Source organism: Streptomyces sp. SID13726 (assembly GCF_010548375.1).
Classification (GTDB): domain Bacteria; phylum Actinomycetota; class Actinomycetes; order Streptomycetales; family Streptomycetaceae; genus Streptomyces.
This window is the reverse complement of sequence record NZ_JAAGLY010000009.1, coordinates 169,831-285,173: the sequence shown is the minus strand read 5'-3', so window position 1 is coordinate 285,173 and position 115,343 is coordinate 169,831. Positions and strand designations below refer to the sequence as shown.

The following is a 115,343-nucleotide window of genomic DNA, read 5'->3' as shown; positions in this document are numbered from 1 at the left end:
CATCGTGAAGGTCGACATCCTGGCGGCCCTGCTGCTCCAGCACCAGGAGGCGGGGACGCGGCTGAGCGCGCAGGAGAAGGCGTACGCCACCACGATGATCGAGAACAGCGACAACACCTCGGCGTCCGCCCTGTGGGACGCCATCGGCCGGGCCTCGGGGCTCGACGCGGCCAACGCGAAGCTCGGGCTGACCGGGACCGAGGGCGGTGACGGGGCGCTGTGGGGGCTGACGCAGACCACGGCGGCCGATCAACTCACCTTGCTCCAGCAGGTGTTCGGGGAGGACTCGGAACTGAGCGAGGCGTCGCGGTCGTACATCCAGGGGCTGATGGGGCAGATAGAGGCCGACCAGCGGTGGGGGGTCTCCGCGGCGGCCGACGGGACCGGGTTCGCCCTGAAGAACGGCTGGTTGCCGCGCAGTACCACCGGGCTGTGGGACATCAACAGCATCGGGCGGGTGACGGTGGCCGGGCACGCGTATCTGGTGGCCGTGCTGTCCAACGGCAACTCCACGCAGGCGGAGGGGGTTTCGCTGGTGGAGGCGGCGGCGAAGGCGGCGGTCTCGGTGTTCACCGGGGAGACCGGCTCGGCGTCCGCCTCCGCTTCGGCGGACGTTACCAGTGCCGTGATCGCCCGCTGAACGTCGTACTCCTGGTTCAGAACCCCTCGTAGGACCGGCGCGGACCCCGGCGTCCTCGCCACAGGAACACCGCGGTGATCAGCAGGGCCACGCCGAAGCCGCCCGCCAGGGGGGCCGCCCAACTCGCCGTGTCGTCCTCCGACTTGGCGGCGTCCGGGCCCGAGCCGAAGTACTTTTCGCCGTAGGAGGCGGGCTGGAGTCCCTCCGGCTTGAGGCGGGCCGCTTCCTTCAGGGCCGCGGCGGGGTCGACGAAGCCGTAGCCGCGGGAGTCGTCGCGGCCGCCGGCGGGGGCGTTGCGGGCCGTGTCCTCCAGGAGCTTCTTGATCTGCGCGGGCGTCAGGTCCGGGTGGGCGGCCTTGACGAGGGCGACCGCGCCGGAGACGAACGCGGAGGCGGCGCTGGTCCCCCAGCCCTCGTAGTACTTGTGGTCGGGGTCGGCGATCACGACGTCGTCGCCGGGGGCGGCCACGGTGGCGTACCAGCGGCGGGTGGAGAAGGAGGCGCGGGTGCCGTACCGGTCGACGGCGGTGGCGGCGATGACGCCCGGGTAGGCGGCCGGGTAGGAGATGTGGTCGCCCTTCGCACCGCCGTTGCCGGCCGAGGCCACGACGACGGCGCCCTTCTTCAGGGCGTACTGGACGGCGTCGTCCTCGCCGGCCTCGGGGTGCGCGGAGGCGGAGTCGTCGCCGAGGGAGAGGTTGATGACGTCGGCGCCCTGGTCGGCGGCCCAGCGGATGCCCTCGGCGAGCGCGTTGCCCCGGGTGTTGCGGGCCTTGGTGCGGGCCGGGTCGCCGTCCTCCAGGATCACGCGGACGGGGAGGATCTTCGCCTCGGGGGCGATGCCCATGACCCCGTCGCCGTTGCCCACGCCATGGCCGTGACCCGCGATGATCCCGGCCATCGCGGTGCCGTGCCGGGCCCAGGAGCGGTCGCCGCGCTCGGCGCCGAATCCGATCATGTCCTTGCCGGTGAGGACGTTGCCGACGAGGTCGGGGTGGTCGTTCTCGACACCGGTGTCCAGGACCGCGACGGTGACGCCCGCGCCCTTCGTGGTCTGCCACGCCTCCTGGGTGTGCATGGCGTCCAGGGCCCACTGCTTGGCGCGGATCGCGTCGGCGTGCGCGGTGGTGGCCGGGACGAGGGCGACGGAGGCGGCGAGGAGGACGCTCAGGAGACCTGCCCGGCGGGTGGTGGTGCTCATGAGGACTTCTCCGAGGGCGAGGTGACGGTCTTGCGCAGGGCCCGCTCGACGCGGTCGGCGAGTCCCCGGGCCTCGTAGCCGAGGCCGGCCTGGGCGGTGGGTGAGGTGTCGCCGGACACCATGGCCTGCTCGGCGGGGACCGGGGAGTCGACCGTACGGCCGTCCGCCCAGCCGGAGACGGCGTAGGCGACGACGGGGGCGTCGGTGAGGACGGAGATCGTCCAGGAGGCCCGCTGCTTCGCCCCGAAGTCCGCGGCGAGGGTGTTCTTCGCGGCGTACGGGAGGGGCATCAGGTCGGTGCGGGTGTCCAGGCCCTCTTTGCCGAAGCGGTTGTCGAGGTTGCGCATGGTGGTGGCGTCGGCGTCGGTGAACATCAGGCCGATGGTGGTGACGTAGCTCTGGGTGGCGTCCGTGTAGGTGGCGCGCAGGAGGCGGTCGCAGCCGACGGGGGCGAGGGCCTTGCGCAGCAGCGGGTCGAAGGCGTCCGTGCAGCCGCTGTCGGGGGCGACGGCGATCCGCGTCCACGTGCGGTCGGCGCCACCGGGTCCGGCGCCCTGCCCGTCCACGGTCGGCGGGAACAGCTGGTCCACGGGGACGCTGTGCCACAGCGCACCGGCCTCGGCGAAGGTGTCGCCGCCGCCTTCGTCCCCGGAGTCACCGATCAGCCAACTCCCGGTCACGGCACCGCCGATGAGCCCTAGCCCGAGCACCACGCTCCCGGCCACGGCGGCGATCCGCGCGGGAATCCGCGGCCACGAACGCTCCCTGTACCCCACCTCGGGCTCCCCGAACGACACCACGGGCCGCGGGGACGCGGTGGGGGCGCTCCAGGACAGCGCGGGGTCGGGCGAGAGGGGCGCGGAGGTACCGGGCCGTGAGGTGGTGGGCGGGTCGGTCGGGGCGGGGGGTGTGGGCGCCGGGGGTGTCGGGGGTTCGGCGGGGGGCGGGGGCGCGGTCACGCCGACGGCGGACTCGCGGGGCGGGAAGCCCGGGCGAGCGGGCGCGCTCGACCGAGGGGACGCACCCGGCCGGGCGCCGGCCTGCGGATCTGCCGTGGGAGGCGCCGGGTGGCCGGGGTGAACGCCCGCCTGCCGGTCCGCCGTTGAGGTTCCGGGACGGCCCGCGTCGGGTCGCGGCGGTACGGCGGTGGCGGCGGAGTTCGTCGCCGCCGAGCCCGTACGGCCGTCCCCGGGGGTGGGGTCCGTGGCCGGCACCGGGCGCATCCGGAAGGTCGTCTCCGAGGCGGTCTCGGCGGGGGCGCCGGTACGGCGGGGCGGCGAGGAGGGCCGAAAACCCGGCGGAGGCGGCACGGCACCGGGGACCCGGGGCACGGAGCCCTGCGGGGAGGTACCGGACGAGGCGCCGTTCGCCGGGCGCGGCTCGGCGCCCGATCCACGGTTCCCGGACGACCCGTTGCCCGGGTTAGCCAGCGGCGGCATCGGGCCGGGGCCCGGTGTGCGCGGGTTCGGGGCGGTGGGTGCGGTACCGGAGGCGGACGGGGGCGCGCTCGGGTGCCTGGGAGCGTCCGGGTGCCTGGGCGCGTCCGGGGACGGCGGGCGGTGCGCGGGGGCGGTGGGCGTGCCCGCGCCAGTGCTGGCGCCCGCTCCCGTGCCCTTGACGGACGGCGGCGTGCTCGGGCGCCTGGGCGCCTCCGGGGACGGCGGGCGGTGAGCTGGGGTGGTGGGCGTGCCCGCGCCGGCGCCCTTGCTCGCCGTGGCCGGTGGCGCGGTGTCCGGGAAGCGGGCCGATGCCGGGGGTGGGGGTGGAGCGGTGGGGGTGGTGTCGGTGCGTGGTGCCGGACCGTCGCCGTTCCGGGGAGGAACCGCGCCTCGCGGACCGTCGTTCCGGAGCGTGCGCCCGTCCGTGCCCGGGGCCCGGTGCGGCGGCATGGGGCCGACGCCCGCGCCGCCCGTCGTCCGTATCGGTGGCCGACCCCCGGCACTCGATCCCTGGGACCGCTCCCCGCCCGACACCTCGGACTCCCGTTCCGTGTTCATGTCACCAGCAGCACGGGGTGCCGTGGTGCCGACGTCGCGTCGGTCCGTACTCGTACTGCGATCTGTGCGCGGGTTCCGGTCCGTGCTCATGCTCCGGCTCCGGTCCGTGCTCATGCTCCCGAACGGCCGCCATCCGGACGTCCGTTCACCCGCGTCGCCGGACACGTGCCGCGCCGGCTCACCGGACTCCCGCCCGCCCGAGCCGCCGGACATCTGCCCGCCGCTCTCGTCGAGCCCTTGCCAGTCGAAGCCGCCGAACATCGGCCGACCGGATCCATCGGCTCCTTGTCGACCGGATCCATCGGACCCAGGCCGACCTGGGCCACCGGCCGCTGACCGACCCGTTTCAGCGGGCTCCGGACTGCCTGATCCACCGGGCCTCGGCTGACGCGATCCATCGGGCCCTTGCCCGGCCGGGCCATCGCCCCCTGGCCGACCCGCTCCACCAGGCTCCTGCCTCCCGGGCCCACCGAGCCCCGGCTGCCCGGATCCACCGGCCTCCGTACGACCAAGCCCACCCGAAGTCCACCGACTCGACTCACCGGCTCCAGGCCGACCCGCTCCACCGGAATCCCACCGACCCGACTCCCCGGGTCCCGGCCGATCCGCCGCACCGAACTCCTGCGACCCCGGCCCACCGGACACCTGAGGAACCGGTCCGCCAAAACCCTGTCGTGCCCGCTCGCCGGTCTCCCGCCGCTTCCGCTCGCCGAACGCCTGCCAGCGCGAGCCGTCGCTCACCCGGCCACCCGGCTCGCCGAACCCCCGCCGACCAGCGGTCCCGTCAGACCCACCCGCTCGGGAACCCGCCCCACCAGCCACTGATCCGTCCGACCCGTCGCCAAGGCGCTGCCCGTTCGGGTCGGTCACCGGTCGCCCCGGCTCGTCGGCCGAACCCGACCCCGTCTGTTCCTGCGACCGCGATCCCGTCCCCTCGGCCACCCGCGCCCCCGACCTCTCGGACTCCCCGGACCCCTCCCCCACCGTCGGCGGCTGGGCCGGTCTCGGTGGGGTCGTGGGGCGTGGAGGGATCGAGGCGCGGCGTGCTTCCGTGCTCATGCACCCCCCGTTTCCTGTCCGGGCCGTTCGGTCGTGCGCGGGCCCGCGTCGGTGTCGCCGGCGTGGAAGACGGCCGTCCGGGCACGCATACCCGCACGGAGGGGCCGGCATCCCGGCGCGGCGGCGACGGGGGCGAACGGCCCTGTGTGCGTGCGCGTCACTCTACGGGTTGTCGCCGGTCGAACGGGAACCAGTCCACCAGGCCGGGGGCATCTGCCCGGAACGTCCCCCTACCCTGCGGTAATCCTGTCTGGCAGGCTGCGTTCATGACTGCGCGCTCCGCCGACCGGGCCCGATACGACCGGGCCACCGCCCATCTCGACGCCCCCCTCGCGATCGTGGACCTGGACGCCTTCGACGCCAACGCGGACGATCTCGTCCGCCGGGCGGCGGGGAAGCCGATCCGTGTCGCCAGCAAGTCCGTACGGTGCCGGGCGCTGCTGGAGCGCGTCCTGGCCAGGGACGGATTCGCGGGACTCATGTCCTTCACGCTCGCCGAGTCCCTGTGGCTGGCCCGGAGCGGCTTCGACGACATCCTGCTCGCGTATCCCTCCGCCGACCGCGCCGGATACGCCGAACTGGCCGCCGACCCCAAGCTCGCCGCCGCCGTGACGGTGATGGTCGACGACCCTTCGCAGCTCGCCTTCATCGACGAGTCCCGCGCGGGCGGCACCGAAGTCATCCGGGTCTGCCTGGAGTTGGACACCTCGCTGAAGCTCCTCGGCGGCAAGGTCCGTGTCGGCGCCCGGCGTTCGCCGCTGCACTCCCCCGCGCAGGTCGCCGACATGGCGCGCGCGGTGGCCAGGCGCCCCGGGTTCAAGGTCGTGGGGATCATGGCCTACGAGGGCCACATCGCCGGCGTCGGGGACGCGGTCGCCGGACGGCCGTTGCGTTCCCGGGCCGTACGGCTGATGCAGGCCACCGCCCGCAAGGAACTCGCCGAGCGGCGTGCCGCGGTCGTGCGTGCGGTGCGGGCCGTCGTGCCGGACCTGGAGTTCGTCAACGGCGGCGGCACCGGCAGTGTGCAGCACACCGCGGCCGAGGCCGTCGTCACGGAGATCGGTGCCGGGTCCGGGCTGTACGTGCCGCGGCTGTTCGACAACTACACGTCCTTCAGCGGACGTCCGGCCGCCCTGTTCGCCATGCCCGTGGTGCGCAGGCCGGGGGTGGGTGTGGTGACCGTCCTCGGCGGCGGCTATCCGGCCTCGGGCGCGGCCGGACCCGACCGGCTGCCGGTGCCGTATCTGCCGGAGGGGCTGAAGTACGACCCGCAGGAGGGGCCCGGCGAGGTGCAGACCCCGCTGCTCGGGGCGCCCGCCGACGACCTGCTGCTCGGCGACAAGGTGTGGTTCCGGCACGCCAAGGCCGGTGAGCTGTGCGAGCGGTTCGAGACGCTGCACCTGATCGAGGGCGACGCGGTGACGGCGACCGTCCCGACGTACCGCGGGGAAGGCCACACGTTCCTGTAGGTCAGCGGTCCAGGGACCGGATCCCCCGGGTGATCCGGTCCATGTCGGCGAGCGGCGGGCCGTCCGGGCCCGCGTCGAAGGCGAAGCGGACGACGACGGTGCCGCGCGACCGCTCGTCGGCGTCGCGGGCGAACGCCAGCGACTGGACGTAACCTCCGGGCCCCTCGGCGGTCCTGACCCGCCAGCGCACCAGGTATCCGGCGCATCCGGCCACCTTCACCCGCTCCGACCGGACGACATGGTGGCCGCGGATGCCGTCGTAGGACGTGTCGGCGGCCTGGGGTATGTCCTTCTCGGCGAGCGCGTCCGGGGGTTGTGCGAGCTTCCCGGACACCGTGCGGGCGAAGACCCTGCCGCCGCCCTCCCTGGTCATCACGAGGTTGTCGCGGGTGACGTATCTCGCCGGGACCCAGCCCTCGGGCAACGGCAGGCTGATGCCGTCGAGTTCGTCGACCAGGCGGGTCGGGGCCGAGGAGGTCGCGGTGGGCGGGGGCGGCGCGAAGGTCGGGGTGGGCGGCGGTGCGGCGAAGGTCGGGGCGGTGTCCGCGACCACGTCGTCCCCGTGGCCCCGGGCCAGCGCGTACGCCCCGGTGACGATCGCGGGGACGAGGACCGCCCCGGCGATCGCGAGCGCGACTGCCTTGGCGCGCCCCGAGGCCCCGTCGGCCGCTCGCGGCGGGCCGGGGGCCTCGGGGGCGCGCCGGTCGTCCGTCCAGGCCGTCCCGTCCCACCGGCGCTCCAGATGCGGAGCGTCGGGGTCCGGGTACCAGCCGGGCGGGAGCGTCCTGCTCATTCCGGCACTGTAGGGCGAGACCTACAGCGGTGTGACGTACGCCCCCGAGATCCCGCCGTCGACGAGGAAGTCGCTGGCGTTGACAAAGGAGGAGTCGTCGCTGGCCAGGAAGGCGACGGCGGCGGCGATCTCCTCGGCCTCGGCGAACCGGCCCACCGGGATGTGGACCAGGCGGCGCGCGGCCCGCTCGGGGTCCTTGGCGAACAGCTCCTGGAGCAGCGGGGTGTTGACCGGGCCCGGGCAGAGGGCGTTGACGCGGATGCCCTCGCGGGCGAACTGCACGCCCAGCTCACGGGACATGGCCAGTACGCCACCCTTGGAGGCGGTGTAGGAGATCTGCGAGGTCGCCGCGCCCATCCGGGCCACGAAGGACGCCGTGTTGATGATGGACCCCTTGCCCTGCTGCCGCATGTAGGGGATCGCGGCCTTGCAGCACAGGTACACGGAGGTCAGGTTGACCTCCTGGACGCGCTTCCAGGCCTCCAGGCCGGTCTCCAGGATGGAGTCGTCGTCGGGGGGCGAGATGCCCGCGTTGTTGAAGGCGATGTCGACGCTGCCGTAGGTGTCGTACGCCGTCCTGAACAGGGCTTCGACCTGCTCGGCGTCGGTGACGTCCACCTTCACGAAGGTGCCGCCGACCTCCTCGCCGGCCGCCTTGCCGCGGGTCTCGTCCACGTCGGCGCAGACCACGTTGGCGCCCTCGGAGGCGAGCCTGCGGGCGGTGGCGAGACCGATGCCGCTGCCGGCTCCGGTGATGACGGCCGTACGGCCGACGAGGCGACGGCACACGATCTGATCGGTCGAAGGGGTCGAAGAGGTCACTGTGCGGGGCCTTCCGTGCTGATGAAGACGTTCTTGGTCTCGGTGAAGGCGGTCAGGGCGTCCGGGCCGAGTTCACGGCCGAGTCCGGACTGCTTGTAGCCGCCGAAGGGGGTCCAATAGCGGACGCTGGAGTGGGAGTTGACGGACAGGTTGCCTGCCCGGACGGCGTGCGAGACGCGCAGGGCGCGGCCCAGGTCGCGGGTCCAGAGGGAGCCGGAGAGGCCGTAGGGGGTGTCGTTGGCGAGCCGGATCGCGTCCGCCTCGTCGGTGAAGGGCAGCAGGACGGCGACCGGGCCGAAGATCTCCTCGCAGGCCGCCGGGGAGTCGGGCGCCTCGCCGGTGAGCACGGTCGGCGCGAACCAGAAGCCGGGCCCGTCGGGAGCGCCGCCGCGCAGGCCGGGGGCGTCGGCGGGCACCAACTGCCGTACCCGGTCCAGTTGCTGACGGGAGATCAGCGGGCCCATCTGGGTCTTCTCGTCGGCCGGGTCGCCGACCACGACGGCGGACAGCGCCTCTGCGAGAAAGGCGTGCGCCTCCTCGTAGACCGACTCCTGGACGAGGATCCGGGTGCGGGCGCAGCAGTCCTGGCCGGAGTTGTCGAGGAAGGAGAAGGGGTCGAGGGCCTTGGTGAGGTCGGCGTCGGCGAAGACGATGTTGGGGCTCTTGCCGCCGAGTTCGAGGGTGACCGGCTTGACCTGGCGGGCGCAGCGCTCCATGACCTCGCGGCCGGTGCGGGTGGACCCGGTGAACACGATCTTCGCCACGCCGGGGTGCTCGACGAGGGCGGTGCCCGCGACCGGCCCGTGGCCCGGCAGCACCTGGAACAGGCCCTCGGGCAGCCCTGCGTCCAGGGCGAGTTCGGCGAGCCGCAGGGCGGTCAGCGGGGTCGTCTCGGCGGGCTTGAGGATCACCGCGTTGCCGGCTGCGAGCGCGGGGGCCGTGCCCCAGGCGGCGATCGGCATCGGGAAGTTCCAGGGCGCGATGATCCCGACGACGCCGAGCGGTTCGAGGATGGTGATGTCGAGGCCGCCCGCGACCGGGATCTGACGGCCGTTCAGCCGCTCCACGCCCCCCGCCGCATAGGCCAGCAGATCACGGACGTTGCCGGCCTCCCAGCGGGCGTTGCCGAGGAGGTGGCCGGCTTCCCTGACCTCCAACCGGGCCAGTTCCTCGACGTGTTGGTCCACGACGTCGGCGAACCGGCGCAGCAGCCGGGCCCGGTCGGCGGGGGCGAGGGCCGCCCAGCCGGCCTGTGCCTTCGCCGCGCGGGCGACCGCCGCGTCCACGTCGGCGGCGGTGGCTGCGGGGACGGTGGCGACGACCTCCTCGGTGGCCGGGTTGAGGACGGTCAGCTCATGCTCGTACGACAACGAAGAACCTTTCGGGGACACTCGGGATCACAGGCGTTCGAAGGAGCGGCGCAGCTCCCAGTCGGTGACCGCCGCGTCGAAGGCGTCCAGCTCGACGCGGGCCATGTTGCGGTAGTGCGCGACGACCTCGTCGCCGAAGGCGGCCTTGGCGATCGGGCTGTTCTCCCACAGCTCGGCGGCCTCGCGCAGGGTGGTGGGGACGTGGGCGTACTCGGCGGTGTAGGCGTTGCCGGTGCAGACCTCGGGCAGCTCCAGCTTCTGCTCGATGCCGTACAGCCCTGCCGCGACCAGCCCGGCGACCGCGAGGTGCGGGTTGACGTCCCCGCCGGGCAGCCGGTTCTCGAAGCGCATCGAGCGGCCGTGGCCGACGACCCGCAGCGCGCAGGTGCGGTTGTCATGGCCCCAGGCGACCGCGGTGGGGGCGAAGGAGCCCGGCTGGAACCGCTTGTAGGAGTTGATGTTGGGGGCGTAGAGCAGCGAGAAGTCGCGCAGGGCCGCGAGCTGTCCGGCGAGGAAGTACCGCATCACGTCGGACATGCCGTCCGGGCCCGCCATCGCGTTGTTGCCTGCGGCGTCGGCGAGCGAGAGGTGGATGTGGCAGGAGTTGCCCTCGCGCTCGTTGTACTTGGCCATGAAGGTGAGCGAGACGCCTTCCTGGGAGGCGATCTCCTTGGCGCCGGTCTTGTAGATCGCGTGCTGGTCGCAGGTGGTGAGGGCCTCGTCGTAGCGGAAGGCGATCTCGTGCTGGCCGGGGTTGCACTCGCCCTTGGCGGACTCGACGGTGAGCCCGGCCGCGGCCATCTCGTTGCGGATCCGGCGGAGCAGGGGCTCGATGCGGCCGGTGCCGAGGACCGAGTAGTCGATGTTGTACTGGTTGGCGGGCGTGAGCCCCCGGTAGTTGGCGTCCCAGGCCTGCTCGTAGCTGTCCTTGAAGACGATGAACTCCAGCTCGGTGCCGACCTGGGCGGTGAAGCCGTGCTCGGCGAGGCGCTCCAGCTGGCGGCGCAGGATCTGCCGGGGCGCGGCGACCACCGGGGAGCCGTCCTCCCAGGCGAGGTCGGCGATCAGCATGGCCGTGCCGGCGTTCCAGGGGACGCGGCGCAGGGTGGCGAGGTCGGGGTGCATGGCGAAGTCGCCGTAGCCGCGGTCCCAGGAGGACATCGCGTAGCCGTCGACGGTGTTCATCTCGGTGTCGACGGCGAGCAGGTAGTTGCAGCCCTCGGTGCCGTGGTGGAGTACCTCGTCGAGGAAGAAGCGGGCGGCGAACCGCTTGCCCTGGAGCCGGCCTTGCATGTCAGGGAAGGCCAGGACGACAGTGTCGATCTCACCGCTCGCGACGAGGGCGTGCAGCTCCTCGACACTGAGCGGGGGTGTGCGGTCTGCCACGGGGGAGCTCCTTCGGCTGCTGCGCGTTTTTCCGACCGGGCCGGGAGCCATAAGGTATTGCTCAGAACCATTGCTTGGGAAGGGGGCTCGGCCATATGTCGGTCGACGCTGACGGCGGCCCGGAGGACCGGCTGACTCCGGTGCTGCGGCCGGTCAGGGCGGGCAACGGCTTCGAGGAGGCGCTGGAGCAGATCCTCCAGGTGGTGCGGCTCGGGCTGGTGCCGGGGGGTGAGCGGCTGCCGGCCGAGCGGGAGCTGGCGGAGCGGCTCGGGATCAGCCGGGTGACGCTGCGCGAGGTGCTGAAGGTGCTCCAGGACCAGGGGCTTGTGGAGTCGCGGCGCGGGCGGTACGGCGGGACCTTCGTCCTGCCCAAGGCGCACGCGGGCGGCGAGGACGAACTGCGGCGCCGGGTCACGGAGGTGGACATCGAGGACGTGCTGCGCTTCCGGGAGGTGCTGGAGGTGGGCGCGGCGGGCCTGTGCGCGACGCACGGCCTCTCCGGCGAGCAGGCGGAGCGGCTGCGCGAGGCACTGGCGGCCACGCAGGAGGCCCCGCTCGCGGACTACCGGCGCCTGGACACCCTGCTCCACCTCACCCTGGCGGAACTGTGCGGCTCACCGACCCTGACCGCCCAGTACGCGGCGGTACGGGCCTCGGTGAACGACCTCCTCGACTGCATCCCGCTCCTGGTCCGCAACCTGGAGCACTCCCAGCGCCAGCACGCGGCGCTGGTCGAGGCGGTCCTCGACGGGGACGCGGACGGGGCGCGGGAGATGATGCGCGAGCACTGCGGGGGCACGGCGGCGCTGTTGCGCGGGTTCCTGGCGTGACCTTGATTGTGCACGGCCCGGGGCGCAAAGGTATGGGCATGGGCCATTGCAAGCCGGGGAGGACCGAGTGACGACCGTACGACCGCTGATCGGGGTCAGCACCTATCTGGAGGCCGAGGTGCGCTGGGGGCGCTGGGAGCTGGAGGCGGCGCTGCTCCCGGCGGGCTATCCCCGGCTGGTCCAGCAGGCGGGCGCCCTGGCCGCGATGCTCCCGCCGGACGCCCCTGAGCACGCGGCGGCGACCGTGGCCCGCCTGGACGGACTGGTGATCGCGGGCGGCCCGGACGTGGAGCCGATCCGCTACGGCGCCGAGCCCGACCCCCGCACCGGCCCGCCCGCCCGTGCCCGGGACGCCTGGGAACTGGCCCTGATCGACGCCGCGTCGGCTGCCGGCGTCCCCCTGCTGGGCATCTGCCGGGGCATGCAGCTCCTGAACGTCGCCCTCGGCGGCACCCTCGTCCAGCACATCGACGGCCACGCCGACACCCCGGGCGTCTTCGGCCACCACCCGGTCAAGCCGGTCCCCGGCACCCGCTACGCCGACATCGCCCCGGAGGAGACCCTGGTCCCGACCTTCCACCACCAGGCGGTGGACCGCCTCGGAGAGGGCCTGGCCCCCTCCGCCCACGCGCCGGACGGCACGGTGGAGGCGGTCGAACTCACCGGCGCGCACTGGGCGTTGGGCGTCCAGTGGCATCCGGAGATGGGCGCGGACCTGCGAGTGATGCGGGCCCTCGTCTCGGCCGCCGCCCGGCCCTAGGACCGGGTCAGCGACAACAGGTCTCTCGCCGGTCCCACCGGCCGATGCCCCGTGGGCCACACCGCCCGCAGGTCCCGTGCCAGTGACACCCCGGCCACCGGGACCGCCACGAGGCGGCGCATCGCCAGCTCCTCCCCCACCGCCAGTTCGCTGAGGACGGCGGGGCCCGCGCCGCTCACCGCCGAGGCCTTCACCGCTGTGGTGGAGGAGAGTTCGATGAGGGGGCGGGCCAGGCCGCCCAGGGCCGCGTCCAGGACCTGGCGGGTGCCGGAGCCCTTCTCGCGCAGGATCAGGGGTGTGGTGGCGAGTTCGGCGGCGGCCAGGGGACGCCGGCGGCGGGCCCAGGGGTGGCCCGGGGCCGTCACGACGATCAGGTGGTCGTGGGCGATGACGACCGAGTCGAGGCCCGTGGGGACCGTCAGGCCCTCCACGAAGCCGAGGTCCGCCTCGTCGGAGAGCAGGCGCTCCGCCACCGTCTGCGAGTTGCCGGCCTGGAGGGACACCGCCGTGTCCGGGCGGGCCGCGCGCAGCGCCAGCAGCCAGCCCGGCAGCAGGTACTCGGCGATCGTCATGCTCGCCGCCACCCGGAGCCGGGAGTCCCGGCGGACCCGCAGCGCCTGGGCCCCCGCGTCGAACGCCTCCGCCGCCTCCACGATCCGCCGCGCCCAGTCCGTGACCAGCGCGCCCGCGTCCGTGAGCCGGGACCCGCGGGGCGAGCGGTCGACCAGGGCCACGCCGAGCTGGCGTTCCATGGAGCGGATACGGCTGCTCGCGGCCGGCTGCGTGATGCCCAGCTCCCGCGCCGCCCCGCCGAGGCTCCCCAACCGGGCCACCGCCAGCAGCAGTTCGAGGGCCCCCAGGTCCGGCACCCGATGGGCCAGCCCGCCGCCCACCGCCGCCCCTTGCTCCTCCACACCGCTCATAAGACCAGCTTATGCCCTCATAGAGTCATACTCCCTGGTCGCGGCCCTCCCGCCACGACACCGTGGAGACATGGTCACCGCCGTCCGTCATCTCGGGCCGAACTGGTACGCCGCCGTCATGGGCACCGCGATCGTCGCCACCGCCGGCGTCGCGCTCCCCGTGCACCTCCCCGGCCTGCGCACGATCTGCGCCGCCGTCTGGCTGCTGTCCCTCGCCCTGCTCCTCGTCCTCCTCTGCGCCCGCGCCCTGCACTGGCGCCACCACGCCGACCAGGGCCGCGGCGACCTCCGCGACCCCGCCACAGCGCCTTTCTACGGCTGCCTCGCCATGGCGCTCCTGGCCGTCGGCGGCGGCGCGCTCACCGTCGGCCGGTACTGGATCGGCACGACGGCCGCGGTCGCCCTCGACGCCGTGCTGTTCAGCGCCGGTACGGTCGTGGGGCTCGCGGCCGCCGTGGTCGTCCCGTACCTCATGGCCGTAGGAGACAGGGCGGAGCCGCAGCAGGCCACGCCCGTGTGGCTGCTGCCGCTCGTCGCGCCCATGGTGTCCGCCGCGCTCGGCCCGCTGCTCGTGCCGCATCTGCCGGCCGGGCAGGCCCGGGAGACGCTGCTGTTCGCGTGCTTCGCGATGTTCGGGCTCAGCCTGCTCGCGACCCTGGTGATGCTGCCGCTCGTCTTCGCCCGGCTCGTCACCGGCGGCCCGCTGCCGCTTACCCTCACCCCGGCCCTGTTCCTGGTCCTCGGTCCGCTGGGCCAGTCCACCACCGCCGTCGGCAAGTTCGCGGACGTGGCCCCGGGGGTCGTACCGGCCCCCTACAGCCAGGGCTTCGGCGTCCTCGCGGTGCTCTACGGCGTCCCCGTCATGGGGTTCGCGCTGCTGTGGCTCGGGCTCGCCACCGCCCATGTCGTACGGGCCAGGCGGCTCGGGATGGGGTTCTCGATGACCTGGTGGGCGTTCACCTTCCCGGTCGGCACCTGTGTCACCGGCTCGGAGGCGCTGGCCCGGCACACCGGGCTCGCGGTCTACGACTGGCTCGCCGTCGGGCTGTACGCCGTCCTGGTGGCCGCCTGGCTCACGGCCGCCCTGCACACAGCGCGCGGCCTCGTCAGCGGAGCGCTGCTCGCAGGGCCGCGCCCAGCGCCCGTGGTGCTTCGGCCAGCGACGGCCCGTACCACGTCAGGTGCCGTCCGCTGACGAGCGCGCAGGGCAGGCCCGGGAAGGCCTCCGGGCCGTCGTCCGGGGTGAAGCGGTACGGCTCGTCGGGCAGGACGACCACACCCGGGGCCACCGCCCGCAGCTCGTCGAGCGGGATGCGCGGGTAGCGGTCCTCGTGGCCCGTGTACAGGTGGTCCACGCCGAGGCGGGACAGCACGTCGCCCGCGAAGGTGTCCCGGCCCAGCACCATCCAGGGCCGGCGCCAGATCGGTACGACCGCCGTCACGCGAGGGCTCAGGGGCGCCGGCGCCGACCAGGCCTCCTCGGCCTCGTCCAGCCAGCGCGGTCGTACGACACCGCAGGCCCCGACGACCCGGTCCAGTTCCCGGAAGGCCTGCGGGACGTCCCGGACCTCGGTGACCAGGACCTCCAGGCCCGCCTCGCGCAGGGCGGCCAGGTCGGGTTCCCGGTTCTCCTCCTCGTTGGCGATCACCAGGTCGGGGGCGAGGGCGACGATCCGGTCCAGCTTCGGGTTCTTGGTGCCGCCGATCCGGGTGACGTCGAGGTCGGCCGGACGGGTGCACCAGTCGGTGGCGCCGACCAGGGCGCCGGGTGCCGAGCGGGCGATCGCCTCGGTCAGCGAGGGGACCAGGGAGACGACTCTCACTGCCGGGGCCGGTCCTGGACGGCCTCGATGTGCTCCGCCACGGCGACGACGACCACGCGCGTGTCGGCCACCGTCGCCCGCCAGCGGTGCCGCACCCCGCCGGTGAGGTACAGGGTGTCACCGCGGCCGAGGCGGTAGGCGCGGCCCTCCGCCTCGACGTCCACCGCGCCGTCGGCGACGTACATCAACTGGTCGTTGCGGTACTGGAATTCGCGCCCGGCGTCATGGTCGCCGGTGAACTCCTGGGCGTGCATCTGGTGGTGACCGCGCACCAGGGACCGCACCCGGGGTGCGTAGCCGGGCTCGGTCGCGGCCTCCGCGTGCACGACGTCCACGCTGCACGCCGGGTCGGCGGCGGCGAGGAGTTCGACGGCCGTGGTGCGCAGGGCGTCGGCGACCTTCTCCAGGGAACTGCGGCTGGGCCGGGCGCGTTCGTTCTCGATCTGGCTCAGGAAGGGGACCGAGAGGCCGCTGCGCTCGGCCACGACGGCGAGGGTGAGTTCCAGCGCGCGGCGCCTGCGGCGCACGGCCGCGCCGACCCGAAGGGGCTGTTCTTTGTGGTCACCCATGGCTCCGGCTCCCTCCTACGCTCGTCGGTCCTGTGACGGGTCTCCTGATGAGTTGTCTGCACCCTACGCATGTTCGGCAAACCGTTTCATGCGGCCGTCACATCGATGTCACACAGCGTGCTGCCGGACCTCACACTTCGCGCCAGCGCGACGGCCCCCCGGCGGAGCGCCGGGGGGCCGGAATATGCGCCGCCGGCCGCCGAGAACTCCTCAAGTGGCCTAGTCGGCACGGAAGTTCGGGTGATGACGTCGCTCTATGTGGTTGGCCGGATCCTTACCGTGGTCCGGAAGCGGTTATGACCCTGTCATCCGCCCCACCATCTCCGGGTGCTCCCCGAGCCAGGCGGCGACCGCCTTCTCCTCGTGCCCCTGGCCGTACTTGTTGATCTCGCCCTCCAGCGTGCCCAGCTCGTCCTCGCTCATGTGGAAGCCCTTGATCCACCGGGTGAGCTGCGGGTAGCGGGAGGGGAAGTCCTCGTTGGAGATGGTCCGGATGGTGTTGCCCTCGCCGAAGAACTTCTTGTCGTCCTTCAGCTTGGTGAGGTCGTACTGGCTGTAGGCCCAGTGCGGCGACCACAGCACGACCGCGACCGGCTGCTTCTTGGCGTACGCCCGCTTGAGCTCGGCCAGCATCGCGGGCGTGGAGCCGTCGACGACCTCGTACTCCTTGTCGAGGCCGTAGCCCGGCAGCACCTTGTTCTTGAGGAGGTTCATCTCGCCGGTGCCCGGTTCGATGCCGATGATCTTCCCGTCGAAGAGGTCGGCCTTGCCCTTGAGGTCCTCGTACGTCCTGACGCCCTTGACGTACGACGGCACCGCGATCTCCAGCGAGGTCGGTTCGTACCAGGTGCCGAGGTCCTTGAGTCTGTCCTTGCTCTTGTCCCAGTAGTTCTGCTGGGCGTACGGCAGCCAGGCGTCGAAGTTGAGGTCCAGGTCACCGGAGGCGAGGCCGGTGTAGACCGGGCCGACGTCCATCTGCTTGAGGTTGAGCCGGTAGCCGCGCTTCTCCAGGACGTTCTTCCACAGATACGTGACGGCGATGTCCTCGTCCCAGGGGAACCAGGCCACGTTCACCGGACGCTCGGTCTCGGCGGCGGCCTGGCTCTTCTGGACGGGGGCCAGTTTGTCGACCAGGCCGGGCTGCTGCTTGAGCCAGCTGCGGACGGCGTCCTGCTGCTCGCCCTTGCCGGCCTTGTTGATCTCGGCCTCCAGGCTGGTGAGCTGCTTCTCGTCCAGCTCGAAGTTCTTCAGCCACCGCCCGACGACCGGGTTGTCGTCCGCGAACCCCTTGCGGGCCAGGGTGTGCACCCCGTCGCCCTCGCCCCAGGCCCCCTTGGGGTCCTTGAGCTTCTTCAGGTCGTAGTCGTTGTACGCCCAGTGCGGCGACCAGAGCGTCACGACGATCGGGTCCTTCTGGGAGTACGCCCGCTTCAGCTCGGCCAGCATGGCGGGCGTGGAGCTGTCGACGACCTCGTACTCCTTGTCGAGGCCGTACTCCTTGAGCACCTTGCTCTTGAGCAGTGCCATCTCACCGGCGCTGGACTCGATCCCGGTGATCTTCCCGCCGAACTCCGAGGCCCTGCCCTTGAGATCGGCCAGCGAGTCGATGCCCTTCATGTACGACGGGACGCTCAGCTCGAGAGACGTCTTGTCGTACCAGGCGCCGAGGTCGTCGAGCTTGCTGCCGTACTCCTTCCAGTACTGGGCGTGGGTGGTCGGCAGCCAGGAGTCGGTCTGGAAGTCGACGGTGCCCTGGGCGAGCGAGGTGTACAGCGGTCCGGCGTCGAACTGCTTGGCGTCCACCTGGTAGCCGCGCTGCTCCAGGACCTCCTTCCACAGGAAGGTGGAGGCGACGCCCTCGTCCCAGGGGATGTAGCCGATGCTGATCTTCTTGCCCTGGCCGACGTTCTCGCTGTCGGCGACGGCCGTGGTCCCGCCGGAGTTGCCGCCGAAGACCCCCACGCCGCCCGCGACGAGAGCGAGCACGACGACGCCGATCACGGCGAACTGGGGGCGCGGACGGTACGACCAGATCTTCGAACCGCCCTGTGCGGCACGGGCCTTGGCGGCGGCGCGGCGGCCCAGCGGGGAGACCTGGGTGCCGAGCGCGCTGGTCATGCGGTCGAGGTAGATCGCGAGGATCACGATGGCGACACCGGCCTCGGAGCCGAGGCCCACGTTGAGCTGGCCGATGGCCTCGTTGACGTCGCCGCCGAGGCCGCCGGTGCCGACCATGCCGGCGATCGCGGCCATGGACAGGCCGAGCATGATGACCTGGTTGACACCGGCCATCACGGTGGGCAGGGCCAGGGGCAGCTGGACGCGCAGAAGGGTGTCGCGCGGGGTGGTGCCGAACGCCTCGGCCGCCTCGACGAGTTCCTTGTCGACCTGGCGGATGCCGAGTTCGGTCATGCGGACGCCGGGGGCCAGCGCGAAGATCAGGGTCGCGACGATGCCGGCGGAGGCTCCGGTGCCGAAGAACAGGATCGCCGGGATGAGGTAGATCATCGCGGGCAGCGTCTGCATGAAGTCCAGGACGGGGCGCACGATCCCGCTGACGCGGTCGGAGCGGGCCGCCCAGATGCCCACCGGGACGGCCACCACCAGCGCGATGATCGTGGCCACGAGGACCAGCGAGAGGGTGATCATCGCGTTCTCCCACAGTTCGAGGGAGTCGATGAAGGCGAATCCCGCGAAGGTGAGCAGGCCGGCGAGGGTGCCGCGCAGCCAGAACGCGATGACGGCGAAGATGCCTGCCAGGAGCAGGGGTTGGGGCGCCTGGAGGACGGCGTCGATACCGTCGTAGGTGCCGGTGAAGACGGTCTTGAAGAAGTCGAACAGCCAGGCCACGTGGTCGAGCAGCCAGTCGACGGTGTCGTTGACCCAGTCGCCGAGCGGGATCCTAGGCATGGGCGGCCTCCTGGGGGGACTCCGTGTCGCCGAGGAAGCCGATCAGGCGCTCCTGCGGGACCACGCCGACGAGCTTGCGCTTCCCGTCGAGCACGATCACCGGGTGGCTGGAACGGGCGCTCATCGCGCAGAGTTCGGTGAACGGCGTGTCGGGCGTCGCGGTCTCGCAGCCGTCCGCGCAACCGCAGTCGGCCTCGGCACCGCTGACGTCCGTGTCCATGACGGCGGACGCGGTGAGCACCCGGGAGCGGTCGACGTCCTTGGTGAAGGAGGCCACGTAGTCGTCGGCGGGCCGCACCAGGATGTCCTCGGCGCTGCCGATCTGGACGATCCGGCCGTCGCGCATGACGGCGATGCGGTCGCCGAGCCGCATGGCCTCGTTGAGGTCGTGGGTGATGAAGACGATGGTCTTCTTCAGGGTCTTCTGGAGCTGGAGGAGCTGGTCCTGCATGTCCCGGCGGATCAGCGGGTCGAGCGCGCTGAAGGACTCGTCCATGAGGAGCAGGTCGGCGTCGGTGGCGAGGGCGCGGGCCAGGCCCACGCGCTGCTGCATGCCGCCGGACAGCTCGTCGGGCCAGGACTTCTCCCAGCCCTTGAGGCCGCACAACTCCAGTGCCTCGGTGGCCCGTTCGGTGCGCTCGGCCTTGCCGACGCCCTGGACGGCGAGGCCGTAGGCGGCGTTCTCCAGGACGCTGCGGTGCGGGAAGAGCGCGAAGTGCTGGAAGACCATGCTGATCTTCTCGGCGCGTACGGCGCGCAGTTCGCGGTCGGTCAGCGCGGTGAGGTCCTGGCCGTCGAAGCGGACATGGCCCGCGGTCGGCTCCAGGAGGCCGTTGAGCATGCGCAGCAGCGTGGACTTGCCGGAGCCGGACAGGCCCATGACGACGAAGATCTCGCCCGGGTCCACGGTGAAGGACGCGTCGATCACGGCGGCGGTGGTGCCGTCGGCGCGCAGTCCCTCCCGGTCGGCGCCCTCGCGGAGCCGCTCGACCGCCTGGTGGGGGCGTCTTCCGAACACCTTGTACAGCTGCTCTGCCTCAAGCCTTGATGACACGCGTGCCTCTCGTCTCTTCGACCACTGGGGGAGACGAAGGGCCGCGAACAGTTGAAGATGCAACCTGCCTCGCTCCGAGGCCGCGCCTGCCCCGATGTCTTTCGGCCAAACGCCCTGGTGGTCCAGTTCACAGGACGCACACACCCGCCGGACGAGTTAAGCGGGGACGGCCGGTGTCGGTGTCGTACGGCATGATGCGAGGCGTGACCGGACGACTGATGCTCCTCGACACCGCCTCGCTCTACTTCCGTGCCTACTTCGGTGTGCCGGAGTCGGTGAAGGCGCCCGACGGCACGCCGGTGAACGCCGTGCGCGGCCTCCTCGAATTCATCGACCGCCTGGTCAAGGACCACCGACCCGACCTGCTCGTGGCGTGCATGGACGCCGACTGGCGGCCGCAGTGGCGGGTCGATCTCATCCCCTCCTACAAGGCGCACCGCGTGGCCGAGGAGCGCGCGACGGGCCCGGACGAGGAGGAGGTGCCGGACACGCTGTCGCCGCAGGTGCCGGTCATCGAGGACGTCCTGGACGCGCTCGGCATCGCGCGCGTGGGCGTGGCGGGGTACGAGGCGGACGACGTGATCGGCACGTTCACCGCGCGGGCGACGGGCCCGGTCGACATCGTCACCGGCGACCGCGACCTCTACCAGCTGGTGGACGACGGGCGTGGGGTGCGGGTGCTGTACCCCCTCAAGGGCGTCGGCACCCTCCAGCTGACCGACGAGGCGTGGCTGCGCGAGAAGTATGGCGTCGACGGCCCTGGGTACGCGGATCTGGCGCTGCTGCGCGGCGACCCGAGCGACGGCCTGCCGGGGGTGCCCGGGATCGGCGAGAAGACGGCGGCCAAGCTGCTGGCCGAGTTCGGGGACCTGGCCGGGATCATGGCCGCCGTGGACGACCCGAAGGCGAAGCTGACGCCCTCGCAGCGCAAGCGGCTGGACGAGTCGCGGCCGTACGTCGCGGTCGCGCCGAAGGTGGTCAAGGTCGCCGACGACGTCCCGCTGCCGCCGGTCGGGACGGCCCTTCCGAAGGCGCCGCGCGACCCGGCCGAGCTGGAGAAGCTGGCAGCCCGGTGGGGGTTGGGCGGATCATTGCAGCGACTGCTGACCACGCTCGCGCCGTAAGCGTTGTTCTCTCTTTCAGCCAGCGGCATTCTCGCCAGCGGAAAGCAAAATTCTTCACAAGGGGTCGACAGGCCACTTGTGAGGGGGGTCATCACCGGGGGGTTGATGCTAACTTAGGTAAGCCTAAGCATAGGGAACTGGGAGGCCGCCATGGCAGAAGGACCGGGACGTAAGCCGCGGAAACCCCACTCCGCGCAGGTCGTCCGCACCGAACGCCTCACCCCGCACATGCAGCGCGTGGTGCTCGGCGGCGACGGACTCGCCGACTTCACGGCGGACACCTGCACCGACCATTACGTCAAGATCCTGTTCCCGGCCGAGGGTGTCACCTACCCCGAGCCCTTCGACATGCAGCGCATCCGCGAGGAGTTCCCGCGCGAGCAGTGGCCGGTGACCCGCACCTACACCGTGCGCCACTGGGACCCCGAACACCGCGAACTCTCCCTGGACTTCGTGATCCACGGCGACGAGGGCCTCGCTGGCCCCTGGGCGGTGCGGGTGCAGCCCGGTGAGACGGTGCGCTTCATGGGTCCCGGCGGGGCCTACGCCCCCGACCTGACGGCCGACTGGCATCTCCTCGTGGGCGACGAGAGCGCGCTGCCCGCGATCGCCCGCTCCCTGGAGTCGCTGCCCGACGGCGCCAAGGCGCACGCCTTCATCGAGGTCTCAGGACCCGAGGAGGAGCAGAAGATCGACTCCGACGTGGAGGTCGTCTGGCTGCACCGCGGCTCCCGGCCGGTCGGGGAGCCGCTGGTCGAGGCCGTGCGCGCGCTGTCCTTCCCGGAAGGCCGCCTGCACGCCTTCGTGCACGGCGAGGCGCACTTCGTGAAGCAGCTGCGCCATCTGCTGCGGATCGAGCACGGCGTCCCGCGCGAGGACCTGTCGATCTCCGGCTACTGGCGCCTCGGCCACAACGAGGACGGCTGGCAGGCCTCCAAGCGGGACTGGAACGCGCGGATCGAGACGGAGCAGGAAGGGGCGGCACCGGCCGCTTAGGCATCTGTTCACGAAAGGGGCGGCACCTTCCGGCGGTTTCCGGGTGCCGCCCCTTTCGCGTGGTCACACCGATCGCCGGGGCGACCCGGAGACCGGGATCGACAGCCGACACGACATGAAGGTCACACCGACCGCTGATACGACCTGAACGTCCGGATCGACAGCCACACCGCCACCACCGCAAGGCTGAGCAGCGCTCCCCCGCGGCCCAGCACCGCGCCCCGGTCCGGGTCGGCGGACAGGGCCGAACGGCCCGCCACCATCGCCCAGTTGAGCGGGTTGAAGTCGGCGATGTGCCGCATCCAGGAGGGCATCTGCGAGGGCGCCATGAAGGCGCTGGACAGGAACGTCAGCGGGAGCAGCAGGAAGGTGTTGATCCCGATGATCGACTCCCGCTCGCGCACCAGCATGCCGAGCGCGTTGGACAGCGCCCCGGACACCGTGCCCAGCAGCACCGAGGCGATCACCAGGACGACGATCCCGGTGACACCGCCCGGGTAGTCGGCGCCGCCAAGGAGCCCGAGCAGCACGATGACGACCGACTGGAACGCGGTGACCAGGCCGTTGTTGACGACGTTGCCGTTCATCAGCGCGGCCCGGCTGACCGGTGTGGTCAGGAAGCGGTCGAGGGTGCCGCGCTGGATCTCCTCCAGCGTGCCCATCCCCGCCCACATGTTGGAGCTGAGCGCGCTCATCACGACCACGCCCGGCACCAGGTAGTCGAGATACGAGGTGGTGCCGAAGCCGCCCAGCTCGACGACCTTCTTGAAGAGGCTGCCGAACAGGAACAGCCAGATCACCGGCTGGATCAGGGTGATGATCGCGTAGGCGGGCTGCCTGACGAACACCATGAGTTGACGCTGCGTCATGTACCAGGTCTGGGTGACGGCGGTGCTCATCGGGCACCCACCAGGTCTTCGGCGTCCGAGTAACGGCGGCCCGCGTAGCGCAGGTAGACGTCGTCCAGGGAAGGGCGGGCGACGGTCGCGGTGGCGACCTTGACCCCGGCCCGCTCCAGCGCGGCGAGCAGTGCGGGTACGGCGGCGGCTCCGTCGTCGGCGCGGACGCTGACGCGGTGTCCGTCGGCCAGCACCTCGTGGACGCCGGGCACCGCGCGCAGGGCGCCGGTGAGGAGGGTGCGGCCCGCCTCGCCGGGTGCCTCGCGCAGCTCCAAGTGCACGGCGTCACCGCGCAGTTCGCCCTTGAGCGCGTCCGGGGTGCCCTCGACGACGACGCGCCCCCGGTCGACCACGGCGACCCGTTCGGCGAGCCGGTCGGCCTCCTCCAGGTAGTGCGTGGTGAGCAGGATCGTCAGGCCCCCCTCCCCCGCGAGCCGGCCGATCTCGTCCCACATCGCGCTGCGGGCCTCGGGGTCGAGGCCGGTGGTCGGCTCGTCGAGGAAGAGCACCTCGGGCCGGTGCACCAGACCGAGGGCGACATCGAGGCGGCGGCGCATTCCGCCGGAGTAGCCCTTGACCGGGCGCCGGGCCGCGTCGGTGAGCGTGAACCGCTCCAGCAGTTCGTCCACCCGCGATTCGAGTGCGGCGCCCTTCAAGCCGTAGAGCCTGCCCTGGAGCCGGAGGTTCTCGCGGCCGGTGGCAACCGGGTCGGCGCCGGAGCCCTGGGCGACCACGCCGATGGCCCGGCGGACCCGGTCCGGGTGGGCCAGCACGTCGTGGCCCGCGACGGTGGCCGTGCCGGAGTCGGGGCGGGCCAGGGTGGTGAGGATCTTGACGGTGGTGGACTTGCCGGCGCCGTTCGGGCCGAGGAGGCCGAAGACGCTGCCCCGCTCGACGACGACGTCGATGCCGTTGAGGGCGGTGACCTCACCGCCGTAGGTCTTGATCAGTTGACGCGCCTCGATCGCGGGCGCACGGGTGCTCATGGCAGCTGCTCTCCTGGGTGAGCGGATCGGTGAAGGGATGACGACTGATCCGCCCGAGGAGCACCCGGTTATCCTGGGTGTGCCGCACCTCGATCTCCTGGATGTGCCTCAGGGCGGATTCAGTTCGGGGTTCGAGGCCCCGGCGGGCTGCTCCAACAGCCGTGCCGGGGCCTGTTCTTGGTCAGGTCACGACGGGTGGAACGACTTCCACTCCTCGATGCCGGACAGCGTGCCCTTTCTGAGCTCGTCGAGGAAGCCGCGGACCCACTCCGCCTCCGCCTCGACCATGTGGAGCTGGTATTCGTTCTCCACGAGGAAGAGCCGGGGCAGTGTCTCGTAGAGCTTCTCCAACGCGCCCCGGCCGCTGGCGAGTTGAACCTCCAGGGCGTCGAGCCGCTCCTCCAGCAAGGGCACCACCTCGTCGGGGTGCAGCACGCCGAGCAGGGAGAGCGCGGTCTCGAAGATCGGGAACTCCTTGACCGGGAAGGCGACCAGGTCCGACATCCACTCGACGGTCTCCTGGCGGCCCGCCTCGGTGATGCCGTAGACGGTCCGCTCGGGCCGGTTGCCCTGCCGCTCCACGTCCGTGACCTCGACGAAGCCGTGCTTCTGGAGGCTCTGCACGACTGTGTAGAGCGAGCCGTAGTTGATCTTCGTGCTGGAGTCCTTGCCCTGGCGGCGCAGGGTCTGAGCGATCTCGTAGGGGTGCATCGGCTTCTGCCACAGCACCGAGAGCACGGCGAGCGCCAGGGGGTTGCGGAGCTTGCGACGCCGCATGTCCGATTCACCTCGCATCCGAATATCCGTAGCCGAACATATCGCGAGTTGCGACAGACCGTCAATAGACACGATGTATCGCGTATCGGGGATCCGCGCAACGGCGTGAGGACTTAGGAGCGGCTTCGACATGCCCGCGTCACGCACCCGAAACAGCGCCTCCCTAATTTCTGTCGCCCGACAGGAATTCTGCGCCCGCACCGCTGTTCCGCTCCTCCGCCCTCATGCCGCCGAAGGCAGGTGCCCGCCGTGACGACGACCGAGGTCCGTCCCGATCCACCGCACTCCCCCGACGACCGCTCCCTCGCCGAGTTCGGCTACCGCCAGGAGCTGCACCGCAGCCTGGGCCGGTACGCGTCCTTCGCCGCCGGGTTCTCCTTCATCTCGGTCCTGACGACCGTCTTCCAGTTCTTCGCCTTCGGGTACGCGTTCGGCGGCCCCGTCTTCTTCTGGGCCTGGCCGGCGGTGCTGCTCGGACAGCTCCTGGTGGCGGCCTGCTTCGCCGAACTCGCGGCGCGCTACCCGATCTCCGGCGCGATCTACCAGTGGTCGTCCCGTCTCTCCAACCTCACCTTCGGCTGGTTCGCCGGCTGGATCATGGTGATCGGGCAGATCGTGGTCGTCTCGGCGGCGGCGCTGGCCCTCCAGATGGTCCTGCCGGCGATCTGGTCCGGCTTCCAGCTGGTCGGCACCGACCCGGCCCCCACCTCGGCGGACGGCGCGGCGAACGCGGCGGTCCTGGGCGTGGTCCTGCTGGTCCTGACGACTCTCGTGAACGTCGTGGACAACCGCGTGATGTCCGTGATCAACCGGGTCGGCGTCACCGCCGAGATCATCGGCGCGGTCCTGATCGTCGTGCTGCTGCTGACCCACTCCGAGCGCACTCCGACCATCACCTTCCACACCGAGGGCGCGGCCCAGTCCGGCCTGTTCGGCGCCCTGCTGGTCGGCTCCTTCACGGCGGCCTACGTGATGATCGGCTTCGACAGCGCCGGTGAGATGAGCGAGGAGACCCGCGACCCGCGCCGCACGGCACCCCGCACGATCCTCACCGCGCTGGCCACGGCCGGCCTGCTCGGCGGTCTGATCGTCCTGGGCGGCCTCCTGGCGGCCCCCAGCCTCACCGACGGCAGGCTGGCGGTGGACGGCCTCAGCTACGTCCTCACCAGCAGCCTGGGCGACGGCGTCGGCAAGCTCCTGCTGGCCGACGTGGTGATCGCGATCGCGGTGGCCACCCTCGCCATCCAGACGGCGGCCTGCCGCATGCTCTTCTCCATGGCCCGCGACGGCCAGCTCCCCTTCGCGAAACGGCTCGCCCACGTCAACCCCCGCACCGGCATGCCCAGCGCTCCCGCCCTGGTCGTCGGCACCCTCGCGGCGGCCCTGCTCCTCCTCAACTTCGCGTCCCCTGAAGCCTTCCTGGCCATCGGCACCACCTGCATCGTGATGCTGTACCTGGCCTACGCGATGGTCACCGGCCCCCTGCTGATCCGCCGCGTGAGGGGCGGCTTCACCACGACCGGCACGGACGAGAAGGGCGCCCGCCTGTTCTCCCTGGGCCGCTGGGGCATCCCGGTCAACGCCCTCGCCCTCCTCTACGGCCTCTTCATGACCGTCAACCTGGCCTGGCCGCGGGCAGAGGTGTACGACCCGGCGGGCGGGCACTGGTACTTCCAGTGGTTCACGGTGCTGTTCCTGGCGGCGACCCTGATCCTGGGAGTGGCTTGGAGGGCGGTGCGGAGGCGTACGGCTGCTGCTTAGGGGGCGGGGCGCGGATTGGGGGCGCGGGGCGGGTCCGGTCCGAGGCTGGTCCGGTCCGGGGCAGGGCGGGTCCGGTCCGGGTCCGGTCCGGGGCGGCAGTCGGCCGACAAGGGATTGCGGCACCCTCAACAAGCCCCGCCCCGACCGCCGTTGAGGAACGGCTCACTGCGGCGCACTCCCTTCCCGACCGGCGCAGTCGGGGGTGGTACCCGTAGCGCACCGGCTGGCCGGAACGCGCTGCCGTGCATCCGGCGGCCTGGGGGTCCGCTTCGTGCGCCGGGGCTGCGCCCCCTTTCCCGCGGCCGGAAATCGTCGCAAGGTGCGAAGTGCTGGGCTGTCAGGGTGGATTGCGGGCATGAGCGGTGTCGCACCTGAGCCCGTGAGGGTGGTGGCCGGATGCCTGCGACGACCGGCGGTACGTGTCCGGACCGTGCCCCGCGCAGCGCGCCGACGCGGTCGGTGTGGTGGTGCACCGGTGCCCATCCGCCCGGGAACGGCGACCGCCTCCCACCCGTCGGCCTCTCCGGGACCTCACCGAGAACGTGAGCGCCCCGCGCGCTCGTCCGCACCGGCGCCTCCCACCACCGCTGACCCGTTGCACAGTTGACTAATCGCCCGGTGGCACTGGAAGGTAGGGATGATCCACGACCTCGCCGCCGACAACGCTGTCGGGGTGGTGGTGGCCACCGATCCTCCGCACCGCCCGGCAGCCGTCCGAAGGCCACGGCCGACGACACCGCCCGGCGCGCAGTCGACGAGGCCTGGTTCGTGCACGAGTTCAGCCACGCTGCGGGCGCGGCGTACGGAACACCACATGCAGTTCATGGACTTGGTCGGCTCCGCCACTCGGAGGGCATCATGAATCGCTCTGCTCCAGGCGGATCGCCCGGGCCGTTCCTCTGATCGGGCACGCGCCCACCCACTGCCCGAACTCCCCGGGAACGCACCGGTTCCGTGTTCTGCCCAAGCCGAAGGACCTGAAAGGGACTGCTGTCACCAGGTCTTGAATACGCGACGGGAGATCAGCACGATGCGCATAACCTCGTCCCCGATACCTTACGCGTGGACGTACGCGATGGGGCGTTTTCCTCGACTTTCGTCGCACGCCTCGATGCACGAACATACGGGCACAGGAGGAGGCGGGCTCCGGGAAACGGGGGCGTCGGATGAGTGATCTGGCGAGCCTGCCGGGCGCCGTGAGTCCCGGAACTCCTGGTCAGGTCGCACCGATTCTCGAACCTTCGCGGTGGCGGAATTCGGTCGACTCCCTTCTCTCCGATCCCGATGCCATGGCATTGGCCGGAATGCTCTGCCATGCGATCAAGGCGGAGACCACCAACGCCAGCCGCTCCGTGCTGGGTTCGCCCAGCTCGCATCTCGGCGCGGTCCGGTCCGCTGGTCTCGAGGCCGTGCGCGCCCTGCTCCGCCGCGAACAGGCGAAGGTGAACTGGCAGACCCTGCTGGGCAGGGACACGGGCGGGCTGTTGACCCTCGCGTGCGACCGGCTGATGCGGGGCGCGGAGAGCCCGCCGCTGATCGGGGTCCGGGCCGAACTCTCCGTCGACCGGGCCGAGCAGTGGTGCCGGCGGGCCCTGGGCGGCAAGGGCCACTATTCGTTCGCGATGGAGATGGCGGGGCTCTTCACCGCTCTGTGCACCGCACCGGAATCGAGTTCCGCTCTCGAGGCGAGGACCACTTTCCTGTGGGGAGTTCTGGCCGGAATCAGCGAGTACTACGCCGGGACCACACCAAAGGTGGCGGAGATCGGCCGGCTCGCCCGGGACGCGGTGGCCGCCTCCCGGGAATGCGTCCGATTGCACGGGCCCGAGGGCGAACTGATGGTCGCCGCGCAGGTGGAGTGCGGGGCCGTCCAGCTCGTCGACAACCTGACCGGAATTCTCCAACTGCCCGATCTCTTCAGCCCCGAGGAGTACATCCGGATCAGGGGCGCCGACATCGGGGTGCACATATACACCGTCCAGGACGATCTCTCGGAGCGGTACCAGGACCTCGTGGACGAGGCCACGATGGTCGCCGTCCTCGCTCACGACCTGATCGACCAGGGCCGTGACACCGACAACGGCAACCGCAACAACCTGGCCCTGCGCCTGCCCGACATCGAACAGCTCTGGGACATCCTGGAGGTCTGCCTGAGCCACACCTGCGCGGTCGGCGGAGCGCAGTGGCAGCGCGTGGTGGCGGGCTTCGTGGTGGGCACCTGCCTGTACGCGCGAGGGGGCCGGGAGCGGGTGCACGACGGCACCGAGACGGTCGTACGCAGGCGGCTGCGCCCGAGCATGGAGTGGACGTACGCGCCGGGGCTGGCCCGCTACTACTCCGCGGGCGGGTGCGACTGCACCGACCAGGCGGGTCCGGTGGACATCGGGCCGGAGTTCGACCGGCTGTACGCCGACAGCTCGACCATCGTGCGCGGGTGGCTGCGCGGCCGCTGGGACGCCCACTTCGACGTGACGGAACTCCAGCGGCTGGCGCTCGCCTGCGCGGCGGACGCGCGGGACCGGAACACGCTGTTCTCCGGCAGGAACGGAGCGGAGGCCATCCCCTGAGCACCGGGCTCCGGGCACCCGGCCCGGGCCTCCCCGTCGTAGGCTTGATCGTGATGAGCCGACGCACCCCGCCTCCCCCTTCTCCCCTGCCCCAGCGCGACGGGATCGATCCGGTACGGGTGCGGCTGCCGTTCGGTGACGCCTCGGCGACCGTGCGGGATCACCTCGTGGCTCGGCTCGCGGCCGGGGCCGAGGTGATCGACGGGATGCTGGAGGAGGGGCGGATCGTGGACGCCGCCGGGCGTCCGGTGCGGTTCGACACGGCGTACGCGCCGGGGATGTTCGTGTGGTTCCACCGGGAGCTGCGCGCCGAGGAGCGGGTTCCGTTCGCGATCGACGTCGTCCACCGGGACGAGCACGTGGTGGTGGCCGACAAGCCGCACTTCCTGGCCACCACCCCGCGCGGCAGCCATGTCGTGGAGACGGCTCTGGCCCGGTTGCGCCGGGAGCTGGACATCCCCGCGCTGGGCGCCGCGCACCGGCTGGACCGGCTCACGGCCGGGCTGGTGCTGTTCACCGTGCGGCCCGAGGAACGCGGCGCGTACCAGGCGCTGTTCCGGGACCGGCGGGTGGCGAAGGAGTACGAGGCGGTGGCCCCGTACGACCCCGCCCTGGCCCTGCCGCGGACCGTGCGCAGCCGGATCCTCAAGGAGCGCGGAATCCTGGCGGCCCGCGAGATCGAGGGCGAGCCCAATGCCGTCAGCCGGGTCGAGCTGCTGGAGCACCACGACGGGCGCGCCCGGTACCGGCTGACACCGAGCACCGGGCAGACCCACCAGCTGAGGGTGCACATGAGCACCCTCGGGGTGCCGATCCTCGGCGATCCCCTGTACCCGGTGGTGGCCGACCCCGTGCCGGCCGGCGACTTCCGGCGTCCGCTCCAACTGCTGGCGCGAGTACTGGAGTTCACCGATCCGGTCACGGGGCGCGAGCACCGGTTCACCAGCTCGCGGAAGCTGCGGGCCTGGTCGTCGTACGAGGAGTGGGCCGCCGGGCAGCCCTAGCCCCGCCGCCGGTCCGCTCAGTCACCGCGCCACCAGCGCAGGAGGCGCTGAACCACCCCGAGCCTGGCGGCCGGTTCGGGCGTCGGCGCGGGCTCCGGTTCGACGGGCGCCGGAGCGGCCGGCTCCGGGAGGGGTGTGCTGATCTTCCAGTCGTTGGCGCGCTGCGACGGCACCGGATGCGAGGGGCGCTCCATGACGTCCTGCTGGGGCTTGGGCGCGAACTTCACCGGCAGGTCCACCAGATGGCGGTTGGAGATGGTCTCCTGCCACTCCAACTCGTCCTCCCCGCATGCGAGTTCCGCGTCGGGAAGACGGGTCAGCAGCGCGTCGACGCCTACGTCGGCGATGGCACGGCCGATGTCCTGGCCCGGGCACTCGTGGGGACCGCCGCTGAAGGCGAGGTGGGAGCGGTTGCCCTGCATGTTGGCCCTGGTGTCGGGGCGGACCCGCGGGTCGACGTTGCCCGGCGCGATCCCCATGAGGAGTCCGTCGCCCTTGCGGATGCGCTGGCCCCCCAACTCCGTGTCCTGCTTGGCGAAGTAGCCGAGGATGGCGCTGAACGGCGGCTCGTCCCACATGGACTGCTCGACCGCCTGGGGCACCGTCATCTGGCCGCCGTTGAGCTGGGCGCGGAAGCGGGGGTCGGTGAGCACCACCCGCAGCACGTTGGCGAGGAGGTTGGCGGTGCTCTCGTAGGCGACGATGAGGATCAGGCGCAGGTGCTGGCTGACCTCCTCGTCGGTGAGCCGTGCGGGGTGGTTGATGAGGTGGCTGGTGAAGTCCTCCTCGGGTGCCGCCCGGCGGCGGACGGTGAGCCGCGTGAGGACGTCCATGATGTACGCGTTGCTCTCGATGGCCGTCTCGGTGCCCTTGGGCAGGTCGCGGGCGGCCTCCACCAGCCGGTCGTTGTACTCGTCCGGCATGCCGAAGATCTCGCACATGACCATCATCGGCAGCCGCTCGGCGAACTGGCTGACCAGGTCGGCGCCGCCCGTCTCGCAGAACTTGTTGACGAGGTGCTGGGTCGCGCGGTTGATGTGCCGGCGGATTCCGCGGTGGTTGATGGTGGAGATGGCGCCGGTGACCGCGCCGCGCAGCCGCAGGTGCTCGTCGCCCTCCGCGTGGGAGCACAGCGGCTGCCAGGCGAGGTGCGGCATCATCGGGTGGTCCGGTTTGACCGTGCCGTCCTGCATGGGGCTCCACAGCCGGGTGTCGCGGCTGTAGTGCGAGGGGCTGCGCAGCATGTGCATGCTCTCGCTGTGGCCGAGCACCACCCAGATCGGCACGTCGTCGTGGAGCATGGCGGGGGCCACGCTTCCGTGCTCGGCGCGGAGTTGCTCGTACACGGTTTCGAGGTCCGCCGCTGAGGGGCCGTACAGCCGTCGCAGCCCGCCGGGGCCGAGGTCGTGCGCGGGGCAGCCGGGCGGGGCGGCCGTCGGGTCGAACGTGCCGGCCGGGGTGTGCGGTTCAGGCGTCACGATGGTCGCTCCGAAAACTGAGGTCGATCTGGTGCGGGGGAAGTGGGCGGGTTCGGTCGGCGGGCCGTTTCCGTCGGCGGGGCCGTTTCGCTCGGCCGGCCGTCGTACGGCTCACGCCGGAGCCTTCTCCACCGCCAGCGAATGAAGGAACTGCAACAGCGTCATCAGCACATCCCGGCTGGAGGCCCGCCGGCGGGCGTCGCACTCGACGATCGGGATGTCCGGGCTGAGGTCGAGCGCGGTGCGCAGGTCCTCGACGGGGTGGCGGGGGCCGTCGGGGAAGGTGTTGACGGCTACGACGAAGGGGACGCCCCGCTCCTCCAGCCGGCCCATGACGTCGAAGCTGACTTCGAGGCGGCGGGTGTCCACCAGGACCACCGCGCCGAGCGCGCCTTCGAACAGGCCGTTCCAGAGGAACCAGAAGCGTTCCTGGCCGGGGGTGCCGAACAGATAGAGCACCAGCTGCTCGGTGATGCTGATGCGGCCGAAGTCCATGGCCACGGTGGTGGCCGTCTTGGTCTCGGAACCGTAGTTGTCGTCGACCCCGATGCCGGCCTGGGTCATGGTCTCCTCGGTGGTCAGCGGTTTGATCTCGCTGACCGAGCCGACCATGGTCGTCTTGCCGACGCCGAAGCCGCCGACGATGACGATCTTCACCGCGGCCTCGGCGGTGTGGGGCAGGTGGTCCTCGGTCCGTGGACCGGGAATGGTGTCAGAGCCTTTGAAGTCCATGCATCACCGCTTCGAGGAGGGAACGGTCGGCCAGCGCCTGGCGGATCACAGGGGCGCGCGCCGTCACCAGTTCGGCCGTCAGCAGCTCGGTGAGCAGGACGGTCACCACGCTGAACGGCAGGCTGAGATAGGCGGACAGTTCGGCCACGGACAGGGGAGCCGTGCAGAGCCTGAGCAGCGCCGCCTGCTCAGGCGTGGCGGAGGGCGGTGGGTCGGCGTGCGCCACGATTAACGTGACCAGGTCGAGTTCCGAGCGCTGAGCCCCGTCGGGTCCGGTGATGACGTACAGCCGCTCGGGGTTCTTCTTCCGTCCCTCGGGTGGGTCCTGGCCCTCCTGCTCGGGTTGCGGGGCCGGTTCGGGGCCGGCCTTGGGGAAGCGCCGTCGGCGTTGCGGAGGAGTCATACGGTCTGCCCGTTGCGCCTGGGCGGGCTGGTGAGGTGCGCGCCGATGCGGACGACCAGATCGCTCATGCGAGCGCTCATGTGGCCGGGTTCGGTGATGATGTCGGAGAGCACCGCGAGATAGGCGTTGGGCCCGGCGGCCATCAGGTAGAAGTAGCCCCCGTGGATCTCGATGAGGACCATCTTCATCTTGCCGTCGCTGCCCGGGATCTCCCCGGCGACGGCGCCCGCCAGGCTCTGCAGGCCCGCGCAGGCCGCGGCGACGCGGTCGGCGGTGTCCGGGTCGCCGCCGTGCCGGGCGATGCGCAGGCCGTCGGCGGAGAGCACCACGATCATCTGGATGCCCGGTACGCCTTTGGCGAGGTCCTGGAGCATCCAGTCGAAGTTGCCTCGCTGCTGGATCACTTGAGGTTCCCCTCGTCTTCGGCCTCGGTACGGGCCGGTTCGTCGGTCGGCTGGGTGACTGCGGAAGAGGTGGGGCGCTTGAGGCCGTCCATGAACGCCTGGACCCACAGCCCCGGCGGGGTGTCGTCCGGCTTCGGCTCGGGCTCGGGTTCGCGCCGGGCCGTCGACCAGATGGTCGGGCGGCCTTCCCGCTCGGCGCGTTCGATCTCGGCCTGCTCGGCGTAGCGCTGGGTGAGCGAGGTCTTGACCCGGCTGCGGCGCTGCGGAAGTCCGCCCGCCGTCCACTCGGTGACCTCGGGGACGTCGTCCTCCATGGACACCGGTGTCGTGAACTTGGGGCTGGTGGGGCGGCGCTTCTTGATGGTGCGCTTGGGGCCGGGCAGCGCGCCCAGTTCGGCCTTGGGCACGGCGGTGGCGCCGATGCCGTGGGCGAGTCCGACGCCGGGCTCGTCGGTGAGCATGTCGCTCGGCACGACGAGGATCGCGCGGACGCCGCCGTACGCGGAGGCACGCAGCGAGACCTGCATGTCGTACGCCTGGCAGAGCCGGCCCACGACGGCGAGGCCGAGGCGCGGCGACTCGCCGAGGTCCTGGAAGTCGACGCCCGCCTTGGCCCGCTCCAGCATGCCCTCGGCCCGCAGCCGAGCCTCCTCGCTGAGGCTGACGCCGGCGTCCTCGATCTCGATGCAGACGCCGGTCTGCACCTCGGTGGCGGTGACATGCACCTTGCTCTGGGGCGGGGAGTAGCGCGTGGCGTTGTCGAGGAGTTCGGCCGCGGCGTGGATGACCGGCTCGACGGCGGTGCCCTTGACGTTGACCTTGGCGATCGACGACAGGTCGATGCGCCGGTACTCCAGGATCCGGGACATGGCGCCGCGCAGCACGCTGTAGAGCGCGACGGGCTCGGGCCACTGCCGGCCGGGGCGGCCGCCGCCGAGGACGGAGATGGAGTCGGCGAGCCGGCCGATCAGCGCGGTGCCGTGGTCGATCCGCAGGAGGTCGTCGAAGACCTCGGGGTTGCGGCCGTGGTCCTCCTCCATCTCCCGGAGTTCGTTTGCCTGTTGGTGGACGATGGCCTGCACGCGGCGGGCGATGTTCACGAAGGAGCGCTGCGCGGCGTCGCGCATGATCTCCTCGGTGTCGACGATGTTGAGCACCGTCTTGAGCACGCTGAGCTGTGACTCGGGCAGGCCGTCCCACGCGGGGTCGATCTCGCCGAGGCGGCGAATCACCTCTCCGGGGGAACTTCCGCGCCGCATCCGGTCCAGCGCGGTGGGCGCGACCTCCTTGGCGAACCGGGTCAGTTCCCGGTCGTGGTCGGCGATGCGCTGCTGGAGACGCGCGGTCTGACGGGCGTGTTCGAGGCGCTGGTCGCGCAGTTCGCGACCGCGGCGAACGGCCTCCGCCGCCACCGCGATCACCAGCAGCGTGGCGACGGCACCGCAGAGACCGACGGCGGTCCGGGCTGGTTGCCGCACTGCCGCGACGGCGGCCCCGGTCGCCGCGGCCATGACTATGGCGGGGAGCAACAGCACGCGCGCATACGGCAGTTCACGCCGTCCTGGGGGGGACTGAACACTCACCATGAGGGCCCTCTGAGACGTATCGACGGGGGAGTCGCACATATAGGGAACAAGCGCACGAATACACATCAACTCGGTGCGCTGCGGGCGAGCTTAGTCCGACCGGATCATCGCCGTGTCATATTCAGCAAGCACCTGAAACGGACATCAGGACTGGAGTACCCTCGGCCCATTTGAACGCTGAGAAACTATTCACACACGGTGAGTTACGGGGTACGGGCGTTCGAGAGCGGCTCACCGAGGCGGGTGAAGATCGCGTTCCGGTCGGGTGCCGGACCGGGGCGGGGCAGGGGCGGGGTCAGACTCCCGCGATGCGCAGCGCGGCGTCCGCGGTCGCCTCCGCGAACACGGAGACCGGGCGCTCGGGATCGGAGCGGTGAACGAGGATCACGCCCTCGATCAGACCGAACAGCAGGTCCGTACGGAGATCCAGCTCGCTCTTGGCGAGGGCGCCGCCGGCGGGTGTCGCGGCGATCAACTGCCGGTAGGCGTCCTTGAGTTCGGCGCGCACGGCATGGAACCCGGCGAACCGCTCGGTACGCACCTCGGGCAGCAGATAGAGCCCGCCGAGGTTGTACGGCCCCCCGCACAGCACCTCCACGTCCGCGCGGCACAGCTCCCACAGCCGCGCCTGCGCCGGTACCGCGTCGTCGGCGAGCAGCTCACGGGCGTACGCCAACGAGGGGGTGACGGTGGACTCCAGCAGCTCGCCGAGCAGTTCCTCCTTGCCGGAGACGTAGTGGTACATGGACGCCTGGCGCATACCGGCCCGCTCGGCGACGGCCCGGGTGCTGGTGGCGGCGTATCCGAGGGTGGTGAACAACTCGGCCGCGGCGACGAGGAGTTCCGCCCGCGGCGCGAGCCCGCTGTCCGGCCGCCGAGCGGCACGAGGCCTGCCGACCCGCCGCCCCGGCTCCGCCGCACCACCTGTCGTACCCATGCGTTCGATCCTCGCACACGGGGGATCTCGGCGGCGGGCGGGTGATCTTCCTGAGCGCCGGGGTGGCCGCGGCCTGCCTGGAGAGACGTCGGCCGGGCCGGGGCAACCACGTCCAGCCTGGGGCGCCACGACTCGCCTGGGGCAACCGCGGACCAGCCCGGGGCGACCGCGGCCAACCTGGGGGCCGCGACTCGCCTGGAACGACCACGACCAGACCGGGGCAACGACGACCGACCCGGGGGCTACCACTCGCCCGGAACGACCACGCCCAGACCGGGGCGACGACGACCAACCTGGGGGGCCACCACTCGCCCGGAACGACCACGACCAGCCCAGGGCAACCGCAACCGACCAGGGAAGGCCGCGACCAGCCCAGGGCAACCACGACCTCCCTGAAGAGGGCGGACCACGACCCGCCGGGAACGACCGCAACCAACCCAGGACAACCACGGCCTCCCGGAAGGGGAGACCACGACTCGCCCGGACCGACCGCAACCAGCCCAGGGCACCTACGACCGCCCCCGACAGAGCACGACCGAGCCAGCCCGATCCCGACCAACCCACGAAAGACCACGCCGGACCCAGAGTGATCGCAATCACCCCCACCACCCCGCCCCCGAAGCAGCACCCCGCCACACCCCCCGTGAGCCCCCAGTAACCGACCGGCAACACCCGGGCAATCCCCCCGACCAACCCCGCCCCTAATTTCTGTCGAGCGACAGAAATCACCGGAGCCGGAGGTCCCGAGATGGCCACAGAGACCACGTACGGAGCCCGAGACCACGCCAGGGCCCAGGACGGCACCCGCGCCGAGGCCATGCCCGTGGTCCCCGCCACCGACTGGCCGACCCCCTCCCCCGGGTCCGGCGACCTGGTGTGGGCCGAGACCGTCGCGGGCGGCAACTACACCCACCGCCTCCTGGCCCGCGGCACCGAACTCCGCCTCACCGACCTGCGCGGAGACGCCTGCGCCCACCTCCTCCTGTACGCGCAGGACCGCCCCTGGGAACGCCTGAACGTCGCCGACACGGTCAAGGTCCAGTGGAACGCCTACCTCGGCGAGGGCCACCTCCTCCTCTCCGACCAGGGCCGCGTCCTGGCCAGTGTCGTGGCGGACACCTCCGGCCGGCACGACACCCTGTGCGGCACCTCCACCCTGGTCAGCAACACCCTCCGCTACGGCGACGGCACCCCCCAGAGCCCCTCCCCCGCCGGCCGCGAACTGTTCAAGCTGGCCGCCGCGAAGAACGGCCTCGAACCCCGCGACCTGCCCCCGTCCCTCTCCTTCTTCCAGGGCGTCAGGATCCGCGAGGACGGCACCCTCGACTTCACCGGCTCCGAAGGCCCCGGCGCCGCCGTCACCCTCCGTGCCGAGCAGGACGTGACCGTACTGATCGCGAACGTCCCGCACCCCGCTGACCCGCGCCCCGCCTACACGAGCACACCCCTGGAGGTGCTCGCCTGGCGCGTCGCCCCCACCCGCCCCGGCGACCCGCTCTGGGACGCCACCCCCGAAGGCCGCCGCGCCTTCCTCAACACCGCCGAACTCCTCGCCTCGAAGGGACGCGCATGAAGATCGAGGACACGCGCGGCACGACAGTGGTCCCGGCCCGCGCCGCCTGGTCGTCCGTCGTCCGCGAGGGCGACTCGCTCACCGTCACCGACCTGCACGGCAACCAGGCCGTCGACTTCCTCGTCTACGACGCCCACGACACGTCGGTCCGCTACAGCGCCCCCGACACCGTCCAGGCGCAGGGCGGCATCTTCCTCACCACCGGCAGTGTGCTGATGTCGAACGAGCACACCCCGCTGATGACGGTCACCGCCGACGACGTGGGCCGCCACGACACCGTCGGCGGCGCCTGCTCCAAGGAGTCCAACACCCTGCGCTACGGCCATCACACCTGGTCGCAGCACGCCTGCGTGGACAACTTCCTCGCGGAGGGCGCCAAGTACGGCCTCGGCAAGCGCGACCTGGTCTCCAACATCAACTGGTACATGAACGTCCCGGTGGAGCAGGACGGCACCCTCGGCATCGTCGACGGCATCTCCGCCCCGGGCCTCTCCCTCACCCTGCGCGCCGAGCGGGACGTCCTCGTCCTGGTCTCCAACTGCCCCCAGATCAACAACCCTTGCAACGGCTTCGACCCGACCGCCGTGGAGATGACGATCGGGGCCACCGGATGACCTTCGACACCCTCCTGGTCGCCAACCGGGGCGAGATAGCGGTCCGCATCCTCCGCACGGCCCGCCAACTGGGCCTGAGAACAGTCTCGGTGTACTCCGACGCCGACCGCTCCGCACCCCATGTCCGCCTCGCCGACCGGGCCGTACGCCTCGGCCCGGCGCCCGCGAAGGAGTCGTACCTCGACGCCGACCTGGTGCTGAAGGCGGCGAAGGACACGGGCGCCGGCGCGATCCACCCCGGCTACGGCTTCCTGTCCGAGGACGCCGCCTTCGCCCGCCGCTGCGAGGACGCGGGCATCGTGTTCGTCGGCCCGACGCCCGGACAGCTGGAGCTGTTCGGCGCGAAGCACACGGCACGGGCGGCGGCGGAGGCGGCCGGAGTGCCCCTGGCGCCGGGCACCGGCCTGCTGGCTTCACCCGAAGAGGCCCTGGAGGCAGCCGGGGCCATCGGCTATCCGGTCATGCTCAAGGCGACCGGCGGTGGCGGCGGCATCGGCATGTCGGCCTGCCGCTCCGCCGCCGAACTGACCGACGCCTGGGACCGGGTGCAGCGCGTCGCCGCCGCCTCCTTCTCCTCCGCCGGTGTCTTCCTGGAACGGCTCGTGGAGCACGCCCGCCATGTGGAGGTGCAGGTCTTCGGCGACGGCGAGGGCCGGGTCGTCGCCTTCGGCGACCGCGACTGCTCCCTCCAGCGCCGCAACCAGAAGGTCCTGGAGGAGGCACCGGCCCCCGGCCTCCCCGACCATGTCCGCACCCGACTCACCGACAGCGCCCGGGACTTGTGCGCGTCGGTCGGCTACCGCTCCGCCGGGACCGTCGAGTTCGTGTACGACGCCGCCCGCGAGGAGGCCTACTTCCTGGAGGTCAACACCCGCCTCCAGGTGGAGCATCCGGTCACCGAGGAGATCTACGGCGTCGACCTGGTCGCCTGGATGCTCCGCCTGGCCCGGGGCGAACGGGACGTCGTCCGCCCGCCGGACCCACCGCACGGCCACGCCGTCGAGGCCCGCCTCTACGCCGAGGACCCCTCACGCGAACACCGGCCCAGCGCGGGCCTGTTGACCCGGGTCGAGTTCCCCACCGGGGTCCGGGTCGACAGCTGGGTGGAGACCGGCACCGAGGTGACGACGTCGTACGACCCGATGCTCGCGAAGATCATCGCGTACGGCTCCGACCGCGCCCACGCGCTCCAGCGGCTGGACGAGGCCCTGGAACGCACCCGGGTCGACGGCATCGAGACCAACCTGGGCCTGGTCCGGGCGGCGCTCACGCACACCGACTTCAGGACGGCCGCCCACTCCACGGCGACCCTGACCGAGGTCCAGGACCCCACCCCGCGTGTCGAGGTGGTCGCCTCCGGCACCCTCACCACGGTCCAGGACTGGCCGGGGCGCACCGGCTACTGGCAGGTCGGCGTCCCCCCGTGCGGCCCGATGGACGACCGCTCCTTCCGGCTCGGCAACACCGCCCTCGGCAATCCGGAGGGCGCCCCGGGTCTCGAATGCACCTTGCAGGGCCCGTCGTTGAGGTTCAGCCACCCCACCACCGTCTGTGTGACGGGCGCCCCGGCCCCGGTCACCGTGGACGGCGCACCGGTCCCGCAGTGGGAGCCGGTGACCGTCCCCTCGGGCGGGGTCCTGGAGGTCGGCGCCCCCACCGAACACGGCCTGCGCACCTACGTCCTGTTCGCGGGCGGCCTCGACGTCCCGGCCTTCCTCGGCAGCGCGAGCACCTTCACGCTGGGCCGTTTCGGCGGACACGGCGGACGGGCGCTGCGGACGGGGGACGTACTGCACGGGGGCGGCCAGGCCGACGGTACGGCCGTACCGGAGCGCCCCTCATACACCTCCACCTGGCACATCGCCGCCGCCGAAGGCCCCCACGCCGCCCCGGAGTTCTTCACCGAGGACGACATCCGCGACTTCTACGCCGCCGACTGGAAGGTCCACTTCAACTCGGCCCGCACCGGCGTCCGCCTGGTCGGCCCCAAGCCCCGCTGGGCCCGCACCGACGGCGGCGAGGCGGGCCTGCACCCGTCCAACATCCACGACACCCCGTACTCGGTCGGCGCCGTCGACTACACGGGCGACATGCCGGTGCTGCTGGGCCCGGACGGCCCTTCGCTGGGCGGGTTCGTGTGCCCGGCGACCGTGATCAGCACCGAGCGCTGGAAACTGGGGCAGCTGCGCCCGGGCGACACCGTGCGCTTCGTCCCGGTGACCACGGACGGCTCGGCGCGGCCCGCCATCGTGGACGGCGGCATCCTCGCCCGCGACGGCGACGTGACCTACCGCCGCAGCGGCGACGACAACCTGCTGGTCGAATTCGGCCCCATGCAGCTGGACCTGGCCCTCCGCATGCGGGTCCACGCGCTGATGGAGGCGGTGGCCGAGCACGGCCCGGAGGGCATCACCGACCTCACCCCCGGCATCCGCTCCCTACAGATCCAGACGGACCCGAACCGTCTCCCCCAGCCCGAACTCCTCAGCGCGGTACGGGAGATCACCGCCTCCCTCCCGCCCTCCGACGAGCTAATCGTCCCCTCCCGCACGGTCCACCTCCCCCTCTCCTGGGACGACCCGGCCACCCGGGAGGCGATCGCCCGCTACATGGCGGGCGTCCGCGACGACGCGCCCTGGTGCCCGTGGAACATCGAGTTCATCCGCCGCGTCAACGGCCTGGAGTCGGTGACCGACGTCTACGACACGGTCTTCGACGCGGAATACCTCGTACTGGGCCTGGGAGACGTCTACTTGGGCGCCCCCGTGGCCACCCCGCTCGACCCGCGCCACCGCCTGGTGACCACGAAGTACAACCCCGCACGCACCTGGACCGCCGAGAACTCGGTCGGCATCGGCGGGGCGTATCTCTGCGTCTACGGCATGGAGGGCCCCGGCGGCTACCAGTTCGTGGGCCGTACGACCCAGGTGTGGTCGCCCTGGCAGCAGCGCGGCGCGTTCGAGCCGGGCTCGCCGTGGCTGCTGCGCTTCTTCGACCGGATCAAGTGGTATCCGGTGGCCGCGGACGAACTCCTGGAGCTGCGCGCCGACATCACGTCCGGACGCTTCGTGCCGCGGATCGAGGAGGGCACCTTCTCGCTCGCCGAGTACCAGGAATTCCTGGCCGAACACGCCGATTCCATCGGGGAGTTCAGGGCACGCCAGCAGACGGCGTTCGCGGCGGAGCGGGACGCCTGGGAGGCGGCGGGCGAGTTCGCGAGGGCCGAGGCGGCCACCGCCCCAGCGGTCACGGCGGCCGAGGTGACGGTGCCGCCGGGCGGTCGGCTGATCGAGGCCGAGTTCGCGGCCTCCGTATGGCAGTTGAACGTCGAGCCGGGCGACGAGGTGAGCGCCGGCCAGCCGCTCCTCGCCCTGGAAGCGATGAAGATGGAGTCCAGGGTGCACGCGCCGGCGGACGGCGTGGTCACGGAGATCCTGGCCCGGCCCGGCGACCAGGTGGAGGCGGGGACGGCCCTGCTCGTCCTGGCCCCGCCCGCACAGTGAAAGAGGAGCGAGCCATGTCCACCACCCTCTCCCGGGTCCACGCCGCCTACGACCGTGTCGAGGCCGTGGACCGGCCCGAGATCTGGATCGACCTGCGCCCGAGGGAGGAGGTCGAGCGGGAGGCGGAGGCGATCGACGAACGCCTCGCCCGGGGCGAGCAACTGCCTCTCGCGGGCCGCCTGTTCGCCGCCAAGGGCAACATCGACGTGGCCGGCCTGCCCACCACGGCGGGCTGTCCGTCGTACGCCTACCGGCCGGAGGCCGACGCCCCGGTCGTCGCCGGGCTCCGCGCGGCCGGGGCGATCGTGCTCGGCACCACGAACCTGGACCAGTTCGCGACGGGCCTGGTCGGCACCCGCTCCCCGCACGGCGCGGTCCGCAACGCGTACGACCCCGCGCGGATCAGCGGCGGCTCCAGCTCCGGCTCGGCGGTCGCCGTGGCCCTGGGCATCGTCGACTTCGCCCTCGGCACCGACACGGCGGGCTCGGGCCGGGTCCCGGCCGCCTTCAACGGCATCGTCGGCCTCAAGCCCACCCGCGGCCTGGTCCCGACGGCCGGGGTCGTCCCGGCCTGCGCCTCGATCGACTGCGTGACGGTGTTCGCCCGCACCCTCCCGGAGGCCGAGCAGGCGCTGTCCCACATGGCCACCGGCACGCCGCCGCCCCTTCCCGGCCGCCGCCCCGGCCCGTGGCGGATCGCGGTCCCTCCGCGGGAGCAGCTCGGCGAACTGGACGAGGGCTGGGCGGATGCCTACGAGGTCGCCGTGGAGCAGCTGCGCACGGCAGGCGCGTCGATCCGCGCCCTCGACCTCACGCCGTTCACCGAGGCGGCGGCGATGCTGTACGAGGGCGCGTTCGTGGCCGAGCGCTACACAGCGGTGGGCGCCTTTATCGACAAGGCGACAGCGCAAGGTGACCCGACTCTGGACCCCACGGTCGCCGCCATCATCACCCGGGCCCGCGATCTCCCGGCCCACCAGCTCTACGCGGACATGGACCGCCTGGCCGCCCTGCGCGCGAAAGCCCTCACGGAGCTCTCCGACGCGGACGCCCTGCTCCTCCCCACGGCTCCCGGCCACCCCACCCTCGCCGAGGTGGCCGCCGACCCCCTGGGCGCCAACGCCCGCCTGGGCCGCTTCACCAACTCCACGAACCTCTTCGACCTGGCTGCGGTCGCGGTCCCGTCCGGCGAGGTCGACGGCCTCCCCTTCGGCGTGATGCTGATCGGCCCGGCGCACACCGACGCACGCCTGGCGGGCATCGCGGCCAGGCTCCAGCCGGAGACCCGCCTGGCGGTGGTCGGCGCCCACCTGACAGGCCAGCCCCTGAACCCCCAACTCCTGGCGCTGGGCGCCCGCCTGGACCGTACGACGACCACCGCCCCGGTGTACCGCCTGCACGCCCTGGACACGACCCCGCCGAAGCCGGGCCTGGTCCACGTGGGCGAGGGCGGCGCCGAGATCGAGGTGGAGGTGTGGCGCCTCCCGGCGGAGGGCCTGGGCCGCCTCCTGACGGCACTCCCCCGCCCGATGACACTGGGCTGCGTGGAACTGGCGGACGGAACCCGAACCCCAGGCTTCCTGTGCGAACCCGGCGCGCTGGCGAACGCCGAGGACATCACCTCGCACGGGAGCTGGCGGAACTTCCTGGGACACAGCCCGAGTCGAGGCCTTCAGGGGCGCGGGGAACTGCGCGACCAGCCCCCACATGCCCGCACCCGCCCCCGAACCCGTCACCCCACCGACGAGTAGGCCACAACCCCCCGCAGCAACAGATCAACAGCCTTGCGCGCGTTCTTCGCGACGGAGGAGGACCCGTCGCCCCCCGACACAGGAGCCGCCGCCGAGATCTGCCCCAGCACATCGATCACCTGCTTGCACCACCGCACGAAGTCCCCGGCCGGCATCTCCGCCTCCCGAAGCACCTCGTCGAGTCCCTTCCCCGAGGCCCACATGTACGCGGCCCAGGCGAACCCGAGATCCGGCTCCCGCTGCCCGACCCCCTCGGTCTGGTTGATACGGAAGTCCTCTTCAAGGGCGTCCAGCCGCCCCCAGATCCGCACCATCTCGCCGAGCGCCGCCTTGGCCTTGCCGGACGGCAGCTTGGGCGCCATCGCGTCGTCGCCCACCCGGGCCTCGTACACCAGGGCGGAGACACACGCGGCCAGTTCGGCGGGGGAAAGCCCCTCCCAGACCCCGGCGCGCAGGCACTCACTGGCCAGCAGATCGAGTTCGCCGTACAGCCGCGCCAGCCGCTTGCCGTGCTCGGTGACCTCGTCGGCGCGCAGGTAGTCCAGCTCGGTCAGCAGCGCGACGATCCGGTCGAAGGTCCGGGCGATGGTGTTCGTCCGCCCCTCGATGCGCCGCTCCAGCTGCGAGGTGTCCCGCAGCAGCCGGTGGTAACGCTCGGCCCAACGGGCGTGGTCCTCACGGTCGTTGCACCCATGGCAGGGATGCGCCCGGATCGCGGTGCGCAGCCGGGCGATCTCCCGGTCGTCGGCGGCCTGCGACCGCTTCTTGCGGGCCCGCTCCGGCGGAATGTGCCCGGCCTTGGTGCGCAGCGCGGACGCGAGGTCCCGACGGGACTGCGGGGAGCGCGGGTTGAAGGACTTGGGGATCCGCATCCGCTCCAACGCCTCGACCGGCACCGGGAAGTCCATCGAGGCGAGCCGCTTGACCTGCCGCTCGGCGGTCAGCACCAGCGGGCGCGGCCCGTCGTGCTGCTCGAAGCCGCGGTGGCCGTTGGACCGCCCGGCGGGCAGTCCCGGGTCGAGGACCAGTGCGAGACCGGCGTACTTGCCCGTCGGCACATGGATGACGTCACCCGGCTTGAGCTTCTCCAGCGCCACGGCCGCCTCGGCCCGCCGCTGGGCCACGCCCTGCCGGGCCAACTCGGTCTCGCGGTCCTTGAGTTCGCGGCGCAGTCGCGCGTAGTCCTCGAAGTCGCCGAGGTGGCAGGTCATGGAGGCCTTGTAGCCGTCGAGCCCCTCTTCGTTGCGCTGCACCTGCCGGGAGATCCCGACGACCGACTTGTCGGCCTGGAACTGCGCGAACGACGTCTCCAGGAGTTCGCGCGAGCGGTGCCGCCCGAACTGCTCGACGAGGTTGACCGCCATGTTGTACGACGGCTTGAAGCTGGAGCGCAGCGGGTACGTACGCGTGCCCGCCAGCCCGGCCAGGTGCTCGGGACTGCTCCCGCGCTGCCACAGCACGACGGCATGGCCCTCGACGTCGATGCCGCGCCGGCCCGCACGGCCCGTCAACTGGGTGTACTCGCCCGGTGTGATGTCGGCGTGCTGCTCGCCGTTCCACTTGACGAGCTTCTCCAGCACCACCGAACGCGCGGGCATGTTGATGCCGAGCGCCAGGGTCTCGGTCGCGAACACGGCCTTGACCAGACCGCGTACGAACAGCTCCTCGACGACCTCCTTGAAGGTCGGCAGCATGCCCGCGTGGTGGGCCGCGATGCCGCGCTCCAGGCCCTCGAGCCATTCGTAGTACCCGAGGACATGGAGGTCTTCGTTCGGGATCGACGCCGTGCGCTCCTCGACCAGCGCGCGCACCTTCTCCCGCGCCTCGTCGTCGTTGAGCCGAAGACCGGCGTACAGGCACTGCTGTACGGCCGCCTCGCAGGCGGCGCGGCTGAAGATGAAGGTGATGGCGGGCAGCAGGCCCTCGGCGTCGAGCCGCTCGATGACCTCGGGCCGGCTCGGCGTCCACACCCGGGACCGCTGACGGCGCTCGCGCTCCCGGTCGGCCTCGCGCATCGCCCGGCCGCGTCTGCGGTCCTGGTACGACGGCCGCTGGGCCTCCATGCGGGCGAGGCGCGCGAGGTCGGGGTTGACGGCCTTCTTGCTGCCCTCGCCCTCCTCGAACAGGTCGTACATCCGGCGCCCGGCGAGCACGTGCTGGAACAGCGGCACGGGCCGGTGCTCGGAGACGATCACCTCGGTGTGGCCGCGCACGGTGTCGAGCCAGTCGCCGAACTCCTCGGCGTTGGACACGGTCGCCGACAGGGACACCAGGGTCACCGACTCGGGGAGGTGGATGATCACCTCTTCCCATACGGCGCCTCTGAAGCGGTCGGAGAGGTAGTGCACCTCGTCCATGACCACGTAGCCGAGGCCCAGGAGGGTCTGCGAGCCCGCGTACAGCATGTTCCGCAGCACCTCGGTGGTCATCACGACCACGGGGGCGTCGGAGTTGACGCTGTTGTCGCCGGTGAGCAGGCCGACCTTGTCGGCGCCGTAACGGCGGCTCAGGTCCGCGTACTTCTGGTTCGACAGCGCCTTGATGGGTGTCGTGTAGAAGCACTTCTTGCCCTGCTTGAGGGCGAGGTGGACGGCGAACTCGCCGACGATCGTCTTGCCGGAGCCGGTGGGGGCGGCCACCAGCACGCCCTTCCCCGCTTCGAGAGCCTGACAGGCCTCGATCTGGAAGGGGTCGAGACCGAAGTCGTACATCTCGCGGAAGCCCGCGAGCGCGGTGGCCTGCTCGGCTGCCCGCAGGCGGGCTGCCGCGTACCGCTCGGCCGGTGAGAGGTCCTCTGTCATCGTGCTTTCGAGCGTACCGGGCCCCACTGACAACAGGACGATCATTATCCGGATCGGTCCCCGCGAAACCTGGTCTTTACGCAGATCAAAGGCCCCGCACGGATCAAGGACCCACGACGGACACGGCCCGGCGGACACACCGCGCGCCCGGCGGCAGCGGCGGACCGGGCCTTCGCCGCCCGTGACGCGGAAGCGGCCGGCGGCGCCGCTGGGGCGCCCCGGCCGCGGCCCGCGGTGGGGTGGACGAGGGGGGTGAACCCGGAGGTCACCGGAGTGACCTCATGAGCTGTCCCCGGGTCGTCAGGTCACGTCGTCATAGCCGTTGACCCGGTCCGTGGCCGACTGCTCGGGCAGGGCCCGGCTCGCGGAGACGGTCTCGACGTCGCCGATGTCCTCGGGGGTGAGGTCGAGTTCGGAGGCCTCGTCGTCGTCGGGGCCCTCTGCCTCGCGGCGGCGCTTGCGCCGGTCGTTGAGCAGGGAGAAGGCGGTCGCCCCGAAGTACAGCACCCAGATCGGCGCGGCGAGCGCCAGCATCGTCAGCGGGTCGGTGCTGGGGGTGGCGACGGCCGCGAAGACCGTGATCGCCATGATCATGCCGCGCCACCAGCCGAGCATCCGCTTGCCGGTGATCAGCCCGGTGAGGTTGAGGAAGACCAGCAGCAGGGGCAGCTCGAAGGAGAGACCGAAGACCAGCACCATGCGCAGGACGAGGTCGAGCAGGTCGTCCAGGGGCAGCAGGTTGGACGTGCCGCCCGGGGTGAAGCCGATGAGCACCTTCGCCGTGGTGGGCAGGACCGAGTAGGCGAAGTAGGCGCCGACCATGAAGAGCGGGGCACCGGTGCCGACGAAGGCGTAGGCGTACTTCTTCTCGTGCCGGTGCAGGCCCGGTGCGACGAAGGCCCACAGCTGGTAGAGCCAGACCGGCGAGGCCGCGACGACGCCGGCCATGAGCGAGACCTTCAGTGCCAGCGTGAAGGGCGCGAGAAGACCGTTGATCGTGATCTCGGCGCACGGCTTGGTCGACTGTGTCGACTTGGCCAGTTCCGCGAAGGACTTGTCACAGCCGACCGAGTCGAGGATCGGCTTGGTGATCAAGTTGATGATGTCGTTGTAGAAGAAGGCGGCGACCACCGTGACGGCGATGATGGCCAGCATCGCCTTCGCGAGCCGGTTGCGGAGCTCACGAAGGTGATCCGCGAGAGGCATCCGCCCCTCGGGATCCCTCTCCTCTTTGCGGGCAGACTTCAGCAACCCACGTTCCCATCTCGTGCGGGCGGGCCGGAGGTCACCGGCCCCGCGTCAGCGCTTGGTCGTGTCCGTCGGCTCGGAGACCGGGCGCGAGCTGGTCACGTCGCCGGGCGAGGCCTGGATGGTGCGCTGCTGAGCCGGGGTCTGCTCGTCGTTGTTGGGGGGGCCGGCCGGGGTGGCCGTGCTGCTGCCCTCGTCCTTCATCGCCTTGGCCTCGCTCTTGAGGATGCGAGCGGACTTGCCGAGCGAGCGCGCCATGTCGGGAAGCTTCTTCGCGCCGAACAGCAGGATGATGACGACGAGGATGAGAATGATCTCGGGGGCGCCGAGCCTTCCGAACATAAGTCTTTACCTTCTCACCGAGGCGGCTTGTGGGGTGCTGTCCGACCGGTCGGACAAGTGTCCGATCAGCCGTGCTGACAGCGATCGTAACGCTCAGGGGTGAACGCGTGGCAATCCCCGTGCGTACTCCCGGACCGCGGCCGGGCCTCGTTATCCGGTCCGCGACCAGCAGAGTACCTGCCGACCCCGCCCCGGTGACAGGGCGAAGTGGCCCAAAACGCATCCGGCGCTCGACTCACACCCAACTCTCAGCCGTACTCACAGTGAGTCCACAGAACGCGCCGTGCTCACCGCCGCCCGCTCCAGGTCCTCCGCGGCCCGGTTGATGCGCCGCGCGGAGTCCGTGACCTGCCGTCCGAGGCGCTGAGCCTCCAGGAAGACCCGGACGGCCAGCACGCCGAGGACGGCGAGACCCACGAAACCCACAGCTACCGCGAACATCGGCCAGAACATGGCACCGAGCCTAGAGGGTGGAGTGCAGCCGCAGTGTCCGCACCCCGCCGCCGGTCAGCAGCTCCACGATCCGCTCGCCCGCGGGCTTGCGGACGGCCGCGCCGCACTCGGGGCAGGTGAAGGAGTAGAAGGTGGTGCGGCTGGTCGCGCCGATGGCCAGGCGCAGAGCGCTCGCGGCCAGCTCGAACCGCTCCCGGCAGTCAGGGCAGCCCGCCTTGAACGTCACCGGTGCCGCGCTCCTCATCCCCGCGAAGGCGGCGGCCACCGACATGCCCGCACCAGACGTCGCCGACTCGCTCAAAGCCCCTGCTCCTGCCTGTCGTACCGACCGTCCTGCACCCCTGTCCCCGGGGTGTCCCGCGCCTCGACCCCGTCGTACGCGGCCAGCGCCTCGCGGGCCGCCTCGCGGGCGCTGTCGGCGAGGTCGCGCGGCGAGACGATGCGGCCGTCACGGCCGAGCCGGAGCGCGAGTCGCCTGAGCGACGCCGGGTCGGGGGTGCGGAGGGTAATACGCAGACCGCCGTCGGAAAGCTCATCCGCACTGTCGTGCGGGTAGTACTCGGCGACCCAGCGCCCGCCGGGACCCACCTCGACGACCACCTCGGGGTCCTCGGCGGCGGGCTGCACGAGCCCTTCGGACAGGTCCCTGAGCTCGATCTCGGGCGGCGCGGCCGGCTCGTCGAGGATCTTGATCTCGGCGACCCGGTCCAGCCGGAAGGTGCGGCGCGCCTCGGAGCGGCGGCACCACGCCTCGACATAGGTGTGGCCGACGCTGACCAGGCGGATGGGGTCGATCTCGCGCTCGGTGACCTCGTCGCGGGCGGGCGAGTAGTAGCGGATCCACAGCCGGCGCCGCTCGGAGATGGCCCGGTCGACGTCGGCGAAGACCCCGCCCTCGGCCTCGAAGGTCACCGAGAGGCGGGCGCTGGCCCCGGCGGTCTCACCGGCCGCGGTCTCCACCTTGGCGGTGGCCCGCAGCAGCGCCTGCCGGTCGCTCTCCCTGAGGCCGGGCAGGGTGGACACCGCGCGGGCGGCCACCAGCAGCGCGGTCGCCTCGTCGGCGGCGAGCCTGAGCGGCTCGGCCGTCTCCTCGCCGAGGGCGGCGGGGTTGTGCCACCAGATCCGCTCGCCGTCGGTGTCGATGTCGAGCAGGTCGCCGCCGCGGAAGCTGGTGCCGCACATGGGCAGCACGTCGAGGTCGGAGACCAGTTCGTCCTCGGTGATCCCGAAGGCGCGGGCGACGTCCTCGACCCGGGCGCCGGGCCGCTCCTTCAGATAGGTCACCAGCGAGAGCATCCGCCGGGTCTGGTCGATGGCGTTCGTGGGCCTGACCGGTTTGCCTGCCACGTTCTCTTCCGTTCCCCCTCAGCCCTTGGCCACGGCACGCAGCCGGTCCACCACGTCGGCCCGCAGCTCGGCGGGCTCCAGGACCACCACGTCGGGACCGAACTCCACCAGCCAGGCGTCCAGCCCGTGGCCGTACGGAATCTCCAACTCGTCCCAGCCGTCCCCGAGTTCCCGCACCGAGGTGGCCTTCGCCCGCAAGGGGTACCCGGCGTCCGTGCGCAGCCGGATCAGCGCGCTGCGGTCGGCGGTCTCCCCCGCCCAGCTCGCCACGGTCTCCCGGACGGTGACGACATCGGGGACCGGCGCGGTGAAGCGGGTGCCGCGCGAGCGGACCTTCCCGGTGATCCGGGACAGCCGGAACACCCGCTCGGCGCCCCGGTCGCGGTCGAAACCGGCCAGGTACCAGTGGCCGCGCCAGCACTCCAGCGCCCACGGCTCGACATGGCGGGGCTCGGGCCGGGCGGCGGTGGCCTTGCGGTAGTCGAACAGGACCGGACGGCGGTCGCGGCACGCGAGCATCAGCGGCTCGAACGACGCCTCGTGCACCGGGATGCGCGGCTCCAGCGCGCCGTGCGCCTCGTACGGGTCGACGTCCTCGGGCAGCCCGGCCGCGCGCAGCTTCTGCAGCGCGCCGCTGGCGGCCCCGGCGAGCCTGGCCTGCTGCCACACCTTGGCGGCCAGGCCCAGGGCGGCGGCCTCCTCGGCGTCGAGGGTGATGGGCGGCAGCCGGTTGCTGTCCCGCCGGGCGAGATAGCCGACTTCACCGTCGAGGTTCTCAACGGTCTCGATCACGAGCCCGAGTTCGCGCAGATCGTCCTTGTCGCGCTCGAACATCCGGTTGAAGGAGTCGTCGGAATTCGCTTCCAGGTAGGCCTCGATGGACTCCCGGAGCTCCCGCTTGCTCAGCGGCCGTCGCGTCCCGAGCAGACACAGCGCCAGGTTCATCAGCCGCTCGGCCTTGGCAATGGCCATCGACGCCCTTCGCCTCCCTATGGTGCTTACGGACGATGACCGTACCGCCCCGAAGTGGCGCGGCAAAAGCCGAGGGCCCATGCCCGGACAGGCATGGACCCCGGATGATCAGGTCCGGTCGGATGTCGTACGACGATCCGACCGCACCGTGATCCTTTATGACTCCGGTACGACGATCAGACGCCGAGGAGGTCGACCACGAAGATCAGGGTCTCGCCGGCCTTGATCGCCGGGGTCGGGCTCTGGTTGCCGTAGGCGAGGTGGGCGGGGATGGTCAGCTGGCGACGGCCGCCGACCTTCATGCCCTGCACACCCTGGTCCCAGCCCTTGATGACCCGGCCGCCGCCCAGCGGGAAGCGGAACGGCTGACCACGGTTCCAGCTGGCGTCGAACTCCTCGCCGGTGCTGAAGGAGACGCCCACGTAGTGGACGGTGACGGTCTGGCCGGCCTGCGCGACCTCGCCGTCGCCCTCCCAGATGTCCTTGATCTCCAGGTCCGCCGGGGGCGCGCCCTCAGGGAAGTCGATCTCGGGCTTGTCGATGCTCACGTCACTCGCTCCTGCTTGTTCACGGAAAGGCAACAGGGACCAGTCTTACATCCCGGTCGCGGGGACCTTCGCGCATGTCCCCCGTGCGTCACATCTTCGCCAGGATGTCCACGGTGAAGACCAGCGTGGAGTCCTTCTCGATGCCGCTGCCGGCCGGCGGGTTGTCGCCGTAGCCCAGCTTCGGCGGGATCGAGATCAGCACCCGGCTGCCGACCTTCTTGCCGGTCAGGCCCTGCGCCCAGCCCTTGACGACCTGCTGGAGCGAGAAGGACGCCAGCTGCTTCCTGCTGTACGTCGAGTCGAACTCCTTGCCGGTGTCCCACACCACGCCCTTGTACTGCACGAGCAGGGTGCTGTCGGCCGCGACCTCGTCGCCGTCGCCCTCGAGGACGTACTCCGCCACCAGCTTGGTGGGCGCGTCCTTCTTGGGGATCTCGATGGAGGGGGCCTTGCCGTCGGTGTTGGTGCCGACCTTGGGCAGGGCCGCGTCGTCCTGGGCCACGGCCTTGCCCTTGGCGGAGCTCTTGCCGTTGAAGGTCTCCTGGAGGTCGACGACGAACACCAGGGTGTCGGTGCCCTTGATGCCGGCCTGAGAGTTGCCCTCCTTGCCGTACCCCCAGGTGGGCGGGACGGAGAACTGCACGCGGCTGCCGGCCTTCTTGCCCGTCAGGGCGTACCGCCAGCCGTCGATGATGGTGTTCTGCGCGAGCTGGATGAGCAGCGGCGTCTTGCGGTCGTAGGAGTTGTCGAAGACCTTCGCCGTGGCCCAGATCTGACCCAGGTAGTTGGCCTTGACGTAGTCGCCCTCGACGACCGTGGTGCCGTTGCCCGCGATGAGGGTCTTGACGGCGAGCTGGTCGGACGGGTCGCCGCTGCCCTTGGCGACGGTCGGCTTCTCGTCGAACTTCGCGCCCGCGGTGATCGCCGGCAGCGGACCGTCGACGATCTTCGGCGGCGGTGCCTGCGAGGCCGACGCCGAGGCTGACGGAGACGCGCTGTCGCTCGCCTTGCTCGAGTCGGACTTGTCGTCACCGCATGCGGCGAGTGTGGCCAGTCCTGCGGGAACGGCGATGAGAACGGAGCGTCGGCGCACGGTGGGGGCCTCGTAATCGGTCGATCTTGTTGATGGCGTGCGCGCAACTCTACGGCGTGAGAAGGGCGCCGTACGGGAAACGTACGGCGCCCGTGTTGCGTTCCGACGGTGATTCGGAACGCTTCGATCACATTCCGGCGATCAGTTTCTCGACCCGGTCGTCGACCGAACGGAACGGGTCCTTGCACAACACCGTGCGCTGCGCCTGGTCGTTGAGCTTCAGATGAACCCAGTCGACGGTGAAGTCCCGGCGCTGTTCCTGGGCCCTGCGGATGAAGTCACCGCGCAGCCGGGCCCGAGTGGTCTGCGGGGGAACCGACTTGCCCTCGAAGATCTTCAAGTCGTTGCAGATACGGGCGGCTTGGCCCTTCCTCTCCAGAAGGTAGTAGAGACCACGACGGCGGTGGATGTCGTGATACGCGAGGTCTATCTGCGCGACCCTCGGGTGGGACATGGTCATGTTGTGCTTGGCCCGGTACCGCTCGATGAGCTTGTACTTCATGACCCAGTCGATCTCGGTGCCGATACGGTCGAGGTCCTCGGCCTCGATCGCGTCCAGCGTGCGGCCCCACAGCTCCAGGACCTGCTCGACGGTGCCGGTGCGGATGCCCCGGCGCTCGCAGAAGTCCACGGCCTTCTCGTAGTACTCGCGCTGCACGTCGAGGGCGGAGGCCTCCCGGCCGCTGGCCAGGCGCACCTTGCGCCGGCCGGTGATGTCGTGGCTGACCTCGCGGATCGCCCGGATCGGGTTCTCCAGGGTCAGGTCGCGCATCACGGTGCCCGCCTCGATCATGCGCAGCACCAGGTCGGTCGCGCCGACCTTGAGCAGCATGGTCGTCTCGGACATGTTCGAGTCGCCCACGATGACGTGCAGCCGGCGGTAGCGCTCGGCGTCGGCGTGCGGTTCGTCGCGCGTGTTGATGATCGGCCGGGAGCGGGTCGTCGCCGAGGAGACGCCCTCCCAGATGTGCTCGGCCCGCTGGCTGACGCAGTACACCGCGCCCCGCGGGGTCTGCAGCACCTTGCCGGCACCGCAGAGAAGCTGCCTGGTGACCAGGAACGGAATGAGAATGTCCGCGAGCCGGGAGAACTCCCCGTGGCGGGCGACGAGATAGTTCTCGTGGCAGCCGTAGGAGTTGCCCGCCGAGTCGGTGTTGTTCTTGAAGAGGTAGACGTCGCCCGCGATTCCTTCCTCGTGCAGGCGTCGTTCGGCGTCCACCAGGAGTCCTTCGAGAATGCGCTCGCCTGCTTTGTCGTGCGTGACCAGTTCGGTCACGTTGTCACATTCGGGAGTCGCGTATTCCGGATGTGACCCGACATCGAGATAGAGGCGGGCGCCGTTTCGCAGAAAGACGTTGCTGCTGCGGCCCCATGACACGACACGGCGGAAGAGGTACCGCGCCACCTCGTCGGGAGACAGGCGCCGCTGTCCCCTGAACGTACACGTGACGCCGTACTCGTTCTCCAGCCCGAAAATGCGGCGGTCCATGACTGAACATTACGCCCGATCCCCCGAGCTGAAACGGGGTTCGGCCGCACGGTTTGGATCATTTTCCGATGAAGACGCAACCACCGCCCGCCCCGCGGGAGCTGTGAGGACGCGCCCGGTGACCAGCAGAACCAGCAGCGACACACCCCCCGCGACCCCCGGCACGCCGAAGCCCCACAGGGCCCCGCCCCGCTCGACGACCGGGCCCGCGAGCCCCGTTCCGACCGACGCGCCCACGGTGAACGTCGTCACAAGCCAGGAGAAAGCCTCGGTGACCGTCCCGGCCGGCGCGTGCCGGTCGACGAGGACGAAGGCACACGCGATGGCGGGCGCCAGGAACACCCCCGCGAGCACCATCAGCAGCGTCATCGCCACCGCGCCCGGCATCAGCGTGAGCGGCAGGTAACACACCGCCAGGAAGCCCACCAGCACCTGGAGTCGCCGCGCCGGCTCACCGGCCCACTGCCGCGCCCCGTACGCCATCCCGCCCACCAGGGCGCCCAGCCCGATCCCGGCCATCAGCCAGCCGTACACCGCGTCCCCGCCATGCTCGTCGGCGTACGGCACCGAGGCCACCGTGATGGAGCCCAGCGCGATGCCGACGAACAGGAACGCGCCCAGCAGGGCCAGCAGTCCGCGCGAGCGCAGCGCGCCCAGCCAGTGCGCCTCACGCGGTGCGGAGCGCCACGCGCGCGAGGGCGCCGACACGACCACGGAGAGCGCCCCCAGCACCCCCACCGCGTTGAGCACCAGCAGGGCCGCCCCGGCCGACCACAGCGACACGCACAGCGTCACCAGCAACGGGCCGACCGTGAACATCACTTCCTGCGCCACCGCGTCCATCGCGTACGCCCGGTGCACCTGCTCCTCGCGGCGCAGCACCGACGGCCACAGGGCCCGCAGACCGCCCTCCAGAGGCGGCGTGAACAGCCCGGCGGCCGCCACGCACGCGTAGGCGAGCGCCAGCGGGTCGGTGCCGGAGACGGCGAAGCCCGCCATGGCGAGCGCCGACAGGACGGCCGCGGGCAGCTGGACGCGCGGCTGCCCGTACAGGTCCACCAGCCGCCCGAGCACCGGCTGGCCGACGGCGTTCGCCACGCCGTACACCGCCGCGAGAGCGCCCGCCAGGCTGTACGTGCCGCCCTCGGCCCGCACGAACAGCACCAGGGCGATCGCCGCGGTCGCGTTGGGCAGCCGGCCCACCAGCGTGCCCGTCAGCAGGCGGGCCGCGTGCCGTGCCCTGAGGATCTCCAGGTATCCCGCGGCCATGTCCCGCCTCCAAGTCATACGTATAACTTCGCCTCCCATACGTACCATGTGCGCTGTTCACACGTCCAGACGAAAGAGCAGGTCCACGGTGGCACCCAGCAACACGCGACCGACCAGCCGTGACGTCGCACAGGCGGCCGGAGTCTCCCAGGCCGCCGTCTCACTCGTCCTGGGCGACAAATGGCGCGGCAGAGTCTCCGAAGCCACCGCAGAACGCGTCCGCGAAGCCGCCCGCGACCTCGGCTACCGCCCCAACCTCGCCGCCCGCAACCTCCGCCTCGGCCACACCCGCACCGTCCTCCTCGTCGTCCCCGCCCTGACCACGGAGTTCTTCGCCGGCGTCTACACCGGCGCCGCACGCGTCGCCGCCGACCACGGCTTCGGCGTCGTCCTCTACCCCTCCCCCGAGGGAATCGGCCCCGCCCGCGACCCCTTCGCCTCCGCCCAGGCCGCCCTCGACGGCGTCATCGCCTCCTCCATGGCCGCCGACGCCCTCACCGCCATCCGCGGCGACCAGCTCCCCCTCGTCATGCTCGACAGCGACCCCTCCGGCAGCCTCGCCCGCGCCACCGTCAACCTCGACATCGCCGACGGCGTCCGCCAGGTCGCCGCCCACCTCCTCGGCCTCGGCCACCGCAGCTTCCTGCACCTCGCCGCCGACGTGCCCTCCTGGACCTTCGACGTACGCGCACGCGAACTCGCCGCACAACTCGGCGCGGTGCCCGGCACCACCGTCCGCACCGCCCACGCACCCATCTCGATCGACGGCGCCCTCACCGCCGCCGAAGCCGCCCTCGCCACCCCGGGCCCCCGCCCCACCGCCCTCGTCTGCGACGACGACAAACTCGCCGCCGGTGCCTACAAGGCCGTACGACGACTCGGCCTGCGCGTCCCCGACGACATCTCCGTCACCGGCCTCGACGACCTCGCCCTCGCCACCGCCATCGACCCCGAACTCACGACCGTACGACTCGACGCCGAACTCTTCGGCGAACGCGGCATGCAAGCCCTCCTCGCCGTCCTGGACGGCCGCACACCGGACGCGGGAGACATCCCCGTCGAACTCGTCGTACGCGGCTCCACGGCACCACCCAGCACCCCCTGAACGCCCTGTGCCCCGGCCGGAAGAACGGCCGGGGCACAGAAGGGACACGAAACGGACGGAACAGGCAGGACTACTCCTCCTCGGAGCCCTCCGCCTCCTCCGCGCTCTCCGCCTCGGTGGACGCCCCGTCGGCCTCCAACAGCCGGTCCAGCTGACGACCCACGATCCGCTTGAACTTCCGCTGCTGCGGACGCGTACGGTCCAGCACCGCGACCTCCAGCCGCTCCGCGGGAATCTCCCGCTGCGTCCCGTTGGTCTCACGCGACAACGCCTGCACCGCCAGCGTCAGCGCCTCCGCCAGACTCATGCCGTCCTGGTGACGCTGGTCCAGATAGCTGCTGATCAACTCGGCGTTACCACCCACCGCCACCGAACCGTGCTCGTCCACGATCGAACCGTCGTGCGGCAGCCGATAGATCTGATCGCCGTCCGGCGTCTCACCGACCTCCGCCACGACCAGCTCCACCTCGTACGGCTTCTCGGCCGCCGAGGAGAAGATCGTGCCCAGCGTCTGGGCGTACACGTTGGCGAGACCACGCGCGGTCACGTCGTCACGGTCGTAGGTGTAACCCCGCAGATCGGCATAGCGCACACCGCCGATCCGCAGATTCTCGTACTCGTTGTACTTGCCGGCGGCCGCGAAGCCGATCCGGTCGTAGATCTCGCTGAACTTGTGCAGCGCACGGGACGGATTCTCGCCGACGAACACGATGCCGTCGGCATACTGCAGCACGACCAGGCTGCGACCACGAGCGATGCCCTTGCGGGCGTACTCCGCCCGGTCGGCCATGGCCTGCTGGGGGGAGACATAGAACGGCGTCGACACCGGTTATCCGTCCCTTTCTGTGGAAGTCACTGCGATCACCCTGTAAGAACCGGTCCGTCGGCTAGAGCAGCGCGGCCCGCGGGCCGTCGGGCTGCTCGAGCCGCCGCGCCAGGATCGACCGGGCGATCTCGGAGGACTCGTCCTCGGTGAGCCGACGGAAACCGTCCTCGGTGATCACGGTGACGATCGGGTAGATCCGGCGGGCGACATCGGGACCACCGGTCGCCGAGTCGTCGTCAGCCGCGTCGTACAGAGCCTGCACCACCAGCGTGGTGGCCTGCTCCTCCGTCAGATCGCCGCGGAACAGCTTCTTCATCGCCCCGCGCGCGAAGATCGAGCCCGAACCGGTGGCGGCGAAGTTGTGCTCCTCGGAACGGCCGCCCGTGACGTCGTACGAGAAGATCCGGCCCCGGTCGCGATCGACGTCGTACCCCGCGAAGAGCGGCACCACCGCAAGCCCCTGCATGGCCATGCCGAGGTTGGAACGAATCATGGTCGACAGCCGGTTCGCCTTGCCCTCCAGCGAGAGCTGCGCCCCCTCGACCTTCTCGAAGTGCTCCAGCTCCAGCTGGAACAGCTTCACCATCTCCACGGCGAGACCCGCGGTGCCGGCGATGCCCACCGCGGAGTACTCGTCCGCCGGGAACACCTTCTCGATGTCCCGCTGCGCGATGACATTCCCCATGGTCGCCCGGCGGTCACCCGCGAGCACCACACCACCGGGAAACGTGACGGCCACGATGGTCGTCCCGTGCGGCGCCTCGATCACGCCCTGCGTGGGCGGCAGTTGCCGGTTCCCCGGCAGCATCTCCGGCTGATGCTCGGACAAGAAGTCCATGAAGGACGACGACCCAGGCGTCAGGAAGGCAGCTGGTAGACGCCCGGTGCTACGAGTGTTGGCTTCCACGCGATTCCTTCCAGGTAAGCGGCGGCCCGACGGACGGCGTCGGGGTCATCCCCCAACTTGCCGATGGCCGAATTGCAGTTGAAGCACAGTACGCCTCGGACCCTACCCGTCTTGTGGCAGTGATCCACATGCACGGCCGGAGCCGTCAGGCAGATAACGCAGAGCCCCATCTGAGAGGCGACCATCTCGTCACGCTGGGCTTCGGTGAGGCCGTAGTGGCGCTTCAGGTGACCCGCCCGGCCTTCGGCGGCCCGGCACTCCTTGCAGCGTGTCGATAACCCGTCCGAGGCGGTCGCGTTGCGGTGCCATTCGCTCCACGGCTTGACCTCGCCGCACTTCAGGCACAGCTTGTGCCCCTCGGGGACATCCGCTTTCGGGCGAACCTTCCGCCCCAAACTCTCCTGACGCGCGCGGTGATAGTCCGATGCACAGTCCCGGCAGTGCCGCTGCAGACCATCCAGGTTGGACCGCCTGCGGGCGAAGGCTGCGTACGGCTTGGTCTCGCCGCACCGCACGCAGCACTTCCCGTTCTCTTCGCTTGCCAAGTTCAACGACCCCCGTAGCCTTCGATTCGAAGGCTATTCGCCGCCTTTCTGAACGAATGACCGCACGAAGTCCTCCGCGTTCTCCTCCAAGACATCGTCGATCTCGTCCAGGACGGAGTCCACGTCGTCGCTCAGCTTCTCGTGGCGCTCCTTGAGGTCCTCGGAACCCTGCGCTTCCGCGCTCTGCTCCTCGACCTCCTCGGTGTTGCGCGTGGCCTTCTGCTGTCCGCCGCCGGTGTCCTTGGTCGCCATAACCCCTCACCCCGCTCGGTTCGACGTTCTTGATCAGACCCTACTTGCAGGGACTGACATCGGCCCCGCAGTTCCTACAACGTACGGGGGCCATCTCGATGATTCCCTCTGGCCAGGTTTTCCACCCTGTGGGAGCACCCGGCCCGGGTACCCCTTCAGCCGCCCGACAGCACCCTGACCAGGTCTTCTGCCGTACGACAGCGGTCAAGGAGCTCCTTGACGTGATTTCGCGTTCCGCGAAGCGGTTCGAGGGTTGGGACCCGCTGGAGGGAGTCCCGCCCGGGCAGGTCGAAGATCACGGAGTCCCAGGAGGCCGCGGCGACGTCGTCGGCGTACTGCTCCAGGCACCGTCCGCGGAAGTACGCGCGGGTGTCCTCCGGCGGCTTGGTACAGGCCCTCTCGACGTCCTGCTCGTCCAGGAGGCGCTTCATGCGGCCGCGGGCGACGAGACGGTTGTAGAGGCCCTTCTCGGCGCGTACGTCGGCGTACTGGAGGTCGAGGAGGTGGAGCTTGGCGGCGTCCCAGTCGAGGCCGTCGCGGCGCCGGTAGCCCTCCATGAGTTCTCGCTTGGCGACCCAGTCGAGTTCGCCGGCGAGGCTCATGGGGTCGTTCTCCAGGCGGTTGAGGGTGTCCTCCCAGCGGGCGAGGACGTCCTTGGTCTGTTCGTCCGCATCGGCGCCGAAGCGTTCCTCGACGTATTTGCGGGAGAGCTCGAAGTACTCCATCTGGAGCTGTACCGCGGTGAGTGTGCGGCCGCTGCGGAGGGTGACGAGGCGCTGGAGTGTGGGGTCGTGGGAGACCTGGTGGAGGGTGCGGACGGGCTGGTCCACGGCCAGGTCCACGGCGATGAAGCCGTCCTCGATCATGGACAGGACGAGGGCGGTCGTGCCCAGCTTGAGGTATGTCGAGATCTCGGAGAGGTTCGCGTCGCCGATGATCACGTGCAGGCGGCGGTACTTCTCGGCGTCGGCGTGGGGTTCGTCGCGGGTGTTGATGATCGGGCGCTTGAGTGTCGTCTCCAGGCCGACCTCGACCTCGAAGTAGTCGGCGCGCTGGCTGAGCTGGAAGCCGTGTTCGTGGCCGTCCTGGCCGATGCCGACGCGGCCGGCGCCGGTGACGACCTGGCGGGAGACGAAGAAGGGCGTGAGGTGGCGCACGATGTCCGAGAAGGGGGTCTCCCGCTTCATCAGGTAGTTCTCGTGTGTGCCGTAGGAGGCGCCCTTGTTGTCGGTGTTGTTCTTGTAGAGGTGGATGGGCTGGGCGCCGGGGAGCTGTGCGGCTCGTTCGGCGGCCTCGGCCATGATGCGTTCGCCGGCCTTGTCCCAGAGGACGGCGTCGCGCGGGTTGGTGACCTCGGGTGCGCTGTATTCGGGGTGTGCGTGGTCGACGTAGAGCCGTGCGCCGTTGGTGAGGATGACGTTGGCGAGGCCGATGTCCTCGTCGGTGAGCTGGCTGGAGTCGGCGGCTTCGCGGGCGAGGTCGAAGCCCCGCGCGTCCCGGAGCGGGTTCTCCTCCTCGAAGTCCCAGCGGGCCCGGCGGGCCCGGTGCATCGCCGCCGCGTAGGCGTTGACGATCTGGGACGAGGTGAGCATGGCATTGGCGTTGGGGTGGCCGGGGACGGAGATCCCGTACTCCGTCTCGATGCCCATTACTCGCCGTACGGTCATGCGGCCCTCCTTGCCCGGCGGCGCCCTCGGTCGGGGGCGGCGCTCAAGTACCGCTGGCGCTCCGGTGCGTGTGCGGTGCCCGTCCCCGCACTGCGCGACTCGGCGGTACCGAAGAGCCTAGAACGGCTCTGCGCTGGTGGGGAGATCATTTGCGTCATTGCCTTGCTCGCCTTTGTTCCGGTTAGTTGCCTGAAAAACAGTCGGCTGCGGGTACCCGGTGAGGGCACCCGCAGCCGCCCTGGTTCTTACAGGTACTGACCGGTGTTCGCCACCGTGTCGATGGAGCGTCCGGTGTCGGCGCCCTGCTTTCCGGTGATGAGGGTACGGATGTAGACGATCCGTTCGCCCTTCTTTCCGGAGATGCGGGCCCAGTCGTCCGGGTTGGTGGTGTTGGGCAGGTCTTCGTTCTCCTTGAACTCGTCCACGCAGGCCTGGAGGAGATGGGAGACCCGGAGGCCCTTGGCGTTGTGGTCGAGGAAGTCCTTGATCGCCATTTTCTTGGCGCGGCCCACGATGTTCTCGATCATGGCGCCGGAGTTGAAGTCCTTGAAGTAGAGGACTTCCTTGTCGCCGTTGGCGTAGGTGACTTCCAGGAAGCGGTTTTCCTCGGATTCGGCGTACATGTGTTCCACGGCCGTCTGGATCATGCTCTGGACGGTGGTGGTCTTGCTGCCGCCGTGCTCGCCGAGGTCGTCGGAGTGCAGCGGGAGGCGTTCGGTGAGGTACTTGCCGAAGATGTCCTTGGCCGCTTCGGCGTCGGGACGCTCGATCTTGATCTTCACGTCGAGCCGGCCGGGGCGCAGGATGGCGGGGTCGATCATGTCCTCGCGGTTGGAGGCGCCGATCACGACCACGTTCTGGAGGCCTTCGACACCGTCGATCTCGGCGAGCAGCTGCGGGACGATGGTGTTCTCCACGTCCGAGCTGACACCGGAGCCGCGGGTGCGGAAGAGGGATTCCATCTCGTCGAAGAAGACGATGACGGGGGTGCCCTCGGAGGCCTTCTCCCTGGCGCGCTGGAAGACGAGGCGGATCTGCCGCTCGGTCTCGCCGACGTACTTGTTGAGGAGTTCGGGGCCCTTGATGTTGAGGAAGAAGCTCTTGCCCTGGGCCTGGCCGGTGACTTCGGCGACCTTCTTGGCCAGCGAGTTGGCGACGGCCTTGGCGATGAGCGTCTTACCGCATCCGGGGGGTCCGTAGAGCAGGACGCCCTTGGGCGGCCGCAGTTCGTGCTCCTTGAACAGGTCCGGGTAGAGGTACGGCAGCTCGACCGCGTCGCGGATGGCCTCGATCTGGCCGCCGAGTCCGCCGATCTGCTCGTAGCCGATGTCGGGGACCTCTTCGAGGACGAGTTCCTCGACCTCGCTCTTGGGGACGACCTCGTAGACGTAACCGGAGCGCGGTTCGAGGAGCAGGGCGTCGCCGGGGCGGATGGTGACGTCGAGGAGTGGTTCGGCGAGCCGTACCACCCGCTCCTCGTCGGTGTGCCCCTGCACCAGGGCGCGCTCGCCGTCCTCGAGGATCTCCTTGAGGGTGACGATGTCGCCGACGCTCTCGTACTCCATGGCCTCGACCACGTTGAGAGCTTCGTTGAGCATCACTTCCTGGCCACGCCTGAGCTCTTCGAGGTCGACGCTCGGGCTGACGTTCACCCGCAGTTTGCGGCCGCCGGTGAAGATGTCGGCTGTGCCGTCCTCGTTCGCCGTGAGGAAGACTCCGAAGCCAGCCGGGGGCTGGGCGAGCCGGTCGACCTCTTCCTTGAGGGCCACGATCTGGTCGCGGGCCTCACGGAGTGTGTTGGCGAGTCGCTCGTTCTGGGCGGACACGCCGGCCAGGTTGGTCTGCAGCTCGACGATCCGCTCTTCGAGAATCCTCGTGTGTCGCGGAGAGTCGGCGAGCTTGCGCCGCAGGACGGCGATCTCCTGCTCAAGGTAGGCAATCTGCCCGGCCGGGTCGTCGGACCCTCGTCCCGGGCGGATGCCGCGGTTCATGTCGTCGTCGTGGGCTGCCACGGTCCTCACCTCCTCCAAGGGGAGCTGGACGCTTCCAGACCCTACCTGGGTGGGTGTCGATTGAAACCCCTAGATCACAAAGACTGTCGAGGTGTGTCCGATCTTCACCCTTGCGCTCTCCCTCACGCCAGGGGAATACCCACCGAACATGATTGGAAAGCTGCCGACGGTAGGGTCGAAGTGTTCAACACCCGTCAGAGCTGGCCGGATTCCCGTTCGGCTCGGTGCGTAAACGGCAGGAGAGACGATCGTGCAGCAGGAGGCCGGGGGCGGCGGCGGCGAGGCGCTGGAGGTCTGGATCGACCAGGACCTCTGTACCGGCGACGGCATCTGCGCGCAGTACGCGCCGGAGGTGTTCGAGCTGGACATCGACGGTCTGGCGTATGTGAAGGGCGCCGACGACGAGCTGCTCCAGGGCCCGGGTGCCACAACGCCCGTGCCGCTGCCGCTCCTCACCGATGTGGTCGACTCCGTGAAGGAATGTCCGGGCGAGTGCATCCATGTACGTCGAGTTTCGGACAGGCGAGAGGTCTACGGGCCCGACGCGGAGTGACCGGAAATGCACGCTGCGTGACTACTGTCCGTTTACGCACAGATGTGATCGCTTCGGTCAGACGCTGTGCGTACCGGCCGGGGTGGAGCGGAGGAACGTGCCGTCCTTCCACTGCCACTTCGCCTTGTCCTTGACGTCGGGGCAGCAACTGGGCACGTCCGACGTCGAGTAGCCGAGCAGTGTCGCGAGGACGGCTCCGTCGCTCACCGTGAAGTCGGTCACGGTGTTGCGGGTCTTGGTGGTCAGCAGGGTGGCGACCACGCGCGGTGTCGAGTCCTTCGCGCGCGTGATGACGTAGATGGCGTCGGGCGGGGTGCCCATGGGGGCGTCGCAGTGCACCACTACGACTGTTTCCGGCCGTCCGTCGCCGTCGAGGTCTCCGGAGACCCGCTTCTGGATCTTCGCCTTCACCGGGCCGCAGTCGAGCGGGAAGTGCACGTCCGCGGGGTCCGGGGCCGTCGTCACGGCGGGGGCGGTTCTGCTTTCGGGGCCGGCCGCCTGGGCCGCGGTCGCCGGATGGGGCTGGAGTACCGACGAGAGGGCCACGACTCCCGCCACGGCGGTGGCGGTGGCGACCCAGTGGATCGGACGGGTGTGCGTGTGTGCCAGTTCCGGGACGGCGGATTGCTGCACTAGGAGCGTCTCCTGTGAGGGCTGTGCCGGTGGGGGTGGGTGGCCAGCATGGTGCCACACGTCACAGGTCGGGGGAACGGCGGGGTCCGAGGTCACGGACGTACCCCGTCGGGAATGTCCGGTTTGCGGCCCGGTGCCAACAGAAGGGCGCCGCGGTCGAGTTCCGGAGGGGTTCCGGGAACGCGGCCGTGGCGCCCGCACGTTGACTGATCGGGTACGGCGGTCAGCGACCGCCGCCGTCGGCGTTGGGACCGGTGTAGTCCTCGCCGTAGGCGCCCTTCGCGGGGCGGCGCCTGCGCATGGGCGGCTCGACGCCGTCGGCGAGGCGGCGGGCGGTGAGCAGGAAGCCGGTGTGGCCGATCATCCGGTGGTCCGGGCGGACGGCCAGGCCCTCCACGTGCCAGTTGCGGATCATCGACTCCCAGGAGGTCGGCTCGTTGAAGGAGCCGATCTCGCGGATGGACTCGACGGTCCTGGCGAGCTGCGTGGTGGTGGCGACGTAGCAGCACAGGATGCCGCCGGGGACGAGCGCCTTGGAGACGGCCTCCAGGCACTCCCAGGGGGCGAGCATGTCGAGGATGACGCGGTCGACGTCGGTGTCGGACAGGTTGTCCTGGAGGTCGCCGACGGTGAGCTGCCAGGCGGGGTGCGGGCCGCCGAAGTAGCGCTCCACGTTCTGCTGGGCGATCTCGGCGAAGTCCTCGCGGCGCTCGTAGCTGTGCAGCATGCCCTGGTCGCCGATGGCGCGCAGCAGGAAGCTGCTGAGCGAGCCGGAGCCGACGCCCGCTTCCACGACGCGGGCGCCGGGGAAGATGTCGGCGAAGGCGAGGATCTGCCCCGCGTCCTTGGGGTAGACCACGGCGGCGCCGCGGGGCATGGACAGGACGTAGTCGGGGAGCAGGGGGCGCAGCGCGAGGTAGGCGACGTTACCGGTGGTGCGGACAACGCTGCCCTCGGGTGCGCCGATCAGCTCGTCGTGCGGGAAGGAACCCTTGTGGGTGTGGAAGTTCTTTCCCTCTTCGAGCGTGAACGTGTAGTGGCGGCCCTTGGGGTCGGTCAGCTGAACCTGGTCCCCGACCTTGAAGGGCCCGCGCCTGCGGGCGGCACCGGTCGGTTCGGACATGTGAACACCCTACCGGTCCCGGGAGGGGCCGCCGACCACTAGGACGGTCTGGCCATGGCCTTCACGAAGGCCCGCTCGACGTCCGCCGCGGACAGGACGCCGTAGATCTCGCCGGTCTCCTCGACGACCAGGTACTCGGTCGCCGGGGTGGCCCGCAGAGCGTCCAGGAGGTCCTCGCCCGCGAGTTCGGCGGAGACGCGCATGCCGTCGGTGAGGTCCTGGGCGAGGCCGCTGACGGCGACCCAGGGGCGGCGGTGTTCCGGTACGCCGACGATGGCGGCCTCGCGGACGAGGGAGAGCGGGCTGCCTTCGGCGTCGACGACGACCAGGGCGCGGGCGCCGGCGTCGTTGGCGCGGCGCAGGGCCTCGGAGAGGGGGGTGTCGGTCTCGACCGGGACGGCACGGCGGGTGAGGGTGCGGGCGCGCAGATCCGGCAGGTGCTCCCTGAGCCGGGCCATGCGGAGGCTGTTGCCGGCACCGGTCCAGATGATGGCGGCGAGGATCGCGGCGAGCAGGGCATCCATGACGGTGTCCATGCCGACGTTGTCCTCGGCGGTGGAGCCGAGTGCCCCGGACTGGGTGAGCAGCGGGAGGCCGATCAGGACGGAGACGGCAAGGGCGCGGCCGACCCATGCGGCGGCGATGGTGCCGGTCATGGGCTTGCCGGTGATCTTCCAGACCACCGCGCGGAGCATGCGGCCGCCGTCGAGCGGGAGGCCGGGCAGGAGGTTGAAGGCGGCGACGATGAGGTTGGAGATCATCAGGCCGGCGAGCAGGACGCCGGGGACCGTGCCGGGTTCGACGGGCAGCATGGCGAGGTAGAAGACGCCGGCGAGGACCAGGGAGAGCAGCGGGCCGACGAAGGCCAGCACGAACTCGCGGCCGGGGGTCTCGGCTTCCTTCTCGATCTCGGAGACGCCGCCGAAGAACTGGAGCTGGATGCGGCGGACGGGGAGCTTGAAGCGGAGTGCGGCGACGGTGTGGGCCAGTTCGTGCACGAGCACGGAGGCGTAGAAGGCGACCGCGAAGAAGAGGGAGACGAGGTAGCGGGCCGCGCCGAGTTCCGGCAGGACGCGGTCCAGCTGGCCGCCGAAGACCCAGGTGATGAGGGCGGCGACCAGGAACCAGCTCGGGGCGACGTAGACCGGCACGCCGAAGGGGCGGCCCATGAGCAGTCCGCCTCGGGGCTGCGGGGGTTGGGGCGGCGGGGGGTTCTTGGGGGCGCCGGAGTGGGCGAGGGTGCGGTGGTGGTCGTCGGGGGTGCTGCCGAGTCCGGGCTGTGCGGTGTGGGGCTGCGGGGTCGCTGGGTCCTTCTCGTCGGCCGCGGGGGTCGGCTCTGCCGGACGGGTCCCGGTGTCTCGCTCGCCGTCGGCTTCGGGCGCGGGCCCGGTCGTCGCCGGGGACTCGGTGCCGTCGCTCGGAGCCTGGTCCGGTGTCCCCTGCTCGGCGCTCTCCGCCGGTGTGCTGTCGGTGTCGGTGCGGGTCCCGCCGTCGTGGGGTTCGGTGGTGTGGGCCGGAGGCCCTGCGTGGGGCTCGGCCGGCCTGTCCGTGCCGGATCGCGGCTGCCCGCTCCCGCCGCTCTCGTCCACGATGTCCCCTCGTTCGAAGCGTCTTCCGCGCCTGCCGTGCGGAAGGGTCTCGGGTCGATGGTATGCGGCGGTCGCGACGCGTTCCGCCCCGGCACCCCCCGTGTTTCCTCAGGGGCCACAGCGGTTACGGCGACTCGACGGCCGTCGGCCGGGTGCCGGGCACCCCCGGGGCGGGGCGCTCGACCCGTCCGCGGGGATCTCCGTCCCCCGAGCCGTGCGCCCGCATCGCCACCGCCCGTAGGCCCGGAGGCCCGGGGGCGGGTCACTGTCAGTGGCGGGCCGTATGGTCTGTGGTCATGGAGACGAGTACGGAGGGCGGGGCCGAGACCGCGGTCGACGCCCCGGGGACGGCGGAACCCACGGTCGCGGTGCGGCCCGGGCCGGTCGGGGAACCGATCGCGGCCGGACAGAGCGACGCGGACGCGCCGGTCGCGGCCGAGGCGGAGGCAGAGGCAGCACCGACCGAGGCCGAGACGGGGCCTGTCCCGGCCACGGATGCGGATGCGGTGCCCGGCACCGACAAGGCGTCCCGGGCCGCCGGCATAACGCCCGCCGCGCCCGCCTCCCTCTCCCCCTCCCGTGCCAGTGACTTCATGCAGTGCCCGCTGCTGTACCGGTTCCGGGTGATCGACCGGCTGCCGGAGAAGCCGAGCGAGGCGGCGACCAGGGGGACGCTGGTGCACTCGGTGCTGGAGCGGCTCTTCGACGCGCCGGCCGGTGAGCGGACCGCGCCGAGGGCCAAGTCGCTGGTGCCGGGCCAGTGGGACCGGCTCAGGGAGAGCCGCCCCGAGGTGGTGGAGCTGTTCGCCGACGATCCGGAGGGCGAGCGGCTGACGCGCTGGCTCGGTGAGGCGGAGCGGCTGGTCGAGCGGTGGTTCACGCTGGAGGACCCGACGCGTCTGGAGCCCGCCGAGCGGGAGCTGTTCGTGGAGACGGAGCTGGACTCGGGGCTCAGGCTGCGCGGGATCATCGACCGGGTCGACGTGGCGCCGACCGGTGAGGTGCGGATCGTCGACTACAAGACGGGCAAGGCGCCGCGGCCGGAGTACGCCGAGGGCGCGCTGTTCCAGATGAAGTTCTACGCCCTGGTGGTGTGGCGGCTGAAGAACGTGATCCCGCGCCGCCTCCAGCTGGTCTACCTGGGCAGCGGTGACGTCCTGACGTACGACCCGGTCCTCGCCGACCTGGAGCGGGTCGAGCGCAAGCTGCTGGCGCTGTGGGAGGCGATCCGGCAGGCCACGGAGACGGGCGACTGGCGGCCCCGCCCCACCAAGCTGTGCGGCTGGTGCGACCACCAGGAGCACTGCCCGGAGTTCGGCGGCACTCCCCCGCCCTACCCACTGCCGGTGACGTCCGCGGCCGGTACGCAGGGCAGAATGGGGCCGGACTAGCGAAGGAGACTTACGTGGCCATCCGCGTCCTACTGGTCGACGACCAGCCGCTGCTGCGAACCGGCTTCCGGATGATCCTGGAGGCCGAGCAGGACATCGCGGTCGTGGGCGAGGCCGGAGACGGCCTGCAGGCTCTCGACCAGGTACGGGCGCTCCAGCCCGACGTGGTCCTGATGGACATCCGTATGCCGCGGATGGACGGTGTCGAGGCGACCCGGCAGATCACCGGGCCCGGGCGGGACGGCCCGGCCAAGGTGCTGGTGCTGACCACCTTCGACCTCGACGAGTACGTGGTGGAGGCGCTGCGGGCAGGGGCCAGCGGCTTCCTGCTGAAGGACGCCCCGGCCAACGAACTGGTGCAGGCGATCCGGGTGGTGGCGGCGGGCGAGGCGATGCTGGCGCCGAGCATCACGCGCCGGCTGCTCGACAAGTACGCCACGCATCTGCCGTCCGGTGACGAGCCGGTGCCGGACACCCTGCACACGCTCACCGACCGCGAGGTCGAGGTGCTGAAGCTGGTGGCGCGCGGGCTGTCCAACGCGGAGATCGCCGCGGATCTGTTCGTCAGCGAGACCACCGTGAAGACGCATGTGGGTCACGTCCTGACGAAGCTGGGGCTGCGGGACCGGGTGCAGGCCGCGGTGTACGCGTACGAGAGCGGTCTGGTGCGGCCCGGCGCGCAGTAGCCGGGCGGTGACGAGCGAAGAGGGCGCCCCGTTCCTGACAGGGGGCGCCCTCTTCGTGTGCGCGGCGGCGGGACCGTGCCGCGGCCGGATCAGCCCTTGCTGAGCTCCCAGAACCGGAACACGGTCGAGGCGTCGAGGCAGTACTCGAGGCCGTAGACGTCGTCGCGGACGACGGCGTACTGCTTGGCCTGCCAGACGGGGAGGACGGGGACGTCCTCGGCGACGATGTCCTGGAGGGTGCCGAAGTGGTCGTCCGTCGCGGCGCGGTCGGGCTGGGCGGCGGTCTGCGGGATGAGCGTGCCGGTGATCTTGTCGTTGCTGTAGTTGTTGCTGAGGACGTTGCCCTTGCCGAAGAAGGGGGCCGTGAAGTTGTCGGCGTCCGGGTAGTCGGGCACCCAGCCCTTGACGTAGACGCCGTACTTGCCGGCGGCGATGTCCTTCTCGTACTGGTCGAAGGCCACGGACTTCACGTCGGCGTCGAAGAGACCGCTGGCGTTGAGCTGCTTGGCGATCGTCTTCAGTTCCTGGTCGGTGGCCGGGCCGTAGCGCGACGGGGTGGACCAGAGGGTGAGCTTCACCTTGCCGGTGATGCCGTCGGCGGCGAGGGCGGCGGCGGCCTTGGTCTTGGAGGGGCGAGCGCCGTAGGTGTCGAAGAAGGCCGTGTTGTGGCCCGCGATACCGGCCGGGACGATCGAGTAGAGCGGGGTGGCGGTGCCCTGGTAGACGTCGTGGATGAGGGCGTCGCGGTCGAGCAGGTAGGCGATCGCCTTGCGGACGCCGATCTGGCCCGTGACCGGGTCGTCCATGTTGAAGACGAGGTGCTGGACCTCGGCGCTGGTGCCCTCGACGACCTCGACCCCGGAGTCGGGCGAGGCGTTCTCGATGTCGGTGATGTCGCCCGCGGTGAGGCCGCGGTAGGCGATGTCGACCTTGTTGTCGGTGAGGGCGGTCTTCAGGGCGCCCTGGTCGCCGTGGAAGAACTTGAGGGTGACGCCGGAGTTCTGGGTCTCGGCGGTGCCCTTGTAGTTCTCGTTGACGGAGAACACGGCCTGGTCGTCGCCGAACGAGTCGAGCTTGTAGGGCCCGGAGCCGACCGCTCCGCCGTCCTTGCGGAGGCCGTCGGCGTCGTACTGGGTGTGGTCGACGATCGAGCCGGCGCCGGAGGCGATCTTGCTCGGGAAGGTGGCGTCGGGGGTGTTCAGCTTGAAGACGACGGTCTTCTCGTCCGGTGTCTCGACCTTGTCGAGCATCGGGAACATGATCGCGGGACCGGCGTCGTCGTTGATCTTCAGCATGCGGTCGAAGGAGAACTTGACGTCCTCTGAGGTGAGCGAGTCACCGTTGCTGAACTTGAGGCCGTCCTTGAGGGTGCACTCGTACACCTGGGTCCTGCCGTCGGTGAAGTCGCAGCTCTCGGCGGCGTCCGGCTCGGGTTCCGTGCCGCCCTTGGGGAAGCTGAGCAGCGACTGGAAGACGTTGTTGAACAACAGCCAGGAGCCGGGGTCGTAGCCCGAGGCGGGGTCGGTGGCGAGGACGTCGTCGGACATCCCCATGACCACGGAGGAGCCGCCCGAACCGGAGTCCCCCGACTCCGTGCCGCAACCGGTCAGCAGGCCGGAGGCCAGCCCTGCCACGAGGGGCAGGACCGGCCACTGGATGCGCTTGTTCACGTGCGAGTGCCTTGTCGTCGATTCTTGTGGAATCCCGGACCCGTCCGCCGCGGCCCGGGGCGAAGGATGCGTCGGCCGGTCAGCCGCTCACACCCTTACCGAGTTCCCACAGCTGCAGCGTCGCCGAGGAGTTGAGCGCGTAGGCGGTGCCGGTGACGTCGTCGCGGGCGGCGACGTACTGCTTGCCCTGCCACAGCGGCAGCACGGGCACGTCGTCGGCGACGATGTCCTGGATCTCGGTCAGGCTTCCGGCTGCGGCGATGCGGTCGGCCTCGCGGCGGGAGTCCGGGATCAGGGTGTTGCGGATCTCGCTGTTGGCGTACGGCGAGCCGAGGAAGTTGTCCTTGTCGAGGAACGGGGCGAGGTAGTTGTCGGCGTCGGGGAAGTCCGGGAACCAGCCCATGCCGTAGACGTCGTACTTGCCCTTCCGCTCCGCCGGGCGGAAGGTCTCCCAGGGCGTGCCCTCGATGCGGACCTGGAAGAGGCCGCTGCTGTTGAGCTGCTTCTGGAGGTCCTCGAACTCCTCCTTGGTGGCCGAGCCGTAGTGGTCGGTCGTGTAGTGCAGCGTCAGCTTCACCGGGGTGGTGACGGCGGCCTGGGTCAGCAGGGCCTTGGCCTTGGTCACGCTCGGGTCGCCGTACTTGTTGAAGAAGGCGTTGGAGTGGCCGGTGATGGTGGCCGGGACCAGCGAGAAGAGCGGCTCGGCCTGGGTGCCGTAGACCTTGGAGACGAGTTCGCTGCGGTTGATGAGCTGGGCCATCGCCTGGCGCACGGCGCGGGACTTCACGCTCGGGGCATCGGTGTTGAAGGCGAGGTAGCGGATCTCGAGGCCGGCCATCTCGACGAGGTCGACGTCGCCGCCGGACTCGTCGGAGAGCTTCTTGATCTGGGTGGGCGACATGGTGCGGGTGGTGAGGTCGATGTCGCCCTTCTCGAGGGCGCTGCCCATGTCGTCGGCGTCGGAGAAGGAGCGCAGTTCGACCTTGTCGTTGTTCACCGTCAACGACCCCTTGTAGTTGGGGTTCTTGGTGAACACGGCGTCTTCGAGCACGTCGTTCTTGACGTCGGCCTTCATGGTGTAGGGGCCGGAGCCGTCGACGTCGAAGCCGTCGCGGAGCTTGCCCTTCTCGTAGTCGTCGGGGTTGACGATGCCGGCGACCGGGGTCGACAGCTTGTACGGGAAGGTGGCGTCGGCGCTCTTGAGGTGGAAGATGACCTCGCGGTCGCCCTTGGTCTCGACGGTGTCGATGGTGGAGAGCAGGGCGAAGACACCGGAGTCGGCCTTGAGGGCGCGGGCGCGGTCGATGGAGTACTTCACGTCGGCCGCGGTGATGGCGTCGCCGTTCGCGAACTTCAGGTCGTCGCGCAGGGTGCAGACGTAGCGTTCGTTGCCGCTGTCGCTGAAGCCGCAGGTCTGGGCGGCCTCGGGCACGGGGGCGCCCTCGCCCTTGGGCTGGATCATCAGGGTCTGCACGGTCTGGCGCAGGACGTTCCAGGTGCCGACGTCGTAGGCGTAGGCGGGGTCGAGCGGCGCGGGAGCGTCCTTCGTGGCGGTGAACCGGTCCGTGGTGCCGACGACGATCGCGTCGCCTCCGCCGCTGCCGCTGTCGGTCCCGCCGCAGGCGGCGAGCACCGGCGCGAGCAGACCTATGACGGCCGGCAGCACCAAAGTCTTGCGGTTCATGCTCGAGTTTCTCCAGAGCTGTCGGGTCCGTGTAACCGGCATGCATGGGTGGTGCGGCGGATCACGGGGTTAGGGCGATGTTGTCACCAGGAGATTAGTCCGCACCTGCACGAGGGCTCGCGGTCACCGGAGTTGGGCCGCCATCACACAGCGGAACCGGGTGTGGACGCACCGGAAGACCGGCGGCGGAAGGATTAGTGCAGGGGTCCATCAATCGGGACACATGGGTGCGCCCGCGTCCGGCGGAAGGCGGGCTCCGGCACAGCGCGGGCCGCCTGTCGAGGCCCCGTCGCGTGGGGAACGTCACACCCATAACAGGGCACGGGCACACCGGAATTCGGCCATCCGGCGAGCTGCGAATTCCTCCGACAGGCGTCTGGGGAATTACTCCGCTATCACGCTGGCACGCTGGGTGAACACCCGACGCATTTCCGTCATCGTACGGCGATCAGGCCGCGCAGAAATGGCAGGTCGACCTCTTCGAGCGAGGTCACGACGGTGCGTCCGGGGGCCGGGGCGATGGGGGCGACGGAGGGCACGGCCACCACGTGGCACCCCGCGGCCTCGGCGGCGGCGACGCCGGTCGCGGTGTCCTCGACGACCGCGCACCTGGCCGGGTCGGCGCCGAGTCCGGCGGCGGCGAACAGGTAGGGGTCGGGGTGCGGCTTGGTGCGCGGCACTTCGTCGCCTGCGACGGTGAGGGCGAAGTGCTGGGGGCCGAGGGAGGCCAGGACGCGGTCGATGATGCGCCGGTGCGAGGCGGAGACCAGGGCCGTGGGGATCCGGTGGGCGGAGAGTTCGGCCAGCAGCCGGGTGGCGCCGGGCATCAGCGGCAGGGCGCGGTTGATGCGGTTCTCGAAGCCCTGGTTGAGCAGGACGGTGAGTTCGGCGAGGGTGATGTCGGCGCCGGTGGCCTCGATGAGGAAGCCGGCGCTGCGGGTCATGGGGCCGCCGACCACGACATGGCGCCAGGAGTCGTCGAGGGTGTGGCCGAGGCCGGCGAAGATCTCGACCTCGACGTCCCACCAGAAGCCCTCGGTGTCCACGAGGGTGCCGTCCATGTCGAGGAGGACGGCCTGGAGTGCCGAGCCGTCGGCCGTACGGGTTACGGGCGCGGGGACCGTGCTGGTCATCCACGTACCTCCTTGAGGGACGAGCAGGCCGGTCCCCCGCTCGGGGAACCGGCCTCCAGTGGACCGACCAGTGTACGACTTATCGGATCAGTGTGCTCAGCGACAGCAGAGTCACCGTGCGTTGAAGTACTTCGCCTCCGGGTGGTGGATGACGATCGCGTCGGTGGACTGCTCGGGGTGGAGCTGGAACTCCTCGCTCAGCTGGACGCCGATCCGCTCGGGCCGGAGCAGGTCGGCGATCTTGGCGCGGTCCTCCAGGTTGGGGCAGGCGCCGTAGCCGAGGGAGAAGCGGGCGCCCCGGTACTTCAGGGCGAACATGTCCTCGATCTCGTTCGGGTCCTCACCGGCGAACCCGAGTTCCGAACGCACGCGCGCGTGCCAGTACTCGGCGAGCGCCTCGGCCAACTGGACGGACAGGCCGTGCAGTTCGAGGTAGTCCCGGTAGGCGTTGGCCTCGAACAGCTTGGCGGTCTGCTCGCCGATCCGGGAGCCGACGGTGACGACCTGGAGGCCGACCACGTCGGTCTGGCCGGACTCCTCGGGACGGAAGAAGTCGGCGAGGCAGAGCCGGCGGCCGCGGCGCTGGCGCGGGAAGGTGAAGCGGGTGCGCTCGTTGCCCTGGTCGTCCAGGATGATCAGGTCGTCGTCCTTGGACACGCAGGGGAAGTAGCCGTAGACGACGGCCGCTTCGAGCAGGTTCTCGGTCTGGAGCTGGTCGAGCAGTCCGCGCAGCCGGGGCCGGCCGTCGGTCTCGACGAGCTCCTCGTAGGTCGGCCCCTCGCCGGTGCGGGCCTGCTTGAGCCCCCACTGGCCCTTGAAGAGGGCGCCCTCGTCGAGCCAGGACGCGTACTCCTTGAGCTGGATGCCCTTGATGACCCGGGTGTCCCAGAACGGCGGGGCGGGCACCGGGTTGTCGGTGGCCACGTCGGACCGGACGTGCCCCTCCTCGGGGCGCTCCTCCTCCACCTGTACGGCGGCGGCGCGCACCCGGCGCTGCTTCAGCTCGGGCAGCTTGGCGCCGGGCACACCGCGCTTGACGCCGATGAGGGCGTCCATGAGGCGCAGGCCCTCGAACGCGTCGCGGGCGTAGCGGACTTCGCCCTCGTAGATCTCGTGCAGATCCTGTTCGACGTACGCCCTGGTCAGTGCGGCTCCGCCGAGGATGACCGGGAAGTCGGCGGCGAGGCCGCGCTGGTTGAGCTCCTCCAGGTTCTCCTTCATGATCACCGTGGACTTGACCAGGAGGCCCGACATGCCGATGACGTCGGCGCGGTGCTCGGCGGCGGCGTCCAGGATCGCGGAGACCGGCTGCTTGATGCCGAGGTTGACCACGTTGTAGCCGTTGTTGGACAGGATGATGTCGACGAGGTTCTTGCCGATGTCGTGGACGTCGCCGCGGACGGTGGCGAGCACGATGGTGCCCTTGCCGTCGGCGTCGGTCTTCTCCATGTGCGGTTCCAGGTAGGCCACCGCGGACTTCATGACCTCGGCGGACTGGAGGACGAACGGCAGCTGCATCTGGCCGGAGCCGAAGAGTTCGCCGACGACCTTCATGCCGTCCAGGAGGGTCTCGTTGACGATGTCGAGGGCGGGGCGGTCCTGGAGGGCCGCGTCGAGGTCGGCCTCCAGGCCGTTCTTCTCGCCGTCGATGATGCGGCGCTTGAGGCGCTCGTCCAGCGGGAGGGCGGCCAGCTCCTCGGCCTTGCCCGCCTTGAGGGACTTGGCGGTGGCGCCCTCGAACAGGGCCATCAGCTTCTGGAGGGGGTCGTAGCCCTCGGCGCGGCGGTCGTACACGAGGTCGAGGGCCGTCTGGACCTCTTCCTCGGTGAAGCGCGCGATCGGCAGGATCTTCGAGGCGTGCACGATCGCCGAGTCCAGGCCCGCCTTCACGCACTCGTCGAGGAAGACCGAGTTGAGCAGGATGCGGGCGGCCGGGTTGAGGCCGAAGGAGATGTTGGACAGGCCCAGCGTGGTCTGGACGTCCGGGTGGCGGCGCTTGAGTTCGCGGATCGCCTCGATGGTGGCGATGCCGTCCTTGCGGGACTCCTCCTGGCCCGTACAGATCGTGAAGGTCAGGGTGTCGATGAGGATGTCCGACTCGTGGATGCCCCAGTTGCCGGTGAGGTCCTCGATCAGCCGCTCGGCGATGGCGACCTTGGTCTCCGGGGTGCGGGCCTGGCCCTCCTCGTCGATGGTCAGCGCGATCAGCGCGGCGCCGTGCTCCTGGGCGAGCTGGGTGACCTTCGCGAAGCGGGACTCGGGGCCGTCGCCGTCCTCGTAGTTGACGGAGTTGATGACCGCGCGGCCACCGAGCTTCTCCAGCCCGGCCCGGATGACCGGGACCTCGGTGGAGTCGAGGACGATCGGCAGGGTGGAGGCGGTGGCGAAGCGGCCGGCCAGCTCCTCCATGTCGGCGACGCCGTCCCGGCCGACGTAGTCCACGCAGAGGTCCAGCATGTGGGCGCCCTCGCGGATCTGGTCCCGGGCCATCTCCACGCAGTCGTCCCAGCGGGCCTCCAGCATGGCCTCGCGGAACTTCTTCGAGCCGTTGGCGTTGGTGCGCTCGCCGATGGCCAGGTAGGAGGTGTCCTGGCGGAAGGGGACCGTCTGGTAGAGGGAGGCGGCGCCGGGTTCGGGGCGGGGGTCACGCCGGGTCGGGGTGACGTCCCGGACCCGCTCGACCAGCTGGCGCAGGTGCTCGGGGGTGGTGCCGCAGCAGCCGCCGACCAGGGAGAGGCCGTAGTCGCGGACGAAGGTCTCGTGGGCGTCGGCCAGTTCGGGCGCGGAGAGCGGGTAGCTGGCGCCGTTCTTGCCGAGGACCGGAAGGCCCGCGTTCGGCATGCAGGAGAGCGGGATGCGGGAGTGCCGGGCGAGGTAGCGCAGGTGCTCGCTCATCTCGGCGGGGCCGGTCGCGCAGTTCATGCCGATCATGTCGATGCCGAGCGGTTCGAGCGCGGTGAGCGCGGCGCCGATCTCGGAGCCCAGCAGCATGGTGCCGGTGGTCTCGACGGTGACGGAGACGATGACCGGGACGTCGAGACCGGCGACCTCGCGGGCGCGCTGGGCGCCGATCACGGCGGCCTTGGTCTGGAGCAGGTCCTGGGTGGTCTCGACGATCAGGGCGTCGGCGCCGCCGGCGATCAGGCCCTCGGCGTTCTGCTGGAAGGCGTCGCGGATCGTGGTGTAGCCGATGTGGCCGAGGGTGGGCAGCTTGGTGCCGGGGCCGATGGAGCCGAGCACCCAGCGCTGCCGGCCGTCCCGGGCGGCGTACCCGTCGGCGGTCTCGCGGGCGATCCGGGCGCCCGCCTCGGACAGTTCGTAGACCCGCTCGGGGATGTCGTACTCGGCGAGCGCGGCGTGGTTCGCGCCGAAGGTGTTCGTCTCGACGCAGTCCACGCCCGCGTCGAAGTACTCCTCGTGGACCGAGCGGACGATGTCCGGGCGGGTGAGGTTCAGGATCTCGTTGCAGCCCTCGAGATTCTCGAAGTCCTCGAGCGTGGGGTCCTGCGCCTGCAGCATGGTGCCCATCGCTCCGTCGGCGACCACCACTCTGGTGGCGAGCGCCTCACGGAGCGCGGACACACGGGTCCGGCTGTCGGCGGAAGGGGTCAGTGGCGACGAGGCCATGAAAGGGCTCCCTCAGTTGCGACGGCTGTCGGCTTTACGGCGCCCGCGAGACGTCCCACGCTGGGCGCACCACGCCAGAGTAGCCGTGCCCGCCACCGGATGGTCGGCACGTCCACGGGACGGACGAGGATGGCGGGCAGGCCACCGGCGGGATACCGGTGACGCAACAGATGACGGCCGACCATTAGCGGGAGGTCGGCATGGACCGGTAGTGTTCGGCATTGCCGAACAGTGGCAGCGACGCCGTAACACTCGGCTGTCGAAGGGGACGGAGGCAGGACGGCGATGGCACGGAACATCCAGTCGCTCGAACGGGCGGCCGCGATGCTGCGGCTCCTCGGGGGCGGCGAGCGGAGACTCGGCCTGTCGGACATCGCCTCGTCCCTGGGCCTCGCCAAGGGCACCGCGCACGGCATCCTGCGCACCCTCCAGCAGGAGGGGTTCGTGGAGCAGGACGAGGCCTCGGGGCGCTATCAGCTGGGCGCCGAGCTGCTGCGCCTGGGCACCACCTATCTCGACGTGCACGAGCTGCGCGCGCGTGCGCTGGTGTGGACCGACGACCTGGCCCGCTCCAGCGGCGAGAGCGTCCATCTGGGCGTCCTGCACCAGCAGGGCGTCCTGATCGTGCACCACGTCTTCCGGCCCGACGACAGCCGGCAGGTGCTGGAGATCGGGGCCATGCAGCCGCTGCACTGCACGGCGCTGGGCAAGGTGCTGTCGGCGTTCGACCCGGTGGCGCACAGCGAGGCGCTGGAGAGCGACCGCAAGGCGTTCACCGACCGGACCGTGTGCGACCTGGAGCCCTTCGAGCAGATCCTCGACATCACGCGCGCGCGTGGGTACGCGGCGGACGTCGAGGAGACCTGGGAGGGCGTGGCGTCGATCGCCGCCCCCATCCACGACCGGCGGCGGATGCCGGTCGGCGCCGTCGGCATCACCGGCGCGGTGGAGCGGCTGTGCCGGCCCGACGAGGAGGGCGCGCTGCGTCCCGAGCTGATCGCGGCGGTGCGGGACTGCGCCCGCGCGGTCTCGCGGGATCTGGGCGCCGGGCGGTTCTGAGGGCTGCCTGAGAGCCGCCTGAGGGCCGGTTCGGAGGACCGTAAGAAGGGCCGGGACGTCGGGTGACGTGCCGGCCCTCAGTCGTACCCTGACACAACGGCATAAATCGCCGACTCAAGATCGTTGACTCACAGCTGTCAATAACGATCGTGTTTTCGACAACAGAACCCTTGACGTGCGCGTAACCCCGGAGCAAGACTCCCGTCCATCGGTCGGCATTGTCGAACACCTACCGGCAATACGCGCTAGAGTGTGACAACGCCAAGGGCCGGCATCGCTCTCACCCCGAGGGCAGCTCGAACCTCCGGAGGGACCCGGGGTTCGGTCCCCTGGACGAAGGACAAAGGAGTCGCGGGTGTCCAGCTCCGACATCTTCATCGGCGAGACCATCGGTACCGCCATACTCATCCTGCTCGGCGGTGGCGTGTGCGCCGCCGTCACGCTGAAGGCCTCGAAGTCACGCAACGCCGGCTGGCTCGCCATCGCCTTCGGGTGGGGTTTCGCCGTCATGACGGCCGTGTACATCTCGGCACCGCTCTCCGGTGCCCACCTCAACCCGGCCGTGACCCTGGCGCTCGCGCTCAAGAAGGACGGCATCGCCTGGAGCGACGTCCCGATCTACTTCGCCGGGCAGCTGCTCGGCGCCATGATCGGCGCGGCGCTGGTCTGGGTCGCCTACTACGGCCAGTTCCACGCGCACCTGACCGACAAGGAGATCGTCGGCGCTCCGGGCGCGCAGGCCACCACCGCCAAGGCCGTCGAGGCGCAGGAGAAGGGCGCGGGCCCGGTCCTGGGCATCTTCTCCACCGGCCCCGAGATCCGTGTCCCCTGGCAGAACGTCGCCACCGAGGTCATCGGCACCATCGTGCTGGTGCTCGCCGTCCTCACGCAGGGCCTGAACGGCGACGGCAAGGGCCTGGGCACCCTGGGCGCCCTGATCACCGCGTTCGTCGTGGTGTCGATCGGTCTGTCCCTCGGCGGCCCGACCGGCTACGCGATCAACCCGGCCCGTGACCTCGGTCCGCGTATCGTGCACGCCCTCCTGCCCCTGCCCAACAAGGGCGGCTCCGACTGGAGCTACGCCTGGGTTCCGGTCGTCGGTCCCCTGATCGGCGCCGCGATCGCCGCGGGCATCTACAACATCGCTTTTGCTTAGAGCATCCGAAGCGGCCGCAGAGCAGTGCCGCGCAGCAGAGCAGTCGTAGAGCAGTAGCAGGCAGTCCCTTACTCACGGAACTCAGGAGCACACAGTGACCGACGCCCACACCGCCGGCCCGTTCATCGCCGCGATCGACCAGGGCACCACCTCCAGCCGCTGCATCGTCTTCGACAAGGACGGCCGTATCGTCTCGGTCGACCAGAAGGAGCACGAGCAGATCTTCCCGAAGCCGGGCTGGGTCGAGCACAACGCCAACGAGATCTGGACCAACGTCCAGGAAGTCGTCGCCGGGGCCATCCAGAAGGCCGGCATCACCCGTGACGACATCAAGGCCATCGGCATCACCAACCAGCGTGAGACCACGCTGCTGTGGGACAAGAACACCGGTGAGCCCGTCCACAACGCCATCGTGTGGCAGGACACCCGCACCGACGCCCTGTGCAAGGAGCTCGGCCGCAACGTCGGGCAGGACCGCTTCCGCCGCGAGACGGGCCTTCCGCTCGCCTCGTACTTCGCCGGTCCGAAGGCCCGCTGGCTGCTCGACAACGTCGAGGGTCTGCGGGAGCGCGCCGAGGCCGGGGACATCCTCTTCGGCACCATGGACACCTGGGTCATCTGGAACCTGACGGGCGGTGTCAACGGCGGCAAGCACTACACCGACGTCACCAACGCCTCCCGCACCATGCTGATGAACCTCCACACCCTGGAGTGGGACGAGAAGATCGCCGAGTCCATCGGCGTGCCGCTGTCGATGCTCCCGGAGATCCGCTCCTCCGCCGAGGTCTACGGCGAGGTCACCGGCGGCAGCCTGGGCGACCTGCTCGGCGGCATCCCGGTCGCCTCCGCGCTCGGTGACCAGCAGGCGGCCCTGTTCGGCCAGACCTGTTTCGCCGAGGGCGAGGCCAAGTCGACGTACGGCACCGGCACGTTCATGCTGATGAACACCGGCGAGAAGATCATCAACTCGTACTCCGGCCTGCTGACCACCGTCGGCTACCGCATCGGCGACCAGGCCCCGGTGTACGCGCTGGAGGGCTCCATCGCGGTCACCGGTTCGCTGGTGCAGTGGATGCGTGACCAGATGGGCCTGATCTCCACCGCCGCCGAGATCGAGACGCTCGCGCTCTCGGTCGAGGACAACGGCGGCGCCTACTTCGTGCCGGCCTTCTCCGGTCTGTTCGCCCCGTACTGGCGCTCCGACGCCCGCGGTGTGATCGCCGGTCTGACCCGGTACGTCACCAAGGCGCACCTGGCCCGTGCCGTTCTGGAGGCCACCGCCTGGCAGACCCGTGAGATCACGGACGCCATGACCAAGGACTCGGGCGTCGAGCTCGCGGCCCTCAAGGTCGACGGCGGCATGACCTCCAACAACCTGCTGATGCAGACCCTCTCGGACTTCCTGGACGCCCCCGTGGTCCGTCCGATGGTCGCCGAGACGACCTGCCTCGGCGCCGCCTACGCCGCCGGTCTCGCCGTCGGCTTCTGGACCAACACCGACGACCTGCGCGCCAACTGGCGCCGGGCCGCCGAGTGGACCCCCCGCATGGACGCGGACGCCCGCGACCGTGAGTACAAGAGCTGGCTCAAGGCCGTCGAGCGGACCATGGGCTGGCTCGAGGACGAGGAGAGCTGACGAGAGCTCCTGACGGCTCTCGCACGCTCTGATGAGGAGTAAGAAACCGAAATGACCAGCCAGTCCACCCTGCAGTCCGTGCCTGCCCTCGGCACGCGCCCGGCCTCCGGCTCGAACCCGAGCCGAGCCGAGACCCGGGAGCAGCTCTCCAAGGCGTCGTACGACCTTCTCGTGATCGGCGGCGGCATCCTGGGCATCTCCACCGCCTGGCACGCCGCGCAGTCCGGTCTCAGGGTGGCCCTGGTCGACGCCGGCGACTTCGCCGGCGCCACCTCCTCCGCCTCCTCCAAGCTTCTCCACGGCGGTCTGCGCTACTTGCAGACCGGCGCGGTGAAGCTGGTGGCGGAGAACCACTTCGAGCGCCGTGCGGTCTCCCGCCAGGTGGCTCCCCACCTGGCGAACCCGCTCACGTTCTACCTCCCCGTGTACAAGGGCGGGCCGCACGGCGCGGCGAAGCTCGGGGCGGGCGTCTTCGCCTACTCCGCGCTCTCCGCGTTCGGTGACGGTGTCGGCCACCTCCTGTCCCCCGCCAAGGCGGCGCAGGACGTGCCCGAGCTGCGCACCCAGAACCTCAAGGCCGTCGCGGTGTACGGCGACGACCAGATGAACGACGCGCGCATGGCGCTGATGACGGTCCGCGCGGCCGTCGAGGCGGGCGCGGTCGTGCTCAACCACGCCGAGGTGACCGGGCTCCGGTTCACCAAGGGGCGGGTCACGGGCGCGGACCTGAAGGACCGTACGAGCGGTGACGAGTTCGGCGTCAACGCCCGTCTGGTGCTCAACGCGACCGGCCCGTGGGTCGACCACCTGCGCAAGATGGAGGACCCGAACTCGGCTCCCTCCATCCGCCTCTCCAAGGGCGCGCACCTGGTCTTGAAGCGGACCGCGCCCTGGAAGGCCGCGCTGGCGACCCCGATCGACAAGTACCGGATCACGTTCGCGCTGCCGTGGGAGGACATGCTGCTCCTGGGCACCACGGACGAGGAGTTCGAGGGCGACCCGGCGGACGTGTCGGTCAACGAGAAGGACATCGCGCAGATCCTGGACGAGGCCGCGTTCTCGATCCGCGACCAGCAGCTGTCCCGTGACCTGATCACGTACTCCTTCGCGGGTCTGCGGGTGCTGCCGGGCGGTCCCGGCGACACCGCGAAGGCCAAGCGGGAGACCGTGGTGACGGAGGGCCGTGGCGGCATGCTGTCCGTCGCGGGCGGCAAGTGGACGACCTTCCGCCACATCGGCCGTACGGTCATGCAGAAGCTGGAGGCGCTGCCGGGCGCCCCGCTGGGCGACGACTTCGAGCCGATCTCCTCGCTGCCGAAGAAGCTCCCGCTCCCCGGTGTCGCCAACCCGCGCGCGGTCGCCCACCGGCTGCTGGTCGACAACCCGGCGCCGGGCCCGCGCATGGCCGCCGACACGGCCAAGCACCTGGCCACCCACTACGGCTCCCTGGCCTTCGACATCGCCCGTCTGGCGAACGAGAACCCGGAGCTGGGCGAGCGGGTCCACCCCGACGCCCCGGAGATCTGGGCCCAGGTCGTCTACGCCCGGGACAACGAGTGGGCGGAGACCCAGGACGACGTGCTGCGCCGCCGTACGACCCTGACGATCCGGGGCCTGGCCACGGACGACGTCCGGGCGAAGGTGCAGGACCTGCTCGACAAGAAGTGACACCGCCTTCCACGGCGTGAAGGGGACGGCTCCCGATGCGGGAGCCGTCCCCTTCGTGCTGCGCTCCCACCCGCCCCTCGAACACTCCCGCGCGCTCCCTCACACGTGTTTCGAACAGCCGGTTCGCCGTCGGGGCGGCCACTAGAACGGGAGGCTTCCACGCGGCACGGTCATGGGGAGCTGGCATATGCGAGGCGGTTGGCACGGCGTCCGGATCCGGCGACGCCTCGGACTGCTGGTCTGCGGGGGCACCCTCGTGGCACTCGCGGCCGTGCTGCGGCTCTGGTGGCGGGACGCGGCCACGGCGGGCGTCCTGGTCTCCGCCATCGGCGCCTTCGTGTCCGTGGTGGCGCTGGTCGCCGATGTCCTGCGGGGCGACCCGGGGCCCACCGCGCGGTCGGCGGACGAGCAACGGCGGCTGGCGGCCGACGCCCTCGCCGACGCCGTACGGGAGCAGTGGTCCGCCGAGGCGCGGTTACGGCGGTTGCAGGACCCGGCGCCCCTCGACGTGCTCTGGCGGCCCGCCGACCGGTGGCTGGCCGACCATCCGGAGAACGTCCGCCGGGGAGCGCGGCTACCGGCTCCGCGTGACTGCCGGGTCGAGGATCCGGGTGACTGCCGGGTCGAGGAGATGGCCGGGTCGTTCGCCGCGCTGCCCGGCCGGCGGCTGGTGGTGCTGGGCGGTCCGGGGTCGGGCAAGAGCGTGCTGGCGATGCGGTTCGTCCTCGGCAGGCTGGCGGCCCGCAGGCCCGGCGGGCCGGTTCCGGTGCTCTTCCCGGCGGCGGGCTGGGATCCCGCGCGGACCGGGCTGCGGGCCTGGCTGGCGGACCGGCTCGCCGCCGACTACCCGCCGCTGGCGGCCCCGGCGCAGCAGGCCCGGTGCACGCTCGCCCGGGCCCTGCTCGACGCGGGGCTGGTGCTGCCGGTCCTCGACGGCTTCGACGAACTGGCCCGGCCCTGCTACGGCGAGGCGGTCCGCGCGCTCAACGCCGAACTCGACGACGGCCTCCCGCTGCTGCTCACCAGCCGGGGCGAGGCGTGGGAGGCGGCCGTCAGCGAGGGCGATGTGCTCACCGCCGCCGAGGTGGTCGAACTGCTGCCGCTCGGCCTGGGACAGGCCGGTGCCCACCTGGCGCGCACGGCCCGCCCGCTGCGCTCGGCGGACGGCTCGCCGGTCACCGCGTGGACGCCGGTGCTGCGGCGGCTCGACGACCGGCCCGGGCATCCGCTGGCCCGCGCCCTGACCACGCCCCTCATGGTCTCGCTGGCCCGCACGGTGTACGGCGACACCTCGCGCGACCCGGCCGAGCTGCTCGACGAGACGCGCTTCCCGAGCCCGGACGCCGTCGAGGAGCATCTGCTGGGCGCGTTCGTGCCCGCCGCGTACGGATCGGCGGGAGCGGAGGCCGCCGAGGGCGCGGTCCGCCGGCTCACCCTGCTGGCCCGGGGGCTGCACGGCCGGGGCCGCGGGCGGCTGGCCTGGTGGGAGCTGGACGCGCTGCTGCCGCGGGCCCTCGGGGTGTACGCGCCGGGCCTGCTCTCCCTGGCCCTGCTGTCCGCGCTGCTGCTGCCGGTCACCCTGGTGGGTGCGGTGACCGAACTCGCGGGCACGGAGAGCCTGCTGGCGGTGCTGGCCTCGTTGGCCGGGCAGACCGTGGGGTTCGCCTTCGGGGTGGCGTGTCTGCTGCCCGCCGACGAGACCCGGCCGGGCCCGCGCGCCCTGCTCCGGCTGACCGGGCTCACCGCGGCGGTGAGCGTGCCGCTGTGGGCCTGCTTCGCCTGGGCCGACGACCTGCGGTTCGGCTTCCGCTTCGGCGGGGTGACCGACGGCTGGCTGCCCGATCTGCTGGGCGGCTGTCTGTTCTCGCTGCTGTTCACCCTGTTCTTCGGCATCGCGGGGCTGCCGCGGCGGCCGGTGCCGTTGGGGCTGCCCTGGAACGGGGGCGCCGGGCGGGCCGTGGCCCGGGTCTTCGGGGGCGCGCTGCTGGTGGGCGGGGTGGGGGCGGTGCTGGTGGGCCGGACCGGCAATCCATGGGTCGTGATCATCGGTACGACCTGTGCGGTGGCGGGCGGCGCGCTGTCCCTGAGCGGTGTCCTGCGGGCCGGGCCGGACACCGTGCGCGCGTCCCGGGCCGGGCATATCGCCCGCCGGTTCGCCGCGGGCCTGGTCCGGGGTACGGCCGCCTCACTGCTGGTCGGTGTCACGGCCTGCACGACTGCGGGGCTGGCCGCGGTGGCGGTGACCGCCGTGAAGGCCCGTCCGGCGGCCGACCTGGACGGCCGGTGGAGCGACGGCTGGCACTTCGCGGCCCACGACGGGGTCCGCACGGCGGTCACGGTACGACCACTGCGCGGCACCCTGCTCCTGCCGGGCGGGAGTGCGCGGCCCGTCGCCTACCCCGAGGGCACGCGGCCTCCGGACTGCACGCTGCCGTTGCTGCACGACCGGCGGTGCGTGGGGTTCGTCGCGCGGCGCACGGAGTTCGTGGCGCGGGAGGGGGGTGTGGCCGTTCGGTTGACGGTGCCCCTGAGTGGGGGTGGGGCGGGGGTCGGCCCCCGTCCTGAGACCGGGCCCAAGGCCGGCGCCGAGTCCGGAGCCGACACACACGTGACTGTGGCGTACGCCGCCAATTTGCGGTCCGTGTTGCCGGGCGCGGCGCGGGCCTGGCTGACCCAGGGGCCGGTGACGGCTGTCGCCGCCCGGTGTCTGCCGCCGTTCGTGGCCGCCGGGGTGCTGATCGGGGTGGTGGGTGGCTGTGTGTGCGGGGTCTACCGGGCGCTGAGCGTGCCGTCCGACGTGATGCGCGCGGCGGATCCGGGAGGTTCGCTGCGGACGGACCGGACGGCGTCCCTCGTCCGGAGCGGTCTGGTCGCCCTGATCGCGGCGGCCGTGAGTGTGCCGGTGCTGGCGGTCCCCGGCGACTGGGGCGGCCTGGTCCACGTCGGGACCCAGCTGTGGCTGCCGCTGGGGACGGCGGCGCTGTCGCTGAGCGCCTGGGGGAGGTTCGCGGTGGCCCGGGTGTGGCTGGCGGCGACGGGGCGGATGCCGTGGCGGCTGATGGCGTTCCTGGAGGACGCCCACCGGCGCGGGGTGCTGCGCCGGTCCGGGGCGTACTTCGAGTTCCGGCACCTCAGGCTCCAGGCCCATCTCGCGGACCGCGGCACGGACGACGGCACCCACCCCTCCGTGCCCCGGCAGGCCGCCGCGTCCCGTGTCGGGACGCGCCGCTCACAACGGTGAGGCGACGACCTCGCGCACGGCGTCCGGTGACGACAACTCCGCGCGGCGCACGATGAGTTCACGGCCGAGCAGCAGTGCCCGCCGGGACGCCGGTACCGGGTCCGGCAGGGTCGTGAGGTCGGTCAGGTGGGCGAAGCCGATGATGCGGCGGATGATCTCGGTGCCCGCGTAGCCCAGGGACTCGGTCCAGACACGGCCGAGGAAGCGGTCCAGGTAGGCGTCGTCGAAGAAGGCGTCCACCCGGGTCGGCCACAACCGGCGGAACTCCCCCTCGAACGCCTCCCAGGACAGCCGGAGTTGGTCCGCGTGGTCGGTCGGACCGCCGAGGGCCCGCGCCCGCTCCTCCGAGACCAGGGCGTTGGCCCAGTACAGGCCGAGGTCGAAGCCGATCGGGCCGACGAAGGAGAACTCAGGGTCGAACACCCGCACCACATGGGCGCCTTCACGCTCGCCGACCATGATGCTGCCGGTGTGGAGGTCGCCGTGCAGGAGGGCCTGGGCGCTGGTCATGAACCGGTGCCTGAGGTCGGCGACCTCGGTGCGGAGCACCGCGTCCGCGCGGAACGCCCGCGCCAGGTCGTCCACGCCCTCGTGCCAGTGGTTGTGCTCGTGCTCGACGTACGGCTCGGAGAGCACCACGTCCTCGGTGATCTTGCACAGCTCGGGGCTCACCGAGGCGGCCACGAGCGCCTTGCGCTCGGCGGAGGGCATGCCGAAGTCACTGGTGGCGAAGGAGAGTTGGGCGACGAGTTCGCCGACGCGGGCCGAGGTGCGGGGGCCGTACGACGCTCCCTCGTTCAGGAGGGTGCGCAGGACCTCCAGGTCGGACATGTCCTCCATGACGAGGGCGTAGTTCTCGGGGTCGTAGCCGTGGACGGCCGGGATCTTGTCGGGGGCGACCTTGGCGATCTGCTCGTAGGCGCGGGCCTCGGCGTCGGCGCGGTCGGGGTTCATCGGCCAGGACGGGCCCGCCACGCGTACCCAGGGCAGGGCCTGCTTCACGGCGAGACTGCGGGTGCCGTCGGCCGAGGAGGCGAGGAAGACCCGGTTCATGTTGCCGTCGGAGACCTCGCGGACCTCCGGCTCGTCCGTGCCGTCCCAGTGGCCGCGCTCGCGCAGGTACGCCGGGATGTCCTCGGTCTCCAGGATGCGGTAACCCATCGTGAACTCCCCTATGCGGTGCGGCGCTTGGACAACGTGAAGCTGAAGACCAGGGCGAGGATGAGGACCGCGCCCTCGACGACGTCCTGGGTGTAGTACGGCAGTCCCTTGATGGTGAGGCCGGTGGTGATGATGCCGATGAGCACCGCACCGAGTGCCGTGCCCCAGACGTTCGGGCGGCCCCGGCCGAGGACCGAGGTGCCGACCAGCGCGACCGCGACCGCTTCCAGCAACTGGGAGGTTCCGGCGGACACATCGCCCTGGCCGATGCGGGACGCCAGGATCAGGCCGCCGATCGAGGCGAGGACGCCGGAGAGGACGTAGGCGAGCGCCCGGTAGGCGCCGACGCGGATGCCGGCCAGCCGGGAGGCCTCGGGGTTGGCGCCGATGGCGTAGAGCACCCGGCCCCAGCGGGTGCGGGCGAGGAACACCCAGGCGGCGAGGGTCAGTCCGCCGAAGATGAGGACCGAGATGGGGATGCCGAGGACGGTGCCGCGGTCGATCTTCAGGAAGCCCGCGGTGAACTTGCCGGGCGCGGTCGAGCCGTCGTCCAGGGTCATGCCCGGGGTGATCGACTGGCCGTCGACCAGGATGAGTTTGCCGCCCTGGATGACGAACATGGTGCCGAGGGTGGCGAGCATGTCGGGGATCTTCAGTACGACGATCAGCAGGGCGTTGAGGAGGCCCGCGAGGGCGCCCGCCGCGAGGACCGCGATGATCGCGACCGTGCCGACCTGGTTCTGTACGACCATCGTCTGGGCGGCGACCGAGACGCCGAGGCCCGCGACCGCGCCGACGGACATGTCCATCCCGCCGACGGCCATGGTGAGGGTGACGCCGAGGCCGAGGATCGCGGCTACGGAGACGTAGCGCAGGGTGTCGAGGAGGGTCGCCGACTCGCGGAAGGAGCCCTCGCTCAGCGCGAAGTACAGGAACAGCGCGACCGTGACGAAGATGAAGCCGTACTTGATGACGGCGTTCTGGACGCGGACGGCCGTGGTGGCGGTGGGCGGGATCGCCGTCTTCGCCGGGGCGCTCTGGGTCGTGGTCATGGGTGCTTCCTTCGGCCTTCGGCGGCGGCAGCGGCGGGCGTCACACCGACGCCGAGATGGTCTGGATGACGCGGTCGCGTTCCGCGTCCTCGCCGTAGGCGTCGAGGTGGATCTCACCGGCGGCGAGCACGACGACGCGGTCGGCGATCTCCAGGACCTCGTCGACGTCGGCGGACAGGACGAGCACGGCGGCCCCCTCGGCGGCGAGGGCCCGGGCCCGGCGGCCGATGTCCCGGCGGGCACCGATGTCCACGCCTCGGAACGGCTCGTCCAGGATGAGGACTCGGGGGGTCTCGGCGAGCCAGCGGCCGACGACGACCTTCTGCTGGTTGCCGCCGGACAGCTCCTCCACGGTGCTGTGCTCGTCGCGGGCCACGACTCCGAGGGCCTCGATGGTCTCGCGGCCCAGGGCGTCCTCCTTGGAACGCTGGACCAGCCCGGCCCTCGACAGCGACTTCAGGAACGGCAGGGAGATGTTCTGGGCCAGCGACCAGCCGGGGACCAGGGCGTCGGCGTGCCGGTCCTCGGGGACCAGGTGGATGCCGCCGCGGATGGCGTCGGAGGGCCGCCTCGGCGCGTACGGCCTGCCGTCCAGCTCGACGGAACCGGTGGCGAAGGGCTCGGCGCCGAAGAGGCCGCGGGCCAGCTCGGTCTTGCCCGCGCCCAACAGGCCCACGGCACCGGTGACTTCGCCGGTGCGGAGGTCGAGGTCGAGGGGAGCGCGGCCCTCGAAGAGGCGGACGCCCTTGAGGGACAGGATCACGTCACCGGCGCCGTCCCCGGCAGCGACCGGGCGGGCCGTGGTCGCCTCCTGGGCCTGGGCCAGCATCGCGCGCAGGGCGCTGTCCCAGTCGAAGGGCTTGGCCTGGTCCTCGGTGAGAAGGCCGTCGCGCAGGACGACCAGGCGGTCGGCGAGCGCGTCGATCTCGCCGAGGCGGTGGGAGACGTAGAGGACCGCGATGCCGTCGTCGCGCATCCTCTCGACCAGCGCGAAGAGGCGTTCGGCCTCGGCGGCGGACAGGGCGGAGGTCGGCTCGTCGAGGATCAGCAGCCGGGGGCGGGTGGCCAGGGCGCGGGCGAGGATGAGCAACTGGCGGTCGGAGATGCCGAGTTCGGTGACGTCCTTCTTCAGGACGGTGTCGCTCCAGCCGAGTTCGAGGCCCGCCTGGATCTCGCGGGCCCGTGCCAGGACGCGGCGTCCGTTCAGGAAGGGGTTGCCGCGTGCCTGGGCCAGCTCCTCGAAGACCAGGTTCTCGGCGACCGAGAGGCCCGGCACGATCCCCTCGCCGATGCGCTGGTGCACGGTCTGGATGCCCAACTGCCGGGCGGCGAGCGGGGACTGGAGAGCCGCGGGCTCCCCCGCGACCCGCACCTCTCCCCCGTGGCCGGTGTGCACGCCCGACAGGATCTTGATCAGCGTGGACTTGCCGGCGCCGTTCGCGCCGAGCAGCGCGACCACGCTGCCCGGGGCGATGTCGAGGGTGACGGAGGCGAGGACGGTCTTGCCGCCGAAGGCCATGCTGACGTCGGTGAGACCTACGGCAGGCGTCTCAGTGGGCGACATTCGAGATCCAGTCCGCGGTCGAGACCTGCGACAGGTTCAGCGCGGGCAGCGCCTCCCGCAGCTGGTCCATGTTCTCGATCTTCTTCTCGCGCAGGAAGTCCTGGGTGATGGCGACGGCCGGGAACTCGACGGAGGTCTTGTTCAGCTGACCGGCCAGCTCCAGCGCGGTGGTCCGGACGACGGCCGCGCCCACCGCGGACGGGTCGGTGCCCGCCGTGGCGACCCACGGGCTGTCGGCGGCGGTCATCTGCTGGATGTCGGCGTTGGAGACGTCCGCGCCGAAGACCTTCACCTTGTCCTGGAGCTTCTTGTTCTGGACGGCGAGGACCGTGCCCTTGGCCAGCTCGTCGTAGGGGGCGAAGATCCCGGTCACGTCGGAGTGCTGGGTGAGCGCGGCGGAGACCAGGGGAACGTTGTCGGTGGCCGTGGAGTCGGTGACCTTGCCGACCTTGAACTGCTGCTTCCAGCCCTGCGCGGCGAGTTCCTTCGCCCAGACGGTGTTGCGCTTGTCGAGGGCGGCGTAACCGGCGACGTTGACGTAGCCGACCTTGGCGTTCTTGCCGAGGTCCTTGGACATCACGTCGAGGACGGCCTGCGCCATGCTGGCGTCGTCCTGCTCGGTGCTGACCACGCCCTTGGTCGAGGTCTCGACGTCGTAGACGACGACCTTGATGCCCTTCTTCACGGCCTTGTCGATCTCCGGCTGGATCGTCGCCGGGAAGCCGTGGTCGATGATGATCGCCTTGGCTCCGGAGTTGATCGCGGAGGACAGGTCGGTGGCCTGCTTGGCGTTGTCGGCCTGGGCGTCGTACACCGTCAGGTCGATGCCGAGGGCCTTGGCCTGGGCCTTGGCGCCGTTGCCCCACTGCTCGAAGTAGTCACCTGCGCCGCTCTGCCGGACCAGGGCCACCTTGACCGCGCCCGCGCTGAAGGGGGCCGGCTTCTTGCCGGTGGCGGCCGAGGCGGAGGCGGCGGTGTCGCCGGTGTTCTTCGACGCGTCCGTGGACTGCGAGCAGCCCGAGAGCACGAGGGCCGAGACGGACGCGAGGGACAGCGCGGCGAGGGGCAGACGGGTGCGGGACATGAGGGGCTCCAGGTGCGGGGTGGTGCAGAGGGGATGAAGAGACGGGTGCCGGGCCCGGAGCAGGAGAGACGAACGCGCCGCCGCGCACGCCGGTCGGCGGGCGTACGGATGCTCCGGGAGGGGTCAGCGACAGCTGGCCGTGGTCGACCGGAGCAAGTCCACGTACAGCCGCCGCACGAGCAGCAGCGTCTTCATACGCAGATCATGAGAACGATTTCAGCCAGACGTCAAATGTTTTGGAACCGCTTTCTCACCAGGTGAGACAACGACTTCGTCACACCCGGTGCAGGTCACGACGCCGGTTACCATCACAAGACCGGCACCCGACCCGGCACAGTGAGGCCCTGATGACGACACCTGGCGCGAAAGCGATGTGTATGCCCTGCGTACACCGCTGTCCCGGCGCGCTGTGTCGCGGCTGACGAACTGCCCGCCTCGCTCCTCCTTCCCTCCCCGCCCGTCCGGTGCTTGTCTCGGTATCCGGACATTCCTTCCAGAGCCCTGGAGTTGTTCCCATGACGCTGCTGACCACCTGGTCCGAGTCCGGCCCCGAGACCCTGGTCCGCCGCACCTCGGACCCCGCCGAGATCGCCGAGGCGCTCAAGCCGATCGGGGTGCGCTACGAGCAGTGGCCGATCCGTGAGGACGTCCCGTTCGACGCCGACAGCGAGACCGTCTTCGCCGCCTACGGCCCCGAGATCGAGAAGCTGAACGCCGAGGAGGGCTTCACCACCGTCGACGTCCTCGGTCTGCACCCCAGCGACGACCCGGAGTTCCCCGCGAAGGCGAAGGCGGCCCGCGAGAAGTTCCTCCAGGAGCACACCCACGACGACGATGACGAGGTCCGCTTCTTCGTCTCCGGGTCCGGCATCTTCTATCTGCACGTGAACGGCGAGGTGCACGCGGTCTTCTGCGAGAAAGGCGACCTGCTCGGCGTGCCGCGGGGCACCACGCACTGGTTCGACATGGGCACCAGCCCGTCCTTCACCGCGATCCGCTTCTTCCACGAGGAGGACGGCTGGATCGGCAACTTCACCGGCTCCCCCATCGCCTCCCGCTTCCCGGACTACGACACGATCGCGGCCGGGTACCACGCGTGAGCGTGCACTACGACGTGGACGCCGTGGTGCTCGACATCGAGGGCACCACGAGCGCCACGGGGTTCGTCGTCGACGTGCTCTACCCGTACTCCCGCTCACGGTTCGCCGCGCTGCTCACCGAGCGGTCCGAGGACCCCGAGGTGGCGCGTGCGGTCGCGCAGGTGCGCGAGGAGATCGGCGACCCGGACGCCGGTGCCGCCGACATCGAGAAGGCGCTCAACACCTGGCTCGACGAGGACCGCAAGGCAACCCCGCTGAAGACCCTCCAGGGGATCATCTGGTCCGAGGGCTTCGCGCGCGGGGACCTCGTCTCGCACTTCTACGACGACGTCGTACCGGAGTTGCGCGCCTGGCACGCGGCGGGCGTACGGCTGTACGTCTACTCGTCGGGGTCGGTCGCGGCGCAGCGGGCGTGGTTCACCAACAGCCCCGAGGGCGACCTGACTTCACTGGTCTCCGGTCTCTACGACACCGAGAACGCCGGGCCCAAGCAGGAGGCGGAGTCGTACCGCCGGATCGCCTCGGCGACCGGCCTCGCGCCGGACCGGCTGCTGTTCCTCTCCGACCGTCCCGGTGAGCTGGACGCGGCCCGCGAGGCGGGCTGGCACGCCGTCGGGATCCGGCGGCCCGGGGAGCCGTATTTCCAGCAAGGCGTCGGCAACCACGCTGCGGCGGGGTCGTTCGACGAGATCACCGTTTCAAGGAGCACTTCGTGACCGCCGACATCAGCGCACTCGACCTGGAAGAGGCGGGGGCGGTCCTCGCCGCCGAGTCCGCCCGCTTCGCCTCCTTCGGCTGGATGCGGGGCACCTCGGGGAACCTCTCCGTGGTGCTCTCGCGTGAGCCGCTGCTGCTCGCCGTCACCGCCAGCGGCCACGACAAGGGTGAACTGACGCCCGCGGACGTGGTGTTGGTCGACGGACAGGGCGCGGCCGTGCGGGGCGGAAAGCCGTCCGCCGAGGCCGAGCTGCACGCGCGCGTGGCCGCGCTCACCGGGGCCGGTGCCGTGGTCCACGTGCACACCGTCGCCTCGGTGGCCATGGGCAAGCGGGAGCCGGGCGGGATCGTCTTCAGCGACGTGGAGATGCTCAAGGGTGTCGGCCAGCCCGCGCACGACGTCGAGGTGACGCTGCCGGTCATCGCCAACAGCCAGGACATGAAGGTGCTGGGCGATCGGCTGGAGGAGGCGCGGAACCCCGGGATGCCGGCCGTGGTCGTCGCCGGGCACGGGCTCTATGTGTGGGGCGCCGATCCGCGGCAGGCCCGGCATCACACCGAAGTGGTGGAGTGGCTGCTGGAGTTGGAGCTCGCGGGCCGCTGAGACAGCGGAAGAGGGGATCCCCGGGACAGGGGATCCCCTCTTTTCATGGGCGCCTGCTTTTCATGGGCGCCTGCTTCGGCAGGTTCAAGTGCGCCTGCTCCAGCAAGTTCCTGTGCGCCTACTTCAGCCGGTCGCCCGGCAGTTCGCCCGCCGAGACCTCCAGCACACCCCGCTCGGTCACCAGCCCGGTCACCAGCCGCCCCGGTGTCACGTCGAACGCCGGGTTGTGGCCGCGGGACTCCGCCGGAGCCGTGCGGACACCGGCCCACTCCAACACCTCGGCCTCACCGCGGAGTTCGATGTGGATGTCGTCGCCGGTCGCGGTGGAGAGGTCCACCGTGGTCGTGGGCGCCGCCACCAGGAAGGGGATGCCGGCGTCGGCGCAGGCGAGGGCGACGCCCACGGTGCCGACCTTGTTCGCCGTGTCGCCGTTGGCCGCGATGCGGTCCGCGCCGACGATCGCCGCGTCGACCTCGCCGCGCAGGATCGTGCCCGCCGCCGCCCCGTCGGCCTGGACGTAGTGCGGGATGCCCTCCTGGACCAACTCCCAGGCGGTGAGCCGGGATCCCTGGAGCAGGGGACGCGTCTCGTCGGCGTAGACGACCTCCAGGCGTCCGCGCGCGTGGAGTTCACGGATGACACCGAGGGCCGTGCCCCACCCGGCCGTCGCGAGGGCGCCGGTGTTGCAGTGCGTCAGAATCCTCAACGGCCGGTCGGCGCCCACCTTTTCGAGCAGCCAATCAGCACCGAAGGCGCCCATCGCCCGGTTCGCCGAGACGTCCTCGCGCTGGACGGTGGCGGCCTCTTCCAGCACCGCGTCGAGCCCTTCGCCGAAGCGGGTCATCACGCGGTCCACGCACACCATGAGGTTGACGGCGGTGGGCCGGGCCTCCCGGACGCGGGCGACGGCCGCCCGCACCTCGGTCTCCGACCAGCCCTCCCGCTCGCCCTGTACGAGAGCCAGTGCCACGCCGTATCCGCCCGCCGCCCCGATCGCGGGCGCGCCGCGCACCACGAGGCGCTGGATCGCGTCGACCAGGGTGTCCACATCGCGGACAGCCATCGTCTCGGTGCGGTGCGGCAGCAGCGTCTGGTCGATGAGGGCGAGGCCGTCTCCGGTCCAGTCGACGGCACGCAATTCCTGGGACATTTCGGGACACTCCTGATGTTCCGGTGGTGTTTGCCACCGTACATGACCTGGGAGAACCATAGTTCGAGACATTCGAGCGGGTGTCTGGAACCGGGTGGTACTGTCCACCAACCAGTCCGCAGACCGAGACGAAGGAGGAAGCCCGTGCTGCTGACCAAGCGCCGTTTCCTCGACTTCGGTCGGTGTGCGGGCGACGGCTGTCGACGCTGACCCGTCCCTCTCCCCCCACGGCGCTCCCGCCCACCCTCACGCGCTCCCGTCGGAGCGCGCACTGCCGTATCCCGGAAGGTCCCCGATGTCCCGCAGAAACCGCCGTACGCTCCAAGTCGCCGCCGCCACCGCACTCCTGGTCACCGCGGCCACCGCCTGCAACGCCGCCGCCAAGAACGACACCGCCTCCGACTCCGCGAGCGGCGGCAGCGGCAAGTCGTTCACCCTGGTCACCCCGGACGCCGTGGGCCAGAACGAGTTCCTGAAGCTCGCCGTCACCGGGATCAAGGACGCGGCGAAGCAGCACGACGGCACGCAGAAGGTCTACGAGTCCACGGACACCGCGTCCCAGCAGCAGAACGTGCAGGCCGCGGTGGACGCCAAGCCGGACGTCATCGTGCTGGTCGGCTTCGAGTTCGCCGACCTCGTCGCCCAGCAGGCGCAGAAGAACCCGAAGCAGCAGTTCCTGATCATCGACGCCTGCACCACGAAGACGTATCAGAACGTCAGCTGCGCGGTCTTCCGCGAGCACGAGGGTGTCTACCTCGCCGGCGCCGAGGCGGGCCTGCTGTCCAAGTCCGGCAAGGTCGGCGCGGTCGACGTCCTCGACACGCCCCAGTTCCGCCGCTACAGCGACCCGTTCGCGGCCGGTGCCAAGAAGGTCGCCGCCAAGACGCAGACCTCCACGCGGTTCGTCGGCGGCCAGTCCCCCTTCGACGACTCGGCGCGCGCCAAGGAGCAGGCGAACACCCTGCTGGCCAAGGGCTACGACCAGATCATGGCGGCCGCGGCGGCCGGCAACTACGGCGTCTTCGAGGCCGCGAAGGCCAAGGGCGCGTTCGCGTACGGCGTCGACGTCAACCAGTGCCCCTCGGCGCCCGGCACGGTCGTCGACAACGTGATCAAGCGCACGGACATCGCCGTGGAGAAGGGCGTCGAGTCGGTGCTGTCCGGCACGACGGGCACGACGGTGTCGTACGGCCTCAAGGAGGGCGGCATCAGCCTGACCGGCCTGGAGGCCGGCGTCGACTCGTCGAAGTGCGTGATCGCCGACCACAAGGACGTCCTGACGAAGGTCAAGGAACTGCGCGACCAGATCGTCGCCGGGAAGCTGACGGTCGATGACCCCGCCGCGAGCTGAACCTCGGGACAGCGCGGACGTCGCGGTCGAGCTCCGGGGAATCACCAAGCGGTTCCCCGGCACGCTCGCCAACGACTCCGTCGACCTGACCGTCCGCCGCGGTGAGATCCACGCGCTGATGGGCGAGAACGGCGCGGGCAAGTCCACGCTCATGTCGGTCCTGTACGGCATGGAGCGCCCGGATGCCGGGACGATCCGTATCGAGGGGCGGGACGTCACCTTCGGCAGCCCGTCCGACGCGATGGCCGCCGGGCTCGGCATGGTCCACCAGAGCTTCAAGCTGTTCGACTCGCTGACGGTCGCCGAGAACGTCGTCTACGCCGCCGAGCCGCGCCGCTTCGGCCTGCTGGACCGGGCCGCGGCCCGCCTCCGGGTGCGCGAGCTGGCCGAGGAGCACGGCCTGGCGGTGGACCCGGACGCCCGGGTCGGCGAGCTGCCGGTCGGCCTGCGTCAGCGCGTCGAGATCCTGAAGCTGCTGCACCGCGGTGCCCGCACGCTGATCCTCGACGAGCCGACGGCGGTGCTCACGCCCTCCGAGGCCGACGCCCTCTTCGCCGTGCTCAAGTCGCTGGCGGCGGAGGGCCGTACGGTGATCCTCGTCACGCACAAGCTGCGCGAGGTGCTGGAGGGCAGCGACAACGTCACCGTTCTGCGGGACGGCCGGGTCGTGGCCCGCCTGGTCACCGCCGAGACCTCGGCCGACGAGATCGCCGCCGCGATGACCGGCCGCGCGGTCGAACTGGACCGCATCCACGCGCCGGGGACACCGGCTGACGTGGTGCTGGAGGTGTCCGGTCTCGCGACTCCCGGGGTGCACGAGGCCCAACTCACCGTCCGCGCGGGCGAGATCGTCGGCATCGCGGGCGTCGCGGGCAACGGACAGAGCGAGCTGGTCGAGGCGCTGGCCGGGCTCCGGCCGGTGACGTCCGGCCGTGTGGCCCTCAAGGGCGACGACATCACCCACGCCTCGGCCACCGAACGCCGTCTCAAGGGCCTGGCGTACGTCCCCGAGGACCGGCACGCGGTCGGTACGGCCCCTGCCGCGTCCGTGGCGGACAACCTCGCGATGGGACACCACCGGACGTCCCTGTCGCACCGCGGCCTGCTGCCGCCGGCGTCCGTCCGGGCACACGCGCGGCGGCTGATCGAGCGCTTCGGCATCAAGGCGCCCACCCCGGACACCCGGGCCTCCGCACTCTCCGGCGGCAACCTCCAGAAGCTGCTGATCGGCCGCGAACTCGCCCATGACGCCCCGCTGTTGCTCGTCGAGCAGCCCACGCGCGGCGTCGACATCGGCGCGATCCAGAACATCCACGACCAGCTGATCGCCTACCGCGACGCCGGTCACGCCGTCCTCCTCGTCTCGGCCGAACTCAGCGAGATCCGTGGGCTCGCGGACCGGGTCCTCGTGATGTACGAGGGCCGGATCACGGCGGCCTACGACAAGTCCGCAGCGGACGAACGGACGTTGGGGCTCGCGATGGCGGGCGGCACGAGCGAGCGAGTGGAAGCCGCCGACTGACATGAGACTCGAACGAATAGCCGGAGCCCTGCGCTCCCCCATCACCTTCTCCGTGCTCGCGGGCGTCGTCATCGGCGCGCTCTTCCTCGTCGGCACCGGCGCGGACCCGATCACGGCCTACCAGGCGGTCCTCACCGGCTCGTTGGGCGCCGACGGCATCGGCTCCACGCTGTCCACGGGCACGAGCGTGCTCGGCATGGCGCTCGCGCTGGCGATCCCGCTGCGCGCCGGGCTGATCAACCTCGGCGGCGACGGGCAGATGGTGCTCGGCGGGATCACCGCCGCCGTCACCGGCCTGTACTCGCCGCTGCCCGCGCCCCTCACCGTCGTCCTCGCCCTGGTCGCCGGCATGGCGGCGGGAGCCGTGTACGCCGCCCTGGCCGCCCTGTGCGAGAACCACCTGGGCGTCCCGCTCCTGGTCAGCAGCCTGCTGCTCAGCTACCCGGCGGTCTCGCTGGCCTCCTACCTGGCCCGCTACCCGCTCAAGGAGCCCGGCTCCAGCCTGCCGCAGACCCGGGCCATGCCCGAGGGGGTGGCACTTCACGAGTTCGGCGACTCCACGGTCACGGTCGGCCTCCTCCTCGTCGTCCTCGCGGCGGCCGCCTACTGGTTCACGGACCGGCGCACCGCCTTCGGGTACGAGATCCGCATGACGGGTCTCAACGCGCGCTTCTCCGCGTACGCCGGTGTCGAACGCCGGGGCCTGACGCTGAAGTTGATGTCGATCTCGGGTGCGCTCGCCGGACTCGTGGGCGCGATCGGGGTGTTGAGCTTCCCGTACCGCTTCGTGGACGGCTCGCTCACGGCACCCGGCTACACCTGGACGGGGCTCACGGCCGCGCTGCTGGCGACGGCGGCCCCGCTCGGCACGGTGATCTCGGCGTTCTTCTTCGCGGTCCTCCAGGTCGGCGGACTCGCGATGGAGCGCACGACCGAGGTACCGCGCGAGCTGACGCAGGTGCTCCAGGCGATCGTGATCGTGTTCCTCGCAGCCCGGCTGCGTCTCCCCGGCCGCTGGTTCAACCGCCGTAAGGAGGCGGTGTGATGTTCTTCGACTCCGATCTGCTGATGTCGGCGCTGCGTGCGCTGACCCCGATCCTGCTGGCCGCGCTCGGCGGCGCGATCTGCGAACGGGCGGGCGTGTTCAACATCGGCCTCGAAGGCATGATGCTGATGGGCTGTTTCACGTCGGTCGCGACCAGCTGGTTCACCGGCAGCGCCTGGCTCGGCGTGCTGGCGGCGGCCCTCGCGGCGGCCGCGTACTCGCTGATCCTGGCCGTCGGCACGGTAACTCTGCGCGGGGACGCGGTGGTTCTGGGCGTGGCCATGAATCTCCTGGCCGTCGGACTGACGGGCTTCCTCCTGCGTACGGTCTTCGGTGTGCAGGGCACTTTCGACGATCCGTCACTGGCCGGGCTGCCTCTGGTCGGTGGCTTCACCCCGCTCACGTATCTGTCGTGGGCGGCGGTCGCCGTGGCCGCGGTGATGCTGTCGCGGCACGTGTGGGGGCTCCGGCTGCGCGGGGTCGGCGAGGCACCGGACGCGGCGGCCACGCTCGGGGTGAGCCCGGCCAAGTACAAGTACGCGGCCATCCTGGTCTCCGGAGTCCTGTGCGGGCTCGCCGGGGCCCAACTCGCCCTCGGCAACGTCACCTTGTTCACCGAGAACATGACGGCGGGCCGTGGCTGGATCGCCGTCGTCGCGGTCATGCTCGGCCGTGCCGCCCCGGTCGGCGTCCTGCTCGCCGCGCTGCTCTTCGGCCTCGCCGAGGCGGCCGGCTTCCGTCTCCAGGGCCTCGGTCTGCCCCAGCAGGCGACCGACGCCGCGCCCTATGTCGTCACGCTGGGCGCCCTCTTCCTCACGACGGCCCGCCGCCGTCGCCGTACCCCTTCTCCGTCCGGAGCCGCCTCATGAGCCAGGATCAGCCCAGCCAGGACCAGCCAGACCTCCTCCCCGTCACCCGCATACCGCGCACCGGCCTTCCGGAGCACGCCGTCGTCGTAGGCGACCCGGCCCGCGCTGGCGCCGTCGCCGCCCTGCTCGACGGTGCCGTGGAGGTGTCGTACCACCGCGAGTACCGGGTGTTCAGCGGGAGTTGGAAGGGCGTGCCGGTCGTCGTCGCCTCGCACGGCGTGGGCGGTCCGGGCGCGATCCTGCTGTTCCAGGAGCTGGCGGACGCGGGGGTCCGCACGCTCCTGCGGTTCGGTACGGCGGGCGCGATGAAGCCCGGGATCGGCGACGGCGATCTCGTCATCGCCGAGGCGGCCGTACGGGACGACGGGGTGACCCAGCAGCTGCTGCCGCCCGAGTACCCGGCGGTCTCGGCACCCGAGGCGGTCCTGGCGCTCCAGCGGGCGGCCCACGAGACCGGGGCACCGCACCACCGGGGCATCGTCTGGACCCGGGCCGCCTTCCAGCCAGGGCTCCTCCCGCTGTTCTCCTACGACGGTGCCGGGCTCGCGGCGATCGAGATGGAGCTGTCCGCGCTGCTGGTCACCGCCTCGCTGCGGGGGCTGGTCGCGGGTGGCGTGCTGGTGGTGGACGGGGCGAACGCGGACGAGCTGGTGGACGACGAGGGCGCCAGCGTCTACGACCCGCACCGGGACGTCGTGGCGGCCGGTGTCGAGCGGGGCGCGGTGGTCTCCCTGGAGGCGCTGCGGCTGCTCGCCGAGGGGGACGCCCTGTGAACATCGACCTGTTGGTGCACGGCGGTGCCGTCCTGACGGTCGACGAGGCCGGAACCGTGGTTCACAGCGGTGCCGTCGCTGTTCACGAGGGCGAGATAGTGGCCGTCGGTCAGGCAGAAGAGCTGTGTACTCGGTTCACAGCCGGAGAGTCCATTGACGCCTCGGGCTGTCTGATCCTGCCGGGGCTGATCAACACCCACACCCACCTCGCGATGACCCTGCTGCGGGGCCGCGCCGACGACGTGACCCTCCAGGGGTTCCTGGAGCGGGTGCTGCCCGCCGAGGCCGAGCTGTTGGCGCCGAAGAACGTGGCGGCGGCCGTGCGGCTGGCGGTCGCCGAGAGCGTACGGGCCGGGGTGACCTCGGCGCTCGACATGTACTGGTTCCACGAGGCGGCCGAGCAGGCGGCCCGGGAGGCGGGCTGGCGGCTGCACTCCGGCCCCACCTTCATGGACGTACCGGAACCGCCCGACGGGCGGGCGTACGAGGAGCGGCTCGCGTGGGCCCGGCGCGACCTGGAGGCACGCGGCGAGGCCCGGCACGGCCGCCGTCCCGTCGTCTTCGCGCACTCCGCGTACACCCTCTCCCCCGACCAGCTGACCGGGATCGCCGCCCTGGCACGCGAGTTCGGGGCGCTGCTGCACATCCACGCGGCGGAGAACGCCACCGAGGTCGCCACCGTGGAGACGCGGTACGGGAAACGGCCGGTGCAGCTCCTCGACTCGCTCGGGCTGCTCGGCCCCGACCTGCTGCTCGCGCACGCCGTCGACCTCACCGGGCCGGAGATCGCGGCACTGGCCCGCACCGGCACCTCGGTCGCCCACTGTCCGGTCTCCAACCTCAAGCTGGGCTGCGGGATCGCGCCGGTGCCGCGGCTGCTGAGCGCGGGGGTGACCGTCGGGCTCGGCACGGACGGGGCCGTCAGCTCCAACTCGCTGGACGTGCTGGGGGCCGTACGGCAGGCGGCGCTCGTGCACAAGGCGGGCGGTGACCCCACGGCGGTCGGCGCCGAGACCGCCGTACGCATGGCGACGATCGAGGGCGCGCGGGCGCTGGGGCTGGCGGAGCACCTGGGGTCGCTGGAGGCGGGCAAGCGGGCCGATCTGATCGTCCTGGACCTGGACGCCCCGCATCTGCGGCCGCTGCACGACCCGTGGTCGACGCTGGCGTACGCGGCGCACTCCGCGGACGTCCGGGACACGGTCGTGGACGGGCGGGTGCTGATGCGGGACCGTGAGCTGCGGACGCTCGACGAGGGGGCCGTGATCGCGGATCTGGAAGCACTCGTCTGAGCAGATGCCCATAATGGGCTGAGACATCCGACGTCTCGCATGTGAAGAGACGACGTCTCGCACTCTATGAGGCGACAGGGAGGCCGGTCATGGCAGTCACCGACGAGGCGATCGAGAAGATCAAGGACATGATCGTCTCCGGCGCTCTGCGCCCCGGCGACCGGCTCCCCAAGGAGAGCGAACTCGCCTCCGAGCTGGGACTTTCGCGCAACTCGCTGCGCGAGGCGGTGCGGGCGCTGTCGCTGATCCGGATCCTGGACGTCCGCCAGGGCGACGGCACGTACGTGACCAGCCTGGACCCGCAACTCCTGCTGGAGGCGCTGAGCTTCGTCGTGGACTTCCACCGCGACGACACCGTCCTGGAGTTCCTCGCGGTGCGCCGCATCCTGGAGCCGGCCGCCACCGCGATGGCCGCCTCCCGGATCAGCGAGCAGCAACTGGACGCGCTGAGCGCCCAGTTGGACAAGCTCGGCGACAGTCCGTCGGTGGAGGAGCTGGTCGCCTGCGACCTCGACTTCCACCGCGGGATCGTGCAGAGCTCCGGCAACTCCGTGCTCTGCTCCCTCCTGGACGGCCTCTCCGGGCCCACCACCCGGGCCCGGATCTGGCGCGGTCTGACCCAGGAGGACGCGGTCAGCCGCACCCTGCACGAGCACCGCGCGATCCTCGCGGCGCTGCGGGACCGGGACGGGGAGGCGGCGCGTTCGTGGGCGACGGTGCACATCGCGAGTGTCGAACAGTGGTTGCGCGCAAGCCTCTGAAGGGGGGTGTTCGAGGGTGGCGAACGGGGCAGTGATCGTTCACTCCCCCGTGCAAGGGGGCTGCGGGCGCCCCCGTCGGACGCCGTAAGGTTGGTGCGTTAAGCGAGGGCACGTCGGAAGGAGGCCTGGGTGATCGAGCTCGAGGGGGTTCCCGAGCTGATCGACCCGGTCATGGTGGCCGCGTTCGAGGGCTGGAACGATGCCGGCGACGCCGCCTCCACCGCGGTCGCGCATCTGGACAGGGAGTGGAAGGGCGAGGTGTTCGCGGCGCTCGACGCCGAGGACTACTACGACTTCCAGGTGAACCGCCCCACGGTGTGGCTGGACGGCGGAGTGCGCAAGATCACGTGGCCGACGACAAGGTTGTCGGTGGTCCGCGTCGGCGGTGAGAAGCCGCGCGATCTCGTACTCGTCCGAGGTATCGAACCGTCGATGCGGTGGCGCTCGTTCTGCAACGAGCTGCTGGGCTTCGCCCACGAACTGGGCGTGGAGCTGGTGGTGATCCTGGGCGCGCTGCTCGGTGACACCCCGCACACCCGACCGGTGCCGATCAGCGGGACCACGTCCGACGCGGACCTGGCCCAGCGGATGGACCTGGAGGAGACCAAGTACGAGGGCCCCACGGGCATCGTCGGCATCCTCCAGGAGGCCTGCACCCACGCGGGCGTGCCCGCGGTGTCGCTCTGGGCGGCCGTACCGCACTACGTCTCGCAGCCGCCGAACCCGAAGGCGACGCTGGCCCTCCTGAACCGTCTGGAGGACCTGATCGACGTACGGATCCCGCTGGGCGAGCTGGCCGAGGACGCGCGCGCGTGGCAGGTCGGCGTGGACCAGCTGGCGGCCGAGGACACCGAGGTCGCGGAGTACGTCCAGACGCTGGAGGAGGCCCGGGACACCGCGGAGCTGCCGGAGGCCTCGGGCGAGGCGATCGCCCGGGAGTTCGAGCGGTATCTGCGGCGCCGGGACGGCGGTCAGCCGGGTCAGCCGGGCGGGCACGCGACCGCGGACGGGAGCGACAGTTCGACCTATCTGCGGGACAGCCCAGGTGGTCGTACGAAGCCTCCCAGGTCGCCGCGGCCGGAGACCGACACGGGGCCGGAAGCGGAACCTGAGCCGGAGCCGGACGACGGGGACGCGTCGTCGGAGGATTGAGCGGATGAGGGCGGTGCGTGAGCACCGCCCTCACCTGTCCGTCGGAGCGTTCCGCCGCCGCTCCCCCGAACGCGGTCTGGACGGGCCGCCGCCGTGGTGCTTGGTTGTCCCCCGAAGGCACGGAGGCACCCGCAGCGCCCGCGTCGTCCGCACGGGAGGGGAGCGGCACCCGATGACCGAGCCGGTTCAGCCGCCGCGGGGCCCGGGCCCCGACGGAGCGGGATTCACCTACCGGGGAGCCGAACGCGAACTGATCGTCGTCGCCCGCCCCGAGGCCCGGCTGCGTGCCGGGGCCGAAGGGGTCCGCTCGGCCGCCGGTGCCGATGTGTCGGCCCTCGACCTGTACCTCCACGCCGAACAGCTCTCCCTGGAGCCGCTGTTCGGCGGCGAGGAGCGCGTGCGGCGGTCGGTGGGCGAGGGCGCGCCCGATCTCGCGCGCTTCTACCGGGTGCGCGGCGGGGCGGACCGGGCCGATGAACTGCGGGCCGGGATCGCCGTGTTGCCGGGCGTCGACACGGCGTACGTCAAGCCGCCCGCCGTCCCCGCGACGGTGGCCGACGACGAGCACCGGCTCAACGAGGGCGCGCCCGGACCGCAAGAAGGCGCGCCTCGGCTGCAAGAGGGCGCGCCCGGGCCGACGGAAGGCCCGCCGCTCACGCCCGACTTCACCGGCCGGCAGGGCTATCTGCGCCCCGCGCCCGAGGGGGTCGACGCCCACTGGGCCTGGCTGCGTCCCGGCGGAACGGGTCGGGGGGTGACCGTGATCGACGTCGAGGGCGCCTGGCAGCTGGGCCACGAGGACCTGGCCGCCGGGCCGGCCGGCGTGGTCGTCGGCACCCCGCTCGCCGACCTGGCCTGGCGCAACCACGGCACCGCGGTGCTCGGCGTGCTCGGCGGGGCCCCGGGCGGGCCGGGAGTGACCGGGATCGTGCCGGAGGCGGTGACCGCGGCCGCGTCCTTCCAGGGCCTCGGCACGGCGGCGGCGATCCACGCGGCGGCCGGCCGGCTGGGCCCCGGTGACGTCGTCCTGGTCGGACTGCACCGCCCCGGACCGCGGTTCGGCCACGAGGTCCGCGAGGACCAGCGCGGCTGCGTCCCGGTCGAGTGGTGGCCGGACGACTTCGCGGCCGTACGGTTCGCGACCGCCAGGGGTGTCCTGGTCGTGGCGGCCGGGGGCAACGGCGGCGAGTGTCTCGACGACGCCGTCTACGAGCGCCGCCCCGACGACTTCCCTCAGTGGTGGCGCAACCCGTTCAACCCCGCCCACCCGTCCTCCGGCGCGGTCCTGGTCGGCGCGGGCGCCCCGCCGCCCGGCACCCACGGCCGCGACCACGGCCCGGACCGCTCCCGGCTCGCGTTCTCCAACCACGGCGCCCGCGTGGACGCCCAGGGCTGGGGCCGCGAGGTCACCACCACCGGCGGCTCCTGGGACCGGCCGGGCGATCTCCAGGGCGGGCCCGAGGAGATCGCCTGGTACACGGACACGTTCTCCGGGACCTCCGCGGCCGCCGCGCAGGTGGTCGGCGCGCTGGCCGCGCTCCAGGGCATGCTCAAGGCTGCCGCCCAGCCGCCGATGACCCCGGAACGCGCGCGTACGGTGCTGCGCGCGACGGGCTCACCGCAGCAGGACGCGCCGGGCCGTCCGGCCGCCCAGCGGATCGGCAACAGGCCCGACATCAGGGCCGCGGTGACCCGGCTGCTGCCGGACGCGGTCGGCTCGGGCCAGGCGGAGCGGTACTGGGACGAGTTGCTGCCGTATCCGAGTGAACTCCCGCCACGCCTGCGGCTGTTCGTGTCCGGCGCGTGGCGCAGCCTGAACCACCCCTCCCCCGAGATCCGGCAGGCGGTGCACGCGGCCTTCGCGAGCGGACGGCCCGACGTCCGGGTGTGGTTCTCGGACGACGAGATCGTCGGCCTGGTGGTCGCGGGCTGACGGTCCCCGCACGGCATTCCCAGGACGTGCGGCGCCCTCAGCCGGCGCGGCATCCCCAGGACGCACGGCACCCGCAGGACGAAGGGGCGCTTCCCTCCGCGGAGAGGAAACGCCCCTTTCCCCAGGGCTCCCTACGGCTTCCTACTTTCCCCAGGGCTCCCTGCGACTCCCTACGGCCTCACAGCGCGACTCCGAGGAGCGCGTCCACCGCACGCGTCACCACGCCGGGCGCGCCCGTGTCGGTGCCGCCGTGCTCCTCCTGTGCGGCGGCCCAGCGGTCCACGGCGAGCAGCGCGGCCGGGGCGTCCAGGTCGTTCGAGAGGGCCTCGCGGATCTCCTCGACGAGCGCCTCGGCGGAGGGTCCGTCGGGCCGGGAGACGGCGGCACGCCAGCGGCCGAGCCGGTCCACGGCGTCCTGGAGGACCTGGTCGGTCCACTCCCAGTCGGCCCGGTAGTGGTGGGCGAGCAGGGCGAGCCGGATGGCTGCGGGGTCGACGCCGTCGCGGCGCAGCTGGGAGACGAAGACCAGGTTGCCCTTGGACTTGGACATCTTCTCGCCGTCGAGGCCGACCATGCCGGCGTGGACGTACGCCTTGGCCATGGGGAACTCGCCGGTGAGCGCCTGGGCGTGGGAGGCGCCCATCTCGTGGTGCGGGAAGGCGAGGTCGGAGCCGCCGCCCTGGACGTCGAAGGTCATGCCCAGGTGGTCGAGGGCGATGGCGACGCACTCGATGTGCCAGCCGGGGCGTCCCCGGCCGAGCGAGGCGCCGTCCCAGCTGGGCTCGCCCTCGCGGGCGGCCATCCACAGCATCGGGTCGAGCGGGTTCTTCTTGCCCGGGCGGTCCGGGTCGCCGCCGCGCTCGGCGGACAGCAGCCGCATGGCGGCCGCGTCGAGGTTCGAGACCTTGCCGAAGTTGGGGTCGGACTCGACGGAGAAGTAGGTGTCGCCCTCGAGTTCGTAGGCGGCACCGGCGTCCCGCAGCCGCTCGACGAGCGGCACGATCCCGGGTATCGCCTCGACCGCGCCGATGTAGTCCCGCGGGGGGAGCATCCGCAGGGCGGTCATGTCCTCGCGGAAGAGGGCCGTCTCCTTCTCGGCGAGGGCGGTCCAGTCGACGCTGTCCCGCTCGGCGCGCTCCAGGAGCGGGTCGTCGATGTCGGTGACGTTCTGGACGTAGTGGACCTGGCGCTTGGTGTCGAGCCACACGCGCTGCACGAGGTCGAACGCGTTGTAGGTCGCCGCGTGCCCCATGTGGGTGGCGTCGTACGGCGTGATGCCGCAGACGTAGAGACGGGCGACGGGACCGGGGTCGAGGGTGACAAGACCGTCGGTCGCGGTGTCGTGGATCCTCAGGTCGCGGCCCTGACCAGGCAGGGCGGGGACCTCGGAAGCGGGCCAGGCATGCATGTCATGAGCCTAACCGGACTGGTGTTCCGTATACGAACCGGACCGGGCCGGATGGCCGGTAAGGCCTTCTTGCGCGGTCCGGTGCCGTGTGCAGTGTCCCGCTAGACGGGCGGCCAGGGAATGGCCGGCCACTCACCGCCGGGTTCCGGGTGCTTCCCGGAGTCCAGCAGGGCGTCGACACGCGCGCGCGTGGCGTCGATCTCGGCGGGGGTGATCAGGTCGGCCAGCCGGTCGGCCAGCTCGCCCGACAGGGCCTCCTTGAGCCCTTTGAGCACGTCGACGGCCTCGCCGGTGAGGGGCTCCCCCGCCCAGCCCCACAGCAGGGTCCGCAGCTTGTTCTCGGTGTTGAAGGTCACGCCGTGGTCGATGGCGTAGAGGCGGTCCTCGGCGGCGGGCAGCAGGTGGCCGCCCTTGCGGTCCGCGTTGTTGATCACGGCGTCGAGGACGGCGAGCCTGCGCAGCCGCTCGTCGTCCGCGTGCACCAGGAGCGCGGTACGCCCCTCGTCGACCTCGGCGAAGCCGATGGCCCTCCAGCCCGGCTCGGGCTCCTCGGCCTCGACCAGGGCGAGCAGCTCGCTGCCCGGGACGCCCTCGATCCACAGCTGGCACATGCCCTCGCCGTAGGGCCCGTCCCGCAGCACGGTGGGCGGCACCAGGCCCCAGCCGGTCGCCTCGGACACCTCGTAGGCGGCGACCTCGCGCTGGGCGAGGGTGCCGTCGGGGAAGTCCCAGAGGGGTCTCTCGCCGCGGACCGGCTTGTAGACGCAGAGAACCTCCTGGCCGTCGCACGAGACGGAGCACTGGAGCACCGCGTTGGAGGCGTCCCGGATCTGCCCGCGTACCGTCAGCTCACCCCGGGTGAGCAGCTCCGCGGTGGTCACGCTCCGCGGCGGTATCCGTTCTGGCGCGGACATACGTGTCCTTCCGGGTCGAGCGGGAGGCTGCACAGCGGGCACGGCGGCCGCCCGGCGTTGACGACGTCCAGGGCACGCTTGGCGAAGGCTCTGGCCTGCGCGCCGGTGAGGCGGACCCGCAGCATCGGGGGTCCGTTCTCCTCGTCCTGGAGGAGCTTCTCCTCGGCCTCGGCGAGGTCCTCCTCGGAGTCGGCCTCCAGCTCGACGAGGGCCTGCGCCTCGACGATCATGCGCTGCTCCTCGCCGTCCCAGGCGAGGGCCATGGTGCCGACCCGGAACTCCTCCTCGACGGGGGTGTCGAGGGGGGCGGTGTCGGAGACCTCGGTGGGCGGGACCGCCGGGACCGAGGCGCTGCCGCCGCTGCGGCGCACGACCTCGTCGAGGAGTTCGTCCATCCGCTCGGCGAGGGCGGCGACCTGCGTCTTCTCCAGGGCCACGCTGGTCACCCGGGGGCCGGCCGTGGCCTGGAGGAAGAACGTACGGCGTCCGGGCAGTCCGACCGTGCCCGCGACGAAGCGGTCCGGAGGGTCATAGAGGAACACCTGACGGGACACGTCCTGTCTCCATTGGATTCGTGAGTACGGGAACGTCCATGCGTGAACGCGCTTGTGTGAACCGCTTCACCCTACTGCGCCCGACGATCACGGTGCGCCCGCACCACCACCGACCTGAGCGTCACCGCTCCGCGCCTCCTCGCGCGGCACCAGGGAGGCGAAGTCACCGGTGTCACCGAGGCGGACGAGAAACGGCCTCAGACGGGTGTAACGGATGACGGTGATGGAACACGGTTCAACGGAGATCCTCTGGAAGAGGTCGAGATGAAGTCCGAGTGCGTCGGCCACGAGCGACTTGATGATGTCGCCGTGCGAGCACATCAGATAGACGGCGTCGGCGCCGTGGTCGCGCTCCACGCGCGCGTTCCACTCGCGTACGGCCTCCGCCGCGCGCGTCTGCATGGCCCGCATGGACTCGCCGCCGGGGAACGCCGCCGCCGACGGATGCGCCTGTACGACCTCCATGAGCGGCTCGTCCATCAGTTCGGCGAGCTTGCGGCCGGACCAGTCGCCGTAGTGGCACTCCCCGATCCGCTCCTCGGCGTGCGCGGAGAGTCCCGGCCGGGCGTCGAGCAGCGGCTGAATCGTTTCCTGGCAGCGCTGGAGGGGGCTCGCGACGACCTCGGCGATCGGTACTCCGTCGAGCCGTCCGGGCAGCGCGGCGGCCTGTGCGGCGCCGCGCTCGTCCAGGGCGACCCCGGGCGTCCACCCGGCGAGCAGTCCCTCGGTGTTGGCGGTGGATCGTCCGTGCCGGACGAGGATCAGCGTGGGCATGCCGCCCAGGGTAGGCGTACACCGGAATGCAACGTTCTTCGAGCGACGGGAGAATACGCTCCGTGATCGTCGACTGCGGCATCTACCGGGACGGGCACCGGACGGACGGCCCCGAGGACCTGTCGGACGCGCTGGACGCGGCGCGGGCCTCGGGCGGGTTCGTCTGGATCGGGCTGCACGAGCCCAGAGAGAAGGAGTTCGACCTGGTCACCCGGGAGTTCGGACTGCATCCGCTGGCCGTGGAGGACGCCCTCAAGGCACATCAGCGGCCCAAGCTGGAGGTGTACGACGACTCGCTGTTCGTGGTCCTCAAGCCGGTCAGGTACGAGCCCGAGAGCGATTCCGTCTCCACCGGCGAGGTCATGCTCTTCCTCGGCGACGCCTTCGTGGTGACGGTCCGTCATGGCGTGGGCTCGCCCCTGAAGGCCGTACGGGAGCGTCTGGAGCACGAGCCCCAGCTGCTCGGCAAGGGGCCCACCGCGGTGCTGTACGCGGTCGCCGACGCCGTCGTGGACCACTACCTGGAGGTGGCGACGGAGCTGGGGACCGACCTGGAGGAGCTGGAGGCGGAGGTGTTCTCGCCGGACGGCGGCGGTTCGCGGAACACCGCGTCCCGGATCTACACCTTCAAGCGGCAGGTCCTGGAGTTCCGCCGGGCCACCGGGCCGCTCGCGGTGCCGCTGACCCGGCTGGCGGGCGTGGGGGCGTTCGGCGGGACCGTGCCGTTCGTGAACGACCGGGCGCGGCCCTTCTTCCGGGACGTCAACGACCATCTCGCGCGCGTGAACGAGTCGGTGGAGGGGCTCGACCGGCTGGTGTCGGACGTCCTGTCGGCGCATCTCGCGCAGATGAGCGTGCGGCAGAACGACGACATGCGGAAGATCTCCGCGTGGGCGGCCATGGCCGCGATCCCCACGATGATCGCGGGGATCTACGGCATGAACTTCGACCACATGCCCGAGTTGCACTGGGTGTGGTCGTATCCGGCGGTGATCGCGCTGATGGCCGTCCTGGAGGTACTGCTGTACCGGACGTTCAAGCGCCGGGGCTGGCTCTAGAGGCGGCTCACGCGAACTCGGGGGCCGAGGTGGCCGGTCCGCCGAGGGCGTCACGGCGCTCCGGCATCCGGAGGGAGACCATGCGGCGCCAGCCCGCGGCGCGCTCGTAGGCGTAGACGCCGTGGATGCCCGCGGCCAGGACCGCCGACTTCGCTCGCGGCCAGCCGAGGATGCGTCCCATGTGGGCCATCACCGCGAGGCTGACGTCCCGGTAGACGCGGATCTCGGCCAGCGCGCACTCCCTGAGCGTCTCCTGGATGGCGCGGCCGTGCCCCGCGTACGCGAAGCGCAGCAGTTCCTCGTGGCAGTAGGCGAGGTGGTTGTCCTCGTCGTTCGAGATCATCTTCACCGCGCGGCCGAGGTCGGGATGGTCGGCGAAATGCTTGCGAAGGAGCTCCATCTGCTCGGAGGCGCGCTGCTCGGTGACCCGGCTGTGGGCGAGGTAGGTGACGATGTCCCGCACGGTGAGCGGCTCGTCGCTCTTGAGCTTCTCGTGGGCGAGGCCGATGCCGTGCTTCTCCAGGAGCATCGTGTAGTCGGTCTCCGGCGGAACCGGGACGGGTTCGAGATGACGCTTCTTCATCAGGGCGTTGAAGATCCGCCCGTGCTTGTCCTCGTCGGCGCCGTGCCGGGTGATCTTGGGGGCGAGGTCGCGCTCGCTCCGCGGCACCAGGGCGGCGATTCGGGCGTTCTCCCAGCCGCCCTGCGACTCCCCGCTGGCCGCGATGGAACAGAACAGCCGGAAGGACTCGTCGTTGTCGAGGATCTCCTGGTACAGACTCTTGGCCGAAAGCATCGTGGGCACCTCTCTGCCGGACTCCGCGGCAATCCGCAAAGAAAGAGTCAAATGCGGCGCGAGGGGCACTGCAACAGCTGTGTCGGACAACTCCGCCAAAAGGAGGACCACCGGGGTCACGTCCGGGGCGTAACCGCGCGCGCGTGGGCGCGTTGAATCACGTGACGGCCGTGGCGGGGAAGACCCCCGAGCCCCCACCACGGCCGTAGAGCTTTTCCGGGCGCCGCCGTCGCCGTTACGCGAGCCCGGCGCGCTCCATCGCCTCGGTGCCGGCGCGGAGTGCGGCGAGGCGCTCGTCGAGGGTGAAGCCCGCGGGGGCCAGGGTCAGGGTCGTGACACCGGCCGCGGCGTACTCCTTCATGCGGTCCGCGATGCGGTCCACCGAGCCGAGCAGGGCCGTCTTGTCGATCAGGTCGTGCGGGACGGCGGCCGCGGCGCCGTCCTTGTCGCCGGCCAGGTACTTGTCCTGGACCTCGGCGGCCGCCGCCTCGAAGCCCATGCGCCGGGCGAGCTGGTTGTAGAAGTTCTGCTTGCGGCTGCCCATGCCGCCGACGTAGAGCGCGGTGTAGGGGCGGAAGGTGTCGGCGAGGGTGGTCACGTCCTTGTCCTCGCCGAGGGCCAGCGGCAGGGTCGGGCAGATGTCGAACCCGTCGAGGGTCTTGCCCGCCTTCTCGCGACCGGCACGCAGATGCCGGATCGCGGTGTCCTCCAGGTGCTCGGCCGAGGGGAAGATCAGCAGGGCGCCGTCGGCGATCTCGCCGGTCTGCTCCAGGTTCTTCGGGCCGATCGCGGCGATGTACAGCGGGATGTGCTCGCGCTGCGGGTGCACGGTCAGCTTGAGCGGCTTGCCGGGACCGTCGGGCAGCGGCAGCGTCCAGTGCTCGCCCTCGTACGACAGGCGCTCGCGTGTCATGGCCTTCCGTACGATCTCGACGTACTCACGCGTGCGTGCCAGCGGCTTGTCGAACTTGACGCCGTACCAGCCCTCGGAGACCTGCGGCCCCGAGACGCCGAGGCCGAGCCGGAAGCGGCCGCCGGAGAGCGAGTCGAGGGTCGCGGCGGTCATCGCGGTCATCGCCGGCTGGCGGGCCGGGATCTGGAAGATGGCCGAACCGACGTCGATCCGCTCGGTCTGGGCGGCGACCCAGGTGAGCACGGTGGCCGCGTCCGAGCCGTAGGCCTCGGCGGCCCAGCAGACGGCGTATCCGAGCCGGTCGGCCTCCTGGGCGACGGCGAGATTGTCCGCGTCCATTCCGGCGCCCCAGTAGCCGAGGTTGATCCCGAGCTGCATGGCCGATTCCCCTTACCGATCAGTAACGTCCCTTGCTGGCAGACCTTAGCGTGACAGGGCGCGGCGGGGCAGGTCACGGCCCGGGCCGGTGACCGGACGGCAATTCGCCGCGCACCTGTGGGAATCCGTTGTCCACAGGCCCCCACGCGACAGGTTCTGGCCAGTAATCTCGGCGTTCATGGAGCAGAGGCATCTCGGCCGTACCGGCCTGCGCGTGTCCCGCATCGGGCTCGGCACCCTCACCTGGGGCAGGGACACCGACGAGCACGACGCGGCGGACCTCCTGAAAACGTTCTGGGAGGCGGGCGGGACGCTGGTCGACACGGCGGACGTGTACGGCGACGGAGAGTCCGAGTACCTGCTCGGACGCCTCATAGAAGGGCTGGTCCCGCGCCGGGACCTGGTCATCTCCACCAAGGCGGGCAGCGTGGCCGACCCGGACCGCCGGGTCGACGGCTCGCGCGGACACCTGCTCTCCGCGCTGGACGACTCGCTGGCCCGGCTCGGCACGGACTACGTCGACGTCTGGCACATCCACTCCTACGACCCCTGGACCCCCCTGGAGGAGACGCTCCAGGCCCTCGACCTGGCCGTCAGCAGCGGGCGGGCGCGCTATGCCGGGGTCTCCAACTTCTGCGGCTGGCAGCTCGCCAAGGCGGGCACCTGGCAGCTGGCGGCGCCCGGGACGCGGACCCGGCTGGCCGCGACACAGCTGGAGTACTCGCTGCTCCAGCGCGGGATCGAGCGCGAGGTGCTGCCGGCCGCGCTGGACCTGGGCATCGGGCTGCTGCCCTCGTCCCCGCTGGGGCGCGGGGTGCTGACGGGCAAGTACCGGGGCAACACCACGCCGTCCGACTCCCGGGGTGCCTCGGAGCACATGGCACCCTTCGTCGCGCCCTACCTCGACGACATGGCGAGCAGCATCGTGGACGCGGTGACCACGGCGGCCGACGGGCTCGCCGTCACCCCGCTCCAGGTGGCCCTCGCGTGGGTCAGGGACCGGCCGGGAGTGGCCGCCCCGATCGTCGGCGCGCGCAACTCGCAGCAGCTCACGGCGGCATTGTCAGTGGAGGCCCTTAGTCTTCCTGACGAGATCTGCCGGGCGCTCGACGATGTGTCGGCGCCCGTGCACCGCTATCCCGATCACGACTGGAGCACGCTGTGAGCACGGAGCCGGACCCCACGGAGGAGACCGAGCCGGAGACGCGGGCCGCCGCGACGGAGGACGGCGCGCCGGAGGGGGACAGCGGGGGCGCCGGGAGTGGGGCGACCGGGGGGTCGGAGGGCGACGGGGGCGATGGGGGCGACGCGGGCGACGGCGGGGAAGCAACCCCTGCCGGCGAATCTGCTTCTGGTGAGGGCTCCGATTCAGGTGAGGGCTCCGACAGCGCGAAGTTGTCCGAGGCCGAGGCCGAGTTGGCGGCGCAGCGGGTCGAGCGGGAGCGGATCGCGCGGCGGAAGGCCGAGAAGGCGGGGCCGGTCGTGGGCGGCGCCAAGCTGAGCGGCAAGGCGGCCGAACTCCTCGCCGCCGTCCGTGCGGTGGAGGGCGGCGAGAAGCCCTCGGCCACTGTCTTCAGTGAGCCCGAGCCGCCTCGCCGGACCGCTCAGGAGCCGGTGCCGCGGCCACGCCCCGTGGCGGAGGAGGTGGCCCGTTCGGGTGGGGCCGCCGGATCGGGCGGGGTGCTCGGCCCGGGCGCCGGGCCCGCGCCGGGGACCGTGGAGGCCGTACGGCGCGTGCTGGCCGAGGGCGGGGCGCCGGAGGCCCTCGCCCTGCAGGTCGCCGCCGCGCTCGGGGACGGCGCGGACGACGAACTGCGGGCGGACCCCTGGCAGTTGCTGCGGATCTCCGGAGTGCGGCCCGAGCAGGCCGACGGGTTCGCGCGGGCGCTGCTCGGCGCGGAGTGCGCGCCGGACGACGAGCGGCGGGGTCGGGCGGTCACCGTCTGGCTGCTGGAGCAGGCGGCCCTCGCCGGGCACACCGCGCTGGAGATGCCGGCGCTCACCGCGGCACTGGCCCAGCGGGGCGTGCCGGACGCCGAGGCCGCCGTACAGAGCACGCTCGCCGAGGGTGAGGCGCTGGTCTTCCAGGACGCCCTCGACCCGAGTGCGCCGGTTGCCGAGGAGGACGACGAGGAGGGGGCCGAGCGGCCGGTCCGGATCCTGGTGGGTCTTGAGCGGTACGCCCTGGCGGAGGAGAGCCTCGCCGACGGACTGGCCCGGCTGATCAACTCCGTGCCCAAGGAGGGCGGTTCGGCCGAGGACTGGGAGGGCGCGGCGGCGTCCGCCGAGGGCTCCGCCGGCGAGCTGATCCGCGCGGTCGCCGGGGCGGGGCTGGCCCTGCACACCGGTGGCGAGGCGTCTCTCGCGGAGCCCGCGGCCCTGCTGGGCGCGGCGCGCGGTCTGGGGCTGCGGGCGTGGGCGGCCACGCACAGCCCGCTGGGACGCGACCGGTTCGGAGCGCTGCCGGGCGGCGACGGACCGGGCGTGGGGCAGGACGGCACGGCACCCGGAGAAGCGCACACCGAGTCCACGGGCCGTCCCGTCGCCACCGTCGCCGGGCTTCTCACCGGTGCCGAGGGGCCCGGGCGGGACGCCGACGGGGCGTTCGACCTGGATCTGCTCGTCGTGCTCGACGCGCCCCAGCTGGACGTCGAGACGGCCGCGCTGCTGGTGGAGTCGCTGCCGGACGGGGCGCGGCTGGTGCTGTGCGGGGATCCCGCGGTGCTGTGGTCGGCGGGCGCCGGGCGGGTGTTCGCCGATCTCCTGGCCGCGCGGATCTGCCCGCAGGTCGCCTCCCGCAGGCCGGACCCCGGACCGCTGGGCGAGCTGGTCTCCGGGATCGGCATCGGGGAGCTGAACCAGGTCGAGGCGCCCGGCAAGGAGGTCGTGATCGTGCCGGTGCGGGACGCGGGCGAGGCCGTGCACCGGACCGTGCAGCTGGTCGCGGACTCGGTGCCGCGGGCGATCGGCGTCCCCACCGAGGAGACCCAGGTGATCACCCCGGGCCACGGCGGCGCCGCGGGCACGCGCGCGCTCAACGCCGCCCTGAAGGAGCGCCTCAACCCCGGCCCCGGCCGCTTCGGCGGCTTCGACCCCGGCGACCGGGTCGCGTACTCGCCCGCACCGGGCCGTACGATCTCCGGCCGCGTGGTGAAGGCGGACGCCGAGGGACTGCACCTGACCTGCGCCGGCGAGCCCGTCGTCGTACCGAAGGAGCGTGTGGAGCAGTCCGTCCGGCACGGCTGGGCCCTGACCGCGCACCAGGCGGTGGGCGGCCGCTGGCCGGCGGTGGTGGCGGTCCTGCCGGGCGACGCCACCCATGCCCTGACCCGCCCCTGGGTCTACACGGCCTTCGGCACGGCGTCCCGCCACCTGTCCGTCGTCCACGGCGCGGACCAGGCCCTGGCGAGGGCGGTGGCCGAGATCCCGGCCAAGCCGCGCACGACACGCCTCCCGACGCTGCTCGGAACACCGACGGCCACCTGACCCGCATGACGGCGGCCCCGGAGAAGATCTCCGGGGCCGCCGTCATGGAACGTCAGCGCCGGTCCAGGTCCAACGGCTCCAGATCCTCGTCCTCGAGATCGACCTCGTCGGCGTCGTCGAACATCGCGCTCGCGTCGAACCGGCACACCACCCGCTCCGGATCGACCGCCTCGAACGGCGCCTCCAGCCACTCCCCCGGCTCGGCCGGTTCGTCCGCCGCGGTCACCCACAGCGTGGAGTCGCCCTCCTCCAGGCCGAACTCCTTGTGCCGGGAGGCGATCTCGTCGGGCTCGAACTCGCCGAAGAGGACGCCCAGCGCCCCGTGCACCGTGCCGGAGGCCTCCGCGCCGAGACCGTCTTCGGCCGCCTCGATCCGCTCGGCCTGCGCCAGCAGCCGCTGCGGCTCCACCACCGCGTAGTCACGGCGGATCAGCACGCTCAGCGCGTTCGGCTCCTCGGGGCCGGTGTACGGCGGTGCGTCCTCCGCACCGGGGATCTCGAAGGGGGTGACCTCGTCGTAGCGGTCGTAGAGCAGCTCGTCGTACGCCTCGGCGGCCGCGGCCAGTTCGTTGAAGGCCTCGTAGACGGCGGGGTCGTCCTCCCCCGACCTCCGTTCGACCGCGGCCAGGTGGCGGTCGAGCGCGGTCTTGACCGCCTCGGCGGCGGCACGTACCTCGGCAGCGGTGGGCTGCACAGCATCAGACATAGTGCAGACGCTATCCGTACGAGGCCCCGGCCCGCACAATAGATGCGATGCCGGAATACGAATTTGTCGACGTGTACGTACCTCGGGGGGTCTCCCGCAAGGACGCCACACGTCTGCTGACGGACCATGCCGAGTACGGACACTGGGAGTTGGACCGACTGAGCCTCATGCGCGACGGCAGCCGCAGGGTGCGGTTGCGCCGGCGGATCATCCGCCAGGTGCGTGCCACGTGGTGAGACAGGACGAACGGAGCGGGCCCCGCCGAGGCGGGGCCCGCTCCGTTTCCCGCGGTGTGCCCTAGGAGCACGACCACGGATCGTGCCCTAGACCGAGGCGCGTGCCTTGCGGTAGAGGACCGCGCCCGCGAGCAGGGCCCCGGCGCCGACGGGGAGCGCGAGGCCGAGCGGCAGGTTGCTGCCGGTCTGCGCGAGTTCCGCGTTGCCCATGGGCTGGGTCACGGTCTGGGTGCCCGGGTGGTTGCCGTGCGTGCCGGTGCCCGGGGTGTGGGCGCCCGGGCCGGGCGGAGTGGTCGGGGTGCCGGGGGGACCGGGCTCCACCGGGTTGCCCGGGGTGCCGGGACCGCTCGGGTTGCCGGGCTGCTCGGGCGATCCGGGCGGCGTCCGGTGACCGCCGGGCGGGGTGTGGTGCCCGCCGCCGGAGTTGCTGCCGCAGTCGTTGCCCATGGTGCTGTTGCCGACCCCGATGAGGTCCACGCTGTTGCCGCAGACGTTCACGGGAGCGTCGATGGGCACCTCGACGTGGTTGCCGGAGCCCACCCCGGGTGAACCGCCGGTGTGTCC

The 115,343-nt window shown here is 71.2% G+C and carries 96 protein-coding genes (2 of these 96 only partly in view); 39 read left to right on the top strand and 57 right to left on the bottom strand.

Going from position 1 to position 115,343, the window contains the following annotated elements; translation table 11 throughout:
* Window positions 1-640: the 3' portion of a serine hydrolase gene (locus G3I78_RS25205; protein WP_164428376.1), read on the top strand. It extends 365 nt beyond the left edge of the window; only the last 640 of its 1,005 coding nucleotides appear in the window; its start codon lies beyond the left edge, outside the window; it ends in the stop codon at window positions 638-640.
* A gap of 16 nt (window positions 641-656) precedes the next feature.
* Here G3I78_RS25205 and mycP read toward each other — a convergent pair whose 3' ends face one another.
* A complete protein-coding gene (gene mycP / locus G3I78_RS25200; protein ID WP_164428374.1) occupies window positions 657-1,841 on the bottom strand; it encodes a type VII secretion-associated serine protease mycosin in 1,185 nt (394 codons plus the stop codon).
* Window positions 1,838-3,280 carry a hypothetical protein gene (locus tag G3I78_RS52135; protein ID WP_239158024.1) on the bottom strand — a complete coding sequence of 481 codons (1,443 nt, stop codon included), beginning with the start codon at window positions 3,278-3,280 and terminating at the stop codon, window positions 1,838-1,840. Before G3I78_RS52135 ends, mycP begins: the two co-directional genes overlap by 4 nt.
* Window positions 3,281-5,163: 1,883 nt before the next feature.
* On the opposite strand from G3I78_RS52135, the gene G3I78_RS25190 reads away from it, so the two are divergent.
* Window positions 5,164-6,366, top strand: coding sequence for an amino acid deaminase/aldolase (locus tag G3I78_RS25190; protein ID WP_164428371.1), 1,203 nt, complete (start codon window positions 5,164-5,166; stop codon window positions 6,364-6,366).
* A gap of 1 nt (window position 6,367) precedes the next feature.
* Here G3I78_RS25190 and G3I78_RS25185 read toward each other — a convergent pair whose 3' ends face one another.
* From G3I78_RS25185 to G3I78_RS25170, 4 genes are read right to left on the bottom strand one after another with little or no spacing between them, the layout of a single operon-like run.
* Window positions 6,368-7,159, bottom strand: a complete 792-nt coding sequence (locus tag G3I78_RS25185) for a DUF2510 domain-containing protein (protein ID WP_164428369.1) — start codon at window positions 7,157-7,159, stop codon at window positions 6,368-6,370.
* A gap of 21 nt (window positions 7,160-7,180) precedes the next feature.
* A complete protein-coding gene (locus tag G3I78_RS25180) occupies window positions 7,181-7,981 on the bottom strand; it encodes a 3-oxoacyl-ACP reductase (protein ID WP_164428367.1) in 801 nt (266 codons plus the stop codon).
* The gene (locus tag G3I78_RS25175; RefSeq protein ID WP_164428365.1) at window positions 7,978-9,351 is read right to left on the bottom strand and encodes an aldehyde dehydrogenase family protein; all 1,374 of its coding nucleotides are present in this window, start codon (window positions 9,349-9,351) and stop codon (window positions 7,978-7,980) included. The genes G3I78_RS25180 and G3I78_RS25175 overlap by 4 nt, the downstream gene beginning before the upstream one ends.
* 27 nt (window positions 9,352-9,378) lie before the next feature.
* Window positions 9,379-10,737, bottom strand: a complete 1,359-nt coding sequence (locus G3I78_RS25170) for a glutamine synthetase family protein (protein ID WP_164428363.1) — start codon at window positions 10,735-10,737, stop codon at window positions 9,379-9,381.
* Between the two features lie 95 nt (window positions 10,738-10,832).
* Between G3I78_RS25170 and G3I78_RS25165 the strand changes: the two genes are divergently transcribed.
* Together G3I78_RS25165 and G3I78_RS25160 are read left to right on the top strand one after the other, a co-directional pair.
* Window positions 10,833-11,567, top strand: a complete 735-nt coding sequence (locus G3I78_RS25165; RefSeq protein WP_164428362.1) for an FCD domain-containing protein — start codon at window positions 10,833-10,835, stop codon at window positions 11,565-11,567.
* A gap of 67 nt (window positions 11,568-11,634) precedes the next feature.
* On the top strand, window positions 11,635-12,327 hold the full coding sequence (locus G3I78_RS25160; protein ID WP_343243840.1) for a gamma-glutamyl-gamma-aminobutyrate hydrolase family protein: 693 nt from the start codon (window positions 11,635-11,637) through the stop codon (window positions 12,325-12,327).
* Here G3I78_RS25160 and G3I78_RS25155 read toward each other — a convergent pair.
* A complete protein-coding gene (locus G3I78_RS25155; protein ID WP_164428358.1) occupies window positions 12,324-13,250 on the bottom strand; it encodes a LysR family transcriptional regulator in 927 nt (308 codons plus the stop codon). The genes G3I78_RS25160 and G3I78_RS25155 overlap by 4 nt on opposite strands.
* A gap of 70 nt (window positions 13,251-13,320) precedes the next feature.
* On the opposite strand from G3I78_RS25155, the gene G3I78_RS25150 reads away from it, so the two are divergent.
* Window positions 13,321-14,445: a TDT family transporter gene (locus tag G3I78_RS25150; protein WP_164428356.1), complete on the top strand. Its 1,125-nt coding sequence runs from the start codon at window positions 13,321-13,323 to the stop codon at window positions 14,443-14,445.
* Here the strand turns inward: G3I78_RS25150 and G3I78_RS25145 are convergent.
* The 4 genes from G3I78_RS25145 to G3I78_RS25130 form a co-directional block, all read right to left on the bottom strand.
* On the bottom strand, window positions 14,357-15,073 hold the full coding sequence (locus tag G3I78_RS25145; protein ID WP_164428355.1) for a helical backbone metal receptor: 717 nt from the start codon (window positions 15,071-15,073) through the stop codon (window positions 14,357-14,359). The two genes, G3I78_RS25150 and G3I78_RS25145, sit on opposite strands and share 89 nt — an antisense overlap.
* On the bottom strand, window positions 15,070-15,642 hold the full coding sequence (locus G3I78_RS25140; RefSeq protein ID WP_164428353.1) for an XRE family transcriptional regulator: 573 nt from the start codon (window positions 15,640-15,642) through the stop codon (window positions 15,070-15,072). Before G3I78_RS25140 ends, G3I78_RS25145 begins: the two co-directional genes overlap by 4 nt.
* Window positions 15,643-15,936: 294 nt before the next feature.
* The gene (locus G3I78_RS25135; RefSeq protein WP_164428351.1) at window positions 15,937-18,552 is read right to left on the bottom strand and encodes an ABC transporter permease/substrate binding protein; all 2,616 of its coding nucleotides are present in this window, start codon (window positions 18,550-18,552) and stop codon (window positions 15,937-15,939) included.
* Complete coding sequence (locus G3I78_RS25130) at window positions 18,545-19,606, bottom strand: betaine/proline/choline family ABC transporter ATP-binding protein (RefSeq protein ID WP_164428349.1); 1,062 nt, start codon at window positions 19,604-19,606, stop codon at window positions 18,545-18,547. Before G3I78_RS25130 ends, G3I78_RS25135 begins: the two co-directional genes overlap by 8 nt.
* 194 nt (window positions 19,607-19,800) lie before the next feature.
* Here G3I78_RS25130 and G3I78_RS25125 point away from each other — a divergent pair, with 194 nt between their 5' ends.
* Both G3I78_RS25125 and G3I78_RS25120 read left to right on the top strand, forming a co-directional pair.
* The gene (locus tag G3I78_RS25125) at window positions 19,801-20,730 is read left to right on the top strand and encodes a 5'-3' exonuclease (protein WP_239158035.1); all 930 of its coding nucleotides are present in this window, start codon (window positions 19,801-19,803) and stop codon (window positions 20,728-20,730) included.
* A gap of 150 nt (window positions 20,731-20,880) precedes the next feature.
* Window positions 20,881-21,726 (top strand): siderophore-interacting protein, encoded by an 846-nt coding sequence (locus G3I78_RS25120; RefSeq protein ID WP_164428347.1) that lies wholly within the window; start codon window positions 20,881-20,883, stop codon window positions 21,724-21,726.
* A 122-nt stretch (window positions 21,727-21,848) separates the two neighbouring features.
* Here G3I78_RS25120 and G3I78_RS25115 read toward each other — a convergent pair whose 3' ends face one another.
* The 3 genes from G3I78_RS25115 to G3I78_RS25105 form a co-directional block, all read right to left on the bottom strand.
* Window positions 21,849-22,625: an ABC transporter permease gene (locus G3I78_RS25115; protein WP_164428345.1), complete on the bottom strand. Its 777-nt coding sequence runs from the start codon at window positions 22,623-22,625 to the stop codon at window positions 21,849-21,851.
* Window positions 22,622-23,611, bottom strand: a complete 990-nt coding sequence (locus tag G3I78_RS25110; RefSeq protein ID WP_164428343.1) for an ATP-binding cassette domain-containing protein — start codon at window positions 23,609-23,611, stop codon at window positions 22,622-22,624. The genes G3I78_RS25115 and G3I78_RS25110 overlap by 4 nt, the downstream gene beginning before the upstream one ends.
* A gap of 186 nt (window positions 23,612-23,797) precedes the next feature.
* The gene (locus G3I78_RS25105) at window positions 23,798-24,388 is read right to left on the bottom strand and encodes a PadR family transcriptional regulator (protein ID WP_164428341.1); all 591 of its coding nucleotides are present in this window, start codon (window positions 24,386-24,388) and stop codon (window positions 23,798-23,800) included.
* Between the two features lie 249 nt (window positions 24,389-24,637).
* On the opposite strand from G3I78_RS25105, the gene G3I78_RS25100 reads away from it, so the two are divergent.
* The 3 genes from G3I78_RS25100 to G3I78_RS25090 all read left to right on the top strand — a co-directional run bounded on the left by G3I78_RS25100 (window position 24,638) and on the right by G3I78_RS25090 (window position 29,720).
* Complete coding sequence (locus G3I78_RS25100; protein WP_164428339.1) at window positions 24,638-26,149, top strand: amino acid permease; 1,512 nt, start codon at window positions 24,638-24,640, stop codon at window positions 26,147-26,149.
* A 1,289-nt stretch (window positions 26,150-27,438) separates the two neighbouring features.
* Window positions 27,439-28,716: a hypothetical protein gene (locus tag G3I78_RS25095; protein WP_239158023.1), complete on the top strand. Its 1,278-nt coding sequence runs from the start codon at window positions 27,439-27,441 to the stop codon at window positions 28,714-28,716.
* 53 nt (window positions 28,717-28,769) lie between these two features.
* Complete coding sequence (locus G3I78_RS25090) at window positions 28,770-29,720, top strand: RluA family pseudouridine synthase (RefSeq protein ID WP_164428335.1); 951 nt, start codon at window positions 28,770-28,772, stop codon at window positions 29,718-29,720.
* Window positions 29,721-29,737: 17 nt separating this feature from the next.
* On the opposite strand, the gene G3I78_RS25085 is transcribed toward G3I78_RS25090, so the two are convergent.
* From G3I78_RS25085 to G3I78_RS25060, 6 genes are all read right to left on the bottom strand, one after another.
* Complete coding sequence (locus G3I78_RS25085; protein WP_164428333.1) at window positions 29,738-31,198, bottom strand: cytochrome P450; 1,461 nt, start codon at window positions 31,196-31,198, stop codon at window positions 29,738-29,740.
* Between the two features lie 111 nt (window positions 31,199-31,309).
* Window positions 31,310-31,930, bottom strand: a complete 621-nt coding sequence (locus G3I78_RS25080; RefSeq protein WP_164428331.1) for an ATP/GTP-binding protein — start codon at window positions 31,928-31,930, stop codon at window positions 31,310-31,312.
* Complete coding sequence (locus tag G3I78_RS25075) at window positions 31,911-32,333, bottom strand: DUF742 domain-containing protein (protein ID WP_164428329.1); 423 nt, start codon at window positions 32,331-32,333, stop codon at window positions 31,911-31,913. Before G3I78_RS25075 ends, G3I78_RS25080 begins: the two co-directional genes overlap by 20 nt.
* The gene (locus G3I78_RS25070; protein WP_007380839.1) at window positions 32,330-32,737 is read right to left on the bottom strand and encodes a roadblock/LC7 domain-containing protein; all 408 of its coding nucleotides are present in this window, start codon (window positions 32,735-32,737) and stop codon (window positions 32,330-32,332) included. The genes G3I78_RS25075 and G3I78_RS25070 overlap by 4 nt, the downstream gene beginning before the upstream one ends.
* Window positions 32,734-34,323, bottom strand: a complete 1,590-nt coding sequence (locus G3I78_RS25065; protein ID WP_203615466.1) for a sensor histidine kinase — start codon at window positions 34,321-34,323, stop codon at window positions 32,734-32,736. The genes G3I78_RS25070 and G3I78_RS25065 overlap by 4 nt, the downstream gene beginning before the upstream one ends.
* A gap of 295 nt (window positions 34,324-34,618) precedes the next feature.
* Window positions 34,619-35,260 carry a TetR/AcrR family transcriptional regulator gene (locus G3I78_RS25060; RefSeq protein ID WP_164428326.1) on the bottom strand — a complete coding sequence of 214 codons (642 nt, stop codon included), beginning with the start codon at window positions 35,258-35,260 and terminating at the stop codon, window positions 34,619-34,621.
* Between the two features lie 748 nt (window positions 35,261-36,008).
* On the opposite strand from G3I78_RS25060, the gene G3I78_RS25055 reads away from it, so the two are divergent.
* Genes G3I78_RS25055 through atzF form a run of 4 tightly spaced genes read left to right on the top strand, consistent with a single transcriptional unit; the run spans window position 36,009 to window position 42,701 of the window.
* Entirely contained in the window at window positions 36,009-36,833 is an 825-nt protein-coding gene (locus tag G3I78_RS25055; RefSeq protein WP_164428324.1) for an urea amidolyase associated protein UAAP1, read from the top strand.
* On the top strand, window positions 36,830-37,447 hold the full coding sequence (locus G3I78_RS25050; protein ID WP_164428322.1) for an urea amidolyase associated protein UAAP2: 618 nt from the start codon (window positions 36,830-36,832) through the stop codon (window positions 37,445-37,447). The genes G3I78_RS25055 and G3I78_RS25050 overlap by 4 nt, the downstream gene beginning before the upstream one ends.
* Complete coding sequence (locus tag G3I78_RS25045; protein ID WP_164428320.1) at window positions 37,444-40,950, top strand: 5-oxoprolinase/urea amidolyase family protein; 3,507 nt, start codon at window positions 37,444-37,446, stop codon at window positions 40,948-40,950. Before G3I78_RS25050 ends, G3I78_RS25045 begins: the two co-directional genes overlap by 4 nt.
* Window positions 40,951-40,964: 14 nt before the next feature.
* The gene (gene atzF, locus G3I78_RS25040) at window positions 40,965-42,701 is read left to right on the top strand and encodes an allophanate hydrolase (protein ID WP_164428318.1); all 1,737 of its coding nucleotides are present in this window, start codon (window positions 40,965-40,967) and stop codon (window positions 42,699-42,701) included.
* On the opposite strand, the gene G3I78_RS25035 is transcribed toward atzF, so the two are convergent.
* The 11 genes from G3I78_RS25035 to G3I78_RS24980 form a co-directional block, all read right to left on the bottom strand.
* Window positions 42,683-45,547 (bottom strand): DEAD/DEAH box helicase, encoded by a 2,865-nt coding sequence (locus G3I78_RS25035; protein ID WP_164428316.1) that lies wholly within the window; start codon window positions 45,545-45,547, stop codon window positions 42,683-42,685. The two genes, atzF and G3I78_RS25035, sit on opposite strands and share 19 nt — an antisense overlap.
* Before the next feature lie 255 nt (window positions 45,548-45,802).
* Window positions 45,803-46,753: a twin-arginine translocase subunit TatC gene (gene tatC, locus G3I78_RS25025; protein ID WP_203615465.1), complete on the bottom strand. Its 951-nt coding sequence runs from the start codon at window positions 46,751-46,753 to the stop codon at window positions 45,803-45,805.
* 48 nt (window positions 46,754-46,801) lie between these two features.
* Window positions 46,802-47,092 (bottom strand): Sec-independent protein translocase subunit TatA, encoded by a 291-nt coding sequence (gene tatA / locus G3I78_RS25020; RefSeq protein WP_164428312.1) that lies wholly within the window; start codon window positions 47,090-47,092, stop codon window positions 46,802-46,804.
* A gap of 258 nt (window positions 47,093-47,350) precedes the next feature.
* Window positions 47,351-47,545, bottom strand: a complete 195-nt coding sequence (locus tag G3I78_RS25015) for a hypothetical protein (RefSeq protein ID WP_164428310.1) — start codon at window positions 47,543-47,545, stop codon at window positions 47,351-47,353.
* A 10-nt stretch (window positions 47,546-47,555) separates the two neighbouring features.
* On the bottom strand, window positions 47,556-47,846 hold the full coding sequence (locus G3I78_RS25010; RefSeq protein WP_203615464.1) for a hypothetical protein: 291 nt from the start codon (window positions 47,844-47,846) through the stop codon (window positions 47,556-47,558).
* Window positions 47,843-48,892, bottom strand: a complete 1,050-nt coding sequence (locus G3I78_RS25005; RefSeq protein ID WP_164428308.1) for a WYL domain-containing protein — start codon at window positions 48,890-48,892, stop codon at window positions 47,843-47,845. Before G3I78_RS25005 ends, G3I78_RS25010 begins: the two co-directional genes overlap by 4 nt.
* An 18-nt stretch (window positions 48,893-48,910) precedes the next feature.
* Window positions 48,911-49,864, bottom strand: coding sequence for a WYL domain-containing protein (locus G3I78_RS25000; protein ID WP_164428306.1), 954 nt, complete (start codon window positions 49,862-49,864; stop codon window positions 48,911-48,913).
* Between the two features lie 176 nt (window positions 49,865-50,040).
* Complete coding sequence (locus G3I78_RS24995) at window positions 50,041-50,412, bottom strand: FKBP-type peptidyl-prolyl cis-trans isomerase (RefSeq protein WP_164428304.1); 372 nt, start codon at window positions 50,410-50,412, stop codon at window positions 50,041-50,043.
* Between the two features lie 88 nt (window positions 50,413-50,500).
* A complete protein-coding gene (locus tag G3I78_RS24990) occupies window positions 50,501-51,505 on the bottom strand; it encodes an FKBP-type peptidyl-prolyl cis-trans isomerase (RefSeq protein WP_164428302.1) in 1,005 nt (334 codons plus the stop codon).
* 127 nt (window positions 51,506-51,632) lie between these two features.
* Window positions 51,633-52,994: a Pup--protein ligase gene (pafA, locus tag G3I78_RS24985; protein ID WP_164428300.1), complete on the bottom strand. Its 1,362-nt coding sequence runs from the start codon at window positions 52,992-52,994 to the stop codon at window positions 51,633-51,635.
* A gap of 9 nt (window positions 52,995-53,003) precedes the next feature.
* On the bottom strand, window positions 53,004-54,263 hold the full coding sequence (locus tag G3I78_RS24980; protein ID WP_164428298.1) for an MFS transporter: 1,260 nt from the start codon (window positions 54,261-54,263) through the stop codon (window positions 53,004-53,006).
* A gap of 88 nt (window positions 54,264-54,351) precedes the next feature.
* On the opposite strand from G3I78_RS24980, the gene G3I78_RS24975 reads away from it, so the two are divergent.
* Window positions 54,352-55,368: a LacI family DNA-binding transcriptional regulator gene (locus tag G3I78_RS24975; protein ID WP_164428296.1), complete on the top strand. Its 1,017-nt coding sequence runs from the start codon at window positions 54,352-54,354 to the stop codon at window positions 55,366-55,368.
* A 70-nt stretch (window positions 55,369-55,438) separates the two neighbouring features.
* Here G3I78_RS24975 and prcA read toward each other — a convergent pair whose 3' ends face one another.
* The 6 genes from prcA to arc all read right to left on the bottom strand — a co-directional run bounded on the left by prcA (window position 55,439) and on the right by arc (window position 61,577).
* On the bottom strand, window positions 55,439-56,194 hold the full coding sequence (gene prcA, locus G3I78_RS24970) for a proteasome subunit alpha (protein WP_164428294.1): 756 nt from the start codon (window positions 56,192-56,194) through the stop codon (window positions 55,439-55,441).
* Window positions 56,195-56,255: 61 nt separating this feature from the next.
* Entirely contained in the window at window positions 56,256-57,101 is an 846-nt protein-coding gene (gene prcB / locus G3I78_RS24965) for a proteasome subunit beta (protein ID WP_164428292.1), read from the bottom strand.
* Entirely contained in the window at window positions 57,053-57,646 is a 594-nt protein-coding gene (locus tag G3I78_RS24960) for an endonuclease VII domain-containing protein (protein ID WP_203615461.1), read from the bottom strand. The genes prcB and G3I78_RS24960 overlap by 49 nt, the downstream gene beginning before the upstream one ends.
* Before the next feature lie 33 nt (window positions 57,647-57,679).
* A complete protein-coding gene (locus G3I78_RS24955; RefSeq protein WP_123988084.1) occupies window positions 57,680-57,898 on the bottom strand; it encodes a ubiquitin-like protein Pup in 219 nt (72 codons plus the stop codon).
* Between the two features lie 155 nt (window positions 57,899-58,053).
* Window positions 58,054-59,565 carry a depupylase/deamidase Dop gene (gene dop, locus G3I78_RS24950; RefSeq protein ID WP_343243839.1) on the bottom strand — a complete coding sequence of 504 codons (1,512 nt, stop codon included), beginning with the start codon at window positions 59,563-59,565 and terminating at the stop codon, window positions 58,054-58,056.
* Window positions 59,566-59,810: 245 nt separating this feature from the next.
* Window positions 59,811-61,577: a proteasome ATPase gene (gene arc, locus G3I78_RS24945; RefSeq protein WP_164428290.1), complete on the bottom strand. Its 1,767-nt coding sequence runs from the start codon at window positions 61,575-61,577 to the stop codon at window positions 59,811-59,813.
* A 250-nt stretch (window positions 61,578-61,827) separates the two neighbouring features.
* Between arc and G3I78_RS24940 the strand changes: the two genes are divergently transcribed.
* Window positions 61,828-62,130 carry a ferredoxin gene (locus G3I78_RS24940; protein WP_164428288.1) on the top strand — a complete coding sequence of 101 codons (303 nt, stop codon included), beginning with the start codon at window positions 61,828-61,830 and terminating at the stop codon, window positions 62,128-62,130.
* 57 nt (window positions 62,131-62,187) lie between these two features.
* Here the strand turns inward: G3I78_RS24940 and G3I78_RS24935 are convergent, their stop codons facing one another.
* The 3 genes from G3I78_RS24935 to G3I78_RS24925 all read right to left on the bottom strand — a co-directional run bounded on the left by G3I78_RS24935 (window position 62,188) and on the right by G3I78_RS24925 (window position 65,475).
* Window positions 62,188-62,763, bottom strand: coding sequence for a hypothetical protein (locus tag G3I78_RS24935; RefSeq protein ID WP_164428285.1), 576 nt, complete (start codon window positions 62,761-62,763; stop codon window positions 62,188-62,190).
* A 223-nt stretch (window positions 62,764-62,986) separates the two neighbouring features.
* Window positions 62,987-63,886 carry a tRNA (adenine-N1)-methyltransferase gene (locus tag G3I78_RS24930; RefSeq protein WP_164428283.1) on the bottom strand — a complete coding sequence of 300 codons (900 nt, stop codon included), beginning with the start codon at window positions 63,884-63,886 and terminating at the stop codon, window positions 62,987-62,989.
* A 38-nt stretch (window positions 63,887-63,924) separates the two neighbouring features.
* A complete protein-coding gene (locus G3I78_RS24925; protein ID WP_164428281.1) occupies window positions 63,925-65,475 on the bottom strand; it encodes a site-2 protease family protein in 1,551 nt (516 codons plus the stop codon).
* Window positions 65,476-65,771: 296 nt separating this feature from the next.
* Here G3I78_RS24925 and G3I78_RS24920 point away from each other — a divergent pair, with 296 nt between their 5' ends.
* A complete protein-coding gene (locus G3I78_RS24920; RefSeq protein WP_239158022.1) occupies window positions 65,772-66,866 on the top strand; it encodes a RecB family exonuclease in 1,095 nt (364 codons plus the stop codon).
* 14 nt (window positions 66,867-66,880) lie between these two features.
* A complete protein-coding gene (locus tag G3I78_RS24915; protein ID WP_020141342.1) occupies window positions 66,881-67,552 on the top strand; it encodes a response regulator transcription factor in 672 nt (223 codons plus the stop codon).
* Window positions 67,553-67,641: 89 nt separating this feature from the next.
* Here the strand turns inward: G3I78_RS24915 and G3I78_RS24910 are convergent, their stop codons facing one another.
* The 4 genes from G3I78_RS24910 to metH all read right to left on the bottom strand — a co-directional run bounded on the left by G3I78_RS24910 (window position 67,642) and on the right by metH (window position 75,666).
* Window positions 67,642-69,222, bottom strand: coding sequence for an ABC transporter substrate-binding protein (locus G3I78_RS24910; protein WP_164428279.1), 1,581 nt, complete (start codon window positions 69,220-69,222; stop codon window positions 67,642-67,644).
* A gap of 79 nt (window positions 69,223-69,301) precedes the next feature.
* Window positions 69,302-70,906 (bottom strand): ABC transporter substrate-binding protein, encoded by a 1,605-nt coding sequence (locus G3I78_RS24905; protein ID WP_164428277.1) that lies wholly within the window; start codon window positions 70,904-70,906, stop codon window positions 69,302-69,304.
* Between the two features lie 434 nt (window positions 70,907-71,340).
* Entirely contained in the window at window positions 71,341-72,039 is a 699-nt protein-coding gene (locus G3I78_RS24900; protein ID WP_164428275.1) for an HAD family phosphatase, read from the bottom strand.
* Window positions 72,040-72,150: 111 nt separating this feature from the next.
* Complete coding sequence (metH, locus tag G3I78_RS24895) at window positions 72,151-75,666, bottom strand: methionine synthase (protein ID WP_164428273.1); 3,516 nt, start codon at window positions 75,664-75,666, stop codon at window positions 72,151-72,153.
* A 285-nt stretch (window positions 75,667-75,951) separates the two neighbouring features.
* On the opposite strand from metH, the gene G3I78_RS24890 reads away from it, so the two are divergent.
* From G3I78_RS24890 to G3I78_RS24870, 5 genes are all read left to right on the top strand, one after another.
* Window positions 75,952-76,725: an IclR family transcriptional regulator gene (locus G3I78_RS24890; RefSeq protein WP_164428271.1), complete on the top strand. Its 774-nt coding sequence runs from the start codon at window positions 75,952-75,954 to the stop codon at window positions 76,723-76,725.
* 355 nt (window positions 76,726-77,080) lie between these two features.
* The gene (locus G3I78_RS24885; protein WP_164428269.1) at window positions 77,081-77,881 is read left to right on the top strand and encodes an MIP/aquaporin family protein; all 801 of its coding nucleotides are present in this window, start codon (window positions 77,081-77,083) and stop codon (window positions 77,879-77,881) included.
* Window positions 77,882-77,975: 94 nt separating this feature from the next.
* A complete protein-coding gene (gene glpK, locus G3I78_RS24880) occupies window positions 77,976-79,517 on the top strand; it encodes a glycerol kinase GlpK (protein WP_164428267.1) in 1,542 nt (513 codons plus the stop codon).
* Window positions 79,518-79,568: 51 nt separating this feature from the next.
* Window positions 79,569-81,185 (top strand): glycerol-3-phosphate dehydrogenase/oxidase, encoded by a 1,617-nt coding sequence (locus G3I78_RS24875; protein ID WP_164428265.1) that lies wholly within the window; start codon window positions 79,569-79,571, stop codon window positions 81,183-81,185.
* Window positions 81,186-81,372: 187 nt separating this feature from the next.
* A complete protein-coding gene (locus G3I78_RS24870; protein ID WP_164428263.1) occupies window positions 81,373-84,426 on the top strand; it encodes an NACHT domain-containing protein in 3,054 nt (1,017 codons plus the stop codon).
* On the opposite strand, the gene mtnK is transcribed toward G3I78_RS24870, so the two are convergent.
* The 4 genes from mtnK to G3I78_RS24850 are packed head-to-tail and all read right to left on the bottom strand — an operon-like array spanning window position 84,415 to window position 89,287.
* A complete protein-coding gene (gene mtnK, locus G3I78_RS24865) occupies window positions 84,415-85,587 on the bottom strand; it encodes an S-methyl-5-thioribose kinase (RefSeq protein WP_164428261.1) in 1,173 nt (390 codons plus the stop codon). The genes G3I78_RS24870 and mtnK overlap by 12 nt on opposite strands.
* Before the next feature lie 11 nt (window positions 85,588-85,598).
* Window positions 85,599-86,639 (bottom strand): ABC transporter permease, encoded by a 1,041-nt coding sequence (locus G3I78_RS24860; RefSeq protein ID WP_164428259.1) that lies wholly within the window; start codon window positions 86,637-86,639, stop codon window positions 85,599-85,601.
* A 40-nt stretch (window positions 86,640-86,679) separates the two neighbouring features.
* Window positions 86,680-88,203 (bottom strand): sugar ABC transporter ATP-binding protein, encoded by a 1,524-nt coding sequence (locus tag G3I78_RS24855; RefSeq protein ID WP_164428257.1) that lies wholly within the window; start codon window positions 88,201-88,203, stop codon window positions 86,680-86,682.
* On the bottom strand, window positions 88,190-89,287 hold the full coding sequence (locus G3I78_RS24850; RefSeq protein WP_164428255.1) for a substrate-binding domain-containing protein: 1,098 nt from the start codon (window positions 89,285-89,287) through the stop codon (window positions 88,190-88,192). The genes G3I78_RS24855 and G3I78_RS24850 overlap by 14 nt, the downstream gene beginning before the upstream one ends.
* A gap of 515 nt (window positions 89,288-89,802) precedes the next feature.
* Here G3I78_RS24850 and G3I78_RS24845 point away from each other — a divergent pair.
* The 3 genes from G3I78_RS24845 to mtnB are packed head-to-tail and all read left to right on the top strand — an operon-like array spanning window position 89,803 to window position 91,708.
* Entirely contained in the window at window positions 89,803-90,387 is a 585-nt protein-coding gene (locus G3I78_RS24845; protein ID WP_164428253.1) for a cupin domain-containing protein, read from the top strand.
* Complete coding sequence (gene mtnC, locus G3I78_RS24840; protein WP_164428251.1) at window positions 90,384-91,103, top strand: acireductone synthase; 720 nt, start codon at window positions 90,384-90,386, stop codon at window positions 91,101-91,103. The genes G3I78_RS24845 and mtnC overlap by 4 nt, the downstream gene beginning before the upstream one ends.
* A complete protein-coding gene (mtnB, locus tag G3I78_RS24835) occupies window positions 91,100-91,708 on the top strand; it encodes a methylthioribulose 1-phosphate dehydratase (RefSeq protein WP_164428249.1) in 609 nt (202 codons plus the stop codon). Before mtnC ends, mtnB begins: the two co-directional genes overlap by 4 nt.
* Before the next feature lie 118 nt (window positions 91,709-91,826).
* On the opposite strand, the gene mtnA is transcribed toward mtnB, so the two are convergent.
* Window positions 91,827-92,858: an S-methyl-5-thioribose-1-phosphate isomerase gene (gene mtnA / locus G3I78_RS24830; protein ID WP_164428247.1), complete on the bottom strand. Its 1,032-nt coding sequence runs from the start codon at window positions 92,856-92,858 to the stop codon at window positions 91,827-91,829.
* 295 nt (window positions 92,859-93,153) lie between these two features.
* Between mtnA and G3I78_RS24825 the strand changes: the two genes are divergently transcribed.
* From G3I78_RS24825 to G3I78_RS24785, 9 genes are all read left to right on the top strand, one after another.
* Window positions 93,154-94,209 carry a BMP family ABC transporter substrate-binding protein gene (locus tag G3I78_RS24825; RefSeq protein WP_164428245.1) on the top strand — a complete coding sequence of 352 codons (1,056 nt, stop codon included), beginning with the start codon at window positions 93,154-93,156 and terminating at the stop codon, window positions 94,207-94,209.
* Window positions 94,190-95,731, top strand: a complete 1,542-nt coding sequence (locus G3I78_RS24820; RefSeq protein ID WP_164428243.1) for an ABC transporter ATP-binding protein — start codon at window positions 94,190-94,192, stop codon at window positions 95,729-95,731. The genes G3I78_RS24825 and G3I78_RS24820 overlap by 20 nt, the downstream gene beginning before the upstream one ends.
* A gap of 1 nt (window position 95,732) precedes the next feature.
* On the top strand, window positions 95,733-96,776 hold the full coding sequence (locus tag G3I78_RS24815; protein WP_164428241.1) for an ABC transporter permease: 1,044 nt from the start codon (window positions 95,733-95,735) through the stop codon (window positions 96,774-96,776).
* Window positions 96,776-97,645 carry an ABC transporter permease gene (locus tag G3I78_RS24810; RefSeq protein ID WP_164428239.1) on the top strand — a complete coding sequence of 290 codons (870 nt, stop codon included), beginning with the start codon at window positions 96,776-96,778 and terminating at the stop codon, window positions 97,643-97,645. The genes G3I78_RS24815 and G3I78_RS24810 overlap by 1 nt, the downstream gene beginning before the upstream one ends.
* Window positions 97,642-98,418, top strand: coding sequence for a nucleoside phosphorylase (locus tag G3I78_RS24805; RefSeq protein WP_164428237.1), 777 nt, complete (start codon window positions 97,642-97,644; stop codon window positions 98,416-98,418). The genes G3I78_RS24810 and G3I78_RS24805 overlap by 4 nt, the downstream gene beginning before the upstream one ends.
* Window positions 98,415-99,710 carry an amidohydrolase gene (locus tag G3I78_RS24800; protein ID WP_164428235.1) on the top strand — a complete coding sequence of 432 codons (1,296 nt, stop codon included), beginning with the start codon at window positions 98,415-98,417 and terminating at the stop codon, window positions 99,708-99,710. The genes G3I78_RS24805 and G3I78_RS24800 overlap by 4 nt, the downstream gene beginning before the upstream one ends.
* Window positions 99,711-99,799: 89 nt before the next feature.
* Entirely contained in the window at window positions 99,800-100,471 is a 672-nt protein-coding gene (locus tag G3I78_RS24795; protein WP_164428233.1) for a FadR/GntR family transcriptional regulator, read from the top strand.
* 129 nt (window positions 100,472-100,600) lie between these two features.
* Window positions 100,601-101,623, top strand: coding sequence for a PAC2 family protein (locus tag G3I78_RS24790; RefSeq protein ID WP_164428230.1), 1,023 nt, complete (start codon window positions 100,601-100,603; stop codon window positions 101,621-101,623).
* A 172-nt stretch (window positions 101,624-101,795) separates the two neighbouring features.
* On the top strand, window positions 101,796-103,556 hold the full coding sequence (locus G3I78_RS24785) for a S8 family peptidase (RefSeq protein ID WP_164428229.1): 1,761 nt from the start codon (window positions 101,796-101,798) through the stop codon (window positions 103,554-103,556).
* A gap of 178 nt (window positions 103,557-103,734) precedes the next feature.
* Here G3I78_RS24785 and mshC read toward each other — a convergent pair whose 3' ends face one another.
* The 4 genes from mshC to G3I78_RS24765 all read right to left on the bottom strand — a co-directional run bounded on the left by mshC (window position 103,735) and on the right by G3I78_RS24765 (window position 107,206).
* Complete coding sequence (mshC, locus tag G3I78_RS24780) at window positions 103,735-104,964, bottom strand: cysteine--1-D-myo-inosityl 2-amino-2-deoxy-alpha-D-glucopyranoside ligase (protein WP_164428227.1); 1,230 nt, start codon at window positions 104,962-104,964, stop codon at window positions 103,735-103,737.
* 101 nt (window positions 104,965-105,065) lie between these two features.
* The gene (locus G3I78_RS24775) at window positions 105,066-105,878 is read right to left on the bottom strand and encodes an SCO1664 family protein (protein WP_203615460.1); all 813 of its coding nucleotides are present in this window, start codon (window positions 105,876-105,878) and stop codon (window positions 105,066-105,068) included.
* Window positions 105,842-106,432, bottom strand: a complete 591-nt coding sequence (locus G3I78_RS24770) for a DUF3090 domain-containing protein (RefSeq protein ID WP_164428223.1) — start codon at window positions 106,430-106,432, stop codon at window positions 105,842-105,844. Before G3I78_RS24770 ends, G3I78_RS24775 begins: the two co-directional genes overlap by 37 nt.
* 87 nt (window positions 106,433-106,519) lie before the next feature.
* Complete coding sequence (locus G3I78_RS24765) at window positions 106,520-107,206, bottom strand: histidine phosphatase family protein (RefSeq protein ID WP_164428221.1); 687 nt, start codon at window positions 107,204-107,206, stop codon at window positions 106,520-106,522.
* 62 nt (window positions 107,207-107,268) lie between these two features.
* On the opposite strand from G3I78_RS24765, the gene corA reads away from it, so the two are divergent.
* Entirely contained in the window at window positions 107,269-108,264 is a 996-nt protein-coding gene (corA, locus tag G3I78_RS24760) for a magnesium/cobalt transporter CorA (protein WP_164428219.1), read from the top strand.
* Window positions 108,265-108,271: 7 nt separating this feature from the next.
* Here corA and G3I78_RS24755 read toward each other — a convergent pair whose 3' ends face one another.
* Complete coding sequence (locus G3I78_RS24755) at window positions 108,272-109,060, bottom strand: ferritin-like domain-containing protein (RefSeq protein ID WP_164428218.1); 789 nt, start codon at window positions 109,058-109,060, stop codon at window positions 108,272-108,274.
* 235 nt (window positions 109,061-109,295) lie between these two features.
* The gene (locus G3I78_RS24750; protein WP_164428216.1) at window positions 109,296-110,351 is read right to left on the bottom strand and encodes an LLM class F420-dependent oxidoreductase; all 1,056 of its coding nucleotides are present in this window, start codon (window positions 110,349-110,351) and stop codon (window positions 109,296-109,298) included.
* Between the two features lie 178 nt (window positions 110,352-110,529).
* Between G3I78_RS24750 and G3I78_RS24745 the strand changes: the two genes are divergently transcribed.
* Complete coding sequence (locus G3I78_RS24745) at window positions 110,530-111,516, top strand: aldo/keto reductase (RefSeq protein ID WP_164428214.1); 987 nt, start codon at window positions 110,530-110,532, stop codon at window positions 111,514-111,516.
* Entirely contained in the window at window positions 111,513-113,837 is a 2,325-nt protein-coding gene (locus G3I78_RS24740) for a helix-hairpin-helix domain-containing protein (protein ID WP_164428212.1), read from the top strand. Before G3I78_RS24745 ends, G3I78_RS24740 begins: the two co-directional genes overlap by 4 nt.
* A gap of 52 nt (window positions 113,838-113,889) precedes the next feature.
* Here the strand turns inward: G3I78_RS24740 and G3I78_RS24735 are convergent, their stop codons facing one another.
* Window positions 113,890-114,543, bottom strand: coding sequence for a hypothetical protein (locus G3I78_RS24735; protein ID WP_164428210.1), 654 nt, complete (start codon window positions 114,541-114,543; stop codon window positions 113,890-113,892).
* A 47-nt stretch (window positions 114,544-114,590) separates the two neighbouring features.
* Here G3I78_RS24735 and G3I78_RS24730 point away from each other — a divergent pair, with 47 nt between their 5' ends.
* Window positions 114,591-114,779 carry a DUF5703 family protein gene (locus G3I78_RS24730; protein ID WP_007380901.1) on the top strand — a complete coding sequence of 63 codons (189 nt, stop codon included), beginning with the start codon at window positions 114,591-114,593 and terminating at the stop codon, window positions 114,777-114,779.
* An 87-nt stretch (window positions 114,780-114,866) separates the two neighbouring features.
* Here G3I78_RS24730 and G3I78_RS24725 read toward each other — a convergent pair whose 3' ends face one another.
* Window positions 114,867-115,343 carry the 3' portion of a chaplin gene (locus G3I78_RS24725; protein WP_164428208.1) on the bottom strand. The gene runs 384 nt beyond the window's last position, so the window shows 477 of its 861 coding nt (coding positions 385-861); its start codon lies beyond the right edge, outside the window; it ends in the stop codon at window positions 114,867-114,869.

Excerpts from the sequence above, each read along its gene's own strand:
- mycP (WP_164428374.1), bottom strand. The coding sequence starts at position 1,841 with ATGAGCACCACCACCCGCCGGGCAGGTCTCCTGAGCGTCCTCCTCGCC.
- G3I78_RS52135 (WP_239158024.1), bottom strand. The coding sequence starts at position 3,280 with ATGCCGCCGCTGGCTAACCCGGGCAACGGGTCGTCCGGGAACCGTGGA.
- G3I78_RS25190 (WP_164428371.1), top strand. The coding sequence starts at position 5,164 with ATGACTGCGCGCTCCGCCGACCGGGCCCGATACGACCGGGCCACCGCC.
- G3I78_RS25185 (WP_164428369.1), bottom strand. The coding sequence starts at position 7,159 with ATGAGCAGGACGCTCCCGCCCGGCTGGTACCCGGACCCCGACGCTCCG.
- G3I78_RS25165 (WP_164428362.1), top strand. The coding sequence starts at position 10,833 with ATGTCGGTCGACGCTGACGGCGGCCCGGAGGACCGGCTGACTCCGGTG.
- G3I78_RS25155 (WP_164428358.1), bottom strand. The coding sequence starts at position 13,250 with ATGAGCGGTGTGGAGGAGCAAGGGGCGGCGGTGGGCGGCGGGCTGGCC.
- G3I78_RS25150 (WP_164428356.1), top strand. The coding sequence starts at position 13,321 with ATGGTCACCGCCGTCCGTCATCTCGGGCCGAACTGGTACGCCGCCGTC.
- G3I78_RS25140 (WP_164428353.1), bottom strand. The coding sequence starts at position 15,642 with ATGGGTGACCACAAAGAACAGCCCCTTCGGGTCGGCGCGGCCGTGCGC.
- G3I78_RS25135 (WP_164428351.1), bottom strand. The coding sequence starts at position 18,552 with ATGCCTAGGATCCCGCTCGGCGACTGGGTCAACGACACCGTCGACTGG.
- G3I78_RS25125 (WP_239158035.1), top strand. The coding sequence starts at position 19,801 with ATGCGAGGCGTGACCGGACGACTGATGCTCCTCGACACCGCCTCGCTC.
- G3I78_RS25120 (WP_164428347.1), top strand. The coding sequence starts at position 20,881 with ATGGCAGAAGGACCGGGACGTAAGCCGCGGAAACCCCACTCCGCGCAG.
- G3I78_RS25115 (WP_164428345.1), bottom strand. The coding sequence starts at position 22,625 with ATGAGCACCGCCGTCACCCAGACCTGGTACATGACGCAGCGTCAACTC.
- G3I78_RS25110 (WP_164428343.1), bottom strand. The coding sequence starts at position 23,611 with ATGAGCACCCGTGCGCCCGCGATCGAGGCGCGTCAACTGATCAAGACC.
- G3I78_RS25105 (WP_164428341.1), bottom strand. The coding sequence starts at position 24,388 with ATGCGGCGTCGCAAGCTCCGCAACCCCCTGGCGCTCGCCGTGCTCTCG.
- G3I78_RS25095 (WP_239158023.1), top strand. The coding sequence starts at position 27,439 with ATGGCATTGGCCGGAATGCTCTGCCATGCGATCAAGGCGGAGACCACC.
- G3I78_RS25090 (WP_164428335.1), top strand. The coding sequence starts at position 28,770 with ATGAGCCGACGCACCCCGCCTCCCCCTTCTCCCCTGCCCCAGCGCGAC.
- G3I78_RS25080 (WP_164428331.1), bottom strand. The coding sequence starts at position 31,930 with ATGGACTTCAAAGGCTCTGACACCATTCCCGGTCCACGGACCGAGGAC.
- G3I78_RS25075 (WP_164428329.1), bottom strand. The coding sequence starts at position 32,333 with ATGACTCCTCCGCAACGCCGACGGCGCTTCCCCAAGGCCGGCCCCGAA.
- G3I78_RS25065 (WP_203615466.1), bottom strand. The coding sequence starts at position 34,323 with ATGGTGAGTGTTCAGTCCCCCCCAGGACGGCGTGAACTGCCGTATGCG.
- G3I78_RS25060 (WP_164428326.1), bottom strand. The coding sequence starts at position 35,260 with ATGGGTACGACAGGTGGTGCGGCGGAGCCGGGGCGGCGGGTCGGCAGG.
- G3I78_RS25055 (WP_164428324.1), top strand. The coding sequence starts at position 36,009 with ATGGCCACAGAGACCACGTACGGAGCCCGAGACCACGCCAGGGCCCAG.
- G3I78_RS25050 (WP_164428322.1), top strand. The coding sequence starts at position 36,830 with ATGAAGATCGAGGACACGCGCGGCACGACAGTGGTCCCGGCCCGCGCC.
- G3I78_RS25045 (WP_164428320.1), top strand. The coding sequence starts at position 37,444 with ATGACCTTCGACACCCTCCTGGTCGCCAACCGGGGCGAGATAGCGGTC.
- atzF (WP_164428318.1), top strand. The coding sequence starts at position 40,965 with ATGTCCACCACCCTCTCCCGGGTCCACGCCGCCTACGACCGTGTCGAG.
- G3I78_RS25035 (WP_164428316.1), bottom strand. The coding sequence starts at position 45,547 with ATGATCGTCCTGTTGTCAGTGGGGCCCGGTACGCTCGAAAGCACGATG.
- tatA (WP_164428312.1), bottom strand. The coding sequence starts at position 47,092 with ATGTTCGGAAGGCTCGGCGCCCCCGAGATCATTCTCATCCTCGTCGTC.
- G3I78_RS25015 (WP_164428310.1), bottom strand. The coding sequence starts at position 47,545 with ATGTTCTGGCCGATGTTCGCGGTAGCTGTGGGTTTCGTGGGTCTCGCC.
- G3I78_RS25000 (WP_164428306.1), bottom strand. The coding sequence starts at position 49,864 with ATGGCCATTGCCAAGGCCGAGCGGCTGATGAACCTGGCGCTGTGTCTG.
- pafA (WP_164428300.1), bottom strand. The coding sequence starts at position 52,994 with ATGGACCGCCGCATTTTCGGGCTGGAGAACGAGTACGGCGTCACGTGT.
- G3I78_RS24980 (WP_164428298.1), bottom strand. The coding sequence starts at position 54,263 with ATGGCCGCGGGATACCTGGAGATCCTCAGGGCACGGCACGCGGCCCGC.
- G3I78_RS24955 (WP_123988084.1), bottom strand. The coding sequence starts at position 57,898 with ATGGCGACCAAGGACACCGGCGGCGGACAGCAGAAGGCCACGCGCAAC.
- dop (WP_343243839.1), bottom strand. The coding sequence starts at position 59,565 with ATGACCGTACGGCGAGTAATGGGCATCGAGACGGAGTACGGGATCTCC.
- G3I78_RS24930 (WP_164428283.1), bottom strand. The coding sequence starts at position 63,886 with ATGTCCGAACCGACCGGTGCCGCCCGCAGGCGCGGGCCCTTCAAGGTC.
- G3I78_RS24920 (WP_239158022.1), top strand. The coding sequence starts at position 65,772 with ATGGAGACGAGTACGGAGGGCGGGGCCGAGACCGCGGTCGACGCCCCG.
- G3I78_RS24905 (WP_164428277.1), bottom strand. The coding sequence starts at position 70,906 with ATGAACCGCAAGACTTTGGTGCTGCCGGCCGTCATAGGTCTGCTCGCG.
- G3I78_RS24900 (WP_164428275.1), bottom strand. The coding sequence starts at position 72,039 with ATGACCAGCACGGTCCCCGCGCCCGTAACCCGTACGGCCGACGGCTCG.
- metH (WP_164428273.1), bottom strand. The coding sequence starts at position 75,666 with ATGGCCTCGTCGCCACTGACCCCTTCCGCCGACAGCCGGACCCGTGTG.
- G3I78_RS24890 (WP_164428271.1), top strand. The coding sequence starts at position 75,952 with ATGGCACGGAACATCCAGTCGCTCGAACGGGCGGCCGCGATGCTGCGG.
- G3I78_RS24875 (WP_164428265.1), top strand. The coding sequence starts at position 79,569 with ATGACCAGCCAGTCCACCCTGCAGTCCGTGCCTGCCCTCGGCACGCGC.
- G3I78_RS24870 (WP_164428263.1), top strand. The coding sequence starts at position 81,373 with ATGCGAGGCGGTTGGCACGGCGTCCGGATCCGGCGACGCCTCGGACTG.
- mtnK (WP_164428261.1), bottom strand. The coding sequence starts at position 85,587 with ATGGGTTACCGCATCCTGGAGACCGAGGACATCCCGGCGTACCTGCGC.
- G3I78_RS24860 (WP_164428259.1), bottom strand. The coding sequence starts at position 86,639 with ATGACCACGACCCAGAGCGCCCCGGCGAAGACGGCGATCCCGCCCACC.
- G3I78_RS24855 (WP_164428257.1), bottom strand. The coding sequence starts at position 88,203 with ATGTCGCCCACTGAGACGCCTGCCGTAGGTCTCACCGACGTCAGCATG.
- G3I78_RS24850 (WP_164428255.1), bottom strand. The coding sequence starts at position 89,287 with ATGTCCCGCACCCGTCTGCCCCTCGCCGCGCTGTCCCTCGCGTCCGTC.
- G3I78_RS24845 (WP_164428253.1), top strand. The coding sequence starts at position 89,803 with ATGACGCTGCTGACCACCTGGTCCGAGTCCGGCCCCGAGACCCTGGTC.
- mtnA (WP_164428247.1), bottom strand. The coding sequence starts at position 92,858 with ATGTCCCAGGAATTGCGTGCCGTCGACTGGACCGGAGACGGCCTCGCC.
- G3I78_RS24825 (WP_164428245.1), top strand. The coding sequence starts at position 93,154 with ATGTCCCGCAGAAACCGCCGTACGCTCCAAGTCGCCGCCGCCACCGCA.
- G3I78_RS24820 (WP_164428243.1), top strand. The coding sequence starts at position 94,190 with ATGACCCCGCCGCGAGCTGAACCTCGGGACAGCGCGGACGTCGCGGTC.
- G3I78_RS24815 (WP_164428241.1), top strand. The coding sequence starts at position 95,733 with ATGAGACTCGAACGAATAGCCGGAGCCCTGCGCTCCCCCATCACCTTC.
- G3I78_RS24810 (WP_164428239.1), top strand. The coding sequence starts at position 96,776 with ATGTTCTTCGACTCCGATCTGCTGATGTCGGCGCTGCGTGCGCTGACC.
- G3I78_RS24805 (WP_164428237.1), top strand. The coding sequence starts at position 97,642 with ATGAGCCAGGATCAGCCCAGCCAGGACCAGCCAGACCTCCTCCCCGTC.
- G3I78_RS24795 (WP_164428233.1), top strand. The coding sequence starts at position 99,800 with ATGGCAGTCACCGACGAGGCGATCGAGAAGATCAAGGACATGATCGTC.
- G3I78_RS24785 (WP_164428229.1), top strand. The coding sequence starts at position 101,796 with ATGACCGAGCCGGTTCAGCCGCCGCGGGGCCCGGGCCCCGACGGAGCG.
- mshC (WP_164428227.1), bottom strand. The coding sequence starts at position 104,964 with ATGCATGCCTGGCCCGCTTCCGAGGTCCCCGCCCTGCCTGGTCAGGGC.
- G3I78_RS24775 (WP_203615460.1), bottom strand. The coding sequence starts at position 105,878 with ATGTCCGCGCCAGAACGGATACCGCCGCGGAGCGTGACCACCGCGGAG.
- G3I78_RS24765 (WP_164428221.1), bottom strand. The coding sequence starts at position 107,206 with ATGCCCACGCTGATCCTCGTCCGGCACGGACGATCCACCGCCAACACC.
- G3I78_RS24755 (WP_164428218.1), bottom strand. The coding sequence starts at position 109,060 with ATGCTTTCGGCCAAGAGTCTGTACCAGGAGATCCTCGACAACGACGAG.
- G3I78_RS24750 (WP_164428216.1), bottom strand. The coding sequence starts at position 110,351 with ATGCAGCTCGGGATCAACCTCGGCTACTGGGGCGCCGGAATGGACGCG.
- G3I78_RS24745 (WP_164428214.1), top strand. The coding sequence starts at position 110,530 with ATGGAGCAGAGGCATCTCGGCCGTACCGGCCTGCGCGTGTCCCGCATC.
- G3I78_RS24735 (WP_164428210.1), bottom strand. The coding sequence starts at position 114,543 with ATGTCTGATGCTGTGCAGCCCACCGCTGCCGAGGTACGTGCCGCCGCC.
- G3I78_RS24730 (WP_007380901.1), top strand. The coding sequence starts at position 114,591 with ATGCCGGAATACGAATTTGTCGACGTGTACGTACCTCGGGGGGTCTCC.